General features: G+C 64.8%; 126 protein-coding genes and 1 tRNA gene (1 of these 127 cut by a window edge). 31 read left to right on the forward strand and 96 right to left on the reverse strand.

Annotated elements, in window-relative coordinates:
* The 12 genes from fhuB to U4Z31_RS09145 all read right to left on the reverse strand — a co-directional run.
* On the reverse strand, positions 1–1,174 hold the 5' portion of the coding sequence (gene fhuB, locus U4Z31_RS09090; protein WP_321810027.1) for a Fe(3+)-hydroxamate ABC transporter permease FhuB. It extends 929 nt beyond the left edge of the window; the window shows 1,174 of its 2,103 coding nt (coding positions 1–1,174); it begins with the start codon at positions 1,172–1,174; its stop codon lies off the left edge, out of view.
* On the reverse strand, positions 1,171–2,022 hold the full coding sequence (locus tag U4Z31_RS09095) for an ABC transporter ATP-binding protein (RefSeq protein WP_321810028.1): 852 nt from the start codon (positions 2,020–2,022) through the stop codon (positions 1,171–1,173). Before U4Z31_RS09095 ends, fhuB begins: the two co-directional genes overlap by 4 nt.
* Positions 2,012–3,031 (reverse strand): TauD/TfdA family dioxygenase, encoded by a 1,020-nt coding sequence (locus U4Z31_RS09100; RefSeq protein WP_321810029.1) that lies wholly within the window; start codon positions 3,029–3,031, stop codon positions 2,012–2,014. The genes U4Z31_RS09095 and U4Z31_RS09100 overlap by 11 nt, the downstream gene beginning before the upstream one ends.
* Before the next feature lie 44 nt (positions 3,032–3,075).
* A complete protein-coding gene (locus U4Z31_RS09105; RefSeq protein WP_044843583.1) occupies positions 3,076–3,318 on the reverse strand; it encodes an MbtH family protein in 243 nt (80 codons plus the stop codon).
* A gap of 117 nt (positions 3,319–3,435) precedes the next feature.
* Positions 3,436–4,104 carry an RNA polymerase factor sigma-70 gene (locus tag U4Z31_RS09110; protein ID WP_321810030.1) on the reverse strand — a complete coding sequence of 223 codons (669 nt, stop codon included), beginning with the start codon at positions 4,102–4,104 and terminating at the stop codon, positions 3,436–3,438.
* Between the two features lie 321 nt (positions 4,105–4,425).
* Positions 4,426–5,448: a fimbrial protein gene (locus tag U4Z31_RS09115; protein ID WP_124892228.1), complete on the reverse strand. Its 1,023-nt coding sequence runs from the start codon at positions 5,446–5,448 to the stop codon at positions 4,426–4,428.
* Positions 5,445–6,191 (reverse strand): molecular chaperone, encoded by a 747-nt coding sequence (locus tag U4Z31_RS09120; protein WP_124485527.1) that lies wholly within the window; start codon positions 6,189–6,191, stop codon positions 5,445–5,447. Before U4Z31_RS09120 ends, U4Z31_RS09115 begins: the two co-directional genes overlap by 4 nt.
* A 16-nt stretch (positions 6,192–6,207) precedes the next feature.
* Complete coding sequence (locus U4Z31_RS09125) at positions 6,208–8,661, reverse strand: fimbria/pilus outer membrane usher protein (protein WP_321810140.1); 2,454 nt, start codon at positions 8,659–8,661, stop codon at positions 6,208–6,210.
* A gap of 119 nt (positions 8,662–8,780) precedes the next feature.
* Positions 8,781–9,293, reverse strand: a complete 513-nt coding sequence (locus U4Z31_RS09130) for a fimbrial protein (protein WP_044843588.1) — start codon at positions 9,291–9,293, stop codon at positions 8,781–8,783.
* A gap of 864 nt (positions 9,294–10,157) precedes the next feature.
* Positions 10,158–11,621 carry an efflux transporter outer membrane subunit gene (locus tag U4Z31_RS09135; RefSeq protein WP_321810031.1) on the reverse strand — a complete coding sequence of 488 codons (1,464 nt, stop codon included), beginning with the start codon at positions 11,619–11,621 and terminating at the stop codon, positions 10,158–10,160.
* Positions 11,618–14,755 (reverse strand): multidrug efflux RND transporter permease subunit, encoded by a 3,138-nt coding sequence (locus tag U4Z31_RS09140; protein ID WP_321810032.1) that lies wholly within the window; start codon positions 14,753–14,755, stop codon positions 11,618–11,620. The genes U4Z31_RS09135 and U4Z31_RS09140 overlap by 4 nt, the downstream gene beginning before the upstream one ends.
* 19 nt (positions 14,756–14,774) lie before the next feature.
* Positions 14,775–15,977 carry a MexX/AxyX family multidrug efflux RND transporter periplasmic adaptor subunit gene (locus U4Z31_RS09145; protein WP_321810033.1) on the reverse strand — a complete coding sequence of 401 codons (1,203 nt, stop codon included), beginning with the start codon at positions 15,975–15,977 and terminating at the stop codon, positions 14,775–14,777.
* Positions 15,978–16,127: 150 nt separating this feature from the next.
* Between U4Z31_RS09145 and U4Z31_RS09150 the strand changes: the two genes are divergently transcribed.
* Complete coding sequence (locus tag U4Z31_RS09150; RefSeq protein ID WP_124485531.1) at positions 16,128–16,775, forward strand: TetR family transcriptional regulator; 648 nt, start codon at positions 16,128–16,130, stop codon at positions 16,773–16,775.
* 341 nt (positions 16,776–17,116) lie between these two features.
* A complete protein-coding gene (locus U4Z31_RS09155; protein WP_321810034.1) occupies positions 17,117–18,382 on the forward strand; it encodes a M23 family metallopeptidase in 1,266 nt (421 codons plus the stop codon).
* 164 nt (positions 18,383–18,546) lie between these two features.
* Here U4Z31_RS09155 and U4Z31_RS09160 read toward each other — a convergent pair whose 3' ends face one another.
* From U4Z31_RS09160 to U4Z31_RS09245, 18 genes are all read right to left on the reverse strand, one after another.
* Positions 18,547–19,272, reverse strand: a complete 726-nt coding sequence (locus U4Z31_RS09160) for an amino acid ABC transporter permease (protein ID WP_044843594.1) — start codon at positions 19,270–19,272, stop codon at positions 18,547–18,549.
* 2 nt (positions 19,273–19,274) lie between these two features.
* Complete coding sequence (locus U4Z31_RS09165; protein ID WP_044843595.1) at positions 19,275–19,997, reverse strand: amino acid ABC transporter permease; 723 nt, start codon at positions 19,995–19,997, stop codon at positions 19,275–19,277.
* Between the two features lie 103 nt (positions 19,998–20,100).
* A complete protein-coding gene (locus tag U4Z31_RS09170) occupies positions 20,101–20,916 on the reverse strand; it encodes an ABC transporter substrate-binding protein (RefSeq protein WP_321810035.1) in 816 nt (271 codons plus the stop codon).
* 452 nt (positions 20,917–21,368) lie between these two features.
* Positions 21,369–22,673, reverse strand: coding sequence for an MFS family transporter (locus tag U4Z31_RS09175; RefSeq protein WP_321810036.1), 1,305 nt, complete (start codon positions 22,671–22,673; stop codon positions 21,369–21,371).
* A gap of 234 nt (positions 22,674–22,907) precedes the next feature.
* The gene (locus U4Z31_RS09180; protein WP_044843597.1) at positions 22,908–24,587 is read right to left on the reverse strand and encodes a SpoVR family protein; all 1,680 of its coding nucleotides are present in this window, start codon (positions 24,585–24,587) and stop codon (positions 22,908–22,910) included.
* A complete protein-coding gene (locus U4Z31_RS09185; protein WP_044843598.1) occupies positions 24,584–25,852 on the reverse strand; it encodes a YeaH/YhbH family protein in 1,269 nt (422 codons plus the stop codon). The genes U4Z31_RS09180 and U4Z31_RS09185 overlap by 4 nt, the downstream gene beginning before the upstream one ends.
* 125 nt (positions 25,853–25,977) lie before the next feature.
* Positions 25,978–27,900: a PrkA family serine protein kinase gene (locus U4Z31_RS09190; protein WP_044843599.1), complete on the reverse strand. Its 1,923-nt coding sequence runs from the start codon at positions 27,898–27,900 to the stop codon at positions 25,978–25,980.
* 543 nt (positions 27,901–28,443) lie between these two features.
* Positions 28,444–30,201, reverse strand: coding sequence for a methyl-accepting chemotaxis protein (locus tag U4Z31_RS09195; protein WP_321810037.1), 1,758 nt, complete (start codon positions 30,199–30,201; stop codon positions 28,444–28,446).
* Between the two features lie 279 nt (positions 30,202–30,480).
* Positions 30,481–31,410, reverse strand: coding sequence for a ribokinase (gene rbsK, locus U4Z31_RS09200; RefSeq protein ID WP_321810038.1), 930 nt, complete (start codon positions 31,408–31,410; stop codon positions 30,481–30,483).
* Entirely contained in the window at positions 31,407–32,438 is a 1,032-nt protein-coding gene (locus U4Z31_RS09205) for a LacI family DNA-binding transcriptional regulator (RefSeq protein ID WP_044843601.1), read from the reverse strand. Before U4Z31_RS09205 ends, rbsK begins: the two co-directional genes overlap by 4 nt.
* A 35-nt stretch (positions 32,439–32,473) precedes the next feature.
* A complete protein-coding gene (locus tag U4Z31_RS09210; RefSeq protein ID WP_321810039.1) occupies positions 32,474–33,493 on the reverse strand; it encodes an ABC transporter permease in 1,020 nt (339 codons plus the stop codon).
* Positions 33,490–35,103 (reverse strand): sugar ABC transporter ATP-binding protein, encoded by a 1,614-nt coding sequence (locus tag U4Z31_RS09215; protein WP_321810040.1) that lies wholly within the window; start codon positions 35,101–35,103, stop codon positions 33,490–33,492. Before U4Z31_RS09215 ends, U4Z31_RS09210 begins: the two co-directional genes overlap by 4 nt.
* A gap of 145 nt (positions 35,104–35,248) precedes the next feature.
* Positions 35,249–36,199: a sugar ABC transporter substrate-binding protein gene (locus U4Z31_RS09220; protein ID WP_321810041.1), complete on the reverse strand. Its 951-nt coding sequence runs from the start codon at positions 36,197–36,199 to the stop codon at positions 35,249–35,251.
* A gap of 520 nt (positions 36,200–36,719) precedes the next feature.
* Entirely contained in the window at positions 36,720–37,646 is a 927-nt protein-coding gene (locus U4Z31_RS09225) for a CysB family HTH-type transcriptional regulator (protein ID WP_044843605.1), read from the reverse strand.
* A gap of 80 nt (positions 37,647–37,726) precedes the next feature.
* Entirely contained in the window at positions 37,727–38,785 is a 1,059-nt protein-coding gene (locus U4Z31_RS09230; RefSeq protein WP_044843606.1) for a sulfate/molybdate ABC transporter ATP-binding protein, read from the reverse strand.
* Positions 38,786–38,798: 13 nt separating this feature from the next.
* Positions 38,799–39,746, reverse strand: coding sequence for a sulfate ABC transporter permease subunit CysW (gene cysW / locus U4Z31_RS09235; RefSeq protein WP_044843607.1), 948 nt, complete (start codon positions 39,744–39,746; stop codon positions 38,799–38,801).
* Positions 39,743–40,642, reverse strand: a complete 900-nt coding sequence (gene cysT / locus U4Z31_RS09240; protein WP_044843608.1) for a sulfate ABC transporter permease subunit CysT — start codon at positions 40,640–40,642, stop codon at positions 39,743–39,745. The genes cysW and cysT overlap by 4 nt, the downstream gene beginning before the upstream one ends.
* Positions 40,643–40,776: 134 nt before the next feature.
* Positions 40,777–41,814, reverse strand: coding sequence for a sulfate ABC transporter substrate-binding protein (locus tag U4Z31_RS09245; RefSeq protein ID WP_321810042.1), 1,038 nt, complete (start codon positions 41,812–41,814; stop codon positions 40,777–40,779).
* A 264-nt stretch (positions 41,815–42,078) separates the two neighbouring features.
* On the opposite strand from U4Z31_RS09245, the gene lexA reads away from it, so the two are divergent.
* Genes lexA through U4Z31_RS09260 form a run of 3 tightly spaced genes read left to right on the forward strand, consistent with a single transcriptional unit; the run spans position 42,079 to position 43,813 of the window.
* Entirely contained in the window at positions 42,079–42,726 is a 648-nt protein-coding gene (gene lexA / locus U4Z31_RS09250; RefSeq protein ID WP_006754655.1) for a transcriptional repressor LexA, read from the forward strand.
* Positions 42,727–42,752: 26 nt separating this feature from the next.
* On the forward strand, positions 42,753–43,091 hold the full coding sequence (locus U4Z31_RS09255) for a hypothetical protein (protein ID WP_044843610.1): 339 nt from the start codon (positions 42,753–42,755) through the stop codon (positions 43,089–43,091).
* A gap of 29 nt (positions 43,092–43,120) precedes the next feature.
* Positions 43,121–43,813 (forward strand): DUF2939 domain-containing protein, encoded by a 693-nt coding sequence (locus U4Z31_RS09260; RefSeq protein ID WP_321810043.1) that lies wholly within the window; start codon positions 43,121–43,123, stop codon positions 43,811–43,813.
* A gap of 94 nt (positions 43,814–43,907) precedes the next feature.
* Here U4Z31_RS09260 and U4Z31_RS09265 read toward each other — a convergent pair whose 3' ends face one another.
* Positions 43,908–44,405 carry a universal stress protein gene (locus tag U4Z31_RS09265; RefSeq protein ID WP_044843612.1) on the reverse strand — a complete coding sequence of 166 codons (498 nt, stop codon included), beginning with the start codon at positions 44,403–44,405 and terminating at the stop codon, positions 43,908–43,910.
* Here U4Z31_RS09265 and U4Z31_RS09270 point away from each other — a divergent pair.
* The 3 genes from U4Z31_RS09270 to U4Z31_RS09280 all read left to right on the forward strand — a co-directional run bounded on the left by U4Z31_RS09270 (position 44,404) and on the right by U4Z31_RS09280 (position 46,487).
* On the forward strand, positions 44,404–44,568 hold the full coding sequence (locus U4Z31_RS09270) for a hypothetical protein (protein ID WP_185500322.1): 165 nt from the start codon (positions 44,404–44,406) through the stop codon (positions 44,566–44,568). The two genes, U4Z31_RS09265 and U4Z31_RS09270, sit on opposite strands and share 2 nt — an antisense overlap.
* A 164-nt stretch (positions 44,569–44,732) precedes the next feature.
* A complete protein-coding gene (gene nodI / locus U4Z31_RS09275; protein WP_321810044.1) occupies positions 44,733–45,647 on the forward strand; it encodes a nodulation factor ABC transporter ATP-binding protein NodI in 915 nt (304 codons plus the stop codon).
* A gap of 6 nt (positions 45,648–45,653) precedes the next feature.
* Entirely contained in the window at positions 45,654–46,487 is an 834-nt protein-coding gene (locus U4Z31_RS09280; RefSeq protein ID WP_321810045.1) for an ABC transporter permease, read from the forward strand.
* A gap of 69 nt (positions 46,488–46,556) precedes the next feature.
* On the opposite strand, the gene U4Z31_RS09285 is transcribed toward U4Z31_RS09280, so the two are convergent.
* The 4 genes from U4Z31_RS09285 to U4Z31_RS09300 all read right to left on the reverse strand — a co-directional run bounded on the left by U4Z31_RS09285 (position 46,557) and on the right by U4Z31_RS09300 (position 50,404).
* A complete protein-coding gene (locus U4Z31_RS09285) occupies positions 46,557–46,979 on the reverse strand; it encodes a hypothetical protein (RefSeq protein WP_044843615.1) in 423 nt (140 codons plus the stop codon).
* Positions 46,980–47,203: 224 nt separating this feature from the next.
* On the reverse strand, positions 47,204–48,262 hold the full coding sequence (locus tag U4Z31_RS09290; RefSeq protein ID WP_044843616.1) for a permease: 1,059 nt from the start codon (positions 48,260–48,262) through the stop codon (positions 47,204–47,206).
* Positions 48,259–49,386, reverse strand: a complete 1,128-nt coding sequence (gene mnmH / locus U4Z31_RS09295; RefSeq protein WP_321810046.1) for a tRNA 2-selenouridine(34) synthase MnmH — start codon at positions 49,384–49,386, stop codon at positions 48,259–48,261. The genes U4Z31_RS09290 and mnmH overlap by 4 nt, the downstream gene beginning before the upstream one ends.
* A 64-nt stretch (positions 49,387–49,450) precedes the next feature.
* Positions 49,451–50,404 (reverse strand): LysR family transcriptional regulator, encoded by a 954-nt coding sequence (locus U4Z31_RS09300; protein ID WP_321810141.1) that lies wholly within the window; start codon positions 50,402–50,404, stop codon positions 49,451–49,453.
* Between the two features lie 163 nt (positions 50,405–50,567).
* On the opposite strand from U4Z31_RS09300, the gene U4Z31_RS09305 reads away from it, so the two are divergent.
* Positions 50,568–51,989 carry a M20 family metallopeptidase gene (locus tag U4Z31_RS09305; RefSeq protein WP_321810047.1) on the forward strand — a complete coding sequence of 474 codons (1,422 nt, stop codon included), beginning with the start codon at positions 50,568–50,570 and terminating at the stop codon, positions 51,987–51,989.
* 35 nt (positions 51,990–52,024) lie between these two features.
* Positions 52,025–53,311: an MFS transporter gene (locus U4Z31_RS09310; protein ID WP_124522215.1), complete on the forward strand. Its 1,287-nt coding sequence runs from the start codon at positions 52,025–52,027 to the stop codon at positions 53,309–53,311.
* Between the two features lie 88 nt (positions 53,312–53,399).
* Here U4Z31_RS09310 and U4Z31_RS09315 read toward each other — a convergent pair whose 3' ends face one another.
* Entirely contained in the window at positions 53,400–54,452 is a 1,053-nt protein-coding gene (locus U4Z31_RS09315; RefSeq protein ID WP_044845042.1) for an NADP(H)-dependent aldo-keto reductase, read from the reverse strand.
* A gap of 198 nt (positions 54,453–54,650) precedes the next feature.
* Positions 54,651–55,088: a PaaI family thioesterase gene (locus U4Z31_RS09320; RefSeq protein ID WP_321810048.1), complete on the reverse strand. Its 438-nt coding sequence runs from the start codon at positions 55,086–55,088 to the stop codon at positions 54,651–54,653.
* Positions 55,089–55,257: 169 nt separating this feature from the next.
* Here U4Z31_RS09320 and U4Z31_RS09325 point away from each other — a divergent pair, with 169 nt between their 5' ends.
* Positions 55,258–55,740 (forward strand): winged helix-turn-helix transcriptional regulator, encoded by a 483-nt coding sequence (locus U4Z31_RS09325; protein ID WP_044845044.1) that lies wholly within the window; start codon positions 55,258–55,260, stop codon positions 55,738–55,740.
* Between the two features lie 417 nt (positions 55,741–56,157).
* A complete protein-coding gene (locus U4Z31_RS09330) occupies positions 56,158–56,781 on the forward strand; it encodes a phospholipase D family protein (RefSeq protein WP_321810049.1) in 624 nt (207 codons plus the stop codon).
* Between the two features lie 178 nt (positions 56,782–56,959).
* On the opposite strand, the gene U4Z31_RS09335 is transcribed toward U4Z31_RS09330, so the two are convergent.
* The 3 genes from U4Z31_RS09335 to U4Z31_RS09345 form a co-directional block, all read right to left on the reverse strand.
* Entirely contained in the window at positions 56,960–57,178 is a 219-nt protein-coding gene (locus tag U4Z31_RS09335) for a hypothetical protein (RefSeq protein ID WP_124485550.1), read from the reverse strand.
* Positions 57,179–57,605: 427 nt separating this feature from the next.
* Positions 57,606–58,079 carry a VOC family protein gene (locus U4Z31_RS09340; RefSeq protein WP_124485551.1) on the reverse strand — a complete coding sequence of 158 codons (474 nt, stop codon included), beginning with the start codon at positions 58,077–58,079 and terminating at the stop codon, positions 57,606–57,608.
* A gap of 260 nt (positions 58,080–58,339) precedes the next feature.
* Positions 58,340–58,648 (reverse strand): hypothetical protein, encoded by a 309-nt coding sequence (locus U4Z31_RS09345; RefSeq protein WP_044845154.1) that lies wholly within the window; start codon positions 58,646–58,648, stop codon positions 58,340–58,342.
* A gap of 201 nt (positions 58,649–58,849) precedes the next feature.
* Between U4Z31_RS09345 and U4Z31_RS09350 the strand changes: the two genes are divergently transcribed.
* Positions 58,850–59,593, forward strand: coding sequence for a DUF695 domain-containing protein (locus U4Z31_RS09350; protein ID WP_044845048.1), 744 nt, complete (start codon positions 58,850–58,852; stop codon positions 59,591–59,593).
* A 418-nt stretch (positions 59,594–60,011) separates the two neighbouring features.
* Here U4Z31_RS09350 and U4Z31_RS09355 read toward each other — a convergent pair whose 3' ends face one another.
* The gene (locus tag U4Z31_RS09355; RefSeq protein WP_321810050.1) at positions 60,012–60,788 is read right to left on the reverse strand and encodes a hypothetical protein; all 777 of its coding nucleotides are present in this window, start codon (positions 60,786–60,788) and stop codon (positions 60,012–60,014) included.
* Between the two features lie 36 nt (positions 60,789–60,824).
* The gene (locus U4Z31_RS09360) at positions 60,825–61,241 is read right to left on the reverse strand and encodes a hypothetical protein (RefSeq protein WP_321810051.1); all 417 of its coding nucleotides are present in this window, start codon (positions 61,239–61,241) and stop codon (positions 60,825–60,827) included.
* Between the two features lie 326 nt (positions 61,242–61,567).
* Here U4Z31_RS09360 and U4Z31_RS09365 point away from each other — a divergent pair, with 326 nt between their 5' ends.
* Entirely contained in the window at positions 61,568–62,032 is a 465-nt protein-coding gene (locus U4Z31_RS09365) for a plasmid fertility inhibition factor family protein (RefSeq protein WP_321810142.1), read from the forward strand.
* 19 nt (positions 62,033–62,051) lie between these two features.
* Here the strand turns inward: U4Z31_RS09365 and U4Z31_RS09370 are convergent, their stop codons facing one another.
* From U4Z31_RS09370 to dusA, 3 genes are all read right to left on the reverse strand, one after another.
* Positions 62,052–62,612, reverse strand: a complete 561-nt coding sequence (locus tag U4Z31_RS09370) for a GNAT family N-acetyltransferase (RefSeq protein WP_044845052.1) — start codon at positions 62,610–62,612, stop codon at positions 62,052–62,054.
* Positions 62,613–63,186: 574 nt separating this feature from the next.
* Positions 63,187–63,262 (reverse strand) — tRNA-His (locus tag U4Z31_RS09375).
* A gap of 59 nt (positions 63,263–63,321) precedes the next feature.
* Positions 63,322–64,365 carry a tRNA dihydrouridine(20/20a) synthase DusA gene (dusA, locus tag U4Z31_RS09380; RefSeq protein ID WP_321810052.1) on the reverse strand — a complete coding sequence of 348 codons (1,044 nt, stop codon included), beginning with the start codon at positions 64,363–64,365 and terminating at the stop codon, positions 63,322–63,324.
* A 117-nt stretch (positions 64,366–64,482) separates the two neighbouring features.
* Between dusA and U4Z31_RS09385 the strand changes: the two genes are divergently transcribed.
* Positions 64,483–65,562, forward strand: a complete 1,080-nt coding sequence (locus U4Z31_RS09385) for a tyrosine-type recombinase/integrase (protein WP_321810053.1) — start codon at positions 64,483–64,485, stop codon at positions 65,560–65,562.
* Positions 65,563–65,566: 4 nt separating this feature from the next.
* On the opposite strand, the gene U4Z31_RS09390 is transcribed toward U4Z31_RS09385, so the two are convergent.
* The gene (locus tag U4Z31_RS09390; protein WP_321810054.1) at positions 65,567–66,253 is read right to left on the reverse strand and encodes an SOS response-associated peptidase family protein; all 687 of its coding nucleotides are present in this window, start codon (positions 66,251–66,253) and stop codon (positions 65,567–65,569) included.
* An 80-nt stretch (positions 66,254–66,333) separates the two neighbouring features.
* On the opposite strand from U4Z31_RS09390, the gene U4Z31_RS09395 reads away from it, so the two are divergent.
* Positions 66,334–66,789 (forward strand): hypothetical protein, encoded by a 456-nt coding sequence (locus U4Z31_RS09395; RefSeq protein WP_321810055.1) that lies wholly within the window; start codon positions 66,334–66,336, stop codon positions 66,787–66,789.
* Positions 66,790–66,899: 110 nt separating this feature from the next.
* Here U4Z31_RS09395 and U4Z31_RS09400 read toward each other — a convergent pair whose 3' ends face one another.
* From U4Z31_RS09400 to U4Z31_RS09410, 3 genes are read right to left on the reverse strand one after another with little or no spacing between them, the layout of a single operon-like run.
* Positions 66,900–67,484, reverse strand: a complete 585-nt coding sequence (locus U4Z31_RS09400) for a hypothetical protein (RefSeq protein WP_321810056.1) — start codon at positions 67,482–67,484, stop codon at positions 66,900–66,902.
* Entirely contained in the window at positions 67,481–67,963 is a 483-nt protein-coding gene (locus U4Z31_RS09405) for a glycoside hydrolase family 108 protein (protein WP_321810057.1), read from the reverse strand. The genes U4Z31_RS09400 and U4Z31_RS09405 overlap by 4 nt, the downstream gene beginning before the upstream one ends.
* A 1-nt stretch (position 67,964) precedes the next feature.
* Positions 67,965–68,249: a holin gene (locus tag U4Z31_RS09410; RefSeq protein ID WP_321810058.1), complete on the reverse strand. Its 285-nt coding sequence runs from the start codon at positions 68,247–68,249 to the stop codon at positions 67,965–67,967.
* Positions 68,250–68,374: 125 nt separating this feature from the next.
* Here U4Z31_RS09410 and U4Z31_RS09415 point away from each other — a divergent pair, with 125 nt between their 5' ends.
* A complete protein-coding gene (locus U4Z31_RS09415) occupies positions 68,375–68,602 on the forward strand; it encodes a hypothetical protein (RefSeq protein ID WP_321810059.1) in 228 nt (75 codons plus the stop codon).
* 50 nt (positions 68,603–68,652) lie between these two features.
* Here the strand turns inward: U4Z31_RS09415 and U4Z31_RS09420 are convergent, their stop codons facing one another.
* From U4Z31_RS09420 to U4Z31_RS09645, 46 genes are all read right to left on the reverse strand, one after another.
* Positions 68,653–69,669 (reverse strand): hypothetical protein, encoded by a 1,017-nt coding sequence (locus tag U4Z31_RS09420; protein ID WP_321810060.1) that lies wholly within the window; start codon positions 69,667–69,669, stop codon positions 68,653–68,655.
* Position 69,670: 1 nt separating this feature from the next.
* Positions 69,671–71,848 (reverse strand): hypothetical protein, encoded by a 2,178-nt coding sequence (locus U4Z31_RS09425; protein ID WP_321810061.1) that lies wholly within the window; start codon positions 71,846–71,848, stop codon positions 69,671–69,673.
* Between the two features lie 24 nt (positions 71,849–71,872).
* Positions 71,873–72,628 carry a hypothetical protein gene (locus U4Z31_RS09430; RefSeq protein ID WP_321810062.1) on the reverse strand — a complete coding sequence of 252 codons (756 nt, stop codon included), beginning with the start codon at positions 72,626–72,628 and terminating at the stop codon, positions 71,873–71,875.
* Between the two features lie 14 nt (positions 72,629–72,642).
* Positions 72,643–73,206 carry a YmfQ family protein gene (locus U4Z31_RS09435; protein ID WP_415750277.1) on the reverse strand — a complete coding sequence of 188 codons (564 nt, stop codon included), beginning with the start codon at positions 73,204–73,206 and terminating at the stop codon, positions 72,643–72,645.
* A 99-nt stretch (positions 73,207–73,305) separates the two neighbouring features.
* The gene (locus U4Z31_RS09440) at positions 73,306–74,469 is read right to left on the reverse strand and encodes a baseplate J/gp47 family protein (RefSeq protein ID WP_321810064.1); all 1,164 of its coding nucleotides are present in this window, start codon (positions 74,467–74,469) and stop codon (positions 73,306–73,308) included.
* A gap of 1 nt (position 74,470) precedes the next feature.
* Positions 74,471–74,917, reverse strand: a complete 447-nt coding sequence (locus U4Z31_RS09445) for a phage GP46 family protein (RefSeq protein ID WP_321810065.1) — start codon at positions 74,915–74,917, stop codon at positions 74,471–74,473.
* A gap of 3 nt (positions 74,918–74,920) precedes the next feature.
* Positions 74,921–75,484: a phage baseplate assembly protein V gene (locus U4Z31_RS09450; RefSeq protein ID WP_321810066.1), complete on the reverse strand. Its 564-nt coding sequence runs from the start codon at positions 75,482–75,484 to the stop codon at positions 74,921–74,923.
* Positions 75,484–76,626, reverse strand: a complete 1,143-nt coding sequence (locus U4Z31_RS09455) for a phage baseplate assembly protein (protein ID WP_321810067.1) — start codon at positions 76,624–76,626, stop codon at positions 75,484–75,486. Before U4Z31_RS09455 ends, U4Z31_RS09450 begins: the two co-directional genes overlap by 1 nt.
* Positions 76,626–78,275 carry a phage tail tip lysozyme gene (locus U4Z31_RS09460; protein WP_321810068.1) on the reverse strand — a complete coding sequence of 550 codons (1,650 nt, stop codon included), beginning with the start codon at positions 78,273–78,275 and terminating at the stop codon, positions 76,626–76,628. The genes U4Z31_RS09455 and U4Z31_RS09460 overlap by 1 nt, the downstream gene beginning before the upstream one ends.
* A gap of 15 nt (positions 78,276–78,290) precedes the next feature.
* The gene (locus U4Z31_RS09465; protein ID WP_321810069.1) at positions 78,291–79,715 is read right to left on the reverse strand and encodes a DNA circularization protein; all 1,425 of its coding nucleotides are present in this window, start codon (positions 79,713–79,715) and stop codon (positions 78,291–78,293) included.
* Between the two features lie 163 nt (positions 79,716–79,878).
* Positions 79,879–80,439, reverse strand: a complete 561-nt coding sequence (locus U4Z31_RS09470) for a phage tail assembly protein (protein ID WP_321810070.1) — start codon at positions 80,437–80,439, stop codon at positions 79,879–79,881.
* Positions 80,440–80,442: 3 nt separating this feature from the next.
* Positions 80,443–80,817, reverse strand: a complete 375-nt coding sequence (locus tag U4Z31_RS09475; protein ID WP_321810071.1) for a phage tail tube protein — start codon at positions 80,815–80,817, stop codon at positions 80,443–80,445.
* A 63-nt stretch (positions 80,818–80,880) separates the two neighbouring features.
* On the reverse strand, positions 80,881–82,371 hold the full coding sequence (locus U4Z31_RS09480; RefSeq protein ID WP_321810072.1) for a phage tail sheath subtilisin-like domain-containing protein: 1,491 nt from the start codon (positions 82,369–82,371) through the stop codon (positions 80,881–80,883).
* On the reverse strand, positions 82,368–82,547 hold the full coding sequence (locus U4Z31_RS09485; protein ID WP_321810073.1) for a DUF2635 domain-containing protein: 180 nt from the start codon (positions 82,545–82,547) through the stop codon (positions 82,368–82,370). The genes U4Z31_RS09480 and U4Z31_RS09485 overlap by 4 nt, the downstream gene beginning before the upstream one ends.
* A 9-nt stretch (positions 82,548–82,556) precedes the next feature.
* Positions 82,557–83,162 (reverse strand): hypothetical protein, encoded by a 606-nt coding sequence (locus U4Z31_RS09490; protein WP_321810074.1) that lies wholly within the window; start codon positions 83,160–83,162, stop codon positions 82,557–82,559.
* Complete coding sequence (locus U4Z31_RS09495; RefSeq protein ID WP_321810075.1) at positions 83,155–83,493, reverse strand: hypothetical protein; 339 nt, start codon at positions 83,491–83,493, stop codon at positions 83,155–83,157. Before U4Z31_RS09495 ends, U4Z31_RS09490 begins: the two co-directional genes overlap by 8 nt.
* Entirely contained in the window at positions 83,493–84,557 is a 1,065-nt protein-coding gene (locus tag U4Z31_RS09500; RefSeq protein WP_321810076.1) for a major capsid protein, read from the reverse strand. Before U4Z31_RS09500 ends, U4Z31_RS09495 begins: the two co-directional genes overlap by 1 nt.
* Before the next feature lie 107 nt (positions 84,558–84,664).
* A complete protein-coding gene (locus U4Z31_RS09505; RefSeq protein ID WP_321810077.1) occupies positions 84,665–85,597 on the reverse strand; it encodes a head decoration protein in 933 nt (310 codons plus the stop codon).
* Between the two features lie 31 nt (positions 85,598–85,628).
* Entirely contained in the window at positions 85,629–86,252 is a 624-nt protein-coding gene (locus tag U4Z31_RS09510; protein ID WP_321810078.1) for a hypothetical protein, read from the reverse strand.
* Between the two features lie 28 nt (positions 86,253–86,280).
* A complete protein-coding gene (locus U4Z31_RS09515) occupies positions 86,281–87,147 on the reverse strand; it encodes a S49 family peptidase (protein WP_321810079.1) in 867 nt (288 codons plus the stop codon).
* Entirely contained in the window at positions 87,144–88,664 is a 1,521-nt protein-coding gene (locus tag U4Z31_RS09520; protein ID WP_321810080.1) for a phage portal protein, read from the reverse strand. Before U4Z31_RS09520 ends, U4Z31_RS09515 begins: the two co-directional genes overlap by 4 nt.
* 155 nt (positions 88,665–88,819) lie before the next feature.
* Positions 88,820–89,065 carry a gpW family head-tail joining protein gene (gene gpW, locus U4Z31_RS09525; protein WP_321810081.1) on the reverse strand — a complete coding sequence of 82 codons (246 nt, stop codon included), beginning with the start codon at positions 89,063–89,065 and terminating at the stop codon, positions 88,820–88,822.
* A gap of 7 nt (positions 89,066–89,072) precedes the next feature.
* Positions 89,073–91,253 carry a phage terminase large subunit family protein gene (locus tag U4Z31_RS09530; protein ID WP_321810082.1) on the reverse strand — a complete coding sequence of 727 codons (2,181 nt, stop codon included), beginning with the start codon at positions 91,251–91,253 and terminating at the stop codon, positions 89,073–89,075.
* The gene (locus U4Z31_RS09535) at positions 91,189–91,806 is read right to left on the reverse strand and encodes a hypothetical protein (protein WP_321810083.1); all 618 of its coding nucleotides are present in this window, start codon (positions 91,804–91,806) and stop codon (positions 91,189–91,191) included. Before U4Z31_RS09535 ends, U4Z31_RS09530 begins: the two co-directional genes overlap by 65 nt.
* A 162-nt stretch (positions 91,807–91,968) precedes the next feature.
* A complete protein-coding gene (locus U4Z31_RS09540) occupies positions 91,969–92,649 on the reverse strand; it encodes a hypothetical protein (protein WP_321810084.1) in 681 nt (226 codons plus the stop codon).
* Positions 92,650–92,659: 10 nt separating this feature from the next.
* Positions 92,660–93,010, reverse strand: a complete 351-nt coding sequence (locus U4Z31_RS09545; RefSeq protein ID WP_321810085.1) for a hypothetical protein — start codon at positions 93,008–93,010, stop codon at positions 92,660–92,662.
* A gap of 243 nt (positions 93,011–93,253) precedes the next feature.
* Positions 93,254–94,354 carry a site-specific integrase gene (locus U4Z31_RS09550; RefSeq protein ID WP_321810086.1) on the reverse strand — a complete coding sequence of 367 codons (1,101 nt, stop codon included), beginning with the start codon at positions 94,352–94,354 and terminating at the stop codon, positions 93,254–93,256.
* Positions 94,355–94,365: 11 nt separating this feature from the next.
* Complete coding sequence (locus U4Z31_RS09555) at positions 94,366–94,950, reverse strand: hypothetical protein (protein ID WP_321810087.1); 585 nt, start codon at positions 94,948–94,950, stop codon at positions 94,366–94,368.
* Positions 94,947–95,567, reverse strand: coding sequence for a hypothetical protein (locus U4Z31_RS09560; RefSeq protein ID WP_321810088.1), 621 nt, complete (start codon positions 95,565–95,567; stop codon positions 94,947–94,949). Before U4Z31_RS09560 ends, U4Z31_RS09555 begins: the two co-directional genes overlap by 4 nt.
* A complete protein-coding gene (locus U4Z31_RS09565) occupies positions 95,560–96,027 on the reverse strand; it encodes a hypothetical protein (RefSeq protein ID WP_321810143.1) in 468 nt (155 codons plus the stop codon). Before U4Z31_RS09565 ends, U4Z31_RS09560 begins: the two co-directional genes overlap by 8 nt.
* Complete coding sequence (locus tag U4Z31_RS09570; RefSeq protein ID WP_321810089.1) at positions 96,024–96,365, reverse strand: hypothetical protein; 342 nt, start codon at positions 96,363–96,365, stop codon at positions 96,024–96,026. Before U4Z31_RS09570 ends, U4Z31_RS09565 begins: the two co-directional genes overlap by 4 nt.
* On the reverse strand, positions 96,356–96,682 hold the full coding sequence (locus U4Z31_RS09575) for a DUF4406 domain-containing protein (protein WP_321810090.1): 327 nt from the start codon (positions 96,680–96,682) through the stop codon (positions 96,356–96,358). Before U4Z31_RS09575 ends, U4Z31_RS09570 begins: the two co-directional genes overlap by 10 nt.
* 15 nt (positions 96,683–96,697) lie before the next feature.
* Positions 96,698–96,961 (reverse strand): hypothetical protein, encoded by a 264-nt coding sequence (locus U4Z31_RS09580; RefSeq protein WP_321810091.1) that lies wholly within the window; start codon positions 96,959–96,961, stop codon positions 96,698–96,700.
* 22 nt (positions 96,962–96,983) lie between these two features.
* The gene (locus tag U4Z31_RS09585) at positions 96,984–97,523 is read right to left on the reverse strand and encodes a hypothetical protein (protein ID WP_321810092.1); all 540 of its coding nucleotides are present in this window, start codon (positions 97,521–97,523) and stop codon (positions 96,984–96,986) included.
* Positions 97,520–97,738 carry a hypothetical protein gene (locus U4Z31_RS09590; protein ID WP_321810093.1) on the reverse strand — a complete coding sequence of 73 codons (219 nt, stop codon included), beginning with the start codon at positions 97,736–97,738 and terminating at the stop codon, positions 97,520–97,522. Before U4Z31_RS09590 ends, U4Z31_RS09585 begins: the two co-directional genes overlap by 4 nt.
* Complete coding sequence (locus U4Z31_RS09595; RefSeq protein WP_321810094.1) at positions 97,735–98,091, reverse strand: phage protein NinX family protein; 357 nt, start codon at positions 98,089–98,091, stop codon at positions 97,735–97,737. The genes U4Z31_RS09590 and U4Z31_RS09595 overlap by 4 nt, the downstream gene beginning before the upstream one ends.
* Entirely contained in the window at positions 98,088–98,342 is a 255-nt protein-coding gene (locus U4Z31_RS09600) for a hypothetical protein (protein WP_321810095.1), read from the reverse strand. Before U4Z31_RS09600 ends, U4Z31_RS09595 begins: the two co-directional genes overlap by 4 nt.
* A complete protein-coding gene (locus U4Z31_RS09605) occupies positions 98,339–99,457 on the reverse strand; it encodes a hypothetical protein (RefSeq protein ID WP_321810096.1) in 1,119 nt (372 codons plus the stop codon). The genes U4Z31_RS09600 and U4Z31_RS09605 overlap by 4 nt, the downstream gene beginning before the upstream one ends.
* Positions 99,454–99,891 carry a hypothetical protein gene (locus U4Z31_RS09610; RefSeq protein ID WP_321810097.1) on the reverse strand — a complete coding sequence of 146 codons (438 nt, stop codon included), beginning with the start codon at positions 99,889–99,891 and terminating at the stop codon, positions 99,454–99,456. The genes U4Z31_RS09605 and U4Z31_RS09610 overlap by 4 nt, the downstream gene beginning before the upstream one ends.
* On the reverse strand, positions 99,888–100,148 hold the full coding sequence (locus tag U4Z31_RS09615; protein ID WP_321810098.1) for a helix-turn-helix domain-containing protein: 261 nt from the start codon (positions 100,146–100,148) through the stop codon (positions 99,888–99,890). Before U4Z31_RS09615 ends, U4Z31_RS09610 begins: the two co-directional genes overlap by 4 nt.
* A complete protein-coding gene (locus U4Z31_RS09620) occupies positions 100,148–100,981 on the reverse strand; it encodes a hypothetical protein (protein WP_321810144.1) in 834 nt (277 codons plus the stop codon). Before U4Z31_RS09620 ends, U4Z31_RS09615 begins: the two co-directional genes overlap by 1 nt.
* Positions 100,982–101,296: 315 nt before the next feature.
* Positions 101,297–101,443, reverse strand: coding sequence for a hypothetical protein (locus U4Z31_RS09625; RefSeq protein WP_321810099.1), 147 nt, complete (start codon positions 101,441–101,443; stop codon positions 101,297–101,299).
* A gap of 8 nt (positions 101,444–101,451) precedes the next feature.
* Positions 101,452–101,667 carry a hypothetical protein gene (locus tag U4Z31_RS09630; RefSeq protein ID WP_321810100.1) on the reverse strand — a complete coding sequence of 72 codons (216 nt, stop codon included), beginning with the start codon at positions 101,665–101,667 and terminating at the stop codon, positions 101,452–101,454.
* Entirely contained in the window at positions 101,664–101,903 is a 240-nt protein-coding gene (locus U4Z31_RS09635; protein ID WP_321810101.1) for a hypothetical protein, read from the reverse strand. Before U4Z31_RS09635 ends, U4Z31_RS09630 begins: the two co-directional genes overlap by 4 nt.
* Before the next feature lie 30 nt (positions 101,904–101,933).
* The gene (locus U4Z31_RS09640; RefSeq protein ID WP_321810102.1) at positions 101,934–102,224 is read right to left on the reverse strand and encodes a hypothetical protein; all 291 of its coding nucleotides are present in this window, start codon (positions 102,222–102,224) and stop codon (positions 101,934–101,936) included.
* A 9-nt stretch (positions 102,225–102,233) separates the two neighbouring features.
* Entirely contained in the window at positions 102,234–102,530 is a 297-nt protein-coding gene (locus tag U4Z31_RS09645; protein ID WP_321810103.1) for a transcriptional regulator, read from the reverse strand.
* A 96-nt stretch (positions 102,531–102,626) separates the two neighbouring features.
* Between U4Z31_RS09645 and U4Z31_RS09650 the strand changes: the two genes are divergently transcribed.
* Entirely contained in the window at positions 102,627–103,238 is a 612-nt protein-coding gene (locus tag U4Z31_RS09650; RefSeq protein WP_321810104.1) for a helix-turn-helix domain-containing protein, read from the forward strand.
* A gap of 4 nt (positions 103,239–103,242) precedes the next feature.
* On the opposite strand, the gene U4Z31_RS09655 is transcribed toward U4Z31_RS09650, so the two are convergent.
* A complete protein-coding gene (locus tag U4Z31_RS09655; RefSeq protein WP_321810105.1) occupies positions 103,243–103,617 on the reverse strand; it encodes an Arc family DNA-binding protein in 375 nt (124 codons plus the stop codon).
* Positions 103,618–103,731: 114 nt separating this feature from the next.
* Here U4Z31_RS09655 and U4Z31_RS09660 point away from each other — a divergent pair, with 114 nt between their 5' ends.
* The 13 genes from U4Z31_RS09660 to U4Z31_RS09720 all read left to right on the forward strand — a co-directional run bounded on the left by U4Z31_RS09660 (position 103,732) and on the right by U4Z31_RS09720 (position 109,395).
* Positions 103,732–103,914 carry an Arc family DNA-binding protein gene (locus U4Z31_RS09660; RefSeq protein ID WP_321810106.1) on the forward strand — a complete coding sequence of 61 codons (183 nt, stop codon included), beginning with the start codon at positions 103,732–103,734 and terminating at the stop codon, positions 103,912–103,914.
* Positions 103,915–104,010: 96 nt separating this feature from the next.
* Complete coding sequence (locus U4Z31_RS09665) at positions 104,011–104,229, forward strand: hypothetical protein (RefSeq protein WP_321810107.1); 219 nt, start codon at positions 104,011–104,013, stop codon at positions 104,227–104,229.
* Between the two features lie 209 nt (positions 104,230–104,438).
* Positions 104,439–104,570 carry a hypothetical protein gene (locus U4Z31_RS09670; protein ID WP_321810108.1) on the forward strand — a complete coding sequence of 44 codons (132 nt, stop codon included), beginning with the start codon at positions 104,439–104,441 and terminating at the stop codon, positions 104,568–104,570.
* Between the two features lie 29 nt (positions 104,571–104,599).
* Positions 104,600–104,821, forward strand: coding sequence for a hypothetical protein (locus U4Z31_RS09675; protein ID WP_321810109.1), 222 nt, complete (start codon positions 104,600–104,602; stop codon positions 104,819–104,821).
* A 127-nt stretch (positions 104,822–104,948) separates the two neighbouring features.
* Positions 104,949–105,095, forward strand: coding sequence for a hypothetical protein (locus U4Z31_RS09680; RefSeq protein ID WP_321810110.1), 147 nt, complete (start codon positions 104,949–104,951; stop codon positions 105,093–105,095).
* A 7-nt stretch (positions 105,096–105,102) separates the two neighbouring features.
* Positions 105,103–105,366 carry a hypothetical protein gene (locus U4Z31_RS09685; protein WP_321810111.1) on the forward strand — a complete coding sequence of 88 codons (264 nt, stop codon included), beginning with the start codon at positions 105,103–105,105 and terminating at the stop codon, positions 105,364–105,366.
* 173 nt (positions 105,367–105,539) lie between these two features.
* On the forward strand, positions 105,540–105,992 hold the full coding sequence (locus tag U4Z31_RS09690) for a hypothetical protein (protein ID WP_321810112.1): 453 nt from the start codon (positions 105,540–105,542) through the stop codon (positions 105,990–105,992).
* Positions 105,993–106,005: 13 nt separating this feature from the next.
* Positions 106,006–106,323: a hypothetical protein gene (locus U4Z31_RS09695; protein WP_321810113.1), complete on the forward strand. Its 318-nt coding sequence runs from the start codon at positions 106,006–106,008 to the stop codon at positions 106,321–106,323.
* Between the two features lie 7 nt (positions 106,324–106,330).
* Positions 106,331–107,089 carry a 1-pyrroline-5-carboxylate dehydrogenase gene (locus U4Z31_RS09700; RefSeq protein ID WP_321810114.1) on the forward strand — a complete coding sequence of 253 codons (759 nt, stop codon included), beginning with the start codon at positions 106,331–106,333 and terminating at the stop codon, positions 107,087–107,089.
* Between the two features lie 97 nt (positions 107,090–107,186).
* The gene (locus U4Z31_RS09705; protein WP_321810115.1) at positions 107,187–107,873 is read left to right on the forward strand and encodes a hypothetical protein; all 687 of its coding nucleotides are present in this window, start codon (positions 107,187–107,189) and stop codon (positions 107,871–107,873) included.
* On the forward strand, positions 107,873–108,475 hold the full coding sequence (locus U4Z31_RS09710; protein WP_321810116.1) for a hypothetical protein: 603 nt from the start codon (positions 107,873–107,875) through the stop codon (positions 108,473–108,475). The genes U4Z31_RS09705 and U4Z31_RS09710 overlap by 1 nt, the downstream gene beginning before the upstream one ends.
* Before the next feature lie 26 nt (positions 108,476–108,501).
* On the forward strand, positions 108,502–109,008 hold the full coding sequence (locus U4Z31_RS09715) for a hypothetical protein (protein ID WP_321810117.1): 507 nt from the start codon (positions 108,502–108,504) through the stop codon (positions 109,006–109,008).
* A 12-nt stretch (positions 109,009–109,020) separates the two neighbouring features.
* A complete protein-coding gene (locus U4Z31_RS09720; RefSeq protein ID WP_321810118.1) occupies positions 109,021–109,395 on the forward strand; it encodes a four helix bundle protein in 375 nt (124 codons plus the stop codon).
* The last annotated feature ends 22 nt before the right edge of the window (positions 109,396–109,417 follow it).

The raw sequence follows: 109,417 nt of genomic DNA on the forward strand, positions 1-109,417 counted from the left end.
CGACGAACACGACGAGCGCGCCGGCCACGACGACCAGCGCGGTGCGCAGCGGCCAGCCGAGCAGTTCGAGCCAGCCGACGAGGCGCGTCGAGCCGGTGCCGGCCGCGCGTTCGGCTTGTGCGTGCAGCACGCCCGACCACGCGGCGCCGCGCCGGATCATCGCGAGCATCAGCGGCGTGCCGACGAGCGCGATCGCGACGCCGGTCGACAGCGTCGCGTCGAGGCCCGACGCGAGCACCGCGCTGTCGGTGACGAGCACGAGCGCACCGCCCGCGAGCGCCGACAGCGGCACCAGCACGCCGAGCCGCGCCGCGCGTGCGCCGCGCACCTGGCGCAGCAGGTTCGGCGCGACCAGCCCGACATACGACAGCGGACCCGCGATGCTGACGGCCACGCTGGTGAACGCGACGGCGACGATCGTCGCCGCGAGCCGCGTCGCGTCGACACGCACGCCGGTCGCGGCCGCCGCCTCGTCACCGAGCGCGAGCGGATTCAGCGGCCGGATCACGAACGGCAGCGCCAGCAGCGGCACGACGAGCCAGCGCGCGGCGAGCGCGAGCCCGGTCGCGCCCGGCTGATAGAGACTGCCGTTGGTCCACAGCGCGGCGCCCGCGATGTTCTGCTCGAAGAACGCGAGCACGAGCGTCGACAGCGCCGCGAACAGCAGCATGCAGACGCTGCCCGCGAGCACGAGCCGCAGCGGCGTCGCGCGCCAGCCGCCGGCCGCGACGATCGCGCACGCGGCGGCGACCAGCCCGCAGACGAACAGCAGCGGCACCGATGCGGCTCCGGCGAGCGCCGGCACCAGCATCGCCGCGAGCAGGCCGAGCTGGGCGCCGCCCGTCACGCCGAGCAGGTCGGGGGACGCGAGCGGGTTGCGCGTGAGCGACTGGAACAGCGCGCCCGCGATGCCGAGGCAGCCGCCCGCGACGAGCGCGGCCGCGACGCGCGGCAGGTTGAGATCGAACAGGAACACGCCCGCGAGCGCGGCCGCGTCGCTGCCCGGCACGGCGTTCCACCACACGCGCAGGTCGGGTGCGACGCGCAGCGCCGCCAGCACGGCGATCAGTGCAACGAGGCCGAGCGCGAGCGCGCCGGCGCGGCGGCCGGCTGCCGCACCGTGGGCGCCCTGCCCGCTCGCCGCGAGCCGCTTGCGCATCGCGAACGTCGTCATAAGGCGATATCCCGCTGGACTGTGCGATCGAACGCGTCCGGCGTGCCGGATGCCGGCGGCCCGTAGGCCGGCACGCACATCGGCGCGCCCGTCTGCGGATGCGCGAGCTTCAGCATGTCGACGCCGAACGCCGCGCGCAGCCGCGCCGGCTCCAGCATCGCGTCGGGCGAGCCCTGCGCGACGAGGCGGCCGGCGCGCATCAGCACGATCTCGTCGCTGTACGCCGCCGCCTGGTTCAGGTCGTGCAGGACCCACACGATCGTCAGCCCGCGCGCGCGGTTCAGCGTGCGCAGCGCGTCGAGGATGTCGAGCTGGTGATGGATGTCGAGATAGGTCGTCGGCTCGTCGAGCAGCACGATCGGCGCCTGCTGCGCGAGCGCCATCGCGATCCACGCGCGCTGCCGCTCGCCGCCCGACAGCGCGCCGACGTCGCGCCCGGCGTCGCCGGCGAGACCGCTCGTGTCGAGCGCCTCGTCGATCGCCGCATGATCGGCGCGCGACAGCCCGCGCAGGAAGCCGCCGTACACGTAGCGCCCGTACGCGACGAGCTCGCGCACCGTCAGGCCCGACGGAATCTGGTTGAACTGCGCGAGCATCGTGAGCTCGCGCGCGAGCGCGCGGCGGCGAAACGACGCGAGCGGCTTGCCGTTCACGTCGACCTGGCCCGCACGCGCGGGCTGCAGGCCCGCGAGCGTGCGCAGCAGCGTGCTCTTGCCGCAGCCGTTCGGGCCGCACAGCGCCGTGACGCGGCCGGCCGCGATCGACAGGTCCAGCCCGTCGATCACGACATGGTCGCGATAACCCACGCTCAGCCCGCGCGCGGCCAGCGCGGCGGTACTACGCGTCATCGGTCCTCCGTTCGGTCGCGCGCGGGACCGTGTAACTCTGCGCCATCGCGACGACCACCTTGCGCGGCCCCTCGAACGGGTCACGTGCGTGCGCGGTCAGCATGTTGTCGAGCATCAGCACGTCGCCCGTCCGCCACGGGAACACGATGCACTGGCGGTCGAGCACGCCGCGGATCTCGGCGAGCGCGTCGGCCTCGAGCGGCGCGCCGTCGCCGTAGTACACGTTGCGCGGCACGTTCTCGAGCCCGACCGCGTCGACGAGCGCTTCCTGCATGTCGTCGTCGAGCGCGGACAGGTGAAACAGGTTCGCCTGGTTGAACCACACGCGCTCGCCCGTGCGCGGATGGCGCGCGACGGCCTGGCAGCGTTCGCGCGTGCGCAGCAGCAGTTCGCCGTCGTCGTCGGTGCGCCATGCGCATTCGATCCCGCGCGCCGCGCACATCCGCTCGACCTCGGCCGGCACGTCGGTGCCGAACGATTGCTGCCACGGCAGGTCGAGCCCCTGGCCGAAATTGCGCACGTACAGCAGCTCGCGCTGCTCGAAGCGCGCGACGAGCGCCGGATCGAGCGCGCGATAGACGGCGCGGCTGTCCGCGATCGGCGTCGCCCCGCCCTTCGGCGCCGCGAGCGCGCAATGAAACCAGATCCGCAGCGGCCACTCGCGCGTGTACGACTGTTCGTTGTGCAGCGGAATCGCGCGGTGCGGCGGGTATTCGGTCGACGTGTAGACGGCGCCCTCGACCTGGCTGCGCGGCGTCGACGCGTATTCATAGCCGATCAGCGGATCGCCGAACGATGCCGCGAACCGCTGGAACGCATCGATCGACGGCACGTGAAAGCCCGTGAACAGCACGCCGCCCGCCCGTTCGAGCGTGTCGGCCGCGATCGCCTGCGCGAGCGGCGCGATCTCGTCGATCGAAATGCCGTCGGCGCTGAGCGGCGACACGACGGTGGGCAGCCCGGGCTCGATACGCAGGTCGTCGAGCGTCGGCAACGAAAGCAGGGTCATGCAACGTCCTCTTCAGGTGACGCGCCGGATCGCGGCGCGGCGGGTCACGACGTGCGCGTCGCGCGCTCGCCGTCCATCGCGCGGCGCAGGCTCGCGGGGCGCATGTCGGTCCAGACGGTCTCGATGTGCGCGAGGCAGTCGGCTTTCGGGCCGCGCACGCCGACCTCGCGCCAGCCGGCGGGCACGGGCCGGAACGTCGGCCAGATCGAATACTGTTCTTCGTCGTTGATGACGACCGTGTAGACGAGGTCGTCGGTATCGGCGGAAGGCGTCGTGGCTTGCGTCATGATCGAAAAAACGGGAAGCGGTTGAAGGATGCGAAGCGGCAAGTGACCGGACCGTCGGATCGTTGGACCGTTGAATCGGCCGCTCCTGTCTTGAAGACGATTGGCCGGCGCGTTTTTTTACCGTCGCCGCGCGCGGCCGCCGAGAAACACCGGGCACGCGACGCCGCGATGGCATGCGTCGAGGCATTCCGCGCAGTGCCGCTCCGCGTCGCGCACCATGAAATGCACGAGGGTTTGCGACACGTTCAGCGCACGCGCCGCGGTCTGCAGCGTCTCCTCGCGCAGCCGCACCATCTCGAACGCCGCGCGGCTGCGCGCCGGCAGGTCGTCGAGCGCGGCCCATACGCGACGCAGCGTGTCGCGCGTCAGCAGCGCGGCCTCGGGCGTCGGTTCCGGCGACGGCACGTCGAAGCCGTCGTCCTCTTCCGTGTGATAGACGTTCTCGAGGCTTTGCCGGCGGCACGCGTCGATCGACGCGTTGCGCACCATCCGCGTCACGTATGCGACCGGCTGGCGCACGGCGTCCTGGTTCGGGAATTCGACGAGCTTCACGAACACGTCGTGCACGACGTCCTCGGCCCGGCTCGCACAACCGACGAAGCCGCGCGCGACGTTGACGAGCATCGCGCGATGGGCGATCAGCACGTCGAGCAGCGCGCCCTGCGCACGCGGCTGCGCGCCGCGATGCGCCCGCGGTGCGGGACGTGACGGGAGGTCCGGACAACTGCCGAGGAACGGGTTCGCCGCTGCGACTGCCGGCCGTTCGAGCACTTCCGCCATTGCCATCGATCTGCTCCGTCAGATTTCGAGATAGCGCAATTTAACGTAAACGCAAATCATTCTCAATACGATTACGAAATGCCCCTTCAGATCATCAGGATTTGTCTGATTAATTGACGGGATCCGTGTTTTTGTCGGACGGGATGGCTGCCGCGGAGCGGTGGCGTGGGGAAAGCTTTCCGCGGGAAGGAATTGGCATGGCACCGTAAACGGCCCGCGGCGCCTGGTGGGTGTGGCACGGTGTCGGGAGCGCCGCAAAGACGCGCCGGCATGCCGGCGCTTCTTTCATGGCGCGCGCGGCGCGTCCGGCCGCGCACGCAGCGCGCGTCAGTAGATGAACAGCCTGATCGTTGCGGTCGCATCGAACCGCCCGATCTTCGGCGGCCCGAACGATTTCAGCACCGCATCCATCCGCACGCTTTGATTCATCACGTTCGACGGAAACTGCGCGAGCGTGAACTGCTGGTTGAACGGAATCGCGTTGCCCTTGCTGTCCTCGATGCCGATCCCGAAATTGCTGTCCTTCGCCGGCACCAGCAGGCCGTTCTGCAGCGGATAGCTCGTTTCGAAATAGCCGTCGACGCGCACCGCGACGTTGCACTTCTTGGACAACGACAACGAGAACGGCTTGCGCGGCACCGCGGGCAGGAAGCCGTTACCCACCGCCTGCACCTGTCCGAAGTTGACGATGCCCGGTTCGGGCGTCACGAGCACGTCGACGAAGCACGGCGTCGGCTTGAGGTTGCGCAGGCCGCTCAGGCGGTACTGGAAGCTCGTGCCGAATGCATTCAGCCCGAACTCGCCGTCGAACTGGAACACCGTATAGATATCGCTCGGCGGCTGGACCCAGTTGCCCTTCTTGCGCACGACGACCTGGTAGTCGATGCTGATGCGGGTCTGCTCGCAACGCCTGTGATCGAAGTCTTCCCTGCTGCACGGCGGCACCGCATAGCCGGTAAACACGCCGCCGCCGCGATTGCTCGTCTTGTCGAAGTAGTCGACGCCCTTGTAGCGGATGCCGATCTCCAGCCCCCACGCGGCCGGGTTCGTGCGGTTCGGATTCGCGTAGAAATAGATGTTGTCGACGACTTTCAGGCTGTCGGCATCGCCGAGGTCCTTGTAGCAATACCCCGACGTCGTGCGGACCGGCGACACCCAGATCACGTAGCCGTCCGGCGCGTCGGTCGGATACGACGCCACGCCGCCGATCGGCTCGGTCAGCGAGGTCGCGCCGCTGTTCGTCAGGCATCGCAGCGCCCACGCCGGCTGCGCCGCCGCGACCAGCAACGCAAGCACGAGCCAGCGCAGCCATGCTGCCGGCCGTTGCCGTTCGCGCATCCCGCCGCTCATCGCTTCACGCTCTTGCACGCACCGGCGTCGCACGCGTATTCGACCGCCACCTGGCCGCCGTAATCGTCGATATGCGTGACGAACAGCGTCGACGGCGTCGCGGCCTTGAACGGCACGCCGGCCGTGCTCATCGGGCTCACCATCACCGGCTCGATCGGCACCGGCGTCTTCTGCGCGCCTGCCGTCACCTCGACCACCGTCACGTGGTACGGCGTCGGGTTGTCGAACACGAGCGTGTGCGCGGCCGGGTCCACCCGCAGCGTCATCGGCAGCGTCCAGTCCTCGTCGCGCGCGGGCTGCACGGCCTTCGGCCGGTAGAACAGCTTCATCTGCGTATGCAGCGCGATCTGCAGCGTGTTCGGTATATCGGACTTCGGCGGCACTTCGCGGATGTTCAGGTAGAACACCGATTCGCGATCGGCCGGCAGCGCGGCACCGGGCAGCTTCGCGATCCGCAGCACGTTGCGCTCGTTCGCCTCGATGCGCTGCAGCGGCGGCACGACCATCAGCGGCGACGCGATCTTGTTGCCCTTCGCGTCCTCGAGCCACGACTGCACGAGATACGGATACGTCGTGCTCTTGTTCGTGATCGTGACGATCGCGGCCTGTTCGCCTTCGTTGAAGATCACGCGGGTGCGGTCCGGGACGATCGCCGCGTGCGCGACACCGGCGAGCAGCGCGCTCGCCGCGCTCAGCATGCACGACGCGCGTCGCAGGAAGGAAAGGGAGAAAACGTGGTTCATCGCTGGATCCGTGAAATCATCGTTCGATCCGTGCGGCCGCTGCGTGCGACTCGCCGGATGCCTGGCACGTCACCGGAATCGGCGTGCCTTCGAGTTGAAGCTGGTTCGGCAGCACGTCCACCGTGCACAGCGTGCGTTCGCCCGCGCGCACCGCGAGCGCGGATTTCGGCTGAACCTGGGTCAGGAACGCGGCCCCGCCTTCGCCGACGATGCCGAGCTCCTTGCCGTTCGCCGCGTCCTGCACCGATGCGCCGAACGGCAGCGGCTTGCCGGCCGCGTCGGTCAGCGTCAGGTACAGGTTGCTGCCGCGCGCCGCCGAAAACCTGACGAAGCCGATCGCGCCGTCGGTCAGCACCATGCGCTGGATCGGGTTCGACACCTGCACTTCGAGCGGCAGCTTCTCGACGTTGACGGTCGCGTCGTACACGTTGTACGGCGAGATCCCGTCGAGCACCGCATAGCCGCGCGAGTCGGTGTGCGTGAGCGTGCCGGACAGCGGCACGTCGCGCACGCCGTCGGTCGAGACCAGGAGGCGCGTATCGCCCGCGTTGCCGTTCGCGTGTGCAGCGAGCCCGTACTGCGTCGCGACGAGCGAGCCGTCGACCTCGAGCGACGCGGCCGCATACGCGTTCGCGACCGTCGACGCCTGTGCGGTCAACTGGTAGGTCGACGTGCGCTGGCGGAAACTCGCGTTCGCCGATGCGCGGCCGTCGGTCGCGCCCGCGTTGACCTGGTAGGTGCGGCCGTCCGGATCGTCGTAGATATAGCCCGCGTTCGCGCTCGTGCTGCCGTTGCCTGTCGTCAGGTTCGACGTGATCGTGTGACGACCGCCGATCGGCAGCGTCGCGGTCACCGAGAACTGGTTGCCGCTCGTGCCCGCGCTTTGCGTCCGGAACGCCGACAGGCTGACGTTCAGGTTGCGCAGCGCACCGATCGAGAACGCACGCGTCAGCGTGAGGCCGATGCGCTGCTCGGACGAGCGCGCCCAGTAAGTCGTCTGGTCGTACGAAAAATAGGTCGACGTATCGCCGAAGCGCTTCGACAGCGTCGCCGAATAGCGCTGCTTGCTGTTGGCGAGGCCGTATGCGGTCGGGTCGCCCGAGAACTGCGCGAAGTTCGTGTATTCGCGCTCGGAAAAGCGGTAGCCGAAAAAGCGCACGTCGGCATCGAGCGTGTCGAAATGCTTCGAATAGTTGATCCGGTACGAGTTGCCGTTGCGCGTCGCGCCGTTCCACCACAGGCGCGCACGCGCATGCGTGACGTCGGCCGAGACTGCGCCGAACGTGCCGAAATCGCGCCCGACACCGAGCGCGATCGACGTATAGCCCGACGCGGCGATGAAGCCGCCGTACACGGTGAAATCCAGCGGCAGGCCGTACGCCGCTTCACCGAAACCGAAGAACGGCGTGATGCCGGCGCCACCGAACTGCCGCGGCTTGCCGACCGCGGCCTTGTAGCGCAGCTGCCCGGTGCGCGCGAGAAACGGCACGGCGGCCGTCGTCACCTGGAAGCGCTGCACGCTGCCGTCTTCTTCCTCGACCGCGACGTCGAGCGTGCCCTGCACGCTCGTGTTGATGTTCTGCAGCGCGAATGCGCCCGGCGACACGCGCGTCACGTACAGCACGCGGCCCGCCTGCGAGACGGTCACGGTCGCGTTGGTGCGCGCGACGCCCGCGATCAGCGGCGCATAGCCGCGCAGCGAAGGCGGCAGCATGCGGTCGTCGCTGCGGATCGACGCGCCGGTCAGCGCGAACGTGTCGAAAATGTCCGAACTCAGGTAGTCGTCGCCGAACGTCACCGTCGACTGGATCGACGGCAGCGCACGAAATGCGTAAAGCCGGCTGAAGCGGAACGTGCGATCCGCGTACGCGCTGCTGCCCGCGTTCGACTGCGCCTGGTAGTCGCCGCGAAAGCGCCACGCGTCCCAGTTCGCCCCGATCGTTCCGTAGACCTGGATCGAATTCGTCTGCTCGCCGCCCGAACCGAAGTTGCGGTTCGTGTTTGCGATCACGCGATAGTCGAGCATCGCGCCCGGAATCCCTTCGGACCAGCGCTCCGGCGGCAGGTAGTTCGAATCGGTGAATTCGAGCGCGGCCTGCGGAATCGTGATCTTGAGCCGACCGTCGCTCTTCAGGTAACGCACGGTGGCGCCCTCGATCGCGCCGAGGTCGACGCAGCGACCGCCCTGGAAGCGCGGCAGGTCCTTCGCGAGCGACGGCTTCAGCCCGAACTGCGCGACGAGTTCCGGAGGCAGGCACGGCTTGCCCGCGCCGGACGGGTCGAGCGCGATGAACTGGATCGCCTGCAGCCCGTAGAACAGGTCATTGACCTGCACGTCGAGCATGTATTCGCCCGGCAGCGTGAAGTCGGCCTGCGCGAACTGCGACAGGTCGACGTTGTTCGAGCCGTCGATGTCGAGGAACGACGAATTGAATTCCGTCGCATGGCTCTGGCTGCCGACCACCAGCACGGAGACGCAAAGGAAGGAATGTCTGATTCGCACGCGGCGCTACCGGAAGTCCGAGAAAAAGCTGGGCAGGAGGACAAGCCGGAGAAAGGGTGCGCGCACCCCTCCTCCGTGACGGCCGCTTACTGGTAGCGAACCGTGAAGTTCGCGACGCCGTCGGCCGTACCCGGCGTCACGTCGGCTGCCGTCGCTTCGTAGCGTGCGGCGAAGCGCACGGTGTTGTTGCCGTTCTGCAGCAGGGTTGCAGCGGCCTGTTCGACGCCGTTGTCGAGGTCTTCGCCCGTTGCGCCCTGTACGCGGATGCCGACGTTGGTTGCCGAGCCGATCGTGGCGAGCAGCTTCGGCTGGGCCGCGTTCGACGTACCCGTGAACGTGAAGAACGCGTTCTTCGAGATGCTGGTGTCGCAGTCGGTCAGGACGATGTCGAACTTGACCGGCTCGGACTTGTCGCCGGCCTTCTTGAACGTGTGGGTCGGCACCTTGCCGAGGTTCACGGTCTGGTTGACCGAACCCGAGTCGATACCGCACGCGCCCGCGACGATCTCGCCCGTGAAGTTGATCGTGCCGGTGCCGGCTGCGAAGGCCGAGGTGGACAGGGCTGCGAGTGCGACAGCGGCCAGGAGGGATTTTTTCATGACGTTTTCCGTGAGAATTGCAAAGGGAATGGACGACGTGGCGGATACAAAAGGCAGCGTGTGGTTGGCTCCCGTCCGTCACGAGGCGGCATTATCGAGATATGAATGAAAGAATTCTGTAAAGCATTGTCAAATCGCAAATGACAATCTTCGCCTTGCGTACTTTCAAACCCACTATTTCCCTGAAATTCTCAATCCCGATATTTTCATCCGCAGTCCTTTTTGATTTTCTAGAACCGACTGAAAATTAAAGACATTTTCTTTTCTGGATCGCTTATTCCCCGCCTTTCCTTGCTAGATATGGCTTCGTCGGATTACCAATCAAAAAGGCCAAAATTCTGTCCGATCCTGCCATCGTTGCCCGACCGCAACGAATGCATTCATCGATTTTCAACTGAGAGGAAATTAACGGCCGATTTTCGGTGCTGCGGATTTCTCGCGCAAACGATTGCGCAATCCGCACAAACGTTTTACCGCGACATTTCGTCACCCGTCATTATTCCCGATACAAGAATCAATTGAATCGTCAAGCCGGGATTAAAAGCCGCATGTAATGCCGTGCGCCGTCACGACATTCGGCGTACCTGCGCGACAACGCGCACGCGACGTTTCGGCGCCCTGGCTGGAATCGAAAAAGGAGGAAGTCCGGCACGCTCGGGGCCGTGTGACGACGCGATCGGTCGCCAGGATGCGTGACGGGTTGAAGGCGCGCTTCAGCTCGACAGCGGGGAGAAACTACGTGGATGACGACGACGCGCGGATGCGTTCATCGTCGATCGGTGCCGATGGCCGGATGGACGCCACACCGGCCGGGGTGGCGACGACACATCGCAATGCGCGATCGCCACCCGCACAGCTAGCGAATCACGCGGCGGCCTCCCCGGCTGAAGCCGGCGTCCACCCGCCGCCCAGTGCGCGATACAGCGCAATCGCATTCGCGAGCCTCAGTTCCTTGAGCCGGATCAGTTCCTGTCCCGACTCGTACGTGCTGCGCTGCGCGTCGAGCAGTTCGAGATACGTCGCGACGCCGCCCGCATAACGACGCTCGGCGAGCTTCAGCCGCGCGCCGTCGGCCGCGTACACGTCCTGCTGCGCGGCAAGCTGGCGATCGATCCAGTCGCGCGCGGCGAACGCGTCGGCCACTTCGCGAAACGCGGTCTGCACGGTCTTCTCGTATTCGGCGACCGCGATGTGCTTGCGCGCGGTCGCGACGTCGAGATTCGCGCGATTGCGGCCGCCCGCGAAGATCGGCAGCGTGATGCGCGGCGCGAACGTCCACACGCTCGTGCCGCCCGCGAACAGGCTCGAGAACGCGTCGCTGACCGAGCCGTAGTCGGTCGTCAGCGCGACGCGCGGGAAGAATGCGGCGCGCGCGGCGCCGATCTGCGCGTTCGCGGCCTTGAGCCGCGACTCGGCCTGCCGGATGTCCGGCCGCCGCTCGAGCAGCGCGCTCGGCGCGCCGGGTGCCACCGGCGCGATCGCGAGCGCGTCGAGCGCGGTGCCGTCGGCCGGCACCGTGCGCGCGAAATCGCCGGCAAGCAATTGCAGCGCGCGCACCGACTGCGCGTGTTCGCGCTGCAGCGCGGCCTGCGACGCACGTGCGGACGCGACCAGCATCTCGGCCGAGCGCAGCTCGATCGCATCGCTCGTGCCGGCCGCATAGCGGCGCTGCGTGAGCGCGGCGATGCGCTCGCGCGCGTCGAGGGTGTGCTGCGCCAGCGCCAGTTGCGCGTGCAACGACCGTTCGGAAACGTACGCGCCGGCGACTTCGGCAATCACGCCGATGCGCACCGCGCGCTGCGCGTCGGCCGTCGCGAAATACTCGGCGAGCGCCGCATCCGACAGATTGCGCACGCGGCCGAACAGGTCGAGCTCGTACGCGCTGATACCCACGCCTGCGCGATACAGCCCGCTCACCGCGCTCTCGCGCACGACCGGGTCGTACTGGCGCGTGCGCTCGTAGCCGAGGTTCGCGTCGAGCGACGGCATCCGGTCCGCGCGCTGCACGCCGTACAGCGCGCGCGCTTCGTCGAGCCGGCCGGCCGCGATCCGCAGGTCGCGATTGTTCGCGAGCGCCGCGTCGATCCAGGCCTGCAGCGCCGGGTCGGTGAAATACGCGCGCCAGTCGTCGAGCAGCGCGGCATCGACAGGCGCCGCGACCGACGCCGGCTGCGTGCCGCCGTCGACCGGCGCATAGCTGGCCGGCACCGGCGCCGCCGGCCGCTCGTAGCGCGGCGCGAGCGAGCAGCCGGCGAGCGCGAACGCGAGTGCAGCGGCCAGCGCGACCGGGGCCCGCGACGTCGCGCGCGCATTCAGGTGAAACGTCATTGCGCACCCTCCATCGTCGCCGGCCGCGACCCGCCGCGCCGGCGCGGGCCGACGTCGAACAGGCGGCCGACGATCACGAAAAACAGCGGGACGAGGAATACCGCGAGCACCGTCGCCGTGATCACGCCGCCGAGCACGCCGGTGCCGATCGCCATCTGCGCGCCGGACGCGGCGCCCGATGCGAACGCGAGCGGCAGCACACCGACGCCGAATGCGAGCGACGTCATCACGATCGGCCGCAGCCGCAGGCGCGCGGCCTCGAGCGCGGCGTCGACGAGCGACATGCGCTGCGCGACCAGGTCCTTCGCGACTTCGACGATCAGGATCGCGTTCTTCGCGGACAACCCGATCGTCGCGATCAGCCCCACCTTGAAATAGATGTCGTTCGGCATCGCGCGCAACGTGACGCCGAGCACCGCGCCGATCACGCCGAGCGGCACGACCAGCATCACCGCGAACGGGATCGACCAGCTCTCGTACAGCGCCGCGAGCGCGAGAAACACGACGAGCACCGACAGCGCGAACAGCATCGGCGCCTGTGCGCCCGACAGCCGCTCCTCGAACGACTGCCCCGACCACGCGTAGCCGATGCCGGCCGGCAGTTTCGCGGCGAGCCGCTCGATCGCGGCCATCGCTTCGCCGCTGCTGTGCCCCGGCGCGGCCGAGCCGTTGATCGTGAACGACGGATAGCCGTTGTAGCGCGTGAGCTGTGGCGGCCCGAGCGTCCAGTGCAGCGTCGCGAACGCCGCGAGCGGCACCATCTCGCCGCGCGCGTTGCGCACGCGCAGCTTCTGCACGTCGTCCGGATCGAGCCGGTGCCGCCCGTCGGCCTGCACGATCACGCGGCGCACCTGCGTGCCGTGCATGAAGTCGCCGATATAGTCGGAGCCGAACATCACCGCGAGCGTCGTGTTGATCTCGTCCATCGACACGCCGAGCGCCGACGCCTTGGCACGATCGATGTCGAGCTTGAGCTGCGGCGCGTCCTGGGTGCCGGCGAACATCAGGTCGGTGAGCGCCGGATCCTTGCCGCCCGCCGCGAGCAGTTGCTCGCGCGCGGCGCTGAACGCCGCATGGTCGAGCCCGCCGCGGTTCTGCAGCCGGAAGTCGAAGCCGCCTGTCGAACCGAGATCGGGCAGCGCCGGCGAGTTCATCGCGAACACCGTGGTGTTCGCCGTGCCCGCGAAGCGCGTGTTGATGCGCGCGACGATCGCCTGCACGTGATCGCGCCCGGCCTTGCGCTCCTTCCAGTTCTTCAGCGTGACGAAGATCATCCCGCCGTTCGGCCCCTCGCCGTACAGGTTGAAGCCGCCGAGCGCGAACGTGTACGCGGCCGGCTCGTCGCGACGAATGTACGACTCGACCTCGCGCACGCTCTGCATCGTTTCCGCGAGCGGCGTGCCCTGCGGGCGGATCACCATCACCATGAAGTTGCCCTGGTCCTCGTCGGGCAGGAACGCGCTCGGCAGTTGCGTGAGCATCAGCGCGGCCGCCGCGGTCAGCGCACCGTACACGACCAGCCAGCGCAGCGGCTTGTTCAGCATCGCGCCGACGCGCGTCGCATAGCGCTGCGTCGAGCGCGCGACGAAGCGGTTGAAGCCGCCGAAGAAACCGCGCTTCTCGTGATGGTCGCCGGACACTGGCTTGAGCAGCGTCGCGCACAACGCGGGCGTCAGCGACAGCGCGAGAAACGCCGAGAAGCCGATCGAGACCGCGAGCGCCAGCGCGAACTGCCGGTAGATGTTGCCCACCGCGCCGCCGAAGAACGCCATCGGCACGAACACCGACGTCAGCACGACCGTGATGCCGACGATCGCGCCGCTGATCTGCTGCATCGCCTTGACGGTCGCGTCGTAGGGCCCGAGCCCTTCCTCGACCATCAGCCGCTCGACGTTCTCGACGACGACGATCGCATCGTCGACGAGGATGCCGATCGCGAGCACCATCCCGAACATCGTCAGCACGTTGATCGAGAAGCCGGCCGCATGCATCACGCCGAACGTGCCCGCGAGCGCGACCGGCACGACGAGCGTGGGGATCAGCGTCGCGCGCAGGTTCTGCATGAACAGGAACATCACGAGGAACACCAGCACGCCGGCCTCGACGAGCGTCGTGACGACCTTGTTCATCGACACGCGCACGAACGACGACGTCTCGTACGGGATCTGGTATTTCACGCCCGGCGGGAAGTAGGCGGACAGCGCGTCCATCGCCGCGCGCACGCGCTGCTCGGTGGCCACCGCGTTCGAGCCGGGCGCGAGCTTGATGCCCATGCCCGTGGCGACCTTGCCGTTCACGTACGACGGATAGTTGTAGTCGTTGCCGCCGAACTCGATGCGCGCGACGTCGCGCAGGTAGAGCGCGGCGCCGTCCGGCTGCGTGCGCAGCGCGATCGCGCCGAACTCGGCCGGCGTCTTCAGCGGCGCGTCGGCGAACACCGTGGCCGCGATCGGTGCGCTGTCAGGCACCGCGCTGCGGCCGATGTCGCCGACAGTCACGCGTGCGTTGTGCGCGCGCACGGCCGACGCGATGTCCGACGCGGTGAGGCCGTGCCCGGCCAGCTTCACCGGGTCGGGCCAGATCCGCATCGCATATTCGGCGCCCCAGAACTGCACCCGGCCGACGCCGTCGACGCGGCGCAGCGCCTGCACGACGTTCGCCGACGCGTATTCGCCGAGCTGCACGTCGCTCATCCGGCCGTCGTCGGAGGTCAGCGACACGACGAGCTGGATGTTGTCCGCGGCCTTCTCGACCTGGATGCCGTCGCGCCGCACGGGTTCGGGCAGCCGCGCCTCGACCGTCTTCAGCCGGTTCTGCACTTCGACGGCCGCGAGATCGGCATTGACGCCCTGCTTGAACGTCAGATAGAGCGACGCCATCCCGGCGCTGCTCGTCGCGGACGTATATAGCAGCCCCGGCGCGCCGTTCATCTCGCGCTCGATCAGCGCGGTCACCGATTCCTCGACGACCTGCGCGGACGCACCCGGATACGTCGCATAGATGCTGACGACGGGCGGCGCGATGTCCGGATACTGCGCGACGGGCAGCGCGCGAATCGCGAACACGCCGCCGAGCATGATGAAGAGTGCGATCACCCACGCGAAGACGGGGCGATCGATGAAGAAACGTGCCATGTTGGTCTATGTGAACCGGTCAGGTTTGACGGGCGGCCGCCGGTGATGCGGCCTTCGCCGACGAGGCCTTCGTCGGCGAGGCCTGCTCGACGGGCTTGACGGCGGTGTCGGGCGCGAACTGCGCGGCGTTGTCGACGATCACGCGCTCGCCGCCCGCGAGACCGCGCATGATGCGCCAGTCGCGGCCGCTCATCCGGTCGGCGACGACCTCGACGTCCTTCACCTTGCCGTTCGCGCCGACCACGCGCACCGACGTGCGATCGGCCGTGCGCAGCAGCGCATCGCGCGGCACGAGGATCGCGCGCTGGTCGACGGCCGCGTCGAGCGCGATCCGCACGTACGCGCCCGGCAGCAGTTCGCGTTCGGGATTCGGGAACAGCGCGCGCATCGCGACGGTATCGGTGGTCGGATCGACCGCGAGATCGCTGAACAGCAGCTTGCCCTTCAGCGGATACGCGGTGCCGTCGGCGCGCAGCAGCGTCACCGTGACGTCGTGCTGCGCGATGCCCGTCGCGCGCCCGCTCTTCACCGCGCGGCGCAGTGCGTCGACGTCGGCCGCCGGCTGCGAGAAATTCACGTAGATCGGGTCGAGTTGCTCGACGGTCGTGAGCGGCGTCGCCTGGTCCTGGCCAACGAGCGCGCCTTCCGTCACGAGCGCGCGCCGGGCGCGGCCCGAAATCGGCGCGGTGACGGTCGCATAGTCGAGCTGCAGTTGCGCGCGGGCGAGCTCGGCCTGCGCGGACGCGACGTCGGCCTTCGCCTGCGTGTCGCCCGCGACGGCCTCGGTGTGATCGCGCTCGCTGACCGCGCGGTCGCGCACCAGGTCGTCGTAACGGCGGCGCTTGTCGCTCGCCGCGAGCGCGGCGGCCTGCGCCTTCGCGAGCGCCCCTCTCGCGGCGTCGCGCGCGGCCTTCAGCGGTGCGGGGTCGATGCGGAACAGCACCGCGCCCTGCTTCACTTCCTGGCCTTCCTCGTAAGTCCGCGCGGTGACGATGCCCGCGACCCGCGCGCGCACTTCCGCCTGCCGATACGCGTCGAGCCGGCCCGGCAATTCGACGGTCATCGGTACGGCCGTCGGACGCACCGTCACGACCGTCGCGTCCTGAATGGCCTCCGGCGCCTTGTCCCGTTCGCCCTTTCCGCAGCCGCTCGCGGCCAGCGCGGCCGCGAGCGCGAACGACGCCAGCCGCAGGCGGCGCCCCAGGGAGCGTTTGTTATTCATGTGCTGACCTCGGATCGTTCGCCGCCATACAATGCGGCGGCTCAGGGTGGCCGATTATAATCAGTCACGACTGATTAAATACAGGCGGTTGCAATCCGGCCGCCATACTGTCTCAATAAAACGACAGCGAACTGTAAGGAAATTCACGACATGGCCCGCAAGACCCGGGAAGAATCGCTCGCCATCAAGCACCGGATCCTCGACGCCGCCGAGCTCGTGCTGCTCGAAAAAGGCGTCGCGCAAACCGCGATGGCGGACCTCGCCGAGGCCGCCGGAATGTCGCGGGGCGCCGTGTACGGCCATTACCGCAACAAGATGGAAGTGTGTCTCGCGATGTGCGACCGCGCATTCGCGCGTACGTCGGAAGGGTTCGACGCGGTCGACAGCCTGCCCGCGTTCGCGACGCTGCGCCGCGCGGCGTCGCATTACCTGCGGCAATGCGGCGAGCCGGGCGCGATGCAGCGCGTGCTCGTGATCCTCTATACGAAATGCGAGCAGAGCGAGGAGAACGGCGCGCTGCAGCGCCGCCGCATGCTGCTCGAGCTGCAGATGCTGCGCATCACCAAGGCGCTGCTGCGCCGCGCGATCGCGGCCGGCGAACTGGCCGCCGATCTCGACGTGCATCTCGCGGCCGTCCATCTCGTGTCGCTGCTCGAAGGCGTGTTCGCATCGATGATCTGGACCAACCGCTTGCGCGGCAATCTGTGGAACGACGCGGAAGCGATGCTCGACGCCGGCTTCGACGCGGTCAGGACATCCGCCGCGCTGCGCGTGCGCGCGCAAAAATTTCCTGTCTGACGAAAAGCCGCGCAATAAATGCTGATTTAACCCGATTTACCGCAGTGCGAAACGAATGAGCCGACCCTCTTTAAAATTTTTAACGTTTCGCGGAACATCGGTAGACTGACGCTGTCATTTTTCTTTAGCGTCTTCGTGATAAACCGGGTTCGACCCGGAAAGGTCACGCCGCCGTTCGAAGCGGGCCTGCCCGCGAGTTGGGTCGAACGGAAACGACACAGGCCCCTGGCGGGGCCTGTTTTGTTGCACGCCCGTCGCCCGCCCCGTCGTCACCCGACGGATCTGCCGCCGATGGTTCACGCCCACACCTCTTTGAACCGCTTTTCCTGGATGTGGACACTTTGGTCAAGCCTGCCGCAATTCCTGATGCTTTCGCGCCCGGGCGCGCGCAGCGCCTCGTGCGCGCGCTCGTGCCGGCCGCCGTGCTCGGCGCCCTCGCCGCCTTCGGTCTCGCTGCCGCGCTGCCGGCCGTCTCGCAACTGCCGGGCGCCGTCGATTCGGGCACGGCCGCGCTGCCGCAGCGCGTGCTGTCCGACACGCCGTTTCCCACCGCGCAGCATTTCGTGACGAGCGAACTCGCGCGCACGATCGGCGAGCGCAACGAACGCGATGAACGCACCGACCGCAACCTGCAGCCGGGCCTGTTCGCGCCGCTCAGCGCGCACCGCAACGACATGCTCGGCTATACGAGCCTGTTCCAGCTCGCGCCGCCCGAGCAGCAGCACGGAATGCGCGCGGGCGACATCGAACTCACGCTGTCCGATACGCTGAACCGTCTCGACGTGCCGCCCGAAGTGCGCATCCAGCTCGGCGATCTCGTCACCGGGAAGGTCGCGTTGCGCGCCGGCGCGCAGCGCGGCGACTACTACCGCATCGCGTACGACACCAACAACGGCACGCCGCACCTCACCGCGCTCGAGCTGCGCGTCGCGGGCCGCACGTTCGGGGCGATCTGGTTCCGCGCGCCGGGCGCCGACCACGGCGCGTACTACACGCTCGACGGCGCGCCGCTCGAAGCGGCCGCGTTCACGATGCCAGTCAAGTGGACGCGCATCAGCTCGTTCTTCGGCGAACGCGTCCACCCGCTGTCGCAGGCGATGGCATTCCATACCGGCGTCGACCTCGCCGCACCGTCCGGCACGCCCGTCAATGCGGCGGCCGACGGCGTCGTGTCGTTCGTCGGCACCGATCCGGGCGGTTACGGCCACTACGTGATCGTCGATCACGCCGACGGTTATTCGACCTACTACGCGCATTTGTCCGCGTTCGCGCGCGGGCTGAAGACCGGCGAAACCGTCAAGCAGGGCCAGCGCATCGGCTCGGTCGGGATGACCGGCGCGGCCACCGGTCCGCACCTGCATTTCGAAGTGCGCGTCGCGAACGACCCGGTCGATCCGCTCGTCACGCTCGCGAGCGCGCAGACGGGGCTGTCCGACATGCAGCTCACCGCGTTCCGCCAGGAAGCGGCGCAATGGCGCTTCCGCCTCGCGTCGATCAGTACGACGCCGTTTGCATTCGCGCAGAGCGACGGCCCGCTGTGGGGCGACTTCGCGACCGGTCCGTCGACGCTGCGTTCGGTGTTCGATACGCACTACAGCGCGTCCTGACGCTGACGCGCTGAAGTGCTGAAGTTCTCAAGCACCGAAGTTCTGAAGCACCTTCACGCCCGTCGCCGCTCGCTCGGCGACGACGCGGCCCGCTGCGGATAGCCGCACGCTCTCACCTTCATCACCGGAAACGCGCGCATGCATTGCACGCGGCGCGCACGCCGTCACCGCACCGGTTCCGTGCGTTCAGCCGCAGCCCGCGCGATGCGCTCCGCGCGAGGACGACGCGACAGCAACCAGCGCGCCGCACCGTCGAGCGACGTGCACAGCACCAGATAGATCGCCGCGACGAACAGGAAGATCGGCGCCGGATACACCATCAGCCGGTTATTCACCTGCGTCGCGACGAACGACAGTTCCGGCACGCCGACGATATACGCGAGCGACGTGTCCTTCACGAGCGCGACCCACTGATTGACGAACGACGGCGTCATGATCCGGATCGCCTGCGGCAGCAGCACGTAGCGCACGGTCTGCCAGCGCGTGAGCCCGAGCGACAGCCCCGCCTGCCACTGCCCGTCGCCGGCCGCGACGATGCCCGCATGCACCGCATGCGCGAGATACGCGCCGCCGATCAGCGCCAGCGCGCACACGACCGTCGCGAGTCCCGGCACGTCCATGTGCAGCAGCATCGGCATCAGGAAGTACGTCCAGAAGATCAGCATCAGCACCGGGATCGCGCGAAAGAAGCCGATGAACGCGAGCAGCAGCACGCGCAGCGGGCCGCGCGCGAGCGCCATCGCGACGCCGAGCGCCACGCCCAGCACCGCCGATGCGATGGCCGACGCGATCGCCAGCACGAGCGACAGCGCGGCGCCGCCGAGCGGACCATCCGGGAATGCGCCGACGAGCAGGTACGGCAGGTTGTCGAGCAGCAGCGAGAGATCCATCGTCAACGCCCCGCCCCGAGCCGGTCGCGCCATTGCGTGGCCGCGTAGGCACCGGCCTCGATCGCGGCCACCGCGGCGATGTACAGCACGGTCGCGACACCGAAGGCGGCAAAGGTCTTGAACGTCTCCGTCTCGACCTGCCGCGACGCGTACGACAGCTCGGCGACACCGATCGCCATCGCGAGCGACGAGTTCTTCACGAGATTCATGTATTGGCCGAACAACGGCGGCAGCGCGATGCGCACGGCCTGCGGCAGCACGACGTAGCGCAGCGACTGCATCGGCGTGAGGCCGAGCGCCGCGGCCGCATCGTGCTGCGCACGGCGCACGCCGCGCAGCCCGGCTTCGCATTCCTCGGCGACGAACGCGGCCGTGTACGCGCTCAACCCGAACCAGCCCGCGACGAACTCGAACGACGGCCATGCGAGCGTGAACGGGCCCGCGCTCAGCTGATGGCGCGCGTTCAGCCACGCGACCCATGTGTCGGGCAGCAACGACGCGACGCCGAAATACCAGAACAGCAACTGCACGAGCAACGGCGTGTTGCGGAACGCGACGACATAGCCGGCCGCGAGCGTGCGCGGCGCCGTGCCGCGCGCATGCCGCATGACGGCGAGCAGCAGTCCGCCGACCGTCGCGGCGAGCGCCGACGCGGCCGCGAGGCCGAGCGTCAGCAGGAAGCCCTGCCAGAGCCAGGACAGATATTTGGGAGCCAAGCCGAGCATGGTGGTGCGGGCGCGAAGCAAGCGATCAAGAGAAACGGAAAACGCCGCGATCCCCGCGCACCGGCACGACCGATGGCGGAACGCGGCGCGTCCTGCATGCGACTCAGGTCTTGTCGCCGATGCGGAAGATGCGCGTGAGCGGCGTCTTCGTCGTCGGACCGAACCACGCGTCGTAGATCTGGCCCGCGCGGCCATTCGCCTCGAGCCCCTTCAGCGTGTCGTTCACGAAGCCGAGCAGGCGCGTCTCGCCCTTCGGCACGCCGACGCCCATGTAGTCGTTCGAGATCGTGAATGCCGGGATCTCGTAGTTCTGCTTGTCGGGCACGTTCGCGAGCAGGCCGATCAGCTTCGGGCCGTCCTGCGTGATCGCCTGCACGTTGCCGGCGCGCAGCGCGGCGAACGCGAACGGCGTGTCGTCGTACGCGACGATCGTCGCCTTCGGGAATTTCTCGCGCAGCGTGATCTCGTTCGTCGTGCCCTTGTCCGCACCGACGCGCAGCGCGTTCAGCTGGTCGGCCGATTTCAGCACGCCCTTCTTCGCGAGGAACTGCTGGCCCGACGAGAAGTACGGAATGCTGAAGTCGACCTGCTTCGCGCGCTCGTCGGTAATCGTGAAGTTCGCGAGCACCAGGTCGACCTTGCCGGAGGTCAGGAACGGAATGCGGTTCGCGGGATTGGTCGGCTGCAGCTGCAGCTTCACGCCGAGCTTGTCGGCCAGCGCCTTCGCATAGTCGACGTCGAGGCCGACGATGTGATTGCTCTTGCCGTCGACATAGCCGAACGGCGGATTGCTGTCGAAGGTCGCGACGCGCAGCACGCCGGCCTTCTTGATGTCGTCGAGGCGGTCCGCGTGCGCGACCGTGCCGGCCGTAACGAGTGCGGCCCCGACGAGCCACGTAGCGAGAGTGTGGAATTTCATGAGCACGACCTGATTTGTTATGAAGGCCGGCGCGGATCGCGCGGCGGCCGGTTCGAGGAACATCGCAACGCTGTGTGTCGTCGCGAAGCCGCTAACGTATCAGCGCGTGCGGCGATTCCGAACCAACAAATGGTGCTTTGCTCTGCGGGTTTCGTGATGAGGCTTGCAGCGGCTGCATGCGGCGCATGCGCACAAAAAAACGCCCGCTGCACGCAGCGGGCGCGAATCCCAGTCAAGGAGGTGTCACACGAACTACGCGTTCAGAATAAGCGCATCGTCCGCTGCGGACAACGAAGCGATTCCGATATCGATATCGTGCGCCCCGCGATGAGCTTGCACGCGCCCATGCGAAAACGCCACGCATAAAAAACGGCGCTCCGCCTGCATGGCGGAGCGCCGTCCCGTTGCACGTTGCCGGTCGATGCGGGCAGCCCGGCGGGCAGCCCTGTCGATCACGGTTCGTGACGCAGGTACCCTTCCTTGCTCGGATCGCGCATCCGCCACGACACGATCAGCGAGATCGCGCACAGCACCGTCACGTACCAGTAGAAGGTTTCCTCGCTGCCGATCGACTTGAACCACAGCGCGACGTACTCGGCCGAGCCGCCGAAGATCGCGTTCGCGACCGCATACGACAGGCCGACGCCCATCGCGCGCACTTCGGGCGGGAACATCTCGGCCTTGATGAGGCCGCTGATCGACGTGTAGAAGCTGACGATCGCCAGCGCGATCGTGATCAGCGCGAACGCGGCCGTCGGGCTCGTGACGGTCTTCAGCGCGTGCATCAGCGGCACCGTGCCGATCACCGCGAACGTGCCGAACAGGATCATCGACGTGCGGCGGCCGATCTTGTCGGACAGCGCGCCGAACACCGGCTGGATCAGCATGTAGACGAGCAGCGCGACGGTCATCACGTTGCTGGCCGTCTTCGCATGCATGCCGGCCGTGTTCACGAGGTATTTCTGCATGTACGTCGTGAAGGTGTAGAAGATCAGCGAGCCGCCGGCCGTGAAGCCGACCACCGTGAAGAAGGCGCCCTTGTGCTGCCACACGCCGCGGATCGTGCCCGCGTCCTTCTTGTCACGCGATGCGCTCGTCGACGTCTCGTCGAGCGATTTGCGCAGGTACAGCGAGATCAGCGCGGCCGCCGCCCCGCAGACGAACGGAATGCGCCAGCCCCACGCCTTCAGCTCGTCGTTCGACAGCGCCTGCTGCAGGATCACGAGCACCAGCAGCGCGCACAGCTGGCCGCCGATCAGCGTCACGTACTGGAACGACGCGAAGAAGCCGCGCCGCCCCTTCAGCGCGACCTCGCTCATGTAGGTTGCGCTCGTCCCGTATTCGCCGCCCACCGACAGCCCCTGGAACAGGCGCGCGACCAGCAGCAGCGCCGGCGCCAGCGCGCCGATCTGCGCATAGGTCGGCAGCACCGCGATCACGAGCGACCCGCCGCACATCATCAGCACCGAGATCATCATCGCCGTGCGACGGCCGTGACGGTCGGCGATGCGGCCGAACAGCCAGCCGCCGATCGGACGCATCAGGAAACCGGCCGCGAACACGCCGGCCGTGTTCAGCAGCTGCGTGGTCGTGTTGCCGCTCGGGAAGAACGCCGGTGCGAAGTACAGCGCGCAGAACGAGTAGATGTAGAAGTCGAACCACTCGACGAGGTTGCCCGACGAGGCGCCGACGATGGCGAACACGCGCCGCCGGGTGTCATGCGCGGACAGCGCAGCTTGGTCGGTCTGGACGTCCATGGGTTGGTCTGTTCCTTTTAGTGCTTTCTGGGCGAGACGGCTCGCGGGCCGTCGCGTACGGTCGCACGTGGCACCGGTTCCGGCGGCACGGCCTACGGGATTTTAGCGAAATGTAAAGTAACGGGCTTTCCGGGTTCGTCCGGATGTAGAAAATTTTTCTCCCGGTACGCGTTCGTCATATGAAAACGCCAGCCCTCAGGCTGGCGTCCGATGCAAACTGTTCTCGGGCGATCGTCAGACGCGCACCTCCGGCGGCACGTAGCGGCACTCGTAGCGCTTGCGCACGGTCCCGGCCTCGTCGACGCTTTCCAGGAACACGTCGAACTGCCAGAGCCGCGCCATGTGCTTGAGCACTTCCTCGCTGTCGTTCGACAGATGGCGGTTGTCGGTCATGAAATGGCGCAGCGTGAGGCTGCGGTCGCCGCGCGTGTTCACGGCCCACACCTGGATGTTCGGCTCGCGGTGATGGATGTCGTACTGCCGCGACAACGCCTGCCGCACGTACTGGTAGCCGGACTCGTCGTGGATCGCCGAAACCTCGAGCGAATCGCGCATGTCGTCGTCGAGCACCGAGAACAGCCGCATCTCGCGGATCAGGTTCGGCGACAGGTACTGCGCGATGAAGCTCTCGTCCTTGAAGTTGCGCATCGCGTAGTGCATCGCCGGCAGCCACGGGGTGCCCGCGATCTCCGGAAACCACTTGTAGTCCTCTTCCGTCGGCGCCTCGCAGATCCGGCGGATGTCGCTCATCATCGAGAAGCCGAGCGCATACGGATTGATCCCGCTGTAGTACGGCTTCGTGACGGGCGGCTGGTAGACCACGTTGCTGTGCGAGTGCAGGAACTCCATCATGAAGCCGTCTTCCAGCTTGCCCTGGTTGTACAGCGTATTCAGCAGCGTGTAGTGCCAGAACGTCGCCCAGCCTTCGTTCATCACCTGCGTCTGCCGCTGCGGATAGAAGTACTGGCCGATCTTGCGCACGATGCGGATCACTTCCCGCTCCCACGGCTCGAGCAGCGGCGCGTTCTTCTCCGCGAAATACAGCAGGTTCTCCTGCGGCTCAGGCGGATAGCGTCCTTCCTGCTCCTCCATCTGCTCGGGCTTCTTGCCCGGCAGCGTGCGCCACAGCTCGTTGACCTGCGACTGCAGATACGCCTCGCGCTCGCGCCGCAGCGCGGCCTCCTTCGACAACGACGGCTTCTGCGGCCGCTTGTAGCGGTCGACGCCGTAGTTCATCAGCGCATGGCACGAATCGAGCAGTTCCTCGACGCGATCGAGGCCGTAGCGCTCCTCGCATTCGGCGACGTAGTTCTTCGCGTACACGAGATAGTCGATGATCGCGTGCGCGTCGGTCCACAGCCGGAACAGGTAGTTGCCCTTGAAGAAGGAGTTGTGCCCGTACGCCGCGTGCGCGATGACGAGCGCCTGCATCGTCATCGTGTTCTCTTCCATCAGATACGCGATGCAGGGATTCGAGTTGATGACGATTTCGTACGCGAGGCCCATCTGGCCGCGGCGATAGCTTTTCTCGGTCGCGAGGAAGTGCTTGCCGAACGACCAGTGGCGATAGTTGACCGGCATCCCGACCGACGCGTACGCATCCATCATCTGCTCGGCGCTGATCAGCTCGAGCTGGATCGGATAGATGTCGAGCTCGTACTGCTCGGCGACCTGCGAGATGTGCGTGTCGTATTCCTCGAGCAGCTCGAACGTCCAGTCGGACGGGCACGGCAGCGGCTTGCGTTCGGCAACGTTCATACGCGCTTCCTTCTGCCCGGCACCGGGCAAGTCGGCGGCCGGCGCCGCCGGTTCGGTCCGGCCGCTTTGCTGCGATGCGGCAGGGCCGGCCGTGTCGTCGCCGGAAGGGCGCGGCGCATAGCCGCGCGACTCGTTGTGCAGATGGCGGGTCGTCATGACATTTCCACCTGCTTTTCGAACAATTCGCGAAATACCGGGTAAATATCGGCAGCCGATTCGACTTTCTTCATCGCGAGGTGCGGTTGCGACAGCGCCAGCTGTGCGTACTCCAGCCACAGGTTCTGCTCTTCCGGGGCGACCTGGATATACGCGAAGTAACGCGTCTTGGTGAGGATATCCTCTTCCAGGATTTTGCGACACTTCGGCGAATCGTCAGTCCAGTTGTCGCCGTCGGACGCCTGCGCGCCGTAGATGTTCCACTCGGTCGGCGAGTAACGCTCGTTCATCACCTTGCGCATCAGCTCGAGCGCGCTCGACACGACGGTGCCGCCGCTTTCGGTCGAATGGAAGAAGGTGTCCTCGTCGACCTCCTCGGCGCGCGTGTGGTGACGGATGAACACGACCTCGATGCGCTCGTAGTTGCGCTTCAGGAACAAGTACAGCAGGATGAAGAAGCGTTTCGCGAGATCCTTGCGCTGCTCGTCCATCGAGCCCGACACGTCCATCAGGCAGAACATCACGGCCTGGCTCGACGGTTGCGGCTGCTTCACGCGGTTGATGTAGCGCAGGTCGAACGGATCGATGAACGGGATCCGCCAGATGCGCCCCTTCAGGTGATGGATCTCGGCCTCGAGCGTCGCGATATCCTCGCGACGGTCTTCCGGATCGAGCTTCATCACCTCGAGCCGCGCTTCGAGTTCGCGCAGCTCGTTGACGAGCGGCGAACCGAGCGCGATGCGTCGCCCGAGCGCGCTGCGCAGCGAGCGCACGACGTCGATGTTGTTCGGCGTGCCTTCCGCCGACCAGCCCGCGCGCACGTTCTTCCAGCTCGGCACCGTCAGCAGGTGCGTCTTCACGAGGCGCGGCAGTTCGAGGTCGTCGAAGAAGTACTGCATGAATTCGTCGCGGGACAGCTCGAACACGAAGTCGTCCTGCCCTTCGCCTTCGTTGCTCGCCTGACTGCCGCCGCCGCCCGAGCCGCCCTGCGGACGCGGAATCTTGTCGCCGCGCACGTAGTCCTCGTTGCCCGGGTGCACGTATTCGCGACGCCCGCCCGGCGCGTGCCGGAAATTCGGCTCGGCGATGTCCTTGCGCGGAATCGTGATGCTTTGCGTGCTCTGGATATCCTTGATGCTACGGTCGCGCACCGCGTCGGACACGGCACGACGAATGTAGTTCTTGACGCGACGCAGAAAGCGTTCGCGGTTGGCGATGCTCTTGTTCTTGCCGGCCAGCCTGCGGTCGATGATTTGATGAAGCACTCCCGGTCTCCCGCTCGAAAGTCGATCTGCCGGGGCACTCGCCGCGCATGCCGTCTGCCGTCATGCGGGCGGCGCCTCTGAAAGCGCCCGTACGGACTCGCCGCACGGGCGCGGTACCGCGCGCGTCATGACGACTTGCGCACGCGCAGGTACCAGTCGCAAAGCAGCCTCACCTGCTTCGGCGTATAGCCCTTCGCGACCATCCGGTTCACAAAGTCCTCATGCTTGCGCTGCTCCTCCGCCGAACCCTTGGCGTTGAACGAAATCACCGGCAACAGTTCCTCGGTATTCGAGAACATCTTCTTCTCGATCACGACGCGCAACTTCTCGTAGCTCGTCCACACGGGGTTCTTCCCGGCGTTCGCCGCCCGTGCACGCAACACGAAGTTCACGATCTCGTTGCGGAAATCCTTCGGATTGCTGATCCCGGCCGGCTTCTCGATCTTCTCCAGTTCCGCATTCAGCGCGGCGCGGTCGAAGCTCTCGCCCGTGTCGTGATCGCGGAATTCCTGGTCCTGGATCCAGAAGTCCGCATACGTGACGTAGCGGTCGAAGATGTTCTGCCCGTACTCCGAATACGACTCGAGGTAAGCCGTCTGGATCTCCTTGCCGATGAACTCCGCGTAGCGCGACGCGAGCACGTCCTTCACGAACGACAGGTACTTCTGCTCGGTCTCCGGCGGGAACTGCTCGCGTTCGATCTGCTGTTCGAGCACGTACATCAGGTGCACGGGGTTGGCCGCGACCTCGCTCGAGTCGAAGTTGAACACGCGCGACAGGATCTTGAACGCGAAGCGCGTCGACACGCCGGTCATCCCTTCGTCCACGCCCGCGTAGTCGCGATACTCCTGGTACGACTTCGCTTTCGGATCGGTGTCCTTTAGGTTTTCGCCGTCATACACCTGCATCTTCGAGAACAGGCTCGAATTCTCCGGCTCGTGCAGGCGCGACAGCACCGAGAACTGCGACATCATCTTCAGCGTGCCCGGCGCGCACACGGCCTCGGCCAGCGACGAGTTGCGGATCAGCTTCTCGTAGATCTTGATCTCTTCCGACACGCGCAGGCAGTACGGCACCTTCACGACGAAGATCCGGTCGAGCAGTGCCTCGTTGTTGCGGTTGTTGCGGAAGGCCTTCCACTCCGACTCGTTCGAGTGCGCGAGGATCACGCCGTCGAACGGAATCGCGCCGAATCCTTCGGTGCCCTTGAAGTTGCCTTCCTGCGTCGCGGTCAGCAACGGGTGCAGCACCTTGATCGGCGCCTTGAACATTTCGACGAATTCGAGCAGGCCCTGGTTCGCCAGGCACAGGCCGCCCGAGTAGCTGTACGCATCGGCGTCGTCCTGCGCATACTGTTCGAGCTTGCGGATGTCGACCTTGCCGACGAGCGACGAGATGTCCTGGTTGTTCTCGTCGCCAGGTTCCGTCTTCGCGATGCCGATCTGCCGGAGGATCGACGGAAAGCGGCGTACCACGCGGAACTGGCGGATGTCGCCGTTGTATTCGTGCAGGCGCTTGACGGCCCACGGACTCAGGATGCTCTTCAGGTAGCGGCGCGGAATGCCGTACTGCTCTTCGAGGATCGGGCCGTCTTCGTCGTAGTCGAACAGCCCGAGCGGCGATTCGTTGACGGGCGAACCCTTCAGCGCATAGAACGGCACGCGCTCCATCAGCTGCTTCAGGCGCTCGGCGATCGACGACTTGCCGCCGCCCACCGGGCCGAGCAGGTAGAGAATCTGCTTCTTCTCTTCGAGCCCTTGCGCAGCGTGGCGGAAGTACGCGACCACCTGCTCGATCACTTCCTCCATTCCGTAGAATTCACGGAACGCGGGATAGACCTTGATAACCTTGTTCGCGAAGATCCGCGACAGGCGCGGGTCGATGCGGGTATCGATTTGTTCGGGTTCCCCGATTGCAGCCAGCATGCGTTCGCCAGCCGTGGCGTACGCTGACGGATCGTTCTTGCAGAGCGCGAGGTACTCCTCCAGCGAGAACTCTTCCTCTCGCGTTTTTTCGAAGCGGTTCGCGAAGCTGCTGTAAATATCCATGCTACCTCCCTCGCCTGAGTCTGAAGACGTGCCTGCCTTCTATGACTGCGCAGAAGCAAGCGCGTTCGAATTCATCCTAAACCCTTTCTTATTTTTTTTCACGAACTCTTCGTATGAAGTTCGTCATTCTCGACAACACCGCTTGGACAACGCATTTCGACGCTTTACAATCGATCTCCCGTGTCGCAGAAACGGCATCCGCGACGTCTCGTCGAGCATCGGAACGTCTCGTGCGTTGGACACCTCCGTCGTCGTCGCGGCACCCTCCACTCCCCCTTCATCCCTAGACGTTCGAGCGGACGTTTACGACGACACACCGCGCGCGCCGTTACAAATTTTTTTCGCATCGTCCGGAGATACCCGTAGTGCGGATGCGAACACGCAGCGCGCGGCGACGCACGAACGTTCACGTGAGCTGTCACATTCCATCGGTCGAAACGACGACGCCCGCATGTCGCGGGCGTCGTGTGCTGCCAAATGGGGAGAGATACGGGGAGAGATACCGGGGAGCGTTACCGCGAAAAGATGCGCGTCACGCGCGAATCAGAACGTTTCCCAGTCGTCGGCGCCGGCAGCCACCGGAGCGGGCGCGGCGGCCGCGGCAGCCGGCTTGCGCACCGGCGCGGCGCGCTTCGGCGCTGCATCACGATCGTTGCGCGCCACGGCCGGCGCGGGCGGCGAAACCGGCACCGCAGCCGCTGCGGGCACCGCGCGCGGCGCCTGACGTGCGGCGGCAGCGGTCGCCGGCTGCGCCGCGTCGTCGTCGATCCGGAACACCGACGCCGTCTCGCGCAGGCGCGCGGCCTGTTCGTCGAGCGATTGCGCGGCGGCCGCCGCTTCCTCGACGAGCGCGGCGTTCTGCTGGGTGACCTCGTCCATCTGCGCGACCGCGCGCGCGACCTGGTCGATGCCGCCGCTCTGTTCCTCGGACGCCGCCGCGATCTCGCCCATGATGTCGGTCACGCGCTGCACCGCGCCGATCACGTCGCTCATCGTGCGGCCGGCTTCGTCGACCAGCGTCGACCCCGTCCGGATGCGCTCCACCGACGCGTCGATCAGCATCTTGATCTCCTTGGCCGCGCTCGACGAACGCTGCGCGAGACTGCGCACCTCGCCCGCCACGACCGCGAAGCCTCGGCCTTCCTCGCCGGCGCGCGCGGCCTCGACCGCCGCGTTCAGCGCCAGGATGTTGGTCTGGAACGCGATTCCCTCGATGATCGCGATGATGTCCGCGATCTTCGCGGAGCTGTCGTTGATCTCGCCCATCGTGCCGACCACCTGGCCGACCACCGTATTGCCCTTGTTTGCAATCTCCGACGCGTTCGCGGCCAGCGAGCTTGCCTGCCGCGCATTGTCCGCGTTCTGCTTCACGGTGCCGGTCAGCTGCTCCATGCTCGATGCGGTTTCCTGCAGCGCGGACGCCTGCTCTTCAGTGCGCGACGACAGGTCGATGTTGCCGGCGGCGATCTGGCGCGCCGCGGTCGCGATCGACTCGCTGCCGCCGCGCACGGTACGCACCGTGTCGACGAGGCCGCGCTGCATCCTCGCGAGACCGTCCAGGAGTTGGCCCATTTCGTCGCGCCGATGCACGACGATCGAGCGGCGCAGGTCGCCCGCGGCGATCGCGTCGAAATGCGCGAGCGCGTCCGCGAGCGGACGGCCGATCGCACGGCTGAGCGTCAGCCAGGAAAACGCGGCGGCAACCAGACCGGCCGCCAGCAGGACGATCGACAGCACGCGCAGCGTCTCGTACAACGATTCCGCGCGGTCGAAGCCCGCCTGCCCGTCGGTGAACTGGAAATTGCGCAGTGCTTCGCCCGCAACCGAGAGCTCGTTATAAAGCGTCGAGAGCTGCTTGGCGCCCTCGCCGATCCGGTCGTGGTCGCCCGCCGCGACCAGCCCTCCGAACGCGTCGCAACTGCGCTGCAGCGCCTGCCGCTTCGCGGCGACGTCCTGCGCGAGCCGGTCTTCCTCCGGGCCGCGCGGCAGTGCAAGGTATTTTTGCCACCACGCGTCGGACTGCGTGCGCATCGCGCGGCTGCGTTCCACGGCCGCAGCCGAGTCGGGCGTGCCCGCCAGCAGCGCGGCGCGATCGAGCGCCAGGCGCTCGCGCGCCGCGTACATTTCGGCAACGGCCACGTCGACCGCGCTCGGCATCTGGTTCGTGAAAATCTCGCGCGTCGCATCGTTCGAGCGCGTCATCCCGTACACGCCGAGTACGCCAATCACGCCCAGCAGTACCGCGAGAAACGCCATCGTCAAACCGATGCGCGCACGTATCGTCAGGTTTCCGATCACCATCATTCTTCCTGTATTGCGTCGTCGTGAACGGGCAAGGCCCGTTTTTCGAAACAGTGTTTCGCCCAGGTGTATTTACGACCGGATGTTGCGCAGCTTGATGGTATTCACATCAATTTTTTCAGCAATTCACCAGTTCATTACAGATTCCAGAATAATAGGGGCGAAGCATCGCCGGCCCGCTTCGCGAACGCGCACGGCAAGCAATCGAGGTCAGACAAGTGGGGAAAGATGGCCGGCCGCCTGTTGTCGCACGCGCCGGCCGGCATGCGCGATCCAGCCCTATTCGGCCAGTTCGGCGAGCGTGGGAATCGACGGCTGCGCGCCTGCGCGCGTGACCGACAGCGCCGCCGCGCGTTGCGCGAAGCGGATCGCGGCATCGACGTCCGCGCCGGCCGCGAGCCGTGCGGCGAAACCGCCGATGAAGGTGTCGCCCGCCGCGGTCGTGTCGACCGCCTTGACGACGGGGGCCGGATAGTGGCGCGCCGCGCCGTCGTCCGTCAGCGCGAACACGCCGCGCGCGCCGAGCGTGATCAGCACATTGCGCGCGCCGGCTGCCCGCAACGCACGCGCCGCGGCTTCCGCCTCGGCCGGATTGCGCACCGGCAGCCCGGTCAGCGCGGCCGCCTCGACTTCGTTCGGAATCAGGTAATCGACCAGCGGCAGCCAGCCGTCCGGCAGCGGCGCGACGGCAGGCGCCGGATTGAGCACCACGGTGCGGCCGAGCCGCCGCCCGGCCGACAGCGCGGCGAACACGGCGTCCGGCGGCGTCTCGAGCTGGCAGATCAGCACGTCGGTCGCGGCCAGCGCCGCCTCGTGCCGCGCCACCGTATCCGTCGTGACTTCGCCGTTGCCGCCCGCGACGATCACGATCGTGTTCTGGCTGGCGTCGTCGACGACGATCAAGGCGACGCCGGTCGACGCCGTCTTGCTCGTCGCGAGCCGCGAGCAGTCGATGCCTTCGGTCTCGAGGCCGGCCCGCAGCGCGGTGCCGTGCGCATCCGCGCCGACGCAGCCGATCATCGCGACCTGCGCGCCGAGCCGTGCGGCCGCGACGGCCTGGTTGCCGCCCTTGCCCCCCGCGGCCTGCGCATACGCGTGACCGGCGAGCGTTTCGCCCGGCAACGGCAGCCGCGACGCCCGTACGACGAGATCCATGTTGAGGCTGCCGACCACCGTCACGCGGCCGGCGCCTGCCGCACGCGCCGTCATGGGCGAGCACCAGGCGCGGCCGGCTCGCGGTAGACCGCCGTCGATTCGCGCAGCACCAGGCGCGGCGACACGACGCGGCGACGGCTCGGCGCGGCCGTCGAGCCGCCGCCGATCCGCTCGATCAGCGTCTGCGCGGCCATTTCGCCGAGGGCGCGCACCGACTGGCCGACCGTCGACAGCGCCGGATAGGTATAACGGGAGAATTCGATGTCGTCGAAGCCGATGATCGAGCAGTCGTCCGGCACGCGCATGCCGCGCTCGGCCGCCGCGCGCAGCGCACCGACGCCCATCAGGTCGTTGCCCGCGAAAATCGCGCTCGGGTGCACCGACTCGAACAGCCGCGATGCCGCGTGATAGCCGCCCAGGCACGAAAAATCGCTTTCCGCGATCGCGCCCGGCACGATGTCGATCCCGCGCTCGGCCATCGCGCGGATGAAGCCGTGCACGCGCATCGCGCTGACGGCCGTGTCGGTCGGCCCGGTGATGCAGCCGATCTTCGCGTGCCCGAGTTCGAGCAGATGACGCGTCGCCAGGTAGGCGCCGCGTTCGTGGTCGATCTGCACGAGATCGGCCGCGAGCCCCTCGATGTTGCGGTCGACGACGACGAGCGGCGCATGCGCGTCGGCGAGCGTCTGTGCGAGCACCGCGTCCTCGCCGGCCGACGCGACGATCAGCCCGTCGATGCGCTTTTCCTGCAGCACGCGCAGGTAGTTGCGCTGCTTCACGGGATCGTCGTCCGAGTTGCAGAAGAACACGCAATAGCCGTTGGCCGCGCACTGGTCCTCGATGCCGCGCGCAAGCTCCGCGAAGTACGGATTCGTGCTGTTCGGCACGACGAGGCCGATGGTCGCCGTCGAGCGCGCCTTCAGCGAGCGCGCCACGGCCGACGGCACGTAGTTCAGCTCGCGGATCGCGCCTTCGACCTTCGCACGCACATCCGCGGACACCGGCCGCGAATTGTTCACCACGTGCGAGACGGTCGTAAACGACACGCCCGCCATGGCCGCCACATCCTTGATCGTCGCCATTTCCCGTTTCTCTCTGGTCTGCTTTCTGTGTAGTTTTACCGGGCGCGCGCGCGCCGGCTGCGATACGTATCGAGCACGACCGCCACCACGATCACCGCCCCGGTGATGATCCGTTTGGTCGGCTCGTTCGCGCCGATCTGCGCCAGCCCCGCGGCCAGCACGGAAATGATCAACACGCCGAAGAACGTGCTGATCACCGAGCCGCGCCCGCCCATCAGGCTCGTGCCGCCGATCACGACGGCTGCGATCACCTGCAGTTCGAGGCCCACGCCCGCGTTCGGGTCGGCGGCCTCGAGCCGCGAGATCTGGAACAACGACGCGAGCCCCGCGAGCGCGCCCATCAGTGCGAATACGAGGATTTTATACGGCCGCGGGTTAACCCCGGCAAGCCGGACGGCTTCTTCATTCGTGCCGATACCGACAAGATAGCGCCCGAACACGGTGCGCGTGAGCACGAACTGCGCCGCGATCATCACCGCGACCGCGATCAGGAACGCCGGCGAGATGCCGAGCGCGATCGGGTTCGACAGGAAATCGAACGCGTCGCCGATGTAGGCCGTGCGCGAATTCGTCAGCTGGTACGCGACACCGCGCGCGGCCTCGAGCACGCCGAGCGACACGATGAACGACGGAATCCGCCAGCCCACCGTGATCGCGCCCGTCAGCGAGCCGGTCACGGTCGCGACCGCGATCCCGATCAGCGCGGCGGGCAGCGGCCCCCAATGCCATTTCAGCGCGGCCACGCTGACCATCGACGCGGCCAGCGCGAGCACCGAGCCGACCGACAGGTCGATGCCGGCGATGATCAGCACGAACGTCATCCCGACCGACATCACGACGAGATCGGGGATCTGGTTCGCGATCGTGCTGAACGTATCGTAGGTCAGGAAATGCGAGCTGAGCGTCGAGAACAGCACGATCATCGCGGCGAGCGCGCCGGCGAGCCCGAGATAGTTCGACACGCCGAGCCGCGTGCCGGACAGCGTGCGCGCGCGGCGCCCGGTCACGTCCTGCTGCGCGCCGGCGTCGCTCGGGGATACGGGAGGCTGGGTCATTGCTGTCGTCCTGTCGTCGAAGAGGCGGAAGCCGCGCGCGGCGCGCTTTCCGCATCCGGATGGCGTGCGCCGTCCGGCAGCGCTGCGCGGCCGAAGCCGGCGAACGCCGCGGCCAGCAGCGCATCCTGGGTCCAGTTGCCGCGTTCGAACACGGCGGTCATGCGGCCGGCCGACATCACGCCGATCCGGTCGCAGATCAGCATCAGCTCGCGCAGGTCGCTCGAGACGACCACCAGCGCACGGCCCTCGCGCGCGAGCGCGCCCATCAGCGTGTAGATCTCGAATTTGGCGCCGACGTCGATCCCGCGGGTCGGCTCGTCGAACAGCAGCACGCCCATGTCGCGCGCGAGCCAGCGGCCGATCACGACCTTCTGCTGGTTGCCGCCCGACAGTTCGCCGACCGCCTGCGCGGCGCCGTGGGTGCGGATCCGCAGCGCGTCGATCTGCTGCTCGGCGAGCGCCGTCTCGCGCGTCGTATCGACGATGCCGCCGCGCGCGAGCCGGTCGAGCTGGCCGAGCGACACGTTCGACGTGACCGACTGCGACAGCAGCAGCCCTTCGCCCTTGCGGTCCTCGGTGATCAGCGCGATGCCGTGCTTCACCGCGTCGACGGGCGAGCCGATGCGCGCCGGCTTCAGCGGATCGCCGACCGCGATCATCCCGGCGTCCGGCGTGTCCGCACCGTAGATCAGCCGCAGCAATTCGGTGCGCCCGGCACCGATCAGCCCCGAGATGCCGAAGATTTCGCCCGAGCGCACTTCGAGCGACACGTCCTGCACGGCCGTGCCGCGCGTCATGCCCGACACGACGAGGCGCGGCGCGCCGATGCGGCGCGCGCCGAGGTCGATGTGCTCGCCGACCTCGCGCCCGACCATCAGCGTGACGAGCCCGTCGGACGTCGTCGCGGCCATGTCGCCGACGTGCACGAGCCGGCCGTCGCGCAGCACCGCGACACGCTCGGCGACCCGCGCGAGTTCCTCGAGCCGGTGCGAGATGTAGACGATCGCCACGCCGCGCGCCTTCAGCCGGTCGATCTGCTCGAACAGCAGTTCGACCTCGCGCGCGGTCAGCATCGCGGTCGGTTCGTCGAGGATCAGCACACGGCAGTCGCCGATCAGGTTGCGCGCGATCTCGACCATCTGCTGGTGGCCGATGCCGAGCGCACCGACCGGCGTATCGGGATCGACCGCGTCGAGCCCGACCTGCGCCATCGCGGCACGCGCATCGTCGCGCAGCCGCGCGCGATCGATGATGCCGAAGCGCCGCGGCAGACGGTTCAGGAACAGGTTCTCGGCGACCGTCAGCGTCGGCAGCAGGTTCAGCTCCTGCATCACCATGCGCACGCCGAGCGCCTCGGCCTGCGTGCGGCTCGCCGGCGCGTAGGCCTGGCCGCCGAGTTGCATCGTGCCGGCGGTCGGGTCGACGAGCCCGCCGATGATCTTCGACAGCGTGCTCTTGCCGGCGCCGTTCTCGCCCGTCAGCGCGAGCGCTTCACCCGGCACGAGCGTCAACGTGACGTCGGCGAGCACCGGTTCGGCGTAGGTCTTGCCCACACCGGAGACGGACAGCACGGGAACGGCTGAACGGGAGGGTTGGAAGGTCGGTTCCATCGCGATCCTGGTTGCGGCCGCGCGCACGCGGCGCGCGGGTGTGACGCTCACAAGTGCATGTGCATGCAGTGGCCGTGATCGCGCTCACTCCGTATAACGGCCGCCGGGCCCGATTCTTGAGGCCGGCGGCTGCGACGGGGCGGCGTTACTTCGTCACGAGATCCACCGGCGTCTCGACCACGCCGGACATGTCTGCCTGCTTGCGATGCTCGGCGATCGCCTTGAGCGCCGTGTCGATGCCGAACACGGCCTGCTTCGCCGCGTACTGGTCGGCGGTCGCGAGCACGCGGCCGTCCTTCAGCATCGGCCTGATCGCGTTGATGTTGTCGTAGCCGACCACGAACACCTTGCCCTGCTTGCCCGCCGCGCGCACGGCCGACACGGCGCCGATCGCCATGTTGTCGTTGCCGCACAGCAACGCACGCAGGTTCGGGTATTCGTTGAGCATCGCGGACGCGACCGCATTGCCCTTGTCGATCTCCCATTCGCCCGACTGCACCGACACGACCTTCATCCCGCCCGCCTTCATCGCGTCCTCGAAGCCGGCGGTGCGCTGCTGCGCGTTGGTCGTCGTCGACACGCCCTCGAGGATGCCGACCTGGTCGCCCGCCTTCAGCCGCTTCGCGAGGTAGTCGCCGATCTTGCGCGCGCCCTTGCGGTTGTCGGGGCCGACGAACGGCACGTTCAGGTTCTTCGACTTCAGTACTTCCGGGTCGAGCCGGTTGTCGATGTTCACGACGGTGATGCCCGCGTCGACCGCCTTCTTCACGACCGGCACGAGCGCCTTCGAATCGGCTGGGGCGAGCACGATCGCATCGACCTTCGACACGATCATCTGCTCGACGATGCGGATCTGGTTCGCGGTGTCGGTCTCGTCCTTGATGCCGTTCGTGATCAGGTCGAACTGGCCGGCGTTGTGCTTCTGGTATTCCTTCGCGCCGTTTTCCATCGTCAGGAAGAACTCGTTGGCGAGCGACTTCATCACGAGCGCGACCTTCGGCTTGGCCGCAGCCTGCGCATGGACGGCCGGTGCGGCAGCGACCGCGACGGCGGCAAGCGCGGCGGTCAGGAAGCGACGGCGAAAGAGGACATTCATACACATCTCCTGGCGACTGGCCCGACGGGCCAGATTATTGTTTGACTGTTGTTTTAATGTGAGCAAACGTTTGCGCTACACTTCCCGGGCATTGGCCATCGTTGCTGCTTGTCGGTACCACGGAATGGAAGCGAGGCAGACGGCCGACTGCCTGGCGCGTGCTGTCGTCGACGCGCCACCGCCGGCGGGACGCCGGCGGAGTGGAAGCTATGCTGTACCGTTTCGGATCGACGCGCAACCCGTCTGATCAATATTTAAGGGTTTATTCGGAGCGCGCGGTTGCACGTGCCGATTGCGGCGCGTTACATGATCGAAGCGAGGCACGCGCATGCGCCCTCTTGTTTTTCTGTTGACCTGCGATTGGTTGACGGCCGCCGCTCACGGCAACCCGGCTCGTGAGCGACAGCTTCGATCGAAGGACCGACGCGTCGGCACGCCCTGAGATGGCGGATGCAGCATCGGCGCCCGATGCAACGCGTCCGAAGGGCGCCTGCCGCGCCCCCGGAACATCGTCCGGCCGTCAGACCGCTTCGCGCAGCAGCCCGGCGATTTCCGCTTCGTTAAGATGCGGCGCGAACATCTCGATCAGCCGGTACGCATACGCGCGCAGGAATGCGCCCTTGCGCAATCCGACCCGCGTCGTGCTCGCCTCGAACAGGTGCTGCGTGTCGAGCGCGACGAGCCCGGTGTCGCGCTGCGGATCGAACGCCATCGCCGCGACGACGCCGATCCCCATGCCGAGCTCGACGTAGGTCTTGATCACGTCCGCGTCGATTGCAGTCAGCACGACGTCGGGCACGGCGCCGGCCTGCGCGAATGCCTGGTCGATGTGCGAGCGGCCCGTGAAGTCCTGGTCGTACGTGATGATCGGGTACTCGGCGATTTCGTCGAGCGTCAGGTTCTCGCGGCCGACGAGCGGATGCCCCTTCGGCACGACGACCGTGTGATGCCACGAATAGCACGGGAACGTGACGATGTCCGGATAGCGATCGAGCGCCTCGGTCGAGATGCCGAGATCGGCTTCGCCGTTCAGGATCATCTGCGCGATCTGCTGCGGGCTGCCCTGGCGCAGCGCGAGATGCACCTTCGGAAACACCTCGGTGAACTGGCGGATCACCTTCGGCAGCGCGTAGCGCGCCTGCGTGTGGGTCGTCGCGACGACGAGGTGGCCGCTGTCCTGGTCCGCGAACTGGCGCGCGACACGGCGCAGGTTTTCCGCATCCAGCAGCATCCGCTCGATCAGCTGGTGCACGGCCTTGCCGGGCTCCGTGAGCCCCGTGAGCCGCTTGCCGCGCCGGATGAAGATATCGACGCCCAGTTCATCCTCGAGATCCTTGATCTGCTTCGACACGCCCGACTGCGACGTGTACAGCACGTTCGCGACTTCCGTCAGGTTCATGTTCTGGCGCACGGCCTCGCGCACGAAACGCAATTGCTGAAAATTCATGGGTATGCCTCTTAGGCTGTCGTTGTTCGAATGTCGATTCGGAGCGGTATCCGCCCTCTTCTCTTTACCGCGGCCGGGCGTCAGTGCGCGGGAAACACGCGGACCGCGCGCGGCACGGCCGTCGCGCCGTCGCCGACCTGCAGCGCGAGCGCACGCCACGCGTCGCGATCGAGTTCCGCTTCGAGTGCGCCGCCCGTGCGCGCCTCGAGTTCGACCCGCACCGAGCCGCCGAGCGGGATCACGCGGCGCACGTCGACCGCGATGCCGTCGCGATGGTCGTCGCCGGCCGGCCACAGCTGCAGGTCGTGCGGCCGCACGTATGCGTTCGCGGGGCCCGCGAAATCGGCGTCGACCGCGATCGGCGCGGCCGCCCCCTCGGCCACGAAGCCGCGCCCGGCGACCGTGCCCGGCAACCGGTTCGCCGCACCGAGGAATTCGTAGACGAACGCGCTTTGCGGATGATCGTAGACGTCCTGCGGGCTGCCGACCTGCTCCACATGACCGCGGTTCAGCACGACGATCCGGTCGGCCACTTCCAGCGCCTCCTCCTGGTCGTGCGTGACGAAGATCGTCGAGATGTGCAGGTCGTCGTGCAGGCGCCGCAGCCAGCCGCGCAGTTCCTTGCGCACCTTCGCGTCGAGCGCGCCGAACGGCTCGTCGAGCAGCAGCACCTTCGGCTCGACCGCGAGCGCGCGGGCCAGCGCGATCCGCTGGCGCTGGCCGCCCGACAGCTCGGACGGGTAGCGCTGCGCGAGCCAGTCGAGCTGCACGAGCTTCAGCAGTTCGTGCACTTTCTCGCGGATCACGGCTTCCGACGGCCGCTCGCGGCGCGGCTTCACGCGCAGCCCGAACGCGACGTTCTCGAACACGGTCATGTGGCGGAACAGCGCGTAATGCTGGAACACGAAACCGACCTGGCGCTCGCGCGCGCCGACCGACGCGACGTCGAGCCCTTGCAGCACGACCTGGCCGGCGTCCGCGTGCTCGAGGCCCGCGATCACGCGCAGCAGCGTGGTCTTGCCGCAACCGGACGGCCCGAGCAGGGCGACGAGCTCGCCCGGCGGAAAGTCGAGCGACACGTTGTCGAGCGCGGTGAAATCGCCGAAGCGCTTCTGAAGGTGACGGACGGTGATACCCATTCTGGTTGCCTCTTTACGATTTCGACGAAATGGCGGCGGCGGGGCCGGCATGAGCGGGAACGTCATCGCGTGCGCCGGCCAGTTCGGCGGCGAGGTGACGCTCGGCGAGCAGCTTCAGCGCGAGCGTGACGAGCGCGAGCAGCGCCAGCACCGACGCCACCGCGAACGCCGCCGCGAAGTTGTATTCGTTGTACAGGATCTCGACGTGCAGCGGCATCGTGTCGGTCACGCCGCGGATGTGGCCGGACACGACCGACACCGCGCCGAACTCGCCCATCGCGCGCGCATTGCACAGGATCACGCCGTACAGCAGGCCCCACTTCACGTTCGGCAGCGTCACGCGCCGGAAGATCTGCCAGCCCGATGCGCCCAGCACGCGCGCGGCCTCCTCCTCGTCGGTGCCCTGCGCCTGCATCAGCGGGATCAGTTCACGCGCGACGAACGGGAACGTGACGAAGATCGTCGCGAGCACGATGCCCGGCACCGCGAAGATGATCTGCACGTCGTGGCCCTGCAGCCACGGTCCGAGCCAGCCCTGCGCACCGAACAGCAGCACGTAGACGAGGCCCGAGATCACCGGCGACACGGAGAACGGCAGGTCGATCAGCGTCGTCAGCAACGCCTTGCCGCGGAATTCGAACTTCGCGATCGCCCACGACGCGCACACGCCGAACACGAGGTTCAGCGGCACCGCGATCACGGCGACGGTCAGCGTCAGCTTGATCGCCGACCATGCGTCGGGATCCGCGAGCGATTCGAGATAGAAGCCGACGCCCTTGCGCAGCGCCTCGAAGAACACCGCGGCGAGCGGCACGACGAGGAAGAACGCGAGAAACGCCAGCGCGACGCCGATCAGCAGCCAGCGCACGGCGCGCGGCTCGCTGACGGGATCCGGTTGTTTCGCGGCGCGCACGCGCGCGGCGGACGGGTTGTTCAGCACGGCGGTGGACTCCTGGCTCATTGCTGGCCTCCGGCGGCAGTCGCGGCAACGGTGACGGTCGCGGGCGCGGGGCCGCTCGCGCCCTTGCTCGTGCGGCGCTGCAGATACCACTGCAGCGTGTTGATGAGCAGCAGCATCAGGAACGACACGACCAGCATCACGACCGCCAGCGCGGTCGCGCCCGCGTAGTCGTACTGCTCGAGCTTCGTGATGATCAGCAGCGACGTGATCTCGGATTTCATCGGCACGTTACCGGCGATGAAGATCACCGACCCGTACTCGCCGAGCGCGCGCGCGAACGCCAGCGCGAAGCCGGTGAGCAGCGCGGGCAGCACGGCCGGCAGCACGACGCGGCGGAACGTCAGCCAGCGCGTTGCGCCGAGGCACGCGGCGGCCTCTTCCTGCTCGCGCTCGAAATCCTCGAGCACCGGCTGCACGGTGCGCACGACGAACGGCAGCCCGATGAAGGTCAGCGCCACCAGCACGCCGACCGGCGTGAACGCGATCTTGATGCCGAACGGCGCGAGATACTGGCCCACCCAGCCGTTGGTCGCGTAGACGGCGGCAAGCGAGATGCCGGCGACCGACGTCGGCAGCGCGAACGGCAGGTCGACGATCGCGTCGACGAGCCGCTTGAACGGGAACGTGTAGCGCACCAGCACCCACGCGACGAGAAAGCCGAACACGGCATTGATCACCGCACCGCCGAGCGCGGAGGCAAACGTCAGCCGGTACGACGCGAGTACGCGCGGCGACGCGACGGCGGTGACGAACTGGTCCCACGACAGCGTCGCGGTCTTCAGGAACGTGGCGGCGAGCGGGATCAGCACCACGAGGCTCAAATAGGCCACCGTGATGCCGAGCGTCACGCCGAAACCGGGCAGCGCGCTCGGCTTGCGAAAGGTGTACGTCGTCATCGGATGCTCTTGCTGGGTCGTTGCTGCTCACGGGTCCGACGCAAACGCCGGCGCGGGGAGTCGCGCCGGCGGGCCGTCGGGGATGCGGCGCGCTGTCGTGGCGCGCCGCTGTCGTTGTGGTTTGCTGCCTGGCGTTACTGCGGCTTGTAGATCGAGTCGAACACGCCGCCGTCCGCGAAATGCGTCTTCTGCGCATTCGTCCAGCCGCCGAACGTGTCGTCGACCGTGTACAGCTTCAGCTTCGGAAACTGCTTCGTCAGGTCCGCCGGCACGTTCTTCGAACGCGGACGGTAGTAGTTGCGTGCCGCGATTTCCTGGCCCTGCGGGCTGTACAGGAAATTCAGGTAGGCCTCGGCCAGCTTGCGCGTGCCCTTCTTGTCGACCACCTTGTCGACCACGGCAACGGGCGGCTCGGCCAGGATGCTCACCGACGGCACGACGATCTCGAACTTGTCGGTGCCGAATTCCTTGACCGACAGGAACGCCTCGTTCTCCCACGCGATCAGCACGTCGCCGATCCCGCGCTGCACGAAGCTCGTCGTCGCACCGCGCGCGCCCGAGTCGAGCACGCCCGCGTTCTTGTAGAGCTTCGTCACGAATTCCTTCGCGCTCTGCTCGTTGCCGCCCGGCTTGTGGACCGCGTATGACCATGCGGCCAGGTAGTTCCAGCGCGCCCCACCCGACGTCTTCGGGTTCGGCGTGACGATCGAGATGCCCGGCTTGGTCAGGTCATCCCAGTCCTTGATCCCTTTCGGGTTGCCCTTGCGCACCAGGAACACGATCGTCGACGTGTACGGCGATGCGTTGTCGGGCAGGCGCTTCTGCCAGTCCTTGTTGACGAGCCCCTTGTTGGCGATCGCGTCGATGTCGTAGGCGAGCGCCAGCGTCACGACGTCGGCCTGCAGGCCGTCGAGCACCGAGCGCGCCTGCGCGCCCGAGCCGCCGTGCGACTGCTTGAAGTTGACCGTCTCGCCCGTCTGCGCCTTCCACGCCTTGCCGAACGCCTGGTTGAAGTCCTGGTACAACTCGCGCGTCGGGTCGTAGGACACGTTCAGGAACGTCGTATCGGCCTGGGCGTGCGTCGCGACGCCCAGCGCCGCCGCCGCGCCCAGCGCGAGTGTTGCGATCAGGCGGCCCACTCCGCCCACCAGCCCCGTATTGCGCTTCGCCATCCTTGGTTCTCCAGTGTTGTCGGTATTGCGATGTCGGGCCAGTCTAGCGAACGGGTTACATGATTAAAAATAATCGTTCCTTATTTTTTAATACTCAAAAGTGCTAACGCAGACGGGATGGACGGTTGAGGCAGATGAACCGGCGTCCGGGCGTCGCGAAATCACGTCGGAACCGGCGCGATCACGTCGAACCTCAAGTAACACTTGAAATTCGCGAAGTACTGTATAAAAATACAGCTCACTGTCTATCCATACAGTTCAGCCATGACCAAACTCACCGCCCGTCAGCAGCAAGTGTTCGACTTGATCCGTCGCGCGATCGAGCGCTCCGGTTTCCCGCCCACGCGCGCCGAGATCGCGGCAGAGCTGGGCTTCAGCTCGCCGAATGCGGCCGAGGAACACCTCCGTGCGCTGGCGCGCAAAGGGGTGATCGAGCTGGCCGCCGGCGCGTCGCGCGGCATCCGCCTGCTCGGCATTGACGACGCCCCCCATCAGTTCACGCTGCCGCATGCCGGCCTGATGCAACTGTCGCTGCCGCTCGTCGGCCGGGTGGCGGCCGGTAGCCCGATCCTCGCGCAGGAGCACATCTCGCAGCATTACGCGTGCGATCCCGCGCTGTTCACCAGCAAGCCCGACTACCTGCTGAAGGTGCGCGGCCTGTCGATGCGCGACGCCGGCATTCTCGACGGCGACCTCCTCGCCGTGCAGAAGCGCACGGAAGCGAAGGACGGCCAGATCATCGTCGCGCGGCTTGGCGACGACGTCACGGTCAAGCGCCTGATGCGCCGGCCAGGCGGCCTCGAGCTGATCGCGGAGAACCCGGATTACGAAAACATCTTCGTCAAGGCCGGCAGCGCGGAATTCGCGCTGGAAGGCATCGCCGTCGGGCTGATCCGCTCGGGCGAACTCTGACAATCGGTCTCGCTGAGGAGAACATCATGGAACGCCTTTCCCGTTTGCTGCCTTTCCGTCAATTCGGTCGCCTGCGTCACCTGCGCGGCCGCACGCCCTGCGCGCCGCTGTCCGCCGCGGCGCCCGTGGTGAGCCAAGAAGTCGCAGTTGAACGGCAGGCGTCGCTGCTGCCCTCAGCGCTTCCCGCCTTCGCACGGGTCTCGCTGAACGCCGGCCTGCACCACGCGGAACCGGCGCGCCGTGCGCCCGTGCGCGTTTATCACGGCCGGTCGCGCCTGATCATGGTCGGGACGATCGATGCCGTGTGCCGGATGATCGATCGCTGCATCGACGAGGAACGATCGGCCACGCACGGCGGTCTCTGATTGCGGAACCTGTCCGCACCGGAGGCATCGTGACTGGATCTTCGGGCCGCGCGTGGCGGCTCAAGCCCCTGCTGATCGTCGCGCTGGCCGTCGCCGTTTTGGTGGCGATCGGCTATGCGTACGCATCGCCGTATGTCGCGCTCGGTCGCCTGAAATCGGCGATCGATGCGCGCGATGCGCAATCGGTCAGCGAATATGTCGACTTTCCGTCGCTGCGCATCAGCCTGAAGCAGCAGGTCACGGAAGAGTTGATGCACCGGATCGACGCGGTGAAGAAGGACAACCCGTTCGCGGTGATCGGCGCGCTGATCGGCTCTGCATTGATCGGCCCGCTCGTCGATGCGTATGCGACACCGGAAGGCGTCGCGGCGCTGATGAGCGGCATTCCCCCGCGCGGTAATCCGGGCGAGCGGCCACCCGAATGGTCGGGCCCGCCGTCAGGCGGTGCGCCTGGCAGCGCATCGGCCGCACCGCCGGCCAATCCGGCGAGCACACCCGTACCGGGCAGCAATGCCTCGGTCGCGTCCGCGCCGGCCCCCGCATCCGCGCCAGCCGGCCCGGGCGACACGCGCCATCCGCAGCAAACGAGCGCCGGCTACCGGAATATCGATGAATTTGTCGTGACCTACCAGCGCAGTGCCGACGGCACGCGCTATGCGGCGATCTTCCACCGCTTCGGCCTGTTTTCGTGGAAGCTGTCCGCGATCGACCTGCACGCGTGAGCGGTCGCGATCGGGATCGATGCCGCTGCGGCGGCAATGGCGAGCGACCGGCGCGGATCGCAGTAACAACCCGGCCGGTCACACGATCACAGTGTCACTTGCCGCTCGCGGTGGCCGCTTCGCGTTCGCGCGCGATCTCGGCCTTTTGCTCTTCCGCTGACGAACACGCGACCAGAATGCTGCAGTTCACGCGATCGAGCAGTTGCGTATTGCCCGACCCCATCCACCATCTCGACAATCCGCTGCGGCACCGATGGCCGACAACGACGAGGTCGGCCTTCAACTCGGTCGCGAGATTCGCGATTTCGTCGATCGGATAACCGAACGCAAAATGGCCTTCGGCCTGGACGCCACGCTCGCGCAGCCAGTTCACGCCTTCCTGCAGGATCTCGCGCGCGGTTTCCTCGAAGCGGCCGCAGGCGACGTCGGTCAGCAGCCCCGCGCTTTGCGCGATGCTCGAGCGCATGTCGACGACCGACAGCAAATGCGTTTCCGCCTTCAGGTCCAGCGCGAGATTCGCACCGCACCGCAAGGCCTTGCGTCCTTCGAGCGTGCCGTCGTAGCACAGCAGAATCTTGTTGTAGCTAGCCATGAGACCTCCCTATCGCGACAACGTGCCCTATGCACTCATCATGGTGCGCCGCAATTCCGGACGCAAGGGATGGAAAACGCTGATTCGCCACGCGGGGCGCGTCGGCGATGATGCGGTGCACGATCCGTGCGCGCATGCACCGTCGCGCGCGTGCGCGCCCTGAAGAGACGCAGCCGATGCACTAGAATGGCCCGTTCGTGTCCTCGACGTGCGTTCGCCCCGGTCATGTCCATGTGACACGCATTCGCCCGATCCGTTCGCCGAGCGGCATGCCCATCCGGCCGGCCGCGAAACGCGTCCGCGCCTGCCTACAACGACAACCTGCCCATGTCCGTTGCACCGATCGATTTCCGGAACGTCGAAAAGCGCTATGGCGACAAGCTCGTCGTCAACGGCCTGTCCTTCCACGTGCAGGCCGGCGAATGCTACGGCCTGCTCGGGCCGAACGGCGCCGGCAAGACCACGACGCTGAAGATGCTGCTCGGCCTCGTGTATCCCGACGCCGGCACCATTTCACTGTGCGGCAAACCGGTTCCGTCGCGCGCACGGCATGCGCGCCAGCGCGTCGGCGTCGTCCCGCAGTTCGACAACCTCGACCCCGACTTCACGGTCCGCGAAAACCTGCTCGTGTTCAGCCGCTATTTCGGGATGTCGGCGCAGGCTTCACGCGCGCTGGTGCAGCCGCTGCTCGAATTCGCGAAGCTGGAAAACAAGGCCGATGCGAAGGTCGGCGAGCTGTCGGGCGGGATGAAGCGCCGTCTGACGCTTGCGCGCGCGCTCGTCAACGATCCGGACGTGCTGGTGCTCGACGAGCCGACGACTGGGCTCGATCCGCAGGCGCGGCACCTGATGTGGGAGCGCTTGCGTTCGCTGCTCGCGCGCGGCAAGACGATCCTGATCACCACGCATTTCATGGAGGAAGCCGAGCGCCTGTGCGACCGGCTGTGCGTGATCGAGGAAGGCCGCAAGATCGCCGAAGGCGCGCCGCACGCGCTGATCGAATCGGAGATCGGCTGCGACGTGATCGAGATCTACGGGCCGGACCCGGTCGCGCTGCGCGACGAGCTGACGCCGTTCGCGAAACGCACCGAGATCAGCGGCGAGACGCTGTTCTGCTACGTGAGCGACCCCGAGCCGCTCAGCGCCCGGCTCAAGGGTCGCACGGGATTGCGCTATCTGCATCGTCCGGCCAATCTGGAAGACGTGTTCCTGCGGCTCACGGGCCGCGAAATGCAGGACTGATCGATCATGGACGCACGCAACTATTCCGCCGCCGCGCCGTCCGCACCGCCACGCGAATCACGCTTCGCAGTCGCGCTGCCCGCGAATGCCACCAACTGGATCGCCGTGTGGCGGCGCAACTACCTCGTGTGGCGCAAGCTCGCGCTCGCGTCGCTGTTCGGCAATCTCGCCGATCCGATGATCTACCTGTTCGGGCTGGGATTCGGGCTCGGCCTGATGCTCGGCCACGTCGACGGCGTGTCGTACATCGCGTTCCTCGCGGCCGGCACGGTCGGTTCGAGCGTGATGATGTCCGCGAGCTTCGAGTCGATGTATTCGGGCTTCTCGCGGATGCACGTGCAGCGCACCTGGGAAGCGATCATGCACACGCCGCTCGCGCTGGGCGACATCGTGCTCGGGGAGATCGTCTGGGCGGCGAGCAAGGCGCTGTTGTCGGGCGTCGCGATCATGCTCGTCGCGGGCCTGCTCGGCTATGCGCGCTTTCCGTCGATGCTCGCGGCGCTACCCGTGATCGTGCTCGCCGGCCTCGCGTTCGCGAGCACGGCGATGATCGTCACCGCGCTCGCGCCGTCCTACGACTTCTTCATGTTCTATCAGACGCTCGTGCTGACGCCGATGCTGCTGCTGTCGGGCGTGTTCTTCCCGATCACGCAGTTGCCGCCGATCGCGCAGCATGCCGCGCACGTGCTGCCGCTCGCCAACGCGGTCGAACTGATCCGGCCCGCGATGCTCGGCCGGCCGGCGACGGACGCCGGCCTGCATCTCGCGGTGCTCGCCGGTTATGCGATCGGCGGATTCATCGTCTCCGCATGGCTGTTCCGGCGGCGCATGATGCGCTGACGGCCGGCGCGCACGGCGCGCCGGCTCGCTGCGACGAAGTGGCGAACTGGCGACGAAGCGGCGGCGGCATTACTCGTCGTCGTCGCTCCACGGAATCTCGACGTCGGTCAGGAATGCGACGGTCGCCAGCGGGCCGCCTTCGTGGCGGCCGAGCTTGCCGTCCGCGCGATGCCATTCGACGCGGAACTGCGTACCCGGATCGTCGGCAACCAGATAGACCGCGCGCAATTCTTCGGCGTCGGCTTCGTCGACCGGACCGTCGAACGACACCAGCATCTTTTGCGGCCACAGGCCGTTCACCGGATCGTAGATGCGGTCGCCCTGCGGAATCTCGATGCTGGCCTCGACGCCGATCGTGGCGGAGGCTTCGATGATCATCGTGCCGAGCGCGTTCAGCACGGCAGTCGCCCGCGCGGAATTGGCCTGGCGGATCGCGAGATCGCCACGCGTCAGCGCCTTTTCGAGTCGAGGATGAATCTTCGGTTGGGTCATGCGTTTTCCTGTTTGCTTCTTGTAAAGGGCACCGCGCGCGTGAGGCGGCGGCGCCGGATGAATACGACGGTCATGCGACGGGACCGGTCGGCGCGGGCCGCGGCGGCCATCGCGCAGGGTCCGGTCGCCGGCAGCCGGGCATGTCGTGCCCCGCGCCTCGATCGGCCACGCGAGCCGGACTTGTCCGGCCGTCGCGCCCGCTCGCCGTCCCGTCCGCGAGTCCGTCAGAACCCGAATGCGATCGCGAGCAGCCCGCTCACGATCCCGAACACGACGACGAGGCCCGTGACGATCGCCAGCATGTAAGGCTTGAACGACCGCGCGAGCATCGCGAGCGACGGCACGCTGATCGGCGGCAGCGTCATCAGCAGCGCGGCGGCCGGGCCGACGCCCATGCCGAGCGACAGCATCGCCTGGATGATCGGCACTTCACCGGCCGTCGGGATCACGAACAACGTCCCCGCGACCGCGAACGCGATGATCCAGCCGAGATGGTTGCCGATGTCCGGGCCGATATGCGGGAACAGCCACGCGCGCGCGGCGCCGAGCAGCAGCACGAGCACGATGTATTCGGGCACGAGCCGCACGGCCATGCGTGCGAGCAGCTTCATCCAGCGGACGAACGGATTGCCCGCGGCAGCCTGTTCGGCCACCAGCGCGGCGAGTTGCGCGTCGTCGATACTGCGGTCCTCCGGACGCGCGATGCGGTTCAGCAGATAGCCGATCCCGAACACCATCGCGATGCCGAGCACGAGCCGCAACGCGCTCCAGTGCCAGCCGAGCACGAAGCCCATGAACACCAGCGCGGCCGGATTCAGCACCGTGTTGCCAAGCCAGAACGCGACCGCGCCGCCCGGCGACGCGTGCCGCGCACGCAGGCCCGCGACGACCGGTGCCGCGCAGCACGTGCACATCATGCCCGGCAGCGACAGCAGGCCGCCCGCGGCGACACTGCCGAAGCCCGTGCGGCCGAGCACGCGCGCGACCCAGTGCGCGGGCAGCAGCGCCTGCACGGCCGAACCGAGCAGCAGGCCGAGCACCATGGCCTGCCAGATCGCCTTGCCATACGCCCATGCGTAGTCGAGCGCCGCCTTCAGCGACGGCTCGGGCGCGCTCGCCGACGTGCCCATCAGGATCGACTGGCCGATCGAATGATGCTCGGCGGCGACGAACGCCTTGTTGTAGTACGGGAACCATTTCACGTAGAACAGTCCCGCGACCGCGATCAGCAGGAAGGTCAGCCAGCCGAGCGCCGGACTGGGTTGGGTGCGTGTGGTCGTCATCGTGCGGTGGTCGTAGGGTTGTGGTCGGTGGCCGCTCGCGCCGCCCCGCCGGCGGCGGGCGAGGCCGGCAGCCCGGCCTGCGCGAGCGCGTCGAGCAGCGCGCGCGCCTGCTCGCGCCCGTCGGCCGCATTCGGCCGGAAAGTGAACGCCAGTGCGCGGTTCGGCTTGTTGTACGTGGCGCGGTAGGTGCGCGCATAGGCGGGATCGTAATGCTTGTCGATCAGTTCGGTGAACAGCTCGGCCCGCGCGTCGGCATCGATCAGCGCATGCCAGTGCGCCACCTCGTCACGGCTGTGCAGGCCGATCAGCCGATTGAGCTGCGCCTTGAACGCGGCCGGCTCGTCGAACAGGTGGGCATAGTCGTCAAGGAGAAACGCGATGCGTTCGTCGTGCGCCGCCTCGACCTGCACCCACGGCCCGGCGTGAAACGCGTCGATCAACGCGATCGGCAGGTGCACGAGCCCGATCCTGCGGCTTTCCGATTCGACGAACACCGGCCATTCGGGGTCGAAACGCCCGAGTGTCTCGACGAGCCCCGAATCGAAGCCCTTCTGCGACGGCTGCGGCTTGCCCGGCAGCGCGCCGAGCAGCGAGCCGCGATGGCGCGCGAGCGCCTCGAGATCGAGCGTCTGCGCCCCTTCGTCGCGCAGCGCGTTCAGCAGCCGGGTCTTGCCGCAGCCGGTATGACCGACGAGCGCGATGTAGCGAAACCGCGTCGGCAGCGTGTCGAGCGTCGCGCACACCGAGTGGCGGTACGCCTTGTAGCCGCCGTCGAGCTGGCGCGCCTGCCAGCCGATCAGGTTGAACCAGGTCGTCATCGAACCCGAGCGCTTGCCGCCGCGCCAGCAGTAGATCAGCGGCCGCCAGTTGCGCGGACGGTCTGCAAACGTGGTGTCGAGATGGCGCGCGATGTTGCGTGCGACCATCGCCGCGCCGACGCGCGTCGCTTCATACGGCGACACCTGACGGTACATCGTGCCGACGATCACGCGCTCCTCGTTGCTGAGCACGGGCGCGTTCAGCGCGCCGGGGATGTGATCCTCGGCGAATTCGAGCGGCGTGCGCACGTCGATGATCTCGTCGAACTCGCCGGCGCGATCGAGGGTGACAATCAGGTTCTTCAATTTGGCGTCGAACAGGGGCGATGCGGCTCGGCGAGCCGCACGGGCACGGAAGGCGGATTCGCGATTATCTCACGCCCGGGCGTCCCGGGCCGCGCGCGGCAACCGGCGGCGACGACGCGGCGCTCATCACGTCGATCAGATGGTCGCGAAACGCGCGCACCGACGCGGGCAGATCGCGCCCCGCCATGGTCTGCACCTGGATGCTGCGCTCGCGCAGCTGGGGGTTCGTGACGGGCACGACGACGAAGCCGTCCGCGTCGAAGCGGTCGCGTACCGACAGCAGCCCGGTGAACATGACCGCACCGGTACGCTGCGCGTAGCGGTACATCACCGCGGTGTTGTTGCTGGTCAGTTCCGGCTCGAGCATGAGCCCGTCGAGCACGCACGCGATGTCGATCAGCTGGCGCACCGTCGTGCCGGCCTCGGGCAGCACATGCGGGTGCCGGGCGACATCGGCGAGCGACACCGAATCGCGCGCCGCGAGCGGATGGTCGCGCCGCACGAGCGCGAAGACCGGCGCACGCTCCGTGTGTTCGACGCGTACGCCCTGCTCCGGCGCCAGGCTGAACGTCAGCCCGATGTCGGCATCGCCGTCGCGCACGCGCCGCGTCGCCTCCGCCGGCGACACGACCCACACCGAGAAATCGACGCCCGGGTGGCGCGCCTTGAAGCCCGCGAGCGCACCCGGCAGGAAATCGATCGCGAACCCTTCCGAGCAGGCGACCTTCAGCAGGCTGCCGTGCAGCGCCTCCAGCCCGCCGATTTCCTTCATCACGTGCTCGGCCTCCAGCAGGCTGCGCTGCGCGAAGCCCAGCAACCGTTCGCCGGCCTCCGACAGCGCCATCCCGCGCGGCCGGCGCTCGAACAGCGGCGCGCCGAGCTCGCTTTCGAGCTTCGCGATCTGCCGGCTGATCGCCGAGACGGCCACGTGCAGCCGCGCCGATGCGTCGCTGATCGACCCGGTGCGCGCGACTTCGACGAAATACCGCAACGCAAGACCATGCAGGAAAGCCGCCATCATTCTGCCCCCGGGCCCGTCGTCCAGGCCGCTCCGCTTTGCCTTTTCGGCAAAGAAATGTTCGAAATTCGATCATTGTGACAAAAAAAACGGCTTCCTAGAATCGATCGCACTCCCGGTCGTGCGCGCCGCGCCCGCCGGAAAACCGATACAGGAGACCGTCTTGAGCCGTAACGCCGCCATCCAGCACGCGCTGAACCAGTTCGAATCGGGCGCGTTCTTCACGACCCTGAGCCGCCGCGTCGGCCTGCGCACCGAGAGCCAGGACAGCGGCTCGGGCGCCGCGCTGCGCGCCTACCTGACCGACGAGATCGCACCGGAGGCCGCGCGCCTCGGCTTCACGTCGCGGATCGTCGAGAATCCGGCCGACGGCGGCGGCCCGTTCCTGCTGGCCTCGCGCCACGAGGACGACGCACTGCCGACCGTGCTGATCTACGGCCACGGCGACGTTGTGCGCGGCTACGAAGCGCAATGGCGCGCGCCGCTGTCGCCGTGGACACTGACCGTCGACGGCGATCGCTGGTACGGCCGCGGCAGTGCCGACAACAAGGGGCAGCACACGATCAACCTGGCCGCGCTGGCGAGCGTGCTCGCCGCGCGCGGCGGCCGGCTCGGCTTCAACGCGAAACTGCTGATCGAGATGGGCGAGGAGACGGGGTCGCCGGGCCTCGACGCACTGTGCCGCCAGGAGCGCGACACGCTCGCGGCCGACGTGCTGATCGCGTCCGACGGGCCGCGCGTCACCGCCGAACGCCCCACCGTGTTCCTCGGCTCGCGCGGCTGCGTCAACTTCAAGCTCAGCCTGCGCGCCCGCGACGGCGGCCATCACTCGGGCAACTGGGGCGGCCTGCTGCGCAACCCGGCGACCGTGCTCGCGAACGCGCTCGCAAGCCTCGTCGACGCGCGCGGCGCGATCCGCGTCGCGGGGCTGCGCCCGCCGCCGATCCCGGCCGCCGTGCGCGCCGCGCTCGCCGACCTGTCCGTCGGCGGCGGCCCCGGCGATCCGGCGCTCGACGCCGACTGGGGCGAGCCGGGCCTCTCCGCCGCCGAGCGCGTGTTCGGCTGGAATACGTTCGAGATCCTCGCGTTCAAGGCCGGCAGTCCCGACCATCCGGTCAATGCGATTCCACCCGTCGCGTATGCGCACTGCCAGCTGCGTTTCGTGGTCGGCACCGACTGGGAGGCGCTGCATGCGCACCTGCGCGCGCATCTGGATGCGCACGGCTTCGCCGACATCGAGATCGACGTCGAACGCGGCGCACCGGCGACGCGCCTGCCGCCGGACGATCCGTGGGTCCGCTGGGCCGTCGCGTCGCTTGCGCGCACGACCGGCAAGAAGCCCGCGATCCTGCCGAACCTCGGCGGCACGCTGCCGAACGAAGTGTTCGCCGATACGCTCGGGCTGCCGACGCTGTGGGTGCCGCACTCGTATCCGGCGTGCTCGCAGCACGCGCCCGACGAGCACCTGCTCGCGAGCGTCGTGCGGGAAGGACTGCAGATGATGGCCGGCCTCTTCTGGGATCTCGGCGACGCCGCGCCGCCCGTTCGCCGCGCGGCACCCGCCGCGGCCGGCGCCGCCCTGTAACGCGCTTCGCCCCCTTTCTCGGGACCGCTCACACGATGAATACGACCACCCTGACCTCGCAGGACGCCGCGCGCCCCAGCACCGCGAAGATCCGCCGCATCATCTTCGCCGCGTCGATCGGCAACGCGCTCGAATGGTTCGACCTGATCGTCTACGGCTTTTTCGCGGTGACGATCGCCAAGCTGTTCTTCCCCGCGACGAGCGAGGCGACCTCGCTGCTGCTCACGCTCGGCACGTTCGGGCTGTCCTACCTGATCCGGCCAATCGGCGGCTTCGTGCTCGGCGCCTACGCGGACCGCGCGGGCCGCAAGGCGTCGCTGCTGCTGTCGATCGCGATGATGATGGCCGGCACGCTGCTGATCGCGCTGATGCCGACCTATGCGTCGATCGGCATCCTCGCGCCGCTCGGGATCATGCTGTCGCGGCTGATGCAGGGCTTTTCCGCCGGCGGCGAATTCGCGAGCTCGACCGCGTTCCTCGTCGAACACGCGCCGCAGCGGCGCGGCTTCATGTCGAGCTGGCAGTTCGCGAGCCAGGGTCTCGCGACGCTGCTCGCATCGGGCTTCGGTGCACTGCTGACGTCGACGCTGAGCACCGCGCAACTCGAAAGCTGGGGCTGGCGCGTGCCGTTCCTGTTCGGCCTCGCGATCGGCCCGGTCGGGCTCTACATCCGCCGCTACGTCGACGAAGGCATCGAGTTCAAGACGCAGGCGCGCTCGGAAGCGCCCGTGCGCGAACTGTTCGCGGACCAGAAGATGCGCGTGCTGCTGTCGATCGGCGTGCTCGTGATCTCGACCGCGATCAACTACATGGTGCTGTACATGCCGACGTATGCGATCAAGCAGCTCGGGCTGCCGGCATCGACGGGCTTCGCGGCGACGCTCGCGACCGGCTTCGTGCTGACGCTCGTCACGCCGCTCGTCGGCCACCTGTCCGATCGCACCGGACGGATCCGCGTGATGGCGGCAGCCGCCGTGCTGATGCTCGTCACCGTCTGGCCGACGTTCGCGTGGCTCACGCATCACGCGTCGTTCGCGACGATGCTCGCCGCGCTGATCTGGATCGGCCTGCTGAAGGCGACGTACTGCGGCGCGCTGCCGGCGCTGATGGCCGAGCTGTTTCCGTCGCAGACCCGTGCGACCGGTCTCGCCGTCAGCTACAACACGGGCGTCACGCTGTTCGGCGGCTTCGCGCCGTTCGTGATCACGTGGCTGATCAGCGCGACCGGCAACCGGCTGTCGCCGGCGCTGTACCTGATCGGTTGCGCCGTGTTGAGTCTCATCGCACTGCTGGTCGCGCGCACGCGGCTCGGGATGCGCTGACCGCGCTCGCGAACAAAACGACGGCGCGGCGATGCGCGCCTGACGCGGCCGTCGCGGCATCCGTGCCGCGCGCCATTTACCGTGACGTTTACGGCGCCGGATTCGGCTGCAGCTCGTGCAGCGCGTCGATCTCGGCGAGGATCTCGTCGGACAGCTTCACGCCGATGCTGCCGATGTTCTCCTTCAGTTGCGCGAGCGACGTCGCCCCGACCAGGTTGCTGCGCACGAACGGCCGGCTGTTGACGAACGCGAGCGCGAGCTGCGCGGGCGACAGCCCGTGGCGCTGCGCGAGCGCGACGTAGCGCGACGTCGCTTCGACCGCCTGCGGCTTGCTGTAACGCTGGAAGCGCTCGAACAGCGTGATGCGCGCGCCGGCCGGACGCGCGCCGTTCTCGTACTTGCCGGACAGCCAGCCGAACGCGAGCGGCGAATACGCGAGCAGGCCGATGCCGTCGCGATGCGTGAATTCGGACAGGCCGTTCTCGAACGTGCGGTTCAGCAGGCTGTACGGATTCTGGATGCTCGCGATGCGCGGCAGCCCGAGCTTCTCGGCCGCGCGCAGGAACTGCGCGACGCCCCACGGCGTTTCGTTCGACACGCCGATCGCGCGGATCTTGCCGGCCTTCACGAATTCCGCGAGCACGCCGAGCGTTTCCTCGATCGGCACCGTATACGCATCGTCGACCCACGGATACGCGGGGCGGCCGAACGTCGTCGTGCTGCGATCGGGCCAATGCAGCTGGTACAGGTCGACATAATCCGTCTGCAGGCGCTTGAGACTGCCGTCGAGCGCCTCGGTCAGGTTCTTGCGGTCGAACTGGTTGCCTTCGCCGCGAATATGGCGCGGATTGTGCGGCTGCCGCGCCGGGCCCGCGATCTTCGTCGCGAGCACGATCCGGTCGCGCTGCGCACGATGCTGCGCGAGCCAGGTGCCGATGTACTGCTCCGTGCGGCCCTGGGTATCGGGCTTCGGGGGGACCGGATACATTTCCGCGGCATCGATCAGCGTGACGCCCTGCCCGAGCGCGTAATCGATCTGCTCGTGCGCGTCGCGCTCCGAATTCTGCTCGCCCCACGTCATCGTGCCGAGACCGATCAGGCTGACCTCGATGCCCGAATCGCCGAGTGTGCGGTATTCCATGCTGTTCCTGTCGCGTCAGTGGAAAGCAGAAACGCTATCACACTGAAGCGAATGCTTCAGATGGCCGATGCGTTCACTTACAGGCGGCCTTCGATGTGCGTTCAGCCCTCGCCGATACGGATACGGCCGCCTTCGCGCGCGTCGTCCGGTGGATGGCGCCGGACGGCCGCGCCGGGCGTAACGACGCCACGCCTCCCGTTATTGCGGCCGCTGAATGAAGCAGGTCGCCGATGCATGCGCGACGATCTTGTCGTCCGGCGTTTTCAGCGTGCCTTCGGCGACGCCCAGCGAACGCGACAGGTGAATCACGCGCCCTTCGGCGATCAGGTCGACGTCGCGCGGCACCGGACGCAGCATCTTCACGTGCAGGTCGACCGTGCCGTAGCCGACGCCCGCGTCGAGCATCGAATGCACCGCGCAACCCGTGACCGAGTCGAGCACCGTCGCGGCGAATCCGCCGTGCACGCCGCCGAGCGGATTCAGGTGCCGGCTGTCCGCCCGCGCCGAAAACTTCACGTAACCGAGCTCGACGCCCAGCGGCCGCATCGGGATCGTCTCCGAGATCGACGCGAGCGGCACGTCGCCCGCCGCCGCCGCGCGCAGCAGGTCGAGACCGGACAGGGAAAGCGGATTCATCGGGTTGTCTCCTGATTGAACGCGCGTCGCCGCGCGAGTAAGTTCCAAATTGGAACTGATTATTGACAAGCGCGCCGGGCTTGTCAATGCAGCCGGCACCCGGTGCAACCGAAGCTCAGTTCTATAATCGAACCCACTCCTTCGCTGAACTGCCGCACGAGACTCGATCATGAAATGGGATGACATCGGTACGCTGAACTGCTCGGTCGCGCGCACGCTTGCCGTGCTCGGCGATCGCTGGACCATGCTGATCCTGCGCAACGCCTTTCTCGGCTGCCGCCGCTTCGATGCATTCCAGACGCAGCTGGGCCTCACGCGTCACGTACTGGCCGAGCGGCTCGCGCGCCTCGTCGACGAAGGCGTACTGGTCAAGCGCGCGTATCAGGAACGCCCGCCGCGCTTCGAATACCGGTTGACCGAAAAAGGCCTCGACCTGTACCCGGCCCTGCTCGCGCTGATGACCTGGGGCGATCGCTGGAAGGACGACGGCCAAGGGCCGCCGGTGCAATTGCGCCATCGCACCTGTGGCCAGCTGATGCATGCGGTCGCGGTGTGCTCGGCGTGCGGTGAGCCGCTCGACCCGCGCCACGTGCAGCCGGAACCCGGGCCCGGCTGGGTTGCGCACGAGGTGGCCGGAACGCACGATGCGTGACGCGTCGCGCTGAGCGCCGGTCGTACGCACATGGGTACGCCCATGACAGCGCGGCGCGGCCATCACGCGTGCGCGTGTTGCATGCGTCTTCGCTCGACGCGCATCGTTCGTGTTGCCGCGCCCTGCCTGCCGTTCCCGTCTCGTCGATCGCACGCCGCATCGACTCTGCGCCCGCACGTGCGTGCCGTTCGTCACGCAGGGACCGTGCCGTCTGCGCACACACGCGCACCGCATCGACTTCCGGCACCCGGCACGACCGCCGAGCCGATGCAAGCGCCGCGCGGCATGATGAACATCACCGCGTCGAGCGCTGCAGGCAGCCATCCAGCGTCTTCCATTCACATCCGGGCGTGACCACGCCGCCGTGTCTGCGTTACACTCACGGCCCGCTGTCTCAAAAAAGATTCGCTGTCCAAGATGTTGTCGCGCAAACGCCTCGCCGCCGCCTGCCTCGCTGCTTCCCTCCTCGCCACACCCTTCGCCGCCTTCGGCAAGACGCACAACGAATCGCTGCTGCAGCAGGCGTTCGACTTCATCGCGCAACTGCTGCCGACTCCGACCCATGAAGCGCCCGCCACGCAGGCCGTCGAATCGGCGTTCTCACCCGATGGCGGTGCGGAGGCGCTCGTGCTGAAGGCAATCGGCGCCGCGCGCACCTCGATTCGCGTGGCCGCCTACTCGTTCACGTCGCCGCCCGTCACGCGCGCGCTGCTCGCCGCGAAGCGACGCGGCGTGAATGTCGCGGTCGTCGTGGACGACAAGGGCAATCGCGCGAAGAGCAGCAAGCAGGCGCTGAACCTGCTCGTCAACGCGGGCATTCCGACGCGCACGATCGACGCCTATGCGATCCACCACGACAAGTACCTCGTGATCGACGCCGAACATGTCGAGACGGGCTCGTTCAACTACAGCGCTTCGGCAGCCAGCCGCAATTCCGAAAACGTCGTCGTGGTCTGGAACAATCCGCAACTCGCGTCGCGCTACCTCGCGCATTGGCAAAGCCGCTTCGACCAGGGCACGCCGTACCGCTCGTCGTACTGACGCTTCGCCGCCCGCGATCACAGGCGCCGTTCGCGTGCGACGCGGCCGACGCGCGCCGTCGTCGCACATCCGCGCCGTGGTGTCGTCAATGATCGGCGCGCATTGCATGGCGATCAACCTGGCCGAATGGCCTGCACACAGGACATGACGGCGCCGCGATCGCTGGAATCGGTTGAAATCAATGGATGTCGGGCGAGCGCTCGGCGATCTGCGTGGCCGCGACGCACCGGCCGGCATGCGCACGCGCATCGCTTGCCGAAGGCTTCGGCCGATCGCGCGTACCGCCAGGCAACGCGTCGAGTACGCAGTCGGCACTGAAGGTCAACGTGTTCTGGACCATCGGATAGAGCAGATACAGCGCCAACGCGAGATACCCCGCGTACAGGATTCGAACCATGGTGCGTTAGATGAACGATTGATCTTGCCCTGTTTACGGCATCACGTCGGACAGCTTGAGCACCGGGCGTCGAATTGCATGGCCGGCAGCAACGCACGGCGCGTGAAGCGTCCGTGTCGCATCGACATGACTACAACGCGTCGTGGCAGCAGAATGCGTGATGCTGCTCGACGGGCGCTCGTCGAGCGTTGCGGTATCGACAGAAGCGAAGCACGCCGCCCGGCTTGCGCGAGCGCCGAGCGACATACGATCCCGCGCGGCATCGCGCGGTCGCCGACCGGCTCGCATCGGCCGATCGGCACAGGTACGAATCCGCGGACAAGCAGCGAAGCAACGCCGCCGGCACCTGAACGCGGACGAGCCGCGCGCCGATACGCGCGGCCATGGGCCACGTTCAGTCGCGTTCAACCGGATTCGCCCGGCCCGGTCAGGCTCCGCACGGCGGCGCGCTCGCCATCGCTTCCGCGATCTGCTCGGGCGTCAGGTCGCGCTGGTGGGTCGCGATCGACCAGCGATGGCCGAACGGATCCTCCACTTGCCCATAGCGATCGCCCCAGAACATGTCGGCGGCCGGCATCGTGACTGTCGCGCCGGCCGCGACGGCCTGCGCGATCGCCGCATCGGTGTCCGGCACGAACAGGTGCAGGCAGACCGGCGTGCCTTTCAGCGTCTTCGGCCCGAGTGCGCCGTGCTCCGGCATTTCATCCACGAGCATCAGCGTCGAATCGCCGATTGCGAGGCATGCGTGCGCGAGCCGGCCGTCCGGGGTCGGCAGGCGGAACCGTTCGGTCGCGTTGAATGCGCGCTTGTAGAAGTCGATGGCTGCGGCGGCGCCGGCGCAGATCAGATGCGGCGTCAGCGTGCGCATCCCTTCCGGGATCGGATTGACGGATGTGGTCATGGGTGTCGCTCCTTCAGTCGGTGTCGTGTCGGAAATCGGGACGGACGCACGATGCGCACGCCTCCGATGCTACGACGGACGGACTCGACGGAAATCGACACGCCGGACGACATTTTTTTATTCGCGACAGGCGCCGGAACAGGTTCGGCCCGACAACGCGCGAGCATCAGGCAGCGTGCGACCTCCAATGGGGCGATCGCGCATCCGGGCATGGCCTCGTGCGCGATGGCACGGCTCGCGGAACACGCGCCGATCGCCGCTCAGATCTGCGGAAGGTCGCGCAACGTGCGCGACTCGCTCGTCGCATCGATGTCGAGTTCGATCCCCTCCGACGCGTCGCGATACAGCACGCGCTTCAGCCGCGGCCCCACCGCTGTGCCGTCCGCTTCGTCAAATACGGCGCGAACGTCGTTGCCGGCCGCGAGCGCACGTGCCACTTCCGCCACCGACGCCTCGCTCGGCGTCGCCGCCCAGGACCGGTCCGCCGGATTGACGGCCGCCCAGCGCACGTGCGTCACACGCGCACTGCGCACATCGATTCGGACACCATTCACCGCGAACATCGACATCGGAATCTCCTTCGAAACGGTTGCGGCCGGGCGAACGCCCGACGATGGAAACCGGCGATGGCGCGACAGCACGCGTTCGATCGCCACCGGACCCGCCGGACGCGCGATCACCCAGGCACGCAGCTTCGGCCAACGCGATTTTCGATGATACATTGGGACGCTTTGCAACCGTCAACAGACAATCGTGCACGGGAGAAACACATGACCGACGCCTGGGGAACCTTCCCTGCCAGAATGGGCGACCATCAGGCCTTCATCAGCTTCAATCACGGCTTTGCGGAAATCGCCGAAAGCGACCCGCGCACGTCGCTGCTCAGCGTGCGCGTCACGCTTGCGCATCCGACGCCCGACGGCCTGCCGAGCGGTGACGAATTCGCCGATCTCACGAAGATCGAGGATCTGCTGGACGCCGCGGTGACCGCGAAAAACGGCGTGCAGGTCGGCCGCATCACGGTCGACGGCAACCAGGATTTCCTGTTCTACGTGCCGTTCGACGAAGCAGCCGCGGGCGAGATCGTCGACTCGCTGGCCGAACAGACGACCTACGCACTTCAGTACGCCTATCAGGACGATCCGGACAAGGAAACGTACTGGCGCACGCTCTACCCGACCGACGACGACTGGCAACTGATGCGCGACATGCGCGTGCTCGAGGCGCTGCGGCAGAAAGGCGACGTGAGCGACGTGAGCCGGCGCGTGATGCACTGGGCCTACTTCCCGGACCCCAGCGACGCGCACCAGTTCGCCGACTGGGCCGAGTCGAAAGGCTATCTGGTCGAATCGGTCGCGCCCACCGAGGACGGCAAATCGGCCGTGCGGTTCGCGCACGAAGGTACGACGGTGCTGGCCGACATCACGCACCATACACTCGAGATCAATCGCGAGGTGCACTCGCTCGGCGGCGAATACGATGGCTGGGAAACCAGCGTCGAGCAGGCAGGCTGATTGCGCTGACACGCGCGTGACGCGCGATCGGTCCGTGGCGGGTTCGGGATCAAAAGCATCCCGGCGGCGCAACCGCGTACCGCCGGGATCCAGGCATCGCCGGCCGCAACCGGCGATCGGCCCCAAGCGATCGCTCACGCACGAGGAATGCGATTCATGCGGATCAGGCGAACGGATGCCGGGACGCGAAACGTCGTCTGCCGAACGCCTGTCCGGTTCCGCCGACGCGGCTTGCATGCGTCGTGCGGCCAAAAAGCCCCCGCTCCTGCGCGAGCGAGCGGGGTAACGGTTGACCGGGCCGGGGTAGAACGGTCAACCGGCCAGATTGTCATCGTGGCCCGTGCAACCGTCTGTGCGGCAACTCACCCTTTCAACCGGAAAGGCCACACGCGCCGGCACCGCATGCGGCACGTCGCGGTCAGCGCGCGACGCCGGCGAGTGGCGCGGCGACCACGACGATCACCGGGAACAACACGACAGCCCCGATCATCATCACGCCGTCGGCCGCCAGCGTGACCGGCGTCGCAAGCACGCGAGCGGCCTTGTCGCCCTTCGTCAGGCGATCGTCGACCTCGATCGTGTAGGTATGGGAAAACGACGACCACGTCTTGCCCTGCTCAAACCCGTCGGTCCGATAGCGCGAACCGCTCAGCGCGCCTTCCATGCTCAGCTCGCCTTGACGGGACGTCGTAAAGCCGTCCGCCTGCGCACGCGCCCAATCGTCGTCCGTCATGCCGGCGCGGGAAAGCACGAGCCGGTATTCGCCCGAGATCTTGCTGCCCTGCGCGACGAATCCATGGAGCGCCGCCTGGATCGACTTCCGGTAGGACGAAGCCAGCACGGCGCCGAGATGCGCGGGCATGTCGAAGATGTAGTGATACTGGTTGCCGAGCACGACGAATTTCTTGCCGTCCTCGCTGACGAGGAATCGATCGACCGTCTCTTCGTATCGGCCGTTTTCGAACAGCATCGCGGTACATCCTGCCAGACTGGTGGCAGCGACGATCGCGCCGGCGGTCAGCAGCGTTCTTCTTTTCATGTTTCGAGTCCGGATTTTTTGATTTATATCGGCGATTTTTAAATCGCGCGCCAGTCTCCGGTATCGCGCATGCATCGTCAAAGCGGCGTGATGCCGCTTTCCGTGAATCCGCGCTTTTCTTTCCGGATTTTCGTGAAACGACGTTTCACGATCCAACCCACTCTTTCTGGATGGAACGGTGCAAATCCGACGCTACGCCGGGCCGTCCGTGAACCATTCCGCAATCATGTCGATCCAGTCGAGATCGCTGGCGATTTCGACGACGACGTCGCTGATGGTTTCTTCGACTGAAGAATCGCTGGCGACCGCACTGGCGGTACCGGCGGCAGCACCTGCTGCGACCACCTTCGCTGCGGGGATTTCGACGAGCGGCGCGCCCCGCGGGCTGACCAGCTGCTCCAGCCAGTCGACGATACTGGCGCGCGCGTCGTCCTCGTCGGCGAAGTCGGTGCGCTTCAGAAAACGGTCGAACACGACCCACGCGAGCGTCTTGCTTCGGGAAACGGAATCCAGTTGCCATTCGGTCACGGCGACCCGCCCCGTTTCCCGGGTTTCGAGCGTCGCTGTGAAGTGGTAATCGAGATATTCGATCTCAAGTTCAGGCGACATGATTTTCTGCGGCCACTCCGCTCTCTCGGTTCTTATCGATGTGCCACGCCAGTCCGGTTTCACGCGCCGCGTGAATCTTGTGTGAATTCCGGACCGCGCGTCATGCAGACACGCAGTATCGCGATATTCTCACAAGCTGTCGACCGCGACTGAAAATGCATGGCCGCACCCGTCCAGTAACCGATACCCGTTATGTGATCGATTCCACGCCGCGTTCTTTCGCGCATGATGCCGCCCGCTCGATTCCGGGTATCCGCCTGCTCCGCGGCCGCAGCCGCGCTGCTACACTCCCGCCACAAAAAACGCTTGCCCCACCTCAGGAAACAATGACAGTCGCTCGGGCACAACATGACGGCGTCGATGTCTGGATCATCCAGCTTCCGGGACACCCCGCCTATGCCTATACACATCTCAAGCGGGTATTCGCGTCCGACGACTCGCGGCATCGCGTCGTGACGGTCGACCTGGCGAAGCTGCTCGCGTGCGCCGATCGCGACACGACCGACTATGTGCTGCCGTCGGTTCAATACTGGGCGCCCGGCAAGGCCGCCGGCATCCGCGATTTCCTCGATCCGGCCGAAGCCCGGATTCCCGACATGCCGTTCATCACGTTTCGCGAGACGAGAACGCGGACGCTGCTTGGCCTTCCGGGCCTGTCGAAAGTCGGCATCGCGTCGTTCCGGAACGGTCAGCATCGCGCGCGCTATCTGGCATTTGCAGGGGCAACGAGCCTGCCTGTCGAAGTGCATGAAACCGAGGCAGATTTGCTCATGCGGTATTGCGGCGAGTAGCGGACGCGCCGCTTCATCTTCAGCGGCATCGATCGTGCAGCGTGCAGCCTTGGGGTTCGGTGCCGGCATCGATCACGTAGATCCGGTCGGCGACCTCCGTGCGGCCGATGAAGCTGGTTTCGACGCCTGCCAACCGCCAGCCGTTATGCTCGTAGAAGCCGATCGCGCGAACGTTGCCGTCGAGTACCGAAAGATGAACCTTGTCCTCGCCGATATGGCGGGCCCATGCGCGAACGGCTTCGATCATGCGCTTGCCGGTACCGCTTCCGTGATGCGCGGGATGCACATGAAGGCAATCGAGCAGGACGCCGCGCGCCGGATCGACCGGCCTTTCGGCGCTGACGAAACCGACCGGCGCCCCGTCGGACTCGGCGATCAGCACGAGGCCCCACTCCGCTTCGGCGCGGTCGAAATAGTTTCGCCACCGCGTCGCGTGCTCCGTCGGCACCTCATCGGCGAGATAGGCCGCCGGCAGGATATGGCTATAGGCGTTCTGCCAGCTCAGCGTGTGCAAGCGAGCGATGTGTTCCGCGTCGTGTGGTGTCGCGTTGCGCAGCGTGATGGTGCGGTTTTCCGGCATGCGAGGGTCGCTCTCGTTGTGCGATGGAGGCAGGGAAAGTGTAGCAATCGCGACGTTTCAGCGGCGGGTTGCATAGGGAATCGTGTGCGGCAGTGCGCGTCATGCCGTGGTAATCGCGTAGTTCACCGTGACGCCTGCCGCTTTCTCCAGTTCCTCGACAGCAGCGCCGCCAAAAAAAATGTCCCGACGCCTTCCGGGGCGTCGGGACCGAACGGCCCTGCAAAGCTAAGGGCACGAGGAATCGATACATTACATGAATGTAAGACTATTAAGCATTGGCGGCTCGTGCCAAGTCATTGGTTTAATCCGCCAATCTGCGAGACGATGAGCGAAGCCGGTCGCCGCTTCGCTTCGCGGGCTCATGAGCAGCGGCCGCTTGATGGATCGGCCACGCGCGAGTGACGTGACTCGGCACGCAGTCCCAGTATCGGAACGGCTTTCGTCGGCTGACGCGAAATGGATGAATGGCGAGCAGAACGCTCTGGAAATGGCGCGGCTCGAATCGATGCAATCGCATCGAATTTTCCGCACAAAACAAAACAGGCGCCGAAGCGCCTGTTTTGTTTGAGAATTTTGGGGTGGCTGATGGGACTCGAACCCACGACAACAGGAATCACAATCCTGGACTCTACCAACTGAGCTACAGCCACCACTGATACTGCTTTGTTTCTTCGCTGTTTCGTTTCGTGTTCAGCAGCGAAGAACAAGATTATACGAAGACTTTTCCGTCTTGCAAAGCATTTTTTTCAAAAATTTCTTCGGCGTCGTTCAGATGCGTGCGCGCCTCGTCGAACACGGCCAGATCGCCGCGCGCGAGCTTCTTGTTGTCGGACAGCACACGACGCCAGCCGCGCGCACCCGCGACGCCACGATAGAGCCCGAGAGCATGCCGCACGATCGCGCCGAGATACGTGCCGCGCTTCAGTTCCGCCGCGCAGTATTCGATCAGTTTCGCCTCGGCCTCTTCGCGCGTCGGCACCGCCGCAGTCGACCCGTAGAAGCGCGCATCGACACCCGCGAGTACATACGGGTTGTGATAAGCCTCGCGGCCGAGCATCACGCCGTCCACGTGCTCGAGATGCTGCGCGACTTCGTCGAGCGTCTTGATCCCGCCGTTGATCACGATCTCCAGCGACGGGAAATCGCGCTTCAGTTGATACGCATAGTCGTACTTGAGCGGCGGGATCTCGCGGTTCTCCTTCGGCGACAGCCCCTTCAGGATCGCATTGCGCGCGTGCACCACGAACGTTTCGCAGCCAGCCTCCGCCACCGTGCCGACGAAGTCCCGCACGAACGCATAATCCTCGACCGCGTCGACACCGATCCGGTGCTTGACCGTGACCGGCACCGACACCGCATCGCGCATCGCCTTCACGCAGTCGGCAACGAGTTGCGGCTCGTTCATCAGGCACGCGCCGAACGCACCGCGCTGCACGCGCTCGGACGGACAGCCGCAATTCAGGTTGATCTCGTCGTAGCCCCACTGCTCGCCGAGTTTCGCGGCGCGCGCGAGATCGTCCCGTTCGCTGCCGCCCAGTTGCAGCGCGACCGGCGATTCGTTCGGCGTGAACGCGAGATGCCGCTGGGCGTCGCCGAACAGCAGCGCGCCCGTCGTGATCATTTCCGTATACAGCCACGTGTCGCGCGTCAGCGTGCGATGGAACGACCGGCAATGACGGTCAGTCCAGTCGAGCATCGGGGCCACCGAAACTCGCCTACCCTTTGATTTGATTGAATTTTCCTGTTGATTCATAGCTTTACCGCCTGTTTCCGACTGCCGTATCTGCGTGTTTCCGAAGGGCTCAAACGGTATCTTTACGGAGAAGTGCTACGATGTAGCTCCGATTTTTGCCGTGTAGCACTGGGAACCATGGGAACGATCACGCCGAGAAAACGTAAGGACGGAACTATAGCGTACACCGTCCAGATCCGCCGAAAAGAGAATGGGAAGGTGGTCTACACGGAGGCCAAGACCTTCGATCGGGAGCCCGCTGCGCGCGCATGGCGGGACAAGCGCGAGCGCGAGCTCGATCAGCCCGGGGCGCTCGAGTCGGCTAAGCAGGAAGATCCGCCACTGGCGGATGTGATCGACCGATATGTGAGGGAGGACAAGAAGGGAATCGGCCGCACCAAAACGCAGGTGCTGAACTCGATCAAGGCTGCGCAGATCGGCGTCCGGAAGTGCTCGACGCTCAAGAGCCCCGACTATGTTGATTTCGCACGCAGCCTGAACGTGCAACCGCAGACGGTGAGCAACTACATGTCGCACCTAGCGGCCGTAGTACGCGTCGCGCGCCCGGCGTGGGGCTATCCGCTCGACGAGAAGGAGCTCGACGATGCGCTCGTCGTGCTCAGGAAGCTCGGGATGACGGATCGGTCACGGAACCGAGACCGCCGGCCGACGCCCGAAGAGCTCAATCGGATCCTCACCTACTACACCGAGATGGAGGAACGCGGCCGCGCGGTCATTCCGATGCGCGAGATCATCGTCTACGCGATGTTCTCAACGCGGCGACAGGAGGAAATCACGCGCATCCGCATCGAGGACTTCGAGGGCGACCGGCAGCTCGTGCGCGACATGAAGCATCCGGGCCAGAAGAAGGGAAACGACACCTGGTGCGACGTGCCTCCGGAGGCCGCGCGAATCGTCGATGCAGTGCGCCCTGCTTCGGGCCCGATCTTCCCGTACAACCACCGATCGATCAGCGACAGCTTCACCGACGCCTGCGCCTTCCTCGGCATCGAAGACCTGAAGTTCCACGATCTGCGCCACGAGGGCACATCGCGCCTGTTCGAGATGGGCTGGAATATCCCGCACGTGGCGGCCGTCACCGGGCACCGCAGCTGGATCTCGCTGAAACGCTACACGCATCTGCGCCATAGCGGCGACCGTTGGGCCGGTTGGGAATGGCTCGATCGCCTCGCGCCTCGAGCCGGCGACGCTGGGTGACCACCTAGGCAAGGTCCGCGGTCACGGGCTCGGCCGCCATGTCGTCGGCCGGGTAAAGCTGCAGCATCGCGCGCGCGGCCTCGACGTTCGACGTCGTGAGCCACTCTTCCCAGTCTTCCGGTCGCAGGATCACGACAGACCGCTTCTCGTCGCCTGGCCGGTGCATGTGCTTCATGACGGGGTGCTCGTCGCCGTTGACCGTGATCATCGCCATTGCGTGCTGGACAGTGCCGTCCGGCCCCTTCAGCGTGCGCCAGATGCCCGCAACGCAGAGCTGGCGCCAGCCGGCGAGGCCGATCCGGTACCGCACGTGCTTCCCGGTTTCCCAGTTCGGCTCATAGATCCACTCGGCAGGAATCAGGCAGCGCTGACTGCCTCGCCACGCCGGCCCGTACAGAGGCGACTTGCCGAGGTTGTCGTCGCGCACGTTCATCGTGCTCCGGACGATCGGCGGCTTGCGGCCCTGCTCCTTCGCCTTCTCGACGCTCGCCTTCTGCAGGGCACGCGGCCAGAAACCGAAGCCGGCCGTGAGCGCCTCGAATCGCCCGTCGACGTGCGCGACAATCGGCGCGAGGTAGTCCTGGTAGATCTCGGGCTTCCACGGCGTGCGGCGGTACAGCTCGCCGAAACTGTCGATCCGCAGCTCGCTGAGCCCGGATTCCTCGCCTGGTGCGCGATAGTTCGTGCACATTGGGGTCCCCCATTTTCGTTCTTGACGGGACCATCTTACATCGCGATACACTGTATGGCCATACAGTATTATATCGCATCATGAAACCGCGCTGGGCCTACATCTGGGAGTACACGGACCTCGAATCAGGCGAGCGCCGGCGGACTTACGCCCCCGTCACGGCTGGCGAGTTCTTCCAGATGACGGGACAATTCCCCGACGAGTCGAATGCCCGAGCGATCGAAGACACGAAGATCGATCGTAACGTAGTTGGGTATGTCGACCCGCATCTGCGACGTGTGCGCCGAATGCCAGAATTTTCCGCACCGAACGATACCGAGCTGCGCGAGCTGTGGCGCACGCATCAGGATCCCGAGATTCGGCGCCTGATCCTCGAAATCGTGACGCTCCGCAAGTCGCTGGAAAAGATCATGGGATGGTGGAACGCCGCGGCTGAAGCGGGGAACGACCGGGGCGTTCTTGGCGGCCCGTTCGGGCATTTCCAAACGCTCTACCACCTGTTACTGGATGAGATGCGGCGCGCCGGAATGATGTGACTGCCTATGCGGCCATCAGGTCGGCGCCGATCACGCGACCGTAGACGACATGGTTCGCCCAGTCCTGCGGGCTCGTGAGCTTGTCGATGGAATTGATCCAGGGCATCGCATTACCCCCGGTTGTCGGTGGAGATCACCGGATTCGCCTGCATCTTCCCGCGGAAGTAGCTGGCGATCCCGAGCACCGGCGCCATTGTCGCCATCACGGCCGCCTCGGCACCGAGCATCCCCGGAATGTCCGTGAGCACCTTCGGATCGGCGCGCAGAAACATGACGCCGAGATACGCGCACGCGACCGTCAGCCCAGAGATCAGCGCGAGCACGCCGAAGCAGAAGCCAACGAACGGACGCCACGAATACGTCGGCCAGTGGTCGGACCGCGCTTCGATCTGCATCGTCTGGTTGACCGCCGATGCGTTCGCCGTGTCCGCGACCAGCTCGGCTTTCGTCACGTCCGCAGCGATCTGCGCGAGCCGCGCCTGCTGCTCGAGCACGGCTTTCTGGAACTGCAGCGCGAGATTCGGATCGGCCTGCAGCGCCGCGAGCGCGGCATCCGGCGCGGACTGTCCTGTAACGGCCTGCGCGACGCCGACGACCTTCGCCGCGGCGTCCTCGGCCTTCGAGCCGCCGAGCCAGCCGGCAATCATCGGCGCGAACTGAGCGAGCGCCATCGCAATCGGGATCAGGGGCATCATGCAGCTCCTTTCGTGAGGTTGGCGGCAATCCGCCGCGTCCAGCCTTTGCCGAACGTCGGCCAGGTCGCCAGCGACGTGAAATAGATCAGGCGCAGTGCATTCCAGCGCAGCACGAAGCGCAGCGGGTCGGTCGCCTGTACTGCGGCGATCGTCTGCGGCCCGAGCACGCCGTCGACGTGCGCGCCGGCGGCGCCCTGCATCCAGATCACCGGATGGCCGCCGTTGTAATTTGCGTCGAAGATCTGGAATGCGACGCGCGGATCGAACTGGTCGAGGTGCAGCGGATCCCAATACAGGCGCTTGGCGATCGCCTTCGCGGTATCGCGCGGCAGGTCGCGCATCGCCCCGGTGTAGCTTGCCGCGCGCGCGACGCGGGCCGTGACACCCCACATCGTCTCGCCGCCCGGGTCCTTCGGATTGTTCGAATAACCGCCCTCGTTGCCGATCAGGGCGTCGAACGCATCGTCGAAGCTGCTCACGTCAATCCCTCCCAATGACTGCCTTCGCCTTCCGGCGCAGCAGGATTTCGATGTACTGCGAGCCGACGATCCCGAGCGCGCTGCCGATGCCGAGCAGCGCGAGCGGATCGAGATGCGGGATCTGCAGCAGCGCGACGCCGGCAACCATCGAGGTGGCGGAGCCGAGCAGTGCGCGGCCGACGATTACGCGAAATGTGAGCTGCTCGCTGCTGACGAGCAGTTTTGCGATACCGATGAGAGCGCCCATGATAATTAGCTCCAGAAACGTCTTCTCGTGCTCTTGCATTCCGCCTCCCCGGAAATGAAAAAGCCGCCCAAAGGCGGCTTATATGTCCGATTTCTACCGGCAGACCGGCGGAAATCGGTAATTGATAGCCGATACGATACGCAAATTCACCGGGAGTCCACTCCATGACAACGATGCTGCGTCAGATTCTCAACTGGTTTCGCGAACTGAAGCGCGAGTTGGATACTCCTGTTCCTGGCATCACTGCAGAGGAGGCGCGCGTCGACAAGCTCGCATACGCTGCATGGGAACGCGGCGACACGGCAAACCCCTTTCCCCGCGGGACGCCACGCCATGAGATTTGGCAACAGCGCAGGGACTTCTACGAGTGGTCGGACAAAGCAGTTTGGTAGCAGTGAAAAAGCCGCCCGGCGGCGGCTATAGCTCGAGGGAGGGATCTCCCTCAGAATCCGCCCCACCCATTCGACGTGGCGATGGCCTGCAATGCAGGGTAGACGTAAGTGTCGAGGTCTGACTGACTCAGGACACTCGCGTAAATGAGCGAAGCGAAAATCTGACCCGGAGCCGAAAACGACGCGGTCGTATCGTAGCTATGCCCGATACGCAGATTCGACGTGCCCCCCACCACCCCGCTCGCCTTAGTTGCATTGGCGAAATAGGACCCGGTGCCCACACCGGCTTTACGCCAATAGGCGGTTGAGGCTATGGCTGAATGGGTGGTGGCGTACATCGACAACGTACTAGCCGGGAGATTGCCACCAGCAGCGCCAGTGGTAGCACTGGCCGTACCATCGTTGGTATAAGCCTTGGAGCCGCCTGCCGTCGTCGCATCAGAAATGATGTATGCGCCTTGCGCTCCATAGTCGGACAGCAGAGGCAGGTTGCTTCCCGAGGTGCCGACCAGAGCAATGCTCGCCACGGTGATGCCGCTGCCTGCCGCCGCCACCTGCTGAGCGGAGAACGGCAATTGCAGGTAGTGCGCCGGATCGACCATCATCGAATTGGCGCCGATCGTTGCCGAAGAGATCGCGATAGGCGCGCCCGAACTGCCTGCCGTCTGCGAAATGGCGACGGTATAGGTCCCGGTGCCCCCGGTGCCCGTGCCATTGGCGGTAATCATCGTGTTCGCGCTGATACCGGGGCCAGTGACGATCTGCCCCTGCGTCAATGAGCCAGCGGCAACGGCAGTGATGGTGAGTGTGGTACCCGAGATATAGCCGGTCGCAGAAACCGCGACCTCACCCGACGGGGTTATGAGTGAAGCGTGTCGGCCGGCTCCCGATTTGTCGCGGACATACTGGGCGCCGGTCACCGCATTCGTCTTCAGCGAGCCAATGGCGCTGCCCGGCAGATAGGCTGCATAGAGGGTTTGGTACGGGTCGGGGAGCGCCACAAATTTCCCCAAAGGCCCCATCGCACCCAGATTCGAGCCGGGGATAATAGTTCCAAGAACGCTCATGTCAGCTCACCTTTCGCTCGAAGATTGGCGCCCACATATACATGGGCTTGTTGATGCCGCTGGGGTCGAAAATCAGCGATGAAGTGTCACGCAAGCAGGTCACCCCCTTGTAACCGTTGCCGATAAAGCCGCATTGGACGAAGCCAATTTTCCCGCTGGCGGGAGTGATAACCACCTTGTTCGGCTCGATGATGCGAGGAGCTGCGGATTGCGTCAGCGCGTTCCGATACGTATCGAGGATCGTGAAGCCGTAGTTTCCGGGGTCAGCGTTGAAGCTCGTATCCCACGCAAGCTGCAGACCGGCACGCACCGGAAAAGTCAGGATTACGTCTGAGCCGAAGCGCTCGATGCGCGTGGGCGAAAGTGGCGCCAGCTTCACCTTGTCGATCAGCATGCGTTTGAGGAACAGGCCGAAATAGCCACCCTGCCAACGCTGACTTGTGTTGATGAGGTGGATGTTGTCCGTGTAGTAGGTCATGAAGTGGATGGGAAACATCGCCATCCACTGCTGCTCACGGCTCAATTCTTCTTGAGCCATGGCAATGGTCGGGACAGTCTTGCCGGCCGCCAAATGTGTCATGGTCTGGGCCATGATCATCGGCAATGGGCGCTTGTTGCCGGTCGCGCCCTGCGCCCACGATGTCATGGCTGAGAGCATCGCAATTTGCCCGGCCTTCCACTGCTCCTTTGGCGTGCCGGCGTTATAGTCCGCCTCGCCTTGCGAGTGGATCGCGCCCACTGGCGCATAGGACAGGCCGGCGGCCAATGCATTGGCCGCACCATACGTGATGTTGTTCTGCCAATCGGTCCAATAAGTGCCCCCAGGAGACAATGCTGCCTGAGATTGGCCACCCATCGCCGGATCGGATCCCAGCATTTTCCACTGGCCGCTCTGCGTCAGATCAACGCCGTTTTCGGCCAGTAGCAATTGGGCGATCATGTCGACACATCCCGACAGCGGCGTTTCCCCCGAAGAGTTACGGCCACTCGAATTTTCGACCATCGCCGAAAACGTCGTGCCGTACATGGTGCTTACGGTGCTTCCACCGTCGCTAGGCCGCACGCCTCCGACAAACATCTTCGCGTAGGAACGGGTGACGGTACTGATCGCCGGAGTGGCGTGATCACCCTCCATCAGGCTTTGGCCATAGCCGATGATGTGGTTGACGTCGGCTATGAAGTCGGCAGCTGAATAATCGGGAGGGAGCTGGCTTTGCGTATAGGCGAGCTGATCCTGCATAGCTTCGATCACCGGATGCTCGACCTGCGTCTGGCTGGTGATCTTGATCGCATTGGCCGACTGATCCTGCAGCACATTCGACGGGTGCCCTGTGCTGGATTGTCCGAAAACCGCACCTACGAGCTGTGCTACAGCATATGCAGCCTGATCCCGAATGGCGTCAATATCGGGGTGCTCAATCAGCTCGGCGCTGATCCGGCAGATGAGGTTGCCGGCCTGGTCGGCAATCGAAACAGATCGGCGCCCGGCAACCGATTGGATTAGCGCGGCGGTGACGAGCGATGTCTGCGTCGAGCCGAACGGCGCCGTCGCCAACGTGCCGCTGTTGTTGCCCCATGCAAGCAGTTGTGACCCGTCGCTCGATGGTGCCGCAAATACGCGATTCACCGGAATCGTTCCGACGGTCGCAGTCGGGACAGTAGCTCCAGTCAACCCACCAGAAGGGAAGGACAGCGTAGGGGCAACGTTGCTTGTCGAAATCCCAGGATTGGTGATTGCATATCCAGCCAGAGTACCGCCTGACCCAATGGTATAGGACCATTGGAATCCCGCAGGACCGCCTGAAACGCCGCCGGCATATGTTCCAGGCGTGCCGCCCGAGCCCGTTCCCACACCACCAGAAATCGCGGTGACCTCGTAAGGAAGAGCGGCTGGCACCGAGCCCAATACGTTTTGAATGCCAATGCTGGCAAAGGCCTGGGCTGCGCTTATGGCTGCCGCATTCGCGTTGGCGGAGGACGCGGATACGTTCGCCTGCGTCTTTGCAATAGCGTCTGTCGCGTTGATCTGTCCGACGATCGAGGGGAGCGACAGAACCTGCTCACCACTCGTCGTCGTGTATGACGTTCCGGGCGCACCGTTGACGAACGTATCAATTCGGGACGCATTTTGTTGGAACAACTGGTTGACGGCTGGCAGCTGATCAGGAGGCGTGCTCATATTTATCGTAGGCTCGAGGTTTGGTTAGGCGCCGGTGTACTGCACGAAGCAAAGTGCGTAGTACGGAGGCCGAATATCGATCGACTGGCCTCCGCCCGTGTCCTCCACCGTGATCCCGGTGGACGCGGGATTGACAGTGAGTCCCGTGGACACCGCTGATGTCGTATAGGTATCCGCACTACCCAAGTTGTACGGTCCATTGCCCTGCCCATACGTTGTGTCGACTACGCCAACACGCCCGATAGTGACCGTATGGTCGTGCGGATTCTCCGTAGTCGCGTGGCCGTGAGGATCCTCGTGCACGGAGTGGTTGTGCGGCGGCAGCTGATTCACGCTCAGCGTAACCTCAGCATTGCCACCCGTCGCACCAACCGCGTACGTTCCGCCGGCGCCGACGACAAACTTGTCGGCCAAATTGATCGTCCCATTCTGACCGTCGGCCAGATGCCACCCAGGTCCAAAACGGGCCGGAATGCCTGCGACAGAGCCAGCCCATATCTTGATGTCGCCCGGCTTGGGGCCGGCGGCAGCCATAACGGCGGCCGAGATCATATTCTCGATCGCAAGCGCCAACTGATTCTGCTTCGTCTTGTCGGGCGACACGTCGCCGGCCGAAAGAACGTTAAGCATCTCCATCATCACCGTGTTCATGAATTCGGATCTCAGAACGGTGCGCGGCTCGCTCGTCTGCGGGTCGCCATCGGTGAAGAAACCCGGCGTTCCCGCGGCAGAAATTGCCGGCATCGCCGCCGCCGTGGTCGGATCGTCGTATTGGTACATCGATTATCCTGAGGTCAGAGAGGCTGCAGTGCAGCGGGAAGCTGCACGTTCACGATTTGATCGAGAAGACTGGCGCCGTTCGGGTCCAGCATCCAATAGAGCATTGCTGAATCTGCAAATTGAACGACGGTATGCGCAGGCGCCAATGTCTGGAATTCACATTCGAGTACTGCGTTGCCCCAGTACTGTTCTGCACCAGGCGTGTCATTGAACGGGATCCAGACAGTCCAAACGTGGGCCCATTCAGAACCGCCGATCGGGTCGCCCATGCCCGAATACCCCATCCCGAAGGGTGCTTGCTGTTCGATGATGATCGAACAACCAATCAGCTCGGCTTGGCCGTAGTAGAAGGAAATCGACTGGCCGCCGCTATTCGCCAATCGCATAACAACTTGCGCTTGGCGGTTCGCAACCGTCGGCGATTCGCCAGCGCATGGATCAGGTAACCCGAGCGTTTCCTCCCACTCCGGAAGCAACTCATAGGCGGATCCAGGGAATGCATCGACCAGCAAGTAGTTGGCGCGGGCTGTCTGGCGCTCATAGCTGGGCGCCAGACCTGACAACACCTGCGTTTGCACGGCGTCCGCCGCTCTAGGCCAAATTCGCCCACGCGGGAGCAAACCTTGCAACGCCCTCAGGAAGTCGGCTGCAGTGAAATTCGGTGCAAGCATGGGTCCTCAGACGTACGTCACTGCTGCCAAAACTGGAAGCTGGCCGATGCCGCTGGTGATATTTCCCGGATATGTCGTTGTTGTCGTACCAACTACGCCCTGAATCTGGTTTATCAGGAAGCCACTCGTACCAGCCACGGAGCGGATGGATGCTGAAATATCGTCGCGATTGACCGTCCCAGCCCTAGGATCACCATCCCGGAAGAACACGTCCGAAATCGCCGCGAATATCGCCTGCCGGGTTGCTGTCGTTGTGGATGCAAGTCCGCCAAGGGTGATCGTTATGCTGTTCGCAATAGGCGCACATGAATACACCAGAGCCGTCACCGGCTGAACGGCAACGATCGCATCTGCGACGACCAGTTGATCCCCCGATGCAACGACTTCTCTAGGAACGCCACCGGGCCCTTGGTCGTACTGAGAAACGCCGTTGGTGCCTTGCGGGAATCCTCCATGCGCAGCCTCAGCCGTGTCCCACATTGTGTAGAGCACCACCGTTCCAGCACCAAACCCATTCGGCGCACACCAGGCACGAGTCACACCTGGAACGTCGGTTGCCCACTTCACGTAATCGCGCGAATCGCCGCCCTGCGGCGTATTCTGATAGGCCTCAAGCATGCGGCCACGCAAACTGTCGTTCGACTCAATATCGTCGCCGGCAGACACATTGCCGGTAATCGTGCCGCTCGTCTGAATGCCGCTTACTGCGGCTCCGAGTGATACGGCCGTGCCAATGTCAGCATTGCCTGACGAGCCGGCAACGTCAGCTACGATCGTCACCGAAACCGTTCCGCCGGTGCCGACGGTTCCAGTCGTCGATGCAGTATATGAAACGCCGTCCCCGCGAACGACAGGCGTCCCTGAACTCAAAACTGAGCCCGGTGCGCCCTGGAACTGTGCCGTAAGTTGCGCCTGAGATGCGACCTTCCGATATACCTTCTTCAGTGCGGCCCATCCCTCCAGATACTCGTCCTCTGCGGTAAACGGGACCGCCATCTTGGCGATCCAGTCCAAGTAGCCGTAGTGCATGTTCGACATCCCGGCTTGTACTTTGCCGATGACCCGCAGCACCGCCATCCGGAGCAGCGCGTCGGCACCTTGAAGGGATGACGAAATGTCGGCCGCCACCTCCGACATCAAAGTGGAAAGCGTTTTTCTTTGGAATGGCATGTCAGGAGAGCTGTTTCCAGGCCCATGCGTACGTCATGGAGATTTGCGAGCCATTGGGTTGATATAGGACTATCTGCGCACCGAGAAACGTGTCACGCACCCACTGCGTCTGCGCGTCGATGCTGGCCACCACGCCATCGTCGGCGAGCCATTGCAGGGCCTCGAGGATGTAATCGCGTGCATTGCTCAGCACTTCCTGCGTTTGCTTTGAGCGATCGAGCAACCACAGGCGGGAGCCTATTGGCTTGTCCTCGCCAATATCGCCCCACCACCCGCGAGGATCTCCGGACCCATCTGGAATCGCGTCATCCGGATTGGCAGCGCGATCCGTGAAGAGACTGATAAGGACTGCGCTAGGTAAATCATTGCCAGTGACGAGCGCGGGCGAGACGAACTCCCAATCACCGCGGCTATTGTCAACGTCCCAAATAACGGTGATGTCGGGCATGTCTTACTCCAGCTGATTCGGAACATTCGACGTACGCGTATCGCCGCCGCCTTGCACATTCACGACATCGTGCGTATGCGTGTTAGCAATCTCCCGCATACCGGCCATCGTCCGCGTGTTCGATTCGCAGTTGTCGAGCACGTCCCCCTTCACCTTAAGCAATGGCGTGTCCGCAAACACCTCCGGTGTATTCGTCAGCGTGATCGGCTTTCCGCCACCATTCACGACGATCCCGGCAGCAGACAGATAGACCGACTGCCCCTTGTCGTCATGGATTGCGACCTCGCCGGTCGCCAGTCCGGTCAATCGAAATTTCGCGTTCGACGTCGCGATCACGATTCCATCGTTGCGATCGCCATTCTTCGACCCGACGATCGCTTGCGATCCTGCTGGCGGGTTAGATACGTACCCATATTCGGCAAACCGCGGGAGGTCCGGAAGAAGTTCAAGCCCGTTTACGCGGACCTGCAGCATCTGCACCGGCTTCTTGTCGTCGACCAGCGCGATGGTCCCTCGCGCCAACATCAACAACACGCGGCGCGCAAGCTTGTTGAGATCGCCCAGCATCACCGCTCCGTAGGGGTCTGCGTCGATTCGTCCATCGGCAGCGTATCGATCGCTACTGGCTCAGGCAGGAAACCCTGTCGCGGCCCGAATACCAACTCGGCATGCGTTCCGTTCTCGTTGAGGATGTACGTGACCGCCGCAAGCAGAAGCATCGTTCCATCGGGCACCCCGACAGCGGGTGCCGACACCGGGTAATTGATGTTTGGGGTCCACGGAGCACCATCGGCGTCGCGCCAGTTGTCCGCCAGCACACGTACGCGTCGAGAGCGACCATATGAGCGCGACGCCATCCAGTTGACGCGCTTCTCGATAAACCGAGGATCCGTCGCGCTGAGCTCCGCGACGAAATACGTGGGCCGGAGCCGATTCGTTGTGCTTTTTGCGATCACTGTGACAGCCGGCAGGTTCGTAACGCCTTCGTCTTCGGTGCCCATGCTGTATGCGCTGAGGACCGCATTGAAGGTGCTGAACGTGCCAAGCGTCGTCTTCGTGCACGTGATCGCCTCGATGTTTTCGCCGAGCGCGACACCCGAGTCGCCCTGCTCATTCCCGGCGATCGAGATCGTCAGCTCGCCCCTTGCGCTCTCGAAGATCAAGACCCCGCAATAGCGGGCATACCGCTCGATCACTTCCCACGCTGTCTCGGTGATGCTTACAAGCTGACGCGGAAGCGACGGGACTTGGTCGAGAATCGCTTGCGTGCCGTTGTCAGGCACAACCACACTTACCGAATACGGCTCGACGATCGCCTTGCATAGCGCAACAAGCGACGTATTCGGGTTGATCTTGTCGATCCGGCACGAGCAATCGACAAGATCGGCCAGCTTTCCGCGCCCCGAAATGACGATGTCATGCGTGCGCGGGGTAAAAATCGATTCGACAGTCTCGACATACCCCGTCAACACGACGTCATCTCCAATCGAGATCGTAATCGGCGCCCCCTCCCGCGATACCAACTTCAGCGTGTTTGCGTCGGACGAGCACGTAAGGACGAAAAACGAGGTCGCCACCTCGATCGACCGCGTGATGCGAACAGCCTTCCACCCCGTCAGCATCAAACCGTCCTGCGTCAGCAAGACGCGCACTTCATCCGCCGCAGGCTTCGGGCCCGCGGCGTCGACGATACGGTCTGCATTCGGCATCAGAAACTACCAGGTGAATATGCGTATTGATCGCCCAAGGGCGCTTGCTGACGGTCCGTCTTCATATCGGTTTCAACGTTCGACGTCGACGTTACGTTTGCGCTCGTCCCGGCTGGCGGATTCTTGTGGACGATCTCGATCCGAACCTTCCCTGGTTCGGCACCGGCCGCGGCCGGCTGCATACTTTCGCTTTGATCTGCGCCAGAGTTCTGGCTGACACCGGTCGAGCCGTCGGCTCTTCCATACAATGGCGGGACTCGCACTTCCGCCAGCTGCGCATCAAGACCTTGAGCGATCGCCGCTCGACGCGCGTCCTCTTCAGGATTGCCGTGCCTCTCATACAGCGTTGAGATTCGCATCGCCGCGGTCGCGGCATCGGACGACTGTGCCAACGCTCGGCCAGCGTTCGACTCGTGGTGCTGCAGCTCCCAGAGGGAGTAGTTGAGCTGCTCGTCGCGAGAAGCAAGGGCGAGTGGCCGTCCGAAATTCTGCTCGTAGATCTTCTGGCGCGCCTTGTCCCACTGGAAGAGGCCAACATGCCCCGTCTCATTTTCCGCGCGCTCGTTGAAGCTGCTCTCGCGATAGGCATTCGCCGCCATCCCGATCGCACGCTCACGCGAGAGGCCATGGTTGACATACCACTCGACCATCGACCGCGCATCCTCGAGTCGAGCGCCATTCCCTACGATGGTCTTCTCATTGAGTTGGGCCATCGTGTAGCGTCCGTTCCCCCGAAGTGCGTTCCCGAAGCGTTCGAATCCGTCCCAGAGCCGCTGCTCGGTGCTATCAGAGCCGTTCGGCTGCGATTGCGGTCGACCGCGGCCGGCCGACGCATCGAAGAAGAATTGAATCCCGTTCAACAGGGAATTCAGTGCCGGCTCCAACCCGCTCAATATGGTCGTCTTCAACCGGTCGTATGTGATGCCCAGCTTTGCCGAGGCATCTGCATACTCCCGTGCACGCTGAATATCCTGCTCGTTCGGAATGTACGCCTTAGCTGCCTGCAGATCAGCAGCCACTTGCGCCGGCCCGCGATTCAGAAAGTCGATCAGCGATCCTGCTCCTGCCGCGTTTAGGAAGTTCTGCGCTCCGCCGTACTTCCCTTGCTTCCGGAGCGACTCGGAATATGCCGCGAGCTTTTCCAGCACGGTCTCGATCGAATCCAGTCGAGCCGGATTGGTCGAGATACCTGCCGCCTGGAAGCGCTTCAGCGCCTCCGGGTTCCGATTGTTCAGCGCATCGCTGTAGGTTTGTCGGACCTGCTCGATGCCCCCGTTCGCCTGCTCGGGCGAGAGACCGGCCAAGCGCCCTGCATACTGCACGCCATATGCCGTCGTCGTCGGCAAGCCGGTTCGAATGCCGAGGTTGTTCATCGAGCGCACCGAAGACGCCCATTGCGACTCCAGTTGCGCAATCTTCATCGTCAGCGCCGTGACGCCACCGATGATCCCGGCCTTGCCGACGAAGCTTGCGATCTCGGAGATCGCTCCGCTGTTCGATGACAATCCGAGCGAGATCGTTCGCCCGAGGTTGCTCAGACCACCCTTCCTCGCCTGGGTCTGGAGCTTCGCCAGGCTGTTCTGAACCTGAGCGATCGGGCCAGACGCCTGATTCTTCGCGGTTATCGCGATCGAAATTCTGCTTGCCATAGAGCCGCTCGAAAATCAGTTCGAAAGGGCCTTGAAGGACGTCGGCATGAATGCCGGATGCACTGGATTCGCCTGCGCAACGAGTTCATCTGCTCGCGTCGGATCACGGTAGATCCGCGCAGCAAGAGCCAATGAAGGCATCGGCTCCGGAAATTCAAACGCTTCGATGGATGCCAGGCCGGCGCCACGCTTGTTCAGGTCGGCAACGACCGCGCCACGCAACGTCGACAGCGCGTCATAGGTCTCGTCTTCCCCGTTGTCGCCAGCGATCGTCATCTCTGCATCAATCATTCCCGTAACGAAATCGCGCACGCGCGCCGCATCGTCACTCGACGTCGGCTGATAGGAGGCAGATGCCTGGGCAACAGCGCCGATCGATGCACGACGGAACAGGGAGCTGCACGCCGTCTGCATGCTCCCCATTGCCGATCCAATGACTGAATTCGTCGTTACGGCCGATGGAGTAAACGTCGAGAGCGCTGATAGAAGCCGGATCGAATCACTCGGATCACTCGTCGCCGCCAAAACAGCGGTCGTTACCCCTTGAACAGCCGCGGTGAAGCCATCAATCGTTGAGGCACTGAAGTTACGCGCCGCAGAGTCCAGCACTGCAGCAGCCGAGCTCACATTCGCCCTGGCACTTGTCGCACTGTTAATCAGTGACTGCACCGTCTGCCCTGATTGAACGGGCGCACTAGGGCTTTTGCTAAACGTCGGGACGGTCGCGCTTCCGAAGAAGCGACCAAATTGACCCGGAAGGCTGAAAAGAAGCTGAAACAGATTTCGCGCGTCTCCGACGATACCGGTCGCAAAGTTGTACCAGCCTAAGGCCGTGTCCACGACGGAGCCAAGCACTGCGGCTCCATAGGAAATCGCATTCAATGCCGTCTTCGCAAAATCGATCGCCGCCGAAACGTTAAGCCCGGTCACGGCATTCAACACCGACTCGAGCGTAGCGGTCTGAGCTGTCGGATATGTGCGCTGGCCGCTCTCGACGAACTCGAAATGAAACTCGAAGTAGCGCCCAGCTTCCCAGCGCTCTATGCTCCGGAACCCGCCAATGTTCACGGTCAGGCGACCGAGCGTCGGATGCACCAGCTCACCATCGCCGATAGTCTCGACCGCAGCGATCATTACGTCGCGCTGTGCGATGACGTCATCACCGATCACGAATCCATACATGCGGATCCGACGCGCGCCGCGGCCGAGGTCTTCAATCCATGGCGTGTCGCGTTGCGGATACTCGTGCGTCTGATTACGGCGCCCAAACGACGATTCGCTTCCCAGCGATACGAACGGAACGCCACGATATGACGCCGGCCGAAGCTGTTCGAAATAGGACTGAGCAGATCCACCCAGACGCCCCGCAAGGGAAGACGCCAGATTGGAAATGCCCGATACCGTGCTCAGCACTGCACCAGCGGCGCCCCCAATGTTCATCCACTCACCCCAATTCGCTTGCCGAGGCGTCGCGCTCTTTCTATCCAGCGCAGGGTCTCGGTTTCAGTCATGTTCTCGACCGCATCCGGATCGAACCGCATCATATGTGTCAGTTCTGTAAGGCGGTCGTCCCACCACTCCGGAATCGAGACGCAATCGGCGATCAGTCGTCCGAGTCCGGTGACCGCCGAACCTGAAAACCGCTGAAGTAGGCGACCGCCTCGAGGAAGTCACGCGCACACATTGCACGCACCGAGCTTTTCGGAACCTTCCCGATCAGGCTGATCAGTGCCACCATGCGGGCGAATGGGCCGCCGGCAGACTCGGCTTTCCGCTTCTGCTGGTTCGTCGGCTCGCAGAGTGACAGCGAGGCCAGATTCAACGCGCTGTCTTCCCTGGTCAGCTGAACCGGCTTCGTCAACTGAATGATGATCTCGTCCGGACTACGCTCGGGATTGCGTGCGGCCTCATGTCCGAACGAAGCAATGAAATCTTCGGCCTCGTCGATCTGGCTGCCATACATCTGGTCGACGACATCAACGGGAACACCGCTCAGCATCGCGATCAACGCGATCGACGTGCCGTATACGCCTGCCGACCGCTCAGCGGTCTCGTACTCGCCGGCGAGAGGTTCGCGAAGCGTGATTTCGGTCACGACCTTCGTGTCATCACCTTTTCCGCAAGGAATCGGCTTGCGCAGGACGATGGTTTTCGTATCGCTCATCGGTTACTGCTCCGTGATCGCGCCTTGTAGGCCTTCCCAGCGGCACGTAAATTTCGCTTCCGTCGTGTCGACTTCCTGCGCTTCCACGGTCCACATGTTCCGGCCGATGACGGTTTTCCCGTTCGCGAGCTCCAGGACCAACGTGACGCTTCGCATCGCATTGAATGCTGCGAGGCTCAGGCCTCCCGAATCGCGAATCGACGCGCTGATGTACGGCGCCTTCGGCATTTCGCTGAAGCCGTGGACAGTGTCCTGCCCGGACTTGGATTCTCGCGTCACGGAGCCGACGTCGTACTTCAGCTCACCCTCGAGCTGATAGTTCACTCCGTCGGCGGTCAAATACGCGGTACCGGCAATGAGGCCCGTGTTGTTTGCCATTGAAGGCTCCCCACAAATGGAAACGCCGCCCCATCAGGGCGGCGCTGTGTGTTGACGATCCGATCAGGACTGACTGGTCGAAAGCCGGAACTGCGCCAGGAGCGCGAAGATTCGAAGCTGGTTGATCAACGTGCCAGGCCAGAGCACGTCGACGCGGTTCGGATTCGAGGCGTTCTGCTCGACGATGATCGATTGCGCGAAAATGTCACTGCCCTGGACGTACCCCTCGTACTCCATCGCGCGGTATTCCGCGATCTGGTCGGCCTTGATGATCTTCGGCGTCACAATCCCCGATCCAGGCGCGAATCGCGTCCCATCGGCCGCCAGCTTCACGCGCGCGTATTTCGACGCCACAAGCGTCCGCAAGCGCCGCAACACATATGCCAGCAGGAACAGCGTCTCGATCTCGAGGTAGCTGTTGTCCGGCTGGCCAAATGCGTTCGTCTGGTAGGTAGTGATCAGGTTCTCGATCGCCACCGTGCCGTCGTCGGCTACCGTGAAGGTCGAGATGCCGTCGTATAGCAGCGTGTTGCGCTGGTTCAGGTTGAAGCGCGATTGAAGCGGCGGCGCCGAAATCCCATTCAGCGCCACCGTCTGCATCGGAATGCCCGGATCCGCACGCACGCTCACCGCCGTGACTGCAGCGAGCGCCGACGCCCACTGCCATGCAGGCGTTGGGGAATCGTTGAACCCCATCACGGTCTCGTGCTGGTTGTTCCGCGCAGTGCCGAAGGTTGTGAGGTTCGCCCACGTCGCACGGTACGCGTAGAACGCATGCCCGAACACCTGCTGCTGCCAGCTCCACCGCCCGGTCGAATCGTTGAGGAACGATTTCAGCGCATCCATCGACGTCGTGTCAGTGAATGCACACGCGATGAAGTCGAACGGCATGTCGAGCAGGTTTCCGAGCGCCGTCGTCAACGCCGGGTTCGTCGTGCCACCCGACATCGGCGTGATCGTTGCCGCGAGACCGACCGGCAACACTTCACCACCGGTCGCACCTTGCTTGTTGAACCGGACGTCGATGTCGTTCCCGACAAGCCCTTTGTTGGCTGCCGTGAGGTTCACCGAGTTTGTCGACGCGACCGCAGTCGCCGGCATCGTCGGAATGGCGTTGATTGCAGCAGCCACAGCCGTCGCGATCTGGGCCGTCGTCATGCCCTGCGTCACCGCGACTGAGACAAGCTGGTCGGCAACGTAGAGAGCGATCGTCCCGTTCGCCGTAGGAGCAGATGTGAATGCGATCGAGCCAGCCGCAGCGACGGCGCCCGCAGCATCCGCCAGCGGCAGGCACCAGACTTCGCCAAACTGATCGTTCTGGCGATACGTGGCCGTCATCAGCGCGAGAACCGAATTCGCACCGAACTGCGCATTTGCGTCGCCGGTCCCCGCGGAAAGCAGCGGAACGTTCGCAGTCGCTGCACCGGTGGTCATCGGACCGATCAGGAGCGCACGCTGGTTCGTCACAGCGGTGTTTGCACGCGAGTTGTCAATCTCGGCGAAGAAAAGCGGCGTGCGGCCGTTCTGCGGAATCTGCTTGAAAGGGATAGTCATTGTTCGTCACCTCCGCCCACGGACGCCCCGTCAACTTGTTCGATCACGACGTCGCCGTCGTTGGCCGCACGCGTCCAGAAAATATCGCCATCCGGAACCTCAATGCCTTCGGGCGGCAGGAATTGCTTCGTCACCGGATGCCGCACTTTGAGGCCCGGTGCAGGTTTGACGATCATTCGTCACTCCTATTGAGAAAATGTGGCTTTGACGAAGCCTTCGGCACGCCCGTCAGGACCTTCCGTCCGAGGCGCAGGCTTCACAGCATCTGGGAATGGCGGATTCGGATACGTGCCGGTTGGATCTGCGACATTGACCATGTCCGCAGTCAGATCGATCTCCGCGAGCACTGCCGTGACGTCCGGATAGAACGTTTCGTACATCTGCACACCCAGAGCAATCAACAATCCGCCGACATGCTGACTGCCTTCCGCAGTCATTTCGGTTTTCGTCTTGACGAACGGGAAGTCCTGCGCGAGCGCCCGAAGCGGCACGCTCTTGAAGATCGCTGCCTCAATATCGGCTTGGAGCCCCTCCAGAGCCAGAAGCACCTCGGGGCCCGAGTCTCCCGAAGCCTCTACGAGGATCTCGAAGACGCTCGTGGTATCGAACGAAGTCTGTCCGTTCTCCCCCTTCGATCGCTTCTCTTCGGTTCCGTAACGCACCTTGACGGCAGGAAGCCTGTCCGAGGTAACGTTCCAGTCGCCCGGGGAAAAGAGATTGATGCCTTGGATCGTCGCGAGAACCGACAGCAGGACAGCGCGAAATTCAGCTCTAGCGGTCGGATCAGACATCGCGTTGCCCCGTGACGTTTAGCATCAGGCGCGCGCCTCCCCGGCCGTCAGGATGAACTTCGCGCACTACCCATTGCTCGCCAGTACTTTTGACGATCAACTGATCGCCTTGCCGCGGTTGTACAGTCGCCGGAAACTGCGACAACTGGATGCCTAGCGTCGGTTGCGATGTTGAGACCATCGACCCCGTTTCGACATTGACGGCGAAATACGCTTTGTCGTATACGCCGCGAATCTCGAATGAGCCGCCGGTCGCAGGAAGGTATGTCACCTGTTCGCCGAAAACTCCCTGCAGAGGACCAATCACTAAGGCGTCCCAGTTGATAGGCATCAGGCCTCCGCGCGACCGCTTTGGAGCACTTCCGGACGCGTGCAGAGGTACAGCGGGTAGGAGTAGACCTCCATCTTCCACCACATGCGGCGGTCCCGATCGATGATCGGCAGGACGTAGACCGGCGCGCCAGGCTGGTTGATGAATTCGGCCGACTCGCCCGGAGCCAGAACCTCCTGGAAGATGCCCGGGGCATTCACCGGGAAGAACTTGACCTTGTCGTCCGGGATCTTGACGGTCACGTTGTCGTCCGAACCGCGGTAGTTCACCCAGGTGATACCGTCGAATTCGAATGATGCGAACGCGTCGCCGAAGGCGTCGTCGCGGATGTCACGCGCGCCTTCCCAGTTCAGGAACGTGCGGATCACGTCCGGGTGGTTCGCGAACTGGTCGTAGAACACGTCACCGCAGAGCGCCATGATCCGCGTCTGGTTCGTGAAGGCACCCTGAGCCTTTCGTGCCATCGCGCGCTTGATCCCGTTGATGATCGGGCGCAGGCTATTCGCCGTGCCGGCGGCCAGGTTGAAGCCGACCTCTTGCGCCTGGGCGATCTGGAATTCGTCGAACCAGTTATACAGAACCGATCCGTCCTTCGGATCGAGAACCATGCCCTGCACCGCCGCCAAGCGCAGATATTCCTTCGTGTACTCGACGCTCGCCAGAAGGCCGGTCGGGCCGGCGAGACGGCGCGCTACTTCGCGCTCGAGTTGCATCGGTACGGTCACGATCTGACCCGTCGGGCCTTCCGGGAACTCGCGGATGTTCTGGATTTCGTACGTGTGGATCGTGTCGTCGTGCATCAGACGCGGCACGTCGAAGTAGCGCATCTTGCGACGTTCGGTCGTGCGCTGCGTCCCTTCGGTGCCGCGCTCGCTGAACCCGATGAGCTTCAGCGTACCGGTACGCTCTTCCACCGACACTGCGGTGGTGCGAATCGGATTCTCGTCGAAGATATTCAACTGCCCCAGCGCAGCCGGTTGGTACGGGTTGCGCTGAACGCCCTGCGTCAGGGCCAGTGCGCTGAATGCGTCACCGTTGAAAATGTCAATGATTTCGCCAGCCATGGCTTGTTCCTTTCGGGAAAAAAGAAAAGCCGCCTTGCTGGCGGCCTCGGAATTGCGGAAATGAAAAAGCCGCCCGGAGGCGGCTTGTATGTCGGCTTAGCTGCTTATCAGCGTGGGACGATGCCCAGCGCCTTCAGCTGCGCTTGAGCTGCAGCGACAGCAGCGGCACTCATGCCCGCAGGCCAGACGAGTTCCGATGCGTTCACTTCGCACAGCCGGACGACGACCGCGCACGGCTTGTCGACGGTCGTAACGTCCTTCGTTGCGAAGAGGATGCCGGCCGGCACCTGCGATCCGTCCACGTTGGCGGGATCGAACGGCTTGTACTTGCCCGAGCCGGGCGCGACGGTGATCGCGAAACTGTCGGCCGGTGCGAACGCCGTGCCGCCGACCGTAATCGTGAACGAGAGTCCGCCGGCCTTGAATGCAACGCCGGTCGTGCCGTGACCGACTTCCGCGCCGGTCGGATCCGAGACGATGAAGTGGGTCGCATCGTCGAATTCGACCGTATAAACGCCAGCCTTCGCTGCATAGCCCGCAACGCTCAGGGAGCCGATCGTGCCATTGCCGACGTTTGCTCCGCCGGCGGCGGACGCGATGTTCGGATTGCCGGGAGCGTTCGTCGTCGTGAGCGCGAACGAATCGTTCGCGGCGAACGGCGTACCGCCGGCCGTGATCGTGAAGCCGATGCCGAGGCCACTGAACGGCGCGCCGACCGCGCCGACAGCCGTCTGACCGTCCGGAGCAGTGACGGTGAATGCCGTCGAGCTGGTCATCAGGACGTTGTACACGCCGATCATCGTCTCCGGCGCAGCCTGCGTCGTGACAGCGCTGACCGTACCATTGCCAGTATTCGTGCCGATCGCGGCAGCCGCAGCCGTCAGAGCCGAGGTGATCAACCCAAGCACGGTGCCGGCGAGAACCTTGACGCCGCCGGTCAGGACGCCCTGGTCGATCGACTGGTGTCCGTTCGCCGACGAGACGAGGAATCCGCCGTTGTGCCAGTTCTCCTGGAGCGGCGTATAGGTGGGGTTGCCCATGTTTCAGTTCCTTTCGAGGAAAAGTTGAAGATCAGCGACGGCGGGACGGGCTTGCAGCCTGGAGATTCTGGTCCCAGCGCGCAGCCAAGGCCTGCTGCTGGGATGGCTTGGGGCCACCGTCGGCACCAAGATTCGGATTGCGGGCGGCCCGATTGACGTGAGCCGCCGAGGCCGGTGCCGGCGTTGCCTCGAGCGTCGCGATCGCCTCGCTGCGCTTCATGCGCGTTTTGAAAGCCAGGGTGGCCGCGAGCACCGGATTGCGAGCCGCGGCGGGCGATGCGAAGATCGCGGCACAACGTGCGCGCTCGCGCTTGCGGGCACGAGCGGAGGCGCTCTTGCCCTGCATTTCCTCGTCATCGTCATCGGCTTCGAGGTCGCTGTCCTGGTCGTCCTCGCCGCGAGCGCTGGCCTCCTCTTCCTTTTTGCGCTCGTCCTCGGCCTTTCTGGCCTCCTCCTTCTCGCGCTCCTCTTCGGCCTTGCGCGCCTCCTCTTCTTCCTTGTCCTTCTCTTCCATGCGCTTGGCGTAGTCGTCGTCGGACTCGCCATCGCGCTGCTTGCGCTCGTCGTCTTCGTTTTCGGCGCGGGCCGCGCGGGACGACAGGCCGGCCAGATGGGCAAACGAAAGCCCGCGCGCCGCAAGGGTGCGAATGCTCATGAATGAACCTTTTGGGGTTTGGGAAATGTCAGCCCAGCTCGGCGAGCAGGGAACGGAACGCTTCGTCCGGCGCCATCACGGCGTCAGCGAAGCCGATCTCGACGCCATCGGCGCCGAGAAACGTGCCAGCCTGCGTGCCGCGCACTGTGGCTGCAGACAGCTTTCGATTGCGAGCGACTGTTTTCACGAACAGCTCGCCCATCGCATTGACGTCCGCCTGGTAGCGCCCGAGCGCTTCCTCGGACAGCGGGTTGAATTCGTTCCCGTCAGCCTTGCGATCGCCGTAATGGATCATCGTGACGGTGATCCCCTCTTTGGCGAGTGCCTTCGAGAAGTCCACGTGCGCGCAGATCACGCCGACGGATCCGGTCCCGCCGGTGCGCGGCACCGTGATCTTGTCGGCCGCGCTCGCGATCGCATACGCCGCCGAGTACGCGCTCTCCGAGAGCACCGCCCAGATCGGCTTCGTGCCCCGCGCGTTGTAAATCGCATCGACGAGATCAAAGCAGCCGGCCACCTCGCCGCCGCCACTGTCGATGTCGAGCATGATGGCGCGCACAGCCGAATCCTCGAGCGCGGTGCTCAAGTTGGCGCGAATGCCGTCATAGCCTGTCATACCGCACGTCGGCCGCATATAACCCGATTTCTGGACAAGCGTGCCAGTGATCGGGATGATTGCGACGCCACCCACGACATCGTAGTAGCGATAGTCGGGCTCGCTGTCATCCTCATCAAATCCGAATTCGCTCATCGCGAGCGATTCGCCGCTCGCGCGGAAAAGCTTCGTGATCCCGAAGCGATCGGCGAGCGCTGCCATCACCATCTCCGCTTTCGCAGGCGTGATAGCGAGCGGGGCATTGAAAAGCCGCTGTGCGAGAAACGGGAGATTGTTCATTGAGGTTGCGGTTCTTCTTCAGGGGACGCGGCCTTGGCCGCCGACTCTACTCCAGCCCAGCTCGGCGGCTTCATGCCGGCCCGCTTGAACGCATCCAGTTCGATCGCGCGCTGCGCCAGCACTTCTTCCCAGTCAAGCCCTTGTTCGGCGCATTCGCGCTTGAGCGTGGACAAACCAGCATCCATGCCGAGCACGGCGCCCTGCTTTTCCTTGACGGGATCGACCCAGCCACGCGCGACGCCGAGCCAGTCGCATCGGGAATATGCAGTCGGCGCTTCGATGAAATCCGGTGCATCGTTCGGCAGAACATCGTCGAGATCACCGCGCTCAATGGCTTCTTGAAGCCACGTCGCATATACGGGGGTAGCCGAGCCCATCTTGAACTCGGCACTGCGACGACTGAGCGTCTTCCAACTTTCGAGAAGCGCTGCGCGCGCGCTCGAGTAGTTGGTCTTGCTCCAGTCCTGCGTGATCTGCTCGGCCGATACACCCAGCGCCGCCGCGATCGACCGCAGCATTTCGTGCGCGAACTCCTGGAAGCCGCTGTGCGGATGCGCCGCAGCAACCTGTTCGATCTTTTCGCCAGGCGCCAGCGTCGGAATGCGCACACCATTGAGCATCGCCGGCCGTTCTTTCGACCAGTCGGCGCGGAGCTCCTGATAGAAGCCCATTTCCTGCTCACCGGCGTCCGCATCCATCGCGGCCTCGATCATTGCCGGGTCATACGGGCTCGTCACATACGTCCCGAAGATCGTCGCGACCGTAGCAGCTTGGAGCTCGACGCCATAGTAGCGAGCGAGCATCTTGGCGTGGGACAGCACGGGCGTGAAGATGCCGATGCCGCGGTGCTGCCCGGCACGATCGCGCTCGTAATCGTGGATGACGCGACGCCACCCATCCTCGTCTTCACGCTCGACGCGCTCCCACTCCATAGATTCGGTGGCGTTGTACGTGTCGTACGGCTGCGCTTTCCGGATGTGATATGCGAGCGGCACGCCATCGTCGTCGATCTCGACGCCGCCGCGCATGTACTTGGTGTCGACCGCGAGGTATGGATTCGATAGACGGTCGGGGTCGACCACCTGAAATGCTGTCGCAAATTGGGCGCCTCCGCGACCGACGCGCTCGGGCTTCCAATACGACACGAAGAGCGCCTCGCCGTCGATCAGCTTGTGGCGCAGCGCGAGCCGCATCTGCTGCGAAACGGTCAGCTGCCGCGACAAGTCGTTGTAACGACCAATATCCTCCGAGTAGCCTCGCCAGAGCGATTCGATCGCCTGGCGCATCTCGTTGGCCCAAGTCGCGTCGAACTTCTTGCTGAAGCGCGCTAGCGCGCGCCAATCCGGATTCGCGGACAAGCGCAGATGCGCGCCGACGGTATTGTCCAGAATTCGGGTAATGCCACCGTTCGCCCAACCATCATTCCGAGAGAGATCGCGCGAGCGTGCGACCATGCGATCGCGGAACTGATTGATCTCGGAATCCGGCGAACGGATATAGGGCAGCCAATTGCCCATTTCCGTCGTCTGGACGTTCGAGGCCTCGTACGGATATAGGCTCGAATACGGCGGAAGCATCACGCCAGGCGAAGGAGCGGAATCCGCGCGCGCACGACCGCCGGCAGGCAAATCCCCAAAGGGCTTACCCGAAGAGTCGACGATAAGGGATGGCATTAAAACAAGACCCTGCGTGCGCGTGGATAATGACAGGTGATTCCGAGTGCCTTCTGGAGCATCAGGATGCTGCGTTGAATCTTCATCATGTCGGTCGTTTGGTACGTGACCGACTTCGTGCCGTCGCCCTGGTTATAGGTGGCCGTCACGATCTTCTGCCCTGCGGACAGGTCGAAGAGAGCCGCCTGCAGCGCGGCCAACCTCGACTGCATGTCCGCAGTGCTCATTCCATCCGTGATAGCCATTGCTTTCCTATGCGAGGCGGTTCGTCAACTTTTTACTGACGGGCTTGTTCTGCCCCGCCGGCGTTGCTTGCGCGGCAGGCGGTGCGACCGACGCCGGCCCATGCGCCGGCGCTGATGCAGGCACAGGCACCCATGACTGCTGCGTGGCGTCATATTCAAGCGGCATAGCAACCAGGTCCGCGCGCTTGTTAAGCTTGAGTCCGAGATGAGTCAGCCCGCAGAGTGCGGCGTACGCGTAGACACGGCAGTCCAACGCCTCATTCGCGCGACCAGACGGCAATTCCCACACTCGATATTTCTGGCCGCCAGAAACCTTCACGACGGATCTCTCCGACGTCAGCTGCTCGAAATAGCCGATGTCCCGATCGCTCGGGAAGTGCATGTATCCCGGCCCCGTCTCGATGACGTGAAGCCGGTTGCGAATGGTGTCTTTTGCCGTGTTGACGCCGATGATCACTGGTCGGAACGAGGCTTTTGTGCGGCGCGACGGCTTTTTCACCGGCCACACCGGATTGCGCTTCCCGCTGACTGCCGACTCGCCCTTGATCGCCCACACCTTCCGACCGAGGCGCGCCTTCGAAAAGTCGTAGACCTTTTGCGTATGGTGGCCGCCCGAGTCGATGCAAACCGCCATTGCCTCAAACGGCCGGCCGTCCGCACGGCGCCAGATCTGGTCGAGGAACGCATCGAGCCGCTCCCACGGCTCCGGCGTTTCCATGTCGCCCTCGATGACCTCGTAGTCGATCGACCAGCTTTCCTCGTTGCGGCCCCAGCCGACGACCTCAATCTCGAAGCGATAATCCTGAACGTCGACGCCGACGGTAACGACGGCGACGCCATCGGGAACCTGCGCCGCCCACTTCTCGCCGCGCGCAACGAGCGCCTCGAGGCTCAGCGCCTTTCCGGAGTTCGGTCGATAAGGCAGACCGGCCTGCGTGTTCCACCAGGTCTGCTTCTTCTCTTCATCGCCAGCCGCGTCAAGCCACTTCTTGGCGATGTCGGACGGCTTGTCCTTCTGCCAGGGGCTATAAAGCTTGCTCGCTTGAAAGCCGGCATGCTCGTTGTCGACCTTCCATTCGCCGCACTCCGGGCACTTGGCACGATATACCGCGTGGCGGTCGCTCTCCCACCAGTCCCAGACGGCTCCTATCGCGGCCTCGGTCGTCGCCTCGCGCGAGTCTTCCGGGCCCCGCCATGCGCGCTCGTAGTCATCAAGCGGAGAATGTCTTGAGCCGCAGCATTCGAACGGTCGCGTCTGATGCCAGCGCGCAGTCTGCAGCGCGCGCAGTCGGTCACCTTCGGACCAGACCTGACCGCACGATTCGCAAGAGATACGTGCGGTCTTCGGGAAGTGCTCGACAACTTTGCCACTGTCGTCGCGACGCTTATCCCAATCGACGTGCTTGAAGAAATCCGGGAACATGCGATGCCCGCAATGCGGGCAAGCGATCGACGCGCGACGCTGGTCGGATTCCTTATAGCTGCCTTCGATTCGGCTCTCGTCCTCGACCGTCGGAGAGCAAGCGCGGATCGAAAGCCAGTTCACACCGAATGTCGCCGTCCGCTCTTCGGCCAGCGCAATCGGCTCACCTTCGCGCGTCACCGGATACTTGTCGACCTCGTCGGCGAGGATGACACGCACCGGACGGCGCGCGAGGTTGTCGGGGCTGCCGGCACCCGCCAACGCCAGAAAGCCGCCGGGGAACGCCTTGAACAACAACGTTTCGTCAGAATTTCGCGTCTTACTCGTGCCGACGATCTCGCGCAGCGCGGGCGTCACGCGGATCAGCGGGCTGATCCGTTCCTTGCTGAACTGCTCTGCCGCATCCTCTTTCGGCTGCAGCAGCAGGATCGGGCACGGATCGAGATGGGCGAAGTACCCAAAAACGTTCTCGAGCAGCGCCGTCTTCAGCAGCTGCGTGCTCACCATCGTCGTGACGACGTGCACGCCAGGCTCGGTGACGGCAAGCATCGGGCCGCGCGCAACCTCGACGGTCGACGTCTCCCAGTTCCCCGACGTACTGCCCGCCTCTTTCGCGAGCTTTCGGTAGCGGTCCGCCCACTCCGGCACGCTGATCCGTGGCGGCGGCGTCCACGCGCGGCGGACAGCCGAGCGAAGCCGGTTAGCCTTCTCGCTCGGAGAAATTGGCTTCGGGCTCGCCGAGCTGGGCGATTTGCTTGTGGACATGCGCGGTTAGAGCCTCGACAACTCGGTCGGCCTCGACGCCCAGATCGGCTGCCAACAGCGGACCTACTCTGGTCGGCCAGTTAAGCCACGCATCGCGCTGCGCCCGGAACTCCTCGAAGAGGATTGCAGTTGCGGTCTCCAGGTCAACGAGTGAACCGGACTTCTGTTCGAACTCGAGCTGCCGCAGCAGCGCAAGGTAGTTTTCCTTCTTCGCAAGCGCGTCCGCGTAGCCCAGCATCTCGACGCCGGAATCGAGAATTCGATTGGCCGCATCGGCCGCCGATTCGCCGTCCCGAACCTCGAAACTCTCATCGGTTCGCACCCGCCGCGAACTGCGAACCGAGTGCGAACCCTGCGAACCGGGGTTCGCACTTTGGTTCGCACTGTTCGCACCTGCGACATTGCCTTCGCGCCACGCTGTTCCGACGAGCGCCGAATCGATCGATTTGTCGTCGAAGGCCTTGAGCCTATTGAGTTTCAGCGCTTTCCGGACCAGCGTGTCTGACACGCCTTCGCGACGCGCGAACTCGCGAATTGAAATGCCCTGGGGCATAGGTGCGAACCCCTTTCGAACTTCATCGCTGGGGAAAATTCGCGGTGCGCAGTGCCCGCGGCGTCAGAAGGGGGGCGGAAGGACCCGCCGGCCGGCAGGGCGCCCTCCCTCCGTTGCGAGAACGCAACAAACGATGCCAAAACGTATCATTTCCGCAACATTTCAGAGTTTCGCGGTCGCGATGGCCTGTCGCATGGCCAAGTCGAACTCGCTTTCGAACGTTTCATCGACGATCTCGAAGGCCCGCTCGCCAAATTCGAGGTGCTGGCGCACCGGACGGGCGTCGCCGAATCGAATAAGTAGCTTGAGATGCCCGCGAGGGTCAGCTGTGCGCACAACCGCGCCACGCCTCCCTCGGACCTTCGTGACCCGCACCGACGGTGGTCTCTGCCAGACCCCGCCAATTGTTTCGCCGGACGACGTCTTGATGCTCCCGATGAATACATCGGGCCGAGCCTGCAATCGCTTGAGCGCAGTCTTACTGAAGTTGCCGTACTGATTGAGAAGTGACTTGTCCTTCGGGTTGAGCCACGTCTTCCCCGATCCAAGCAGCTTGTGATCGCCACCAAACTCATACGGCGCCAGGTAAGCAGCCGCGATGTCCTTCACAAACACCCGCGCCTCTAGGTCGCTTTTGCGCGCCCCCTTCACAGCAACCGAATTGACGGTGAAAGGCGTCGGCCGGTCGAAGACCTCAGGCATCGCGTCTTTCTCGGCCGCTTGGGCCTTTTTCGCTACCGCAGTCAATGCGATGGCGGTGGCGAATGGAAGCTGGTCCCGCTCAAGCGCCGTCAGCGACCTCCTCAGTCTCGCGATGTCGTCGCCGACACTGATGTCGAACATTGCACGCGCCTCATTTCAGCCATGCAGCCGGCAACACGTCCGCACCGGGATCGGCTGCGTAAAGCGGGACATCAATCACCATCCTCGAGGGAGAGCCCGGCGGGAACGCCGTCACTGTCACGAGCGCGATCGAACCTTCCGGAAGCAAAGCCGCGTCGATGGTCGCATCCGCGATGATCGCGGCGACCTTACGCGTGCCGTTCTGCCAGATCGATGAGCGCACAAACGCGATTTCGGCCAACAGGCCGTCGATGCTGATGCCCGGCGCATTTGCTTCGGCCTTCTTCGGGGAACGCGCCATTCGAGCACCACAAATGAGAAAGGCCCGGCGCACCGGGCGAAATGCCGACATCATCGACATGGAGGAGACACGATCACCCTGAACGAAGCGGCCAACCTGTTCGCCGCTCGGCCGCGCTCGGCCAGCCATGCCGGCAGTCTGCCGCTTCGTTCAAGACGAAGAAATGCAAAAAGCCCGCGGTCTCTCGGCTCGCGGGCTTTCAGTGGGCGCACTGACCCGGGACAAATTCTGTCGAAAAAAAAGAAGGGATGCAAGCATTATTTACGCGTGGGCGCGCGCGAGGCGATCACACGATGAGCCTTTTTAATCTTGCTCGCTATATTCGGCGCGGGATTGAGGCGCATTGTTCGCCACTTTTTCGCCACTTACTTCTGGGTTTTCCATTGCCTCAAGACCGGCGTCCTGAGCGATGCGCCGCTGCGCGCGCTCGACAAGCTCCATGTTCACTTCGAGGTAGGCCATCGTCGTATTGACGCTCTTATGCCGCAACGCGCGCTTGATCATGTGAACCGGTGCTCCTTGCTCGCTCAGCAGCGTGGCGAACGTGCCACGCAGCCGGTGGGCAGTGATGTGCCCTACACCGCATTCTGCGTTCGCTGCGAGCATGGCTTTCCGCGTGAAGCCTGATCGACATGCCTCCCCGTCCGCTCGGCAGACAATCAACCCAGAGGACTTGCGGACGGCGGCCAGATAGCTATACAGCCAGTCCGGTACGGGCACCGGGTCGGCCTCGCGCCCCTTTGTAATGCCCGGCGTGTATGTATGGCGCTCCCAATCCATCCATTCCCAGCGTGCCGTGATTGTCTCGATCTCGCGAAGCCCGATGCCAAGCATCAGACGCACAGCAATCGAGACCGGCCCGCGCATGCCGCTATATTCGTCGACGGCGGCAAGCCATTTTGTTGCGTGGGGAACGGGAAGGATTTCGCGCGGCCGCTTCTGGACCTTCAACAGCCTCACAGACCATGGCAGCGCCGGGATCATCTTGCGCCGCATCGCCCATCTGCATAGCAACTTCAGCACGTTTAGCCACTGGTTGGCGCTCGCCGGCGCGTGCGTTTTCAGATAGTCAAGGCGAGCCTGTTCCACAAGCTCCGTGGTCAGATCACAAAGCTCGACGTCAGCCAAGTCGAAGAGGTGAAGTCGCCCGAACGTCTCGACGATCTTTGCGTGCGAAGCGCTCACGGTCGGCCTATGCACCTCGAGCCATAGCACCACGAGTTCGCGCAACGTTGGCACGTCCTCGTCACCCCTCGACCAAAGCTTCGCGCGGTTGTACGCCTTATTGGCGACAGTGTCGGCCCTGTGTTTGACGACTTCCCGGGTACTCCGCTGCACCCGGGCGCCATTGATTTGAAACCGGTAATGCCAAACCTTACCAACCTTGAACAGCTGATAGCTCAAAGGACCTCCCTTCAAGCGGACGAAGCGACCTTTATGAGGCGACGCGCGATGAGCATGGGCAGCAGCCGTTCCTTCGCGGCCTGATATGTAGCATGCTGATCGCCAGCGCGATTGCTGCTCCAGACCTGATGCCCGCATTCTTTGTTGCGCATGCTTGTCGAGATCGCCGCACGCTGGTCGGCCGGAAGGACGTCGACGCAGAGTTGAACCTGCTCCGACTTCGCGTCGTCGAGCCATTGATCCGTGGCTTCATCGTCTTCCTCGTCGGTCGTTGGCGTGACATAGCCGCGGCAGGTTCGGTCTTCCGGGCGATAGAAGTGCGACAGCTTCTCGGCGTGCGATTGCCGAATCTGCCATTGATACCAAGTCAGCAAGAGTTCTTCGATTTGTTGGCTCTGATCGGGCGTCATATTCATCCTGTCGTCGTATCTCACGCAGCGTTTTCCATACTTCCTGCCTTTCCTGCAGACCATCCGCACGCCGCCGAATGGGTCTATCCGTTCAACTGCATGAGCGCAGCCGGTGCATCGAGAGCCTTCACGTCGTTCGAGCACCTTCAGAGGGTCGCCATATTCCCAGCGCCGCAGTTCGCTCATTCGTACGCCACCGCGGTGCCGGTTTCGCCGAACAAGGCGATCGCGGCTTCGTCGCGCATCGGCTTCGCGCCACGCAGGAGGTTCCCTTTCTTCTGGTGGTAGCGCTCGCGCTGACGCGCCGCCTGTGCACGGCGATATCGAACGCTCTTCGATTTCTTCCGGTAGTAGCGACGTGAGGCCTCCGTGCTCGAGACGGTTTTCGGTCGCGGCGCATCCACACCGGCACCCCATGCCCAGATCTCGGCCGCATAACCGTCGGTTCCAGACCGCTCCGCGTAGTCATGGATATGCATGAAGGCCCGGTGGGTGCGAATGAAGCGCGCGATCGTCGATGGTGAGGCGATTTTCAGAGCCTCGATCTGCGCGCGTGTCGATGGTGCCGCAATGATGGCGTCGCGAATCCGCGCGCCCGTCGTGTTCTCCGCGAACTGCGGCCGGGCTGTTTCGTGCCGATTGGGAAGGCCCATATCGTGCGCCTTCGCCTCGATGGCACCCTGAGTTCGACCAGGGAATCGGTCCACCCACGTCTTGATTGGGTCGGGCTTCTTCCACCAGTAGCGCAGACGCATCTTCTCCGTATGGGACCAATCGCAATCACGCGGCGGCCGCTTACTCATCGTGGTTCTCCTGTCCTTCAGAAATGCCCATGCGGCGATCTCGAACCAGCTTCCAGCGCGCATAGCCTGCGTCGAAGGCGGCCACCTTCCGCTCCCGGGGCGCGCCGCCCTGGTCGAGCCATGTGTGGCACGCGAGGCATGCCGGAAGCGTGAATTCGTTTTTCGCTTTCAGCCCCAATCCCTTCCCGTGCTTTCCCTGGTTCGAATGCGCAGGGACGACAGTCGGGTCGGCCCAGTCAGTCCATGGGCACATCACATTGAGGTAGCAAGGTTGGCCGGCGCACGCGGCGAGGTATTTCGCGCCTTCTTCGACGGTCGGCTTCCGGATGCGGCGCTTGATTGCTGCGCGGTGCTTCAGCGTCGATGCCGGCGCGAGCGAGCTGAACGGTGATTTCGATTTCTTGGCGAAGCCCGTGCGGGCCATCGGCGACTTGCGTTCGAGCGGCTTCGAGCGCTTCAGCATGCCCAGCCCTCGCTCGTCAGCCTCAGGTGGTCGACGCCGTCCGGGAAGACCGGAAACGATGCCTTCCGGTTGAAGTGCGACGGGACGCTGAGCTGAACCGCGCCGCCATCCCGGCGCGGCCATCCATCCGGTGCTTCGATCCAGCCCGGCAGTCGCGCATACGCGAGATAGGCGGTCGCGCGCGCGCGCCGCCGAGCGCGGTGGCGCATCCACGGCCCGCTGGAGCGCATCCGGATCAACTCCGTGACGTCCAGCTCGACCACGCACGGCGTGCGGCTGCGCTGCGGCATGCCGTAGACCGTGAATTCCGGCGGGATGATGAACGTCAGGCGCATTGCTGCCGGCGCTCCATGAACTCGACGAGCTCGGCCGCCATGAAGATCGGCAACGACAGCGTGAGCGCGATGTGGTGCTCGAGGCGCGCGCCCTTCGACTGTTCCCAGCCGGCCAGCATCGCGATTCCGTCGCACGTCACCAGCTCGCGGATGTCGGCCTTCATGCACTCGCGCCAGGGCATCGCCATGTCCGCGTTGATCTCGGCAGGATTGACCACAACGAAGCCGAGCGCGCGCAGACGCTTCGCCTCGGCGCGGAAGACCGGGAAATTCAGTTCCGGATAGCCCGTCATCGGGCCGGCGAGGTAGAGTCGCATGCGCGCAGCCCCCGGTCAGTTGCCCGTGACTTCGTCGGCGTCGGCCGGCGAGAAGTCGACATACACCTCGGCACCGAGCCGGAACTGGCGTGCCGCATCGTCGTTCACGGTGCTCAGCGAGATCTGGCCGCCCGGCGTCGCAGCGTAGAAACGCTCGTTCTCGTCCGAACCGGACGTCACCGGCTGCAGCTGAATATCGTGAATCGAACCCTTCTGCTTGTCCCAGTGCTCGCGCTGGCTCAGCTGCGTCACCTTGAACTTCGCTCGTACCTTCGTCATTTCATGCTCCTGGTTGAGGTTGTCACCAGCTGCGGCCGGTGAGGTCTTCCACGCGCCAGCCGTGGCGGCCGTCACGCTGAATTGCAATGAATCGATACGGGTATTGCTCGGCCGCGATCTTCGTCTTCGCGCGCGCCTTGTCCGTCCAGCGGCCTTTCACCTCGTGGTATTCGGTCTGGCCAGCGGCATTGATCACCGTGAAGTCGGGGGTATAGAACGTTTTGTCGGCGAGCCGGAGCTTGTGCCCTTCGAAGCGGAACCAGAGGATCTCGCCGACGTGCAAGCGCGCCGCCAGCACCTCGGCGTACGCGGCTTCCGTCTTGTTCATGCGGCCCGTGGGCAGCCGGCCGAGCTGCTGCATACGCTCGACCGGCGACGGAGCGACGAGAGAGCGAACGCTTTCCATTTCCACCGCGCGCATCGCGTCCGTGCGGGCGACATACTCGGCGGTCACGCTGAAAGCAGTGGCGCGATCGACGAGCCCTACGTCATGGACCTGCGCCGTGCCAATGCGGCCGTTTTCGATCGCGCTCGCGGGAAGACGGATGGCTCCCTTGCTCACGGTTGCGTCCTGCGACCAGCTTGCGGCTGCGGAATCGTGAGCGGCGCGAGGGCACCGGGATAGCCGGAAAGATCCACTATGATCTTCACGGAGGGCTGGGCGACGTTGAACCAGTCCGCGAGGTTCACGCGCGACCACTGGCCAAGCGCGTACGCATCAAGATCGGACTCTGGCGAAATATGCAGCGTGCCGTCAGCGAGGATGGTGGCCTTCATGCCGGCACCTCGTCGCCGTATCTCGATTTGACGTAGCAGCGCATCGCCGCGATGAGAGCTGTGGGGCCGAAAGCCGTCGGACCATCCGTCGTAAGCTCGCCGCCGGCCCAGCTTTCCGGCCTCCATAGCGCGACCCATTCGTCGCCTTCGGCGTAAGTCGCGATCCGCTCGCGTTCGATGATCCGGCCGCCGATCCGCCCGTCGCGCGATGGCCAATACGGCAGATCCGTGCCGAGTTTTGCCTTCACTGCTGCAATCACTTCGGCATCGATACGTCGTCCCTTGAACTCTTCCAGTTCGGCGCGGCAGACCCAGATATCGAGCTGGTCACAAATCAGGTCGCTGACTTTCATGCTGCACCTCGCGCGATCCGCGCCTGCAGCTCGGCGATAGATTTCGGGCCCATGTAGACCGTATCGCCACCGACTTGGTAGATCCGGTTCTCGGTACCGAAGAACTCGAGCATCCAGGCATTGAGCCCGCTGACGAACTCAGCCGGCATCAGCTCGGCGAAGCGAGTCGATACCGTCATCTTCGGCAAGTCGTCGAGCGTCGGGTCTTCGATGATGCGGAGAGCACCGAACACGTGCGCGGAATTGATCATGATGCGTAGTCGTCCGTGGGGAGGAGTTCTTCGCCAAGCTGCGCTCGAACCCATTCGTAGAACCGCTGGGAGCCCGATTTCTCGGCGTGCTTGAGAACGAAGTCGATCCACGGCCCGCGGCCGCTCGCCTTCGCGACAAGAACGCGGTAACTCGGGGTCGGCTCGTCAGCGTGGCGGCCACGGAAGCCGATCATCGCGGCGTGCGCTTCGACGGCTTCTGCCGATTGCCACCATTCGGCGTCAGCGGCCTGTGCGGCTGCCTCGGCCTGCGTCGGCGGCAGCGGATCCTGCCAGCGGCGTTGGTTGAGGTACGTGAGCGGTGCCGGCTCGTATCCGTCGCGCCATGGCTGCGTCAGCTTCATGGCCAGCGTGTGCGCGACGATCAGCTCGACGTGCTCGTCGAGGCCCGCGCGCCGCCAGCGCTTCTCGCATTCAGCCTTCGCGACCCGCCGCGGCGTGTGTGGCCATGCGTCCCACCAGCGCTCAAACGGGCTGAGCTTGCTTTCGCCTTTCACGGCAACACTCGTCGGCGGCGCAGCCGGCGACAAGGGGGTAAGGGGGTTCTTCTCTGCTGTAGTCTCTGTAGTAGTCTTTCCTTCGTTAACGAAAGCGGGAATCGCCGCTTCGGGAACGCTAGGTTTCCGCGTTCCCGAATCACTGTTTCCCGCTTCCGCGAACGCGAGATTCCCGCTTTCCCGAACGTCAGATTCCCGCTTTCCCGAACGCGACTTTCTCGCTTTCGGGAAAGCGACTTTCTCGCGTTCGGCATCGTTGCCGCCTGCCGGGTTACTCGCGCGCTCCTCCATCAGGCGTTCGAGGACGTCCAGGTCGAGCTTGTAGAACATCCGGTGCTCTAAGCGGATGTGCTGCTCGGACAGCACGCCGCGGGCCTTCAAGGCCTTGCGCGCAGTCTCCTGCTCTGCGCGCGACATGCCCGTCTCGCTGCGCAGCTCTTCGACGGTCTTATGCACACCGCGCTCGTCCGGCGCGCGCTTCGACCAGTAGTACAGCTGGCAGAACAGCACTGCGGCGTTCACGCCGCCCAGCGGGCCGGCGAGCGCCGGATAGTACGCAACCGGATGACCGACGTTTTCGAGGAATTCCGAAAGCTTCATCGTGTGACGCCCCGCCATACGAAATCGCCCTTGTCCTCGACAATCGCCGGCTCGTCTGCCTTGCACGCGCATTCGAGGCCGACCAGGTTGTCAGCTATGGGACGCCAGAAGTTGCGCACGCGGCCGTTCGGCACGTGGTTGTCCTCTTCCGCCTCGAGCAGATCGAACGCGGCCAGGACGAAGACCGCATCGGCGCTCGTACAGCGCGCGGGCCCTTCCATCGTCTGGAGGCTGATGCTGACGTGATACTCGGGGCCCTTGCTGATACCACCTTCGGGCGCAGCAACCTCGACTGCGCTGATCACGTAGAGGCGCGACGCACGGTGGAACCAGCACTCGCCTTCGTAGCCGAGCGTGACCTCGCGCGCCGCCGGTCCCATAAACTTCCACCCGTCCGCCTTCGGGCGCCGGGGCTTGATGACGGATTCGATCAATTGAGCGGCCCCACGGTGACGCGGTAGCGCGGCTCGCCGTCGACGATCAGCGACTCGACGCGGCCGGCCGCCTCGAGCAGCTTCAGCTGGTCGCGCACGCCGCTGTCGGACAGGCCGCACATGAACGCGAGTTTGCGCACCGTGGGCGCGCATTCCCCGGTCGATTGCTTCGCGAGGTGCGCGAGGGCGAGCAACACGATCTTTTGGTTCGAGCGCAGCTCGACGTCCCAGGCTTGATTCGAAAGGTGGAACGACATCAGGCAGCCTCCTCGATCGTCATCTGACGGTGGTCAATGGTCTGCACCGGCTCCGCGACCCCGCCGAGAACCCATCGCAGCGCCTCGGCGCGCTCGCCGCGGCTCTGCTCCAGTTCCCTGAGGATCTCGGCCTTCGACTTCATGCGCGGCCCGGCAGAGAGCACGGCGCGCTGCGCGCGGGCGCGAGCGTGGCCAGCCTTCCCTTCCGCCGCGGCGATCAGCTGTCGGACCTTCGCGCGCTGCTCGTCGGGCTTCATCCTCGAAAGGCGCACGGCGGCCGTCACGGTGATCTGGTCGGCTTCGAGTGCGTCCCGCACGTCGGCACAGCACTCGAGCAGCCGCAGCTGCTGCTTGACCGTCTGCGGATCGACGCCGAAGTGGATCGCGATCGTTTCCTCGTCGTTGCCGAGGTCCTGCATCCGCTGCATCTTCTCGGCTCGGTTGATCGGCGAGTCCTGGCGGCGGATCTCGTTCGCGGACGCCATCATCCCGGCCAGGCTGCCCTTGTCCGCCCGCTTCGGGAGTGCCGGCACGAGGATCGGCTCTTTCCCGAGCGCATGCAGGCGGCGATTCGCCTCGCGCGCGTTGATCACGCGCCGCCGGCCGTCAACCACGATCACGTCACCCGTCTCCGGATCCTTGTGGATCAGGATCGTTTCCAGCACGCCGAGCGCCATGATGTTGCGCACCGTCGGCTCGTCGGGTGGCAGATGCACGCGGCGGTCGTAAAGCGGATGGGCCGGATCGAGGATCAGCACCAGGTCTTCGGGATCGAAATACAGCACGTTGCTCTTGCCGCGAGCGCCGTATGCGTCGATAGAGTTCTTTGCCACCGTTCCTCCAGGGATGGTCAGGCGGCAGCCGCCTCGGGCTGCCAGTTGCGATCCGCGAAGTCGGGATCGCCGAGAGATCGGACCGAACCGTCCATGCGGTGCCAGCAGTACAGCGAACCGCGGCGGTGCCGGAACCAGTAGCCGGCACAACAGCACGCCATCGCGCGCGTGTTGCGCTTCTGCATCCATGGGTCGATTCGGAAGTCGCGTTTCCCGCAGCGGTTGCATTGCGGCTGACGGGCGTACTCGTCGGGGCGCATCTTCAGCACCCGGCGAGCATCGCAATGGCGGCAGCGGCAATGGAACCGAGCCATGTCAGGCGTGCAGGACGAGGAAAACGGAAAGGAAGCCGGCGAAGACCGCAACCAGCTGCAGCCGGATGTGCCGACGCACCGGGAAGAAGGCGCAGACCATCAGTGCGCATGCGCTCGCCTGGAGCACGACGTCGACGAACGATTTCACGTGAAACATTAGGACTCCTCCACGCCATGCGTCCCAATCTGTCCCTGCTTCGGACGTCGCTCGAACTCGATCACGACCGGGTGCAAAGCGCCATAGGCGCTGCGAAGCACATGAATTCCGAGGTACTCGGGGGTTGAGACGCCCTGCTCTGCAGCCTTCGTCGCGAGGTCTGCGGCTTCGGCCAGCGGCAGGAGGATCGGCTGTTCCACCGAGCCGCCCGTCATGCACGCACCCGCGGGCCAATCTGTCCCACATCGGCACTGACGCCGACAAGGCGCGGAGGCAAAGTGCCTACAACGCCAAGCAGCAACAGGCGCGTGATACGTGCCAGAGCGGCCGCGTCAGAGTCGATACCGTGTAGAGCCTTGAACGTCTGCATCGCGTCGTACTCCTCGTCGGTCAGCCTTGTTTTCACTTCGTTCTTGTACTCGGCACGTTTGGACATGACGATCACCTTCATTGCTAGAAAATGCGAAAAACTTCTCTTCTGTTATTGACGTCCCGCGCCGCCAACGAGCGGCATGGCCGGAACGACTCCCTGTGCTACTGCAACTGCGAACCGCTCCAGTTCCGGTGCGGCAAAAATGGTGACGCGGACATCCATCTGCAGCTTGCCGCCGGCCTTCACCTCTTTTCCTTCGCCAGTACGGATCGAGAAAAGTCCGTCTCGTACGGCGCCGTCGTCGAAAACGAAGGCCATAACGTCATCCACGAGCTCCGGCCAGCGGCCGATCGCATCGGTGAGTTCGTCAATCACGCACTGCAGCTTTCTTGCACCCATTGCACCGCCTCAACCTTCGAAATGGTGAGTGCACTCACCCGCGTCAGAGTTGGGCTGGCCGCCATCCGCCCCACCTGCGCGGACGAATGCCCAGTCAACGCGATCGTTCAGTCCTTCGCACCGCACGCCGACAGCCCGCTCGATCCGCGGGCAATGCTCAGCAGGCACGCGACCCTGCCGCCGCCATTCTTGGATCACGCGATAGCTGGACAGGCCGAGCACGCGTGCCATCTCGGCCAGCGAGTCGAACTTTCCAATCGCCTCTTCCAAGGCGTCGTTTCTGAGTGGTGTCGCAGTTGAGTTCATGCGACGCATTCTATACTGGAAAAACTAGCAATGCCAAAAAATATACTAGAAACTCCTGCGGTGACACTAGAAAACCTAGCGGCTAGCATCCGCGGGATGAACATTCATATGCGAATCAGAGAAAAGCGCTTGGCCCTGGGCCTATCAATGGAAGCGCTCGCCGAGATGGTCGGCGTCCGGGCCTGGCAGACGGTCCAGCAATGGGAAAGGGAGGACGGGGGAACCGCGCCGAAGCGCGATCGCCTTAACAAGGTGGCCGAAGCACTTCGAACAACCCCTGAATATTTGCTGTTCGGAAAACCTCCTGCGGTCCCTGGAGGGAACGACGAGAAGGAAGCCCCAACGGAGGCGTCGCGCCAGATGGCAGTTATGGCCCTCGGGAGCGCGGAGAACAGTTGGACTGCGAACGTCGAAAGGCCGGATGCAAAAGCCTTTCTATTTCTGGTGCCGGACGACCGAATGGCGCCCCGCTATTTGCCGGGCGACTATGCAATCATCGAACCGGAAATTACGCCGGAAGTTGAAGACGATGTACTTGTAGGATTCGTCGACGGGCGCGTTGCACTCATGCGACTGCTTTCGCGCCGCGGCGGAATTCGCCTCGGCACATGGGGAGATCAGGCAGCGGCGTCCTTCGAAGCGAAGGACATTGCATGGATGCACTATGCGTCAGGGTTCATTCCTGCCAGGAAGGTGACGCGTACTTGATCGGCTAGGGCTGTCGTGGATCAACGGCTCGTATCAATTCACGACAGACTGCAATTTCTTGAAGCAACCTGGCGGCCCCGTCAGTCTGGGACGCGGCATTCAAGATCGGCCACGCCGCCTCCATCACAACATCCGCACGGCGAACTATTCCGCGCAGCAAATCGAGCTGCTGGCGATTCGCCTCGAGCAGCTCCGCTTCCCGCGTATTGAGTCTCGCCAGTATCGTCGCTGCCTCGGCCGGCTTCAGGCTGTCTTGGAGGCGGCCGATGATTTCAGCATTCATCGACTTCCCACCACTCTCCGCTGCTAAGCGGATCGCGGCATGCAGCTCGCGCGGCAATCGCAATGCGGTCTTGATGAAGTCGTCTTGGGTAGCCATGCGCGGATTCTACCCACCAATGCCCCTAATATGCCACTAAATTAGTGCTGCCTTCAAATTGGTGGCAAACTACGCCTTATCTCGCCGCTTTGTGAAGGCGTTTTGGGGACAAAAATGAAGGCTGAAGTGAAGATGCAGGTTCGGTTGCCAACCGAGATCCGTGACGCGCTCGCACAGGACGCAAAGAATAATGAACGCTCAATGAATGGGCAGATTATTGCCATTTTGAAGGAGCATTTCAGAGCGGCAGGGCTTACGAAGGAGCCGATCGAACTCGCGCCGCCCCGCCGCAATTAGCTGCAGGTGCCGGAAAGGCATCTAGCTTCACTATGGGGTGGCCATGTCCGCTGGGAGTGATATGGCCGGAAAAAACATGCTGAAACGGAGCACCAATTGATCACCGACAAGAAGGACCCGAGGGCAGCTACGATCGAGGACACCCAAAGAAAGCTGACTCAGCTCTGCAGCCTCCTGGCTATAACGCGGATGCCGGCATTTGTCATGGAAGCCACCGAAGAGACTCAGATGGACGTCTTGGCACTCGCTCACGAACTCGCGCTGGATATCAGCCGGCAGCTTAACGACCCACTCCCATCACTTCTGCAACGCTGACATCGTCATCACGACGCCGCCATGCGGCGTTTTTTTCGGCTACCTTCGCTAGTTTTTCTTGCAATGCTAGTTTTTCCAGTATAGAGTGCGATTCATGTCGCAACACCCCGGTCTCGACATAACCGCGCGAAAGGCAAGCCGGAAGGCTGCTCGCAGCTTTCTCGAATCAGTTTCACCGAGGCCCTAAGGCGCCAGCGCAAGGAAAAGTCATGGATCTGCTTTTGCTGGTCATCAGTTTCTTGTTTGGCATCGCGACCGCAACGCTCGTCGCGATCGGAATCGTCCGGTTCCGCGCTGCCATTGATGAGCTCGAGCGGAATGGGCACTGGTTTCACGGCTGACCAACCGCTCCCGCTACAGGAGAAAGAAGATGGAATTTCACACGTTCATCTACGCGAGTCGTGCGACGAGCTCGGCACTTCGAATCGACGAGTCACGCGCATTCAGCGAGCGACTAGCAGATGGGGGCTACTGCTTAGATGCGCCGCAGGCCATTCCGCGTGGTTCGACGTATCGCGTCGACTCCATCGTCACCGGCGTGACGTTTTTTGCGGCACCCAGTGAAACCTTTCGCGCAGGCTTTATCGCCTGAACAACCGCAGTCGCTCCGGCGGGCAATCACACCACACCGAGGATAGACCATGAATACGACGAATCAACCGACGCCTGAATCGCTGATCACCTGGTCGCGTACGAAGCGCGATTCGCGAGCTCACCGCATGGCACGGAAGGCCTTCCGCATCGCGCGGAACCTGCTCGCCGTCCTCGGCGTGTGCTTCGTCTACCTCCTCGTCCTCGGCTACTTCCAGTACCAGGACCAGGCGGCGCAGTTCGAAGTCCAGTGCGCAGTTTCGCGCTGCATGTGAGATCGACATGCGCCCAACGCCGACCCGCCTTCCCGACGACGTGCTCGCCCCCGCGTGCGCAACGCTGGGCGCCGGATCGCCGGAACAGGCGCTTTCGAACCCCGCAGTGCGAGCCGCAATTCAGGCCGCTGTGCGTGCACAGCTTCATCCGAATCCGAAGGTTCGCGATGTGACGTTCAAGCGCGTCGCGCGCGCCGTTCGGCCGGCAGCTGACGCAGATCCCAATTTCGACATCAAGCGGCGCGCCGCGAACGATCGAGACGAGGACTGACGTGAAGCGACAGGCCCGTGGCCGACGTTGCTCGGCGCCGTCGCACCCGAATCTTTGGCAAGTCATGGCGGACCTTAAGGAGGGAAACGTCACCCTCCGCGAAGCGTATCGGACCGCCAAGGCTCTCCAGCGCGCCGCAAGGCGCGCCAACCGCAGCAGATGAGGTAATCGAAATGAAGATCGTCTACGTGTTCAACGACCGCCGCCCGACCGACCCGAGCCATCCCATCGTCGCACTGTCGGAAGACGGGATCGTGATCGGCGTCGCCTACTTCGACGACTGGACCCTTCCCTTCGCTCGCTTCGCGATGCAGGTCGATAGCGAGTGCGACGCGCCGGGCAGCGACGTTTTCCTGATCGCTCAAACGCGCGCCGAGACGCAGCGGCAGATGGATGAGCGCTTCGGCGCCGGCCGCTGGTCGGCGGTCTGGCTCGACACCCCGGCGAGCGATCCGGGCTGGGTGAAGGCGCTTGGGCTGCTTCGCGCCGAACAGGAACGGCAGATCGCGCAGCAACGCCGCATGATCGACGTGATCACGGATACGGTCATCGACTGGCTCCCGACGGCCGAAGAAATCGAGACGATCGCCGCGCCGACCGGCACGGCCGAGCACGCCCTGCACTGATCGGGAGCCAGCCATGGAAATCGCAGAGATCGCTCGCCGGGCCGGCTTGGCCGTCACGCTCGACGCGCGTATCGGGCGCGAGGAATACCAGAGCGCCACCGGCACGCTCGAGGCACTGAAGCGCTTCGCTCTCGAATACGTCGTTGCGCCGAGCAACACGGCCGAGCTCGTCGAGCGCCTGCGAAACCGTGCTGCGCTCCAGATTGACGCGCGCGACACGGAAATCATGCTCGAAGCGGCGCGCGTGCTCTCCCAGCACCGCCTCGGAAAGACCGGCGCTGCGGCCGGCTCCGACGGCGCCGAACTCGTCGCCGCAGACAACCGAGGCTGAGCGAAACATGCGTGAACCGATCGAAAAATACCTCTCGACCGTCGTCAATTCGACCGCCAAGAAGATCTCGCTGAGCATCGGCATGCCGCAGCTCGACGTCGCACACGCGTTGAACAAGATGCATGCCGACGGACTCGTCGAGCGGGAAAAGCGGCCTGGTGGCGGCAACGAATACACCTACTGGCTTTCGACCGCCAAGGCTGAGCCGGCAGTCCAATGCAACCCCGATCCGGTCGTCGTTGTCATCACGCCTTCTGCACCCGCGACGACGGTCAGCGAATCGCAGCCGGCCAGCCTTCCCATACTCGCGCCCGGCGAAAAGGTACGCGAACCCGCGGCCGACGGCGCGATGGCTGCTCTTTCTGAGCGCGTCCGCACCCTGCTCGAAATCCTCGAGCTGCCGCCGACGATGACGCTCGCAATCGAAGTCGCACGCGAGCGAGCTGCCGCGGCCGTCGACAGGAAAGACCAATTGGCGGTGCTCCGTGATGAACTCGCTTCGCTGAAGGACATGAACGAGCGCCTGAAGGCGAACAACGCGCAGCTCGAGCAGCGCATTGACTCGCTGAGCGGTGACGTTCGGGCCGTCGGGTCGGTATTCGTCACCATCGGCCGCGATGCGAAGCCCATGCGCCACGCAACGATCGAGAAGGCCCAGAAGCGCGGCCGCTCCCTTGTGAGCGGCAACCGAGAAACGGAAGTGCTCGTGCTGGAACCGATCGGCCGGATCGTTCGCGGCGCCGAGTGGCGCCCGCGCGGGGAATAACGCAGTACCGAGTATGTAGCCGCGCCGTCTCTTACCTCGGAGAGCGGCGTCTTTCAGGGGGTGGCCAGGACGGCACCCTTCTTTCTCAGGAGCAATCATGCAGATCCCGAGCTTTTCCCGCGACGTACTTGAAGCGCTGCCGCCGATCGGCGCTGCATTCAAGGGCGGCTTCTTCAATGGCCTCTATGTCCACGACGGCAAGCTCAAGGCACAGATCTCCGCGCCTAAGGTGGACGGCGGCCATCATGCCCCGATCGAATGGGGTCCGCGTCAGCTGATCCAGGCAGCATTCGATCGCGTCGACGGCGCACTCAGTACCGATGCGATGGCTGCGGCTGGTAGCGAGCTGGCGCAGTGGGCCCGCGCGCTGCGTATCGACGGCCGCGACGACTGGCACCTGCCGGCGCTGATGCAGCTCGAGCGCATCTATCGCATGGCCAAGCCGACCGAGGATGCGAACTACTGCTCGTGGGGCGACGGCGAGAACGCGAGCAGCTGGCCGCCGACCGGCGCATATACGAAGCAGCTGCCGGCGCGCACTGCGCTCGAACTGTTCCTGCCCGGCGCCCCGGAGGCATTCGAGCCGATCGGCTACTGGACGGCCACGCAGCACCCGGACTACCCGAGCTTCGCGTTCGTCCAGAACTTCGGCAATGGCTACCAGGACTGGCTCCACAAGGACTTCGAGTTCGGCGCTGTCGCCGGCCGCAGTGAAGTCCTTTGCTCCTTCGATTATTCGCTTCTTGTTTCTCTTCAACAGATGTTCGACGTGGAGGCTGCGTAATGGGTGCCAACGACCGAATTCTCATTTCGATCGGCGCTGATGGCATTTCGATCGACGCGCCTCGCGCACAGCTCGACGTCGCTGCCCCGGTCAGGATCGCCGGCGCGTCGATCCCCCTGCCGCGCTCCGATTGGACCGAGCAAGGCGGAACGTGCGGCGGACTGGTCGTGCCGCGCGACGGCGCGAGTCCGTATTACCTGGTCGCCGCGCTCGTGCCCGAGGCGCGTATCGAGCCGGCGAAGTTCGGGAAGCTCGAAGCACTCGCCGGTGTGTCCAGCCCTTGGGATGGTCAGGCAAACATGCGCGCGTTGCTTGCTGCCGACCCCGAGAACGTAATCGCGAATCGCATCAAGGCGCTGCACGTCGGCGGTCACGCGGATTGGTTTTGGCCGTCCCGGCTCGACAGTGCTGTTCTCTACGCCAACGTCGGTGACATGGTTCGCGAGTTCCTCGGCGCGTGGGGCGCGTGGATCTGCGAGCAGCACCCGGACTTCCCGAGCATCGCGTACGTCCAGACCTTCGACAGTGGCAACCAGGGCTGGGGCCACAAGGGCAACGAGTTCGGCGCTGTCGCCGTCCGCAGGGTCTATCCGGTTCTTTAATTCTTCAATTCTTCAATACGCACACCATGAAAACGATCAACGTCATCATGCCGCCCGTCGGCACGTACTGGGAAGGTGAAGGCGGCTTCAACGGCGGCATCTTTCAGCCGCGCGACGGGTCTGCCCCTCGGATCCTGATTTACGACATCGCGAACATTCTCGAATCGGCGCGCTGGGGCAAGACCACTGCCGTCGCCGCGTCAGCCGGGAAGTTCGATGGCGCCGCAAACACGCGCGCGATCCTCGAAGCGGATCCCGACAACGTGATCGCGAAGCACATCACGTCGCTCGAGATCGACGGGCATCGTGATTTCTTCTGGCCGGCGATCTTCGAGCTCACGCACCTCTTCGTCACGGCCGGCGACAAGATCCTCGACGCGCTACCCGGTTACGGCGCCTGGTCGTCATCGCAGCCCCCGGGCTACCCGAGCGACGCGTACGTCCAGTACTTCGACGATGGCGGCCAGTTCTGGTACCACAAGGACGACGAGTTCGGCGCTGTCGCCGTCCGCAGTAAATCCTTGAATTATTGATTTCTTTCCAGCATGGCACTCCATACCACGCTCGACATTTACAAGACGGCCCGCAAGTTCACAACGCTCGCGAGCCGGCTTGTAGGCCACATGCCGCGCAATCATCGATCCGTCGATGGCGCGCTGCTCGTGAACCACTCGCGAGCCATCCTCAAGCACATCCGGCACGCCAACCAGAAATTCGGCGCAGCGAAGGTTCCGCATATCGATCGCGTCCTCGACGAGGCAACTGACGCACACGTCGATCTCGGGGTTTGCGTCGAGCTGAAACTGATTTCTCCGGATGCGTATGCGGATGCTGTCGAGCTTGTCGGAAGCATCGGCAAGCAGGCGATGGGATGGAGAAATAGGTCCGCGCAGCAGCCCGTCTCACGGTCGCCACGGTGACCGTGACAGAGCATCTATCTGG

The sequence above is a fragment of the Burkholderia sp. BCC1985 genome (assembly GCF_905339915.1).
Taxonomy (GTDB): Bacteria; Pseudomonadota; Gammaproteobacteria; order Burkholderiales; family Burkholderiaceae; genus Burkholderia.

Bases quoted from the DNA above. Each gene is read 5' to 3' on its own strand.
- U4Z31_RS09095 (WP_321810028.1), bottom strand. From the start codon at position 2,022: ATGACGCGTAGTACCGCCGCGCTGGCCGCGCGCGGGCTGAGCGTGGGT.
- U4Z31_RS09100 (WP_321810029.1), bottom strand. From the start codon at position 3,031: ATGACCCTGCTTTCGTTGCCGACGCTCGACGACCTGCGTATCGAGCCC.
- U4Z31_RS09105 (WP_044843583.1), bottom strand. From the start codon at position 3,318: ATGACGCAAGCCACGACGCCTTCCGCCGATACCGACGACCTCGTCTAC.
- U4Z31_RS09110 (WP_321810030.1), bottom strand. From the start codon at position 4,104: ATGGCAATGGCGGAAGTGCTCGAACGGCCGGCAGTCGCAGCGGCGAAC.
- U4Z31_RS09115 (WP_124892228.1), bottom strand. From the start codon at position 5,448: ATGAGCGGCGGGATGCGCGAACGGCAACGGCCGGCAGCATGGCTGCGC.
- U4Z31_RS09120 (WP_124485527.1), bottom strand. From the start codon at position 6,191: ATGAACCACGTTTTCTCCCTTTCCTTCCTGCGACGCGCGTCGTGCATG.
- U4Z31_RS09130 (WP_044843588.1), bottom strand. From the start codon at position 9,293: ATGAAAAAATCCCTCCTGGCCGCTGTCGCACTCGCAGCCCTGTCCACC.
- U4Z31_RS09135 (WP_321810031.1), bottom strand. From the start codon at position 11,621: ATGACGTTTCACCTGAATGCGCGCGCGACGTCGCGGGCCCCGGTCGCG.
- U4Z31_RS09140 (WP_321810032.1), bottom strand. From the start codon at position 14,755: ATGGCACGTTTCTTCATCGATCGCCCCGTCTTCGCGTGGGTGATCGCA.
- U4Z31_RS09145 (WP_321810033.1), bottom strand. From the start codon at position 15,977: ATGAATAACAAACGCTCCCTGGGGCGCCGCCTGCGGCTGGCGTCGTTC.
- U4Z31_RS09150 (WP_124485531.1), top strand. From the start codon at position 16,128: ATGGCCCGCAAGACCCGGGAAGAATCGCTCGCCATCAAGCACCGGATC.
- U4Z31_RS09160 (WP_044843594.1), bottom strand. From the start codon at position 19,272: ATGGATCTCTCGCTGCTGCTCGACAACCTGCCGTACCTGCTCGTCGGC.
- U4Z31_RS09165 (WP_044843595.1), bottom strand. From the start codon at position 19,997: ATGCTCGGCTTGGCTCCCAAATATCTGTCCTGGCTCTGGCAGGGCTTC.
- U4Z31_RS09170 (WP_321810035.1), bottom strand. From the start codon at position 20,916: ATGAAATTCCACACTCTCGCTACGTGGCTCGTCGGGGCCGCACTCGTT.
- U4Z31_RS09175 (WP_321810036.1), bottom strand. From the start codon at position 22,673: ATGGACGTCCAGACCGACCAAGCTGCGCTGTCCGCGCATGACACCCGG.
- U4Z31_RS09180 (WP_044843597.1), bottom strand. From the start codon at position 24,587: ATGACGACCCGCCATCTGCACAACGAGTCGCGCGGCTATGCGCCGCGC.
- U4Z31_RS09190 (WP_044843599.1), bottom strand. From the start codon at position 27,900: ATGGATATTTACAGCAGCTTCGCGAACCGCTTCGAAAAAACGCGAGAG.
- U4Z31_RS09195 (WP_321810037.1), bottom strand. From the start codon at position 30,201: ATGGTGATCGGAAACCTGACGATACGTGCGCGCATCGGTTTGACGATG.
- rbsK (WP_321810038.1), bottom strand. From the start codon at position 31,410: ATGACGGCGCGTGCGGCAGGCGCCGGCCGCGTGACGGTGGTCGGCAGC.
- U4Z31_RS09205 (WP_044843601.1), bottom strand. From the start codon at position 32,438: ATGGCGACGATCAAGGATGTGGCGGCCATGGCGGGCGTGTCGTTTACG.
- U4Z31_RS09210 (WP_321810039.1), bottom strand. From the start codon at position 33,493: ATGACCCAGCCTCCCGTATCCCCGAGCGACGCCGGCGCGCAGCAGGAC.
- U4Z31_RS09215 (WP_321810040.1), bottom strand. From the start codon at position 35,103: ATGGAACCGACCTTCCAACCCTCCCGTTCAGCCGTTCCCGTGCTGTCC.
- U4Z31_RS09220 (WP_321810041.1), bottom strand. From the start codon at position 36,199: ATGAATGTCCTCTTTCGCCGTCGCTTCCTGACCGCCGCGCTTGCCGCC.
- U4Z31_RS09225 (WP_044843605.1), bottom strand. From the start codon at position 37,646: ATGAATTTTCAGCAATTGCGTTTCGTGCGCGAGGCCGTGCGCCAGAAC.
- U4Z31_RS09230 (WP_044843606.1), bottom strand. From the start codon at position 38,785: ATGGGTATCACCGTCCGTCACCTTCAGAAGCGCTTCGGCGATTTCACC.
- cysW (WP_044843607.1), bottom strand. From the start codon at position 39,746: ATGAGCCAGGAGTCCACCGCCGTGCTGAACAACCCGTCCGCCGCGCGC.
- cysT (WP_044843608.1), bottom strand. From the start codon at position 40,642: ATGACGACGTACACCTTTCGCAAGCCGAGCGCGCTGCCCGGTTTCGGC.
- U4Z31_RS09245 (WP_321810042.1), bottom strand. From the start codon at position 41,814: ATGGCGAAGCGCAATACGGGGCTGGTGGGCGGAGTGGGCCGCCTGATC.
- lexA (WP_006754655.1), top strand. From the start codon at position 42,079: ATGACCAAACTCACCGCCCGTCAGCAGCAAGTGTTCGACTTGATCCGT.
- U4Z31_RS09255 (WP_044843610.1), top strand. From the start codon at position 42,753: ATGGAACGCCTTTCCCGTTTGCTGCCTTTCCGTCAATTCGGTCGCCTG.
- U4Z31_RS09270 (WP_185500322.1), top strand. From the start codon at position 44,404: ATGAGACCTCCCTATCGCGACAACGTGCCCTATGCACTCATCATGGTG.
- U4Z31_RS09265 (WP_044843612.1), bottom strand. From the start codon at position 44,405: ATGGCTAGCTACAACAAGATTCTGCTGTGCTACGACGGCACGCTCGAA.
- nodI (WP_321810044.1), top strand. From the start codon at position 44,733: ATGTCCGTTGCACCGATCGATTTCCGGAACGTCGAAAAGCGCTATGGC.
- U4Z31_RS09280 (WP_321810045.1), top strand. From the start codon at position 45,654: ATGGACGCACGCAACTATTCCGCCGCCGCGCCGTCCGCACCGCCACGC.
- U4Z31_RS09285 (WP_044843615.1), bottom strand. From the start codon at position 46,979: ATGACCCAACCGAAGATTCATCCTCGACTCGAAAAGGCGCTGACGCGT.
- U4Z31_RS09290 (WP_044843616.1), bottom strand. From the start codon at position 48,262: ATGACGACCACACGCACCCAACCCAGTCCGGCGCTCGGCTGGCTGACC.
- U4Z31_RS09300 (WP_321810141.1), bottom strand. From the start codon at position 50,404: ATGGCGGCTTTCCTGCATGGTCTTGCGTTGCGGTATTTCGTCGAAGTC.
- U4Z31_RS09310 (WP_124522215.1), top strand. From the start codon at position 52,025: ATGAATACGACCACCCTGACCTCGCAGGACGCCGCGCGCCCCAGCACC.
- U4Z31_RS09315 (WP_044845042.1), bottom strand. From the start codon at position 54,452: ATGGAATACCGCACACTCGGCGATTCGGGCATCGAGGTCAGCCTGATC.
- U4Z31_RS09320 (WP_321810048.1), bottom strand. From the start codon at position 55,088: ATGAATCCGCTTTCCCTGTCCGGTCTCGACCTGCTGCGCGCGGCGGCG.
- U4Z31_RS09325 (WP_044845044.1), top strand. From the start codon at position 55,258: ATGAAATGGGATGACATCGGTACGCTGAACTGCTCGGTCGCGCGCACG.
- U4Z31_RS09330 (WP_321810049.1), top strand. From the start codon at position 56,158: ATGTTGTCGCGCAAACGCCTCGCCGCCGCCTGCCTCGCTGCTTCCCTC.
- U4Z31_RS09335 (WP_124485550.1), bottom strand. From the start codon at position 57,178: ATGGTTCGAATCCTGTACGCGGGGTATCTCGCGTTGGCGCTGTATCTG.
- U4Z31_RS09340 (WP_124485551.1), bottom strand. From the start codon at position 58,079: ATGACCACATCCGTCAATCCGATCCCGGAAGGGATGCGCACGCTGACG.
- U4Z31_RS09345 (WP_044845154.1), bottom strand. From the start codon at position 58,648: ATGTCGATGTTCGCGGTGAATGGTGTCCGAATCGATGTGCGCAGTGCG.
- U4Z31_RS09350 (WP_044845048.1), top strand. From the start codon at position 58,850: ATGACCGACGCCTGGGGAACCTTCCCTGCCAGAATGGGCGACCATCAG.
- U4Z31_RS09360 (WP_321810051.1), bottom strand. From the start codon at position 61,241: ATGTCGCCTGAACTTGAGATCGAATATCTCGATTACCACTTCACAGCG.
- U4Z31_RS09365 (WP_321810142.1), top strand. From the start codon at position 61,568: ATGACAGTCGCTCGGGCACAACATGACGGCGTCGATGTCTGGATCATC.
- U4Z31_RS09370 (WP_044845052.1), bottom strand. From the start codon at position 62,612: ATGCCGGAAAACCGCACCATCACGCTGCGCAACGCGACACCACACGAC.
- dusA (WP_321810052.1), bottom strand. From the start codon at position 64,365: ATGAATCAACAGGAAAATTCAATCAAATCAAAGGGTAGGCGAGTTTCG.
- U4Z31_RS09385 (WP_321810053.1), top strand. From the start codon at position 64,483: ATGGGAACGATCACGCCGAGAAAACGTAAGGACGGAACTATAGCGTAC.
- U4Z31_RS09390 (WP_321810054.1), bottom strand. From the start codon at position 66,253: ATGTGCACGAACTATCGCGCACCAGGCGAGGAATCCGGGCTCAGCGAG.
- U4Z31_RS09395 (WP_321810055.1), top strand. From the start codon at position 66,334: ATGAAACCGCGCTGGGCCTACATCTGGGAGTACACGGACCTCGAATCA.
- U4Z31_RS09400 (WP_321810056.1), bottom strand. From the start codon at position 67,484: ATGATGCCCCTGATCCCGATTGCGATGGCGCTCGCTCAGTTCGCGCCG.
- U4Z31_RS09410 (WP_321810058.1), bottom strand. From the start codon at position 68,249: ATGCAAGAGCACGAGAAGACGTTTCTGGAGCTAATTATCATGGGCGCT.
- U4Z31_RS09415 (WP_321810059.1), top strand. From the start codon at position 68,375: ATGACAACGATGCTGCGTCAGATTCTCAACTGGTTTCGCGAACTGAAG.
- U4Z31_RS09420 (WP_321810060.1), bottom strand. From the start codon at position 69,669: ATGAGCGTTCTTGGAACTATTATCCCCGGCTCGAATCTGGGTGCGATG.
- U4Z31_RS09425 (WP_321810061.1), bottom strand. From the start codon at position 71,848: ATGAGCACGCCTCCTGATCAGCTGCCAGCCGTCAACCAGTTGTTCCAA.
- U4Z31_RS09430 (WP_321810062.1), bottom strand. From the start codon at position 72,628: ATGTACCAATACGACGATCCGACCACGGCGGCGGCGATGCCGGCAATT.
- U4Z31_RS09440 (WP_321810064.1), bottom strand. From the start codon at position 74,469: ATGCCATTCCAAAGAAAAACGCTTTCCACTTTGATGTCGGAGGTGGCG.
- U4Z31_RS09445 (WP_321810065.1), bottom strand. From the start codon at position 74,917: ATGCCCGACATCACCGTTATTTGGGACGTTGACAATAGCCGCGGTGAT.
- U4Z31_RS09450 (WP_321810066.1), bottom strand. From the start codon at position 75,484: ATGCTGGGCGATCTCAACAAGCTTGCGCGCCGCGTGTTGTTGATGTTG.
- U4Z31_RS09455 (WP_321810067.1), bottom strand. From the start codon at position 76,626: ATGCCGAATGCAGACCGTATCGTCGACGCCGCGGGCCCGAAGCCTGCG.
- U4Z31_RS09460 (WP_321810068.1), bottom strand. From the start codon at position 78,275: ATGGCAAGCAGAATTTCGATCGCGATAACCGCGAAGAATCAGGCGTCT.
- U4Z31_RS09465 (WP_321810069.1), bottom strand. From the start codon at position 79,715: ATGAACATTGGGGGCGCCGCTGGTGCAGTGCTGAGCACGGTATCGGGC.
- U4Z31_RS09470 (WP_321810070.1), bottom strand. From the start codon at position 80,439: ATGAGCGATACGAAAACCATCGTCCTGCGCAAGCCGATTCCTTGCGGA.
- U4Z31_RS09475 (WP_321810071.1), bottom strand. From the start codon at position 80,817: ATGGCAAACAACACGGGCCTCATTGCCGGTACCGCGTATTTGACCGCC.
- U4Z31_RS09480 (WP_321810072.1), bottom strand. From the start codon at position 82,371: ATGACTATCCCTTTCAAGCAGATTCCGCAGAACGGCCGCACGCCGCTT.
- U4Z31_RS09485 (WP_321810073.1), bottom strand. From the start codon at position 82,547: ATGATCGTCAAACCTGCACCGGGCCTCAAAGTGCGGCATCCGGTGACG.
- U4Z31_RS09490 (WP_321810074.1), bottom strand. From the start codon at position 83,162: ATGTCTGATCCGACCGCTAGAGCTGAATTTCGCGCTGTCCTGCTGTCG.
- U4Z31_RS09495 (WP_321810075.1), bottom strand. From the start codon at position 83,493: ATGCCTATCAACTGGGACGCCTTAGTGATTGGTCCTCTGCAGGGAGTT.
- U4Z31_RS09500 (WP_321810076.1), bottom strand. From the start codon at position 84,557: ATGGCTGGCGAAATCATTGACATTTTCAACGGTGACGCATTCAGCGCA.
- U4Z31_RS09505 (WP_321810077.1), bottom strand. From the start codon at position 85,597: ATGGGCAACCCCACCTATACGCCGCTCCAGGAGAACTGGCACAACGGC.
- U4Z31_RS09510 (WP_321810078.1), bottom strand. From the start codon at position 86,252: ATGAGCATTCGCACCCTTGCGGCGCGCGGGCTTTCGTTTGCCCATCTG.
- U4Z31_RS09515 (WP_321810079.1), bottom strand. From the start codon at position 87,147: ATGAACAATCTCCCGTTTCTCGCACAGCGGCTTTTCAATGCCCCGCTC.
- U4Z31_RS09520 (WP_321810080.1), bottom strand. From the start codon at position 88,664: ATGGGCAATTGGCTGCCCTATATCCGTTCGCCGGATTCCGAGATCAAT.
- gpW (WP_321810081.1), bottom strand. From the start codon at position 89,065: ATGGCTATCACGGATGGAATGAGCACTGCGGACATGCAGTCGAGGTTG.
- U4Z31_RS09530 (WP_321810082.1), bottom strand. From the start codon at position 91,253: ATGTCCACAAGCAAATCGCCCAGCTCGGCGAGCCCGAAGCCAATTTCT.
- U4Z31_RS09535 (WP_321810083.1), bottom strand. From the start codon at position 91,806: ATGCCCCAGGGCATTTCAATTCGCGAGTTCGCGCGTCGCGAAGGCGTG.
- U4Z31_RS09540 (WP_321810084.1), bottom strand. From the start codon at position 92,649: ATGTTCGACATCAGTGTCGGCGACGACATCGCGAGACTGAGGAGGTCG.
- U4Z31_RS09545 (WP_321810085.1), bottom strand. From the start codon at position 93,010: ATGTCGATGATGTCGGCATTTCGCCCGGTGCGCCGGGCCTTTCTCATT.
- U4Z31_RS09555 (WP_321810087.1), bottom strand. From the start codon at position 94,950: ATGAGCGAACTGCGGCGCTGGGAATATGGCGACCCTCTGAAGGTGCTC.
- U4Z31_RS09560 (WP_321810088.1), bottom strand. From the start codon at position 95,567: ATGAGTAAGCGGCCGCCGCGTGATTGCGATTGGTCCCATACGGAGAAG.
- U4Z31_RS09570 (WP_321810089.1), bottom strand. From the start codon at position 96,365: ATGCGCCTGACGTTCATCATCCCGCCGGAATTCACGGTCTACGGCATG.
- U4Z31_RS09575 (WP_321810090.1), bottom strand. From the start codon at position 96,682: ATGCGACTCTACCTCGCCGGCCCGATGACGGGCTATCCGGAACTGAAT.
- U4Z31_RS09580 (WP_321810091.1), bottom strand. From the start codon at position 96,961: ATGACGAAGGTACGAGCGAAGTTCAAGGTGACGCAGCTGAGCCAGCGC.
- U4Z31_RS09590 (WP_321810093.1), bottom strand. From the start codon at position 97,738: ATGAAGGCCACCATCCTCGCTGACGGCACGCTGCATATTTCGCCAGAG.
- U4Z31_RS09595 (WP_321810094.1), bottom strand. From the start codon at position 98,091: ATGAAAGTCAGCGACCTGATTTGTGACCAGCTCGATATCTGGGTCTGC.
- U4Z31_RS09600 (WP_321810095.1), bottom strand. From the start codon at position 98,342: ATGATCAATTCCGCGCACGTGTTCGGTGCTCTCCGCATCATCGAAGAC.
- U4Z31_RS09605 (WP_321810096.1), bottom strand. From the start codon at position 99,457: ATGAAGCTTTCGGAATTCCTCGAAAACGTCGGTCATCCGGTTGCGTAC.
- U4Z31_RS09615 (WP_321810098.1), bottom strand. From the start codon at position 100,148: ATGTCGTTCCACCTTTCGAATCAAGCCTGGGACGTCGAGCTGCGCTCG.
- U4Z31_RS09630 (WP_321810100.1), bottom strand. From the start codon at position 101,667: ATGACGGGCGGCTCGGTGGAACAGCCGATCCTCCTGCCGCTGGCCGAA.
- U4Z31_RS09635 (WP_321810101.1), bottom strand. From the start codon at position 101,903: ATGAAGGTGATCGTCATGTCCAAACGTGCCGAGTACAAGAACGAAGTG.
- U4Z31_RS09640 (WP_321810102.1), bottom strand. From the start codon at position 102,224: ATGGGTGCAAGAAAGCTGCAGTGCGTGATTGACGAACTCACCGATGCG.
- U4Z31_RS09645 (WP_321810103.1), bottom strand. From the start codon at position 102,530: ATGAACTCAACTGCGACACCACTCAGAAACGACGCCTTGGAAGAGGCG.
- U4Z31_RS09650 (WP_321810104.1), top strand. From the start codon at position 102,627: ATGAACATTCATATGCGAATCAGAGAAAAGCGCTTGGCCCTGGGCCTA.
- U4Z31_RS09655 (WP_321810105.1), bottom strand. From the start codon at position 103,617: ATGGCTACCCAAGACGACTTCATCAAGACCGCATTGCGATTGCCGCGC.
- U4Z31_RS09660 (WP_321810106.1), top strand. From the start codon at position 103,732: ATGAAGGCTGAAGTGAAGATGCAGGTTCGGTTGCCAACCGAGATCCGT.
- U4Z31_RS09670 (WP_321810108.1), top strand. From the start codon at position 104,439: ATGGATCTGCTTTTGCTGGTCATCAGTTTCTTGTTTGGCATCGCGACC.
- U4Z31_RS09675 (WP_321810109.1), top strand. From the start codon at position 104,600: ATGGAATTTCACACGTTCATCTACGCGAGTCGTGCGACGAGCTCGGCA.
- U4Z31_RS09680 (WP_321810110.1), top strand. From the start codon at position 104,949: ATGGCACGGAAGGCCTTCCGCATCGCGCGGAACCTGCTCGCCGTCCTC.
- U4Z31_RS09685 (WP_321810111.1), top strand. From the start codon at position 105,103: ATGCGCCCAACGCCGACCCGCCTTCCCGACGACGTGCTCGCCCCCGCG.
- U4Z31_RS09690 (WP_321810112.1), top strand. From the start codon at position 105,540: ATGAAGATCGTCTACGTGTTCAACGACCGCCGCCCGACCGACCCGAGC.
- U4Z31_RS09695 (WP_321810113.1), top strand. From the start codon at position 106,006: ATGGAAATCGCAGAGATCGCTCGCCGGGCCGGCTTGGCCGTCACGCTC.
- U4Z31_RS09700 (WP_321810114.1), top strand. From the start codon at position 106,331: ATGCGTGAACCGATCGAAAAATACCTCTCGACCGTCGTCAATTCGACC.
- U4Z31_RS09705 (WP_321810115.1), top strand. From the start codon at position 107,187: ATGCAGATCCCGAGCTTTTCCCGCGACGTACTTGAAGCGCTGCCGCCG.
- U4Z31_RS09710 (WP_321810116.1), top strand. From the start codon at position 107,873: ATGGGTGCCAACGACCGAATTCTCATTTCGATCGGCGCTGATGGCATT.
- U4Z31_RS09715 (WP_321810117.1), top strand. From the start codon at position 108,502: ATGAAAACGATCAACGTCATCATGCCGCCCGTCGGCACGTACTGGGAA.
- U4Z31_RS09720 (WP_321810118.1), top strand. From the start codon at position 109,021: ATGGCACTCCATACCACGCTCGACATTTACAAGACGGCCCGCAAGTTC.